At 59.8% G+C, this 115,343-nt stretch carries 70 protein-coding genes and 1 tRNA gene (1 of these 71 running past the window's edge); 24 read left to right on the plus strand and 47 right to left on the minus strand.

From position 1 onward, the window contains the following. Positions 1-262: 262 nt before the first annotated feature. Positions 263-1,576 (minus strand): right-handed parallel beta-helix repeat-containing protein, encoded by a 1,314-nt coding sequence (locus JNN07_17390; protein ID MBL9169518.1) that lies wholly within the window; start codon positions 1,574-1,576, stop codon positions 263-265. Between the two features lie 963 nt (positions 1,577-2,539). Between JNN07_17390 and JNN07_17395 the strand changes: the two genes are divergently transcribed. Next, a complete protein-coding gene (locus JNN07_17395; GenBank protein ID MBL9169519.1) occupies positions 2,540-4,801 on the plus strand; it encodes a right-handed parallel beta-helix repeat-containing protein in 2,262 nt (753 codons plus the stop codon). A gap of 189 nt (positions 4,802-4,990) precedes the next feature. After that, positions 4,991-10,549, plus strand: a complete 5,559-nt coding sequence (locus tag JNN07_17400; protein ID MBL9169520.1) for a PAS domain S-box protein — start codon at positions 4,991-4,993, stop codon at positions 10,547-10,549. Between the two features lie 81 nt (positions 10,550-10,630). Here JNN07_17400 and JNN07_17405 read toward each other — a convergent pair whose 3' ends face one another. Then, positions 10,631-11,668 (minus strand): hypothetical protein, encoded by a 1,038-nt coding sequence (locus JNN07_17405; GenBank protein ID MBL9169521.1) that lies wholly within the window; start codon positions 11,666-11,668, stop codon positions 10,631-10,633. A 215-nt stretch (positions 11,669-11,883) separates the two neighbouring features. On the opposite strand from JNN07_17405, the gene JNN07_17410 reads away from it, so the two are divergent. Continuing rightward, positions 11,884-14,046, plus strand: a complete 2,163-nt coding sequence (locus tag JNN07_17410) for an immunoglobulin domain-containing protein (GenBank protein ID MBL9169522.1) — start codon at positions 11,884-11,886, stop codon at positions 14,044-14,046. Between the two features lie 162 nt (positions 14,047-14,208). On the opposite strand, the gene JNN07_17415 is transcribed toward JNN07_17410, so the two are convergent. The 6 genes from JNN07_17415 to bcp all read right to left on the minus strand — a co-directional run bounded on the left by JNN07_17415 (position 14,209) and on the right by bcp (position 18,223). After that, positions 14,209-14,736, minus strand: a complete 528-nt coding sequence (locus JNN07_17415; protein ID MBL9169523.1) for a YcxB family protein — start codon at positions 14,734-14,736, stop codon at positions 14,209-14,211. A 764-nt stretch (positions 14,737-15,500) separates the two neighbouring features. Further along, positions 15,501-15,576 (minus strand) — tRNA-Lys (locus JNN07_17420). 53 nt (positions 15,577-15,629) lie between these two features. Continuing rightward, a complete protein-coding gene (locus tag JNN07_17425) occupies positions 15,630-15,866 on the minus strand; it encodes a hypothetical protein (protein MBL9169524.1) in 237 nt (78 codons plus the stop codon). Between the two features lie 74 nt (positions 15,867-15,940). Then, the gene (locus JNN07_17430; GenBank protein MBL9169525.1) at positions 15,941-17,497 is read right to left on the minus strand and encodes an altronate dehydratase; all 1,557 of its coding nucleotides are present in this window, start codon (positions 17,495-17,497) and stop codon (positions 15,941-15,943) included. 12 nt (positions 17,498-17,509) lie between these two features. After that, a complete protein-coding gene (locus JNN07_17435) occupies positions 17,510-17,686 on the minus strand; it encodes a CPXCG motif-containing cysteine-rich protein (protein ID MBL9169526.1) in 177 nt (58 codons plus the stop codon). 63 nt (positions 17,687-17,749) lie between these two features. After that, positions 17,750-18,223 carry a thioredoxin-dependent thiol peroxidase gene (bcp, locus tag JNN07_17440; GenBank protein MBL9169527.1) on the minus strand — a complete coding sequence of 158 codons (474 nt, stop codon included), beginning with the start codon at positions 18,221-18,223 and terminating at the stop codon, positions 17,750-17,752. 126 nt (positions 18,224-18,349) lie between these two features. Between bcp and JNN07_17445 the strand changes: the two genes are divergently transcribed. Then, the gene (locus tag JNN07_17445) at positions 18,350-20,824 is read left to right on the plus strand and encodes an immunoglobulin domain-containing protein (protein MBL9169528.1); all 2,475 of its coding nucleotides are present in this window, start codon (positions 18,350-18,352) and stop codon (positions 20,822-20,824) included. On the opposite strand, the gene JNN07_17450 is transcribed toward JNN07_17445, so the two are convergent. Both JNN07_17450 and JNN07_17455 read right to left on the minus strand, forming a co-directional pair. Continuing rightward, positions 20,821-21,813 carry a hypothetical protein gene (locus tag JNN07_17450; protein ID MBL9169529.1) on the minus strand — a complete coding sequence of 331 codons (993 nt, stop codon included), beginning with the start codon at positions 21,811-21,813 and terminating at the stop codon, positions 20,821-20,823. The two genes, JNN07_17445 and JNN07_17450, sit on opposite strands and share 4 nt — an antisense overlap. Next, positions 21,810-24,179 (minus strand): hypothetical protein, encoded by a 2,370-nt coding sequence (locus tag JNN07_17455; GenBank protein ID MBL9169530.1) that lies wholly within the window; start codon positions 24,177-24,179, stop codon positions 21,810-21,812. The genes JNN07_17450 and JNN07_17455 overlap by 4 nt, the downstream gene beginning before the upstream one ends. A 330-nt stretch (positions 24,180-24,509) precedes the next feature. Between JNN07_17455 and JNN07_17460 the strand changes: the two genes are divergently transcribed. Then, the gene (locus JNN07_17460) at positions 24,510-26,282 is read left to right on the plus strand and encodes an ABC transporter ATP-binding protein (GenBank protein MBL9169531.1); all 1,773 of its coding nucleotides are present in this window, start codon (positions 24,510-24,512) and stop codon (positions 26,280-26,282) included. A gap of 19 nt (positions 26,283-26,301) precedes the next feature. On the opposite strand, the gene JNN07_17465 is transcribed toward JNN07_17460, so the two are convergent. Next, a complete protein-coding gene (locus JNN07_17465) occupies positions 26,302-27,753 on the minus strand; it encodes a sigma-54-dependent Fis family transcriptional regulator (protein MBL9169532.1) in 1,452 nt (483 codons plus the stop codon). Positions 27,754-27,857: 104 nt separating this feature from the next. Here JNN07_17465 and JNN07_17470 point away from each other — a divergent pair, with 104 nt between their 5' ends. After that, the gene (locus JNN07_17470; protein MBL9169533.1) at positions 27,858-29,141 is read left to right on the plus strand and encodes a hypothetical protein; all 1,284 of its coding nucleotides are present in this window, start codon (positions 27,858-27,860) and stop codon (positions 29,139-29,141) included. 17 nt (positions 29,142-29,158) lie between these two features. On the opposite strand, the gene JNN07_17475 is transcribed toward JNN07_17470, so the two are convergent. Genes JNN07_17475 through JNN07_17490 form a run of 4 tightly spaced genes read right to left on the minus strand, consistent with a single transcriptional unit; the run spans position 29,159 to position 37,004 of the window. Continuing rightward, positions 29,159-30,598 (minus strand): hypothetical protein, encoded by a 1,440-nt coding sequence (locus JNN07_17475; protein MBL9169534.1) that lies wholly within the window; start codon positions 30,596-30,598, stop codon positions 29,159-29,161. A gap of 21 nt (positions 30,599-30,619) precedes the next feature. Further along, positions 30,620-33,253: a DUF1553 domain-containing protein gene (locus JNN07_17480; GenBank protein MBL9169535.1), complete on the minus strand. Its 2,634-nt coding sequence runs from the start codon at positions 33,251-33,253 to the stop codon at positions 30,620-30,622. Beyond that, entirely contained in the window at positions 33,250-35,652 is a 2,403-nt protein-coding gene (locus tag JNN07_17485) for a PPC domain-containing protein (GenBank protein MBL9169536.1), read from the minus strand. Before JNN07_17485 ends, JNN07_17480 begins: the two co-directional genes overlap by 4 nt. A gap of 20 nt (positions 35,653-35,672) precedes the next feature. Then, a complete protein-coding gene (locus JNN07_17490) occupies positions 35,673-37,004 on the minus strand; it encodes a DUF1501 domain-containing protein (protein ID MBL9169537.1) in 1,332 nt (443 codons plus the stop codon). A gap of 118 nt (positions 37,005-37,122) precedes the next feature. On the opposite strand from JNN07_17490, the gene ligA reads away from it, so the two are divergent. Then, entirely contained in the window at positions 37,123-39,153 is a 2,031-nt protein-coding gene (gene ligA / locus JNN07_17495) for an NAD-dependent DNA ligase LigA (protein ID MBL9169538.1), read from the plus strand. 120 nt (positions 39,154-39,273) lie between these two features. On the opposite strand, the gene JNN07_17500 is transcribed toward ligA, so the two are convergent. Next, the gene (locus tag JNN07_17500) at positions 39,274-39,759 is read right to left on the minus strand and encodes a VanZ family protein (protein MBL9169539.1); all 486 of its coding nucleotides are present in this window, start codon (positions 39,757-39,759) and stop codon (positions 39,274-39,276) included. Between the two features lie 95 nt (positions 39,760-39,854). Between JNN07_17500 and JNN07_17505 the strand changes: the two genes are divergently transcribed. Both JNN07_17505 and JNN07_17510 read left to right on the plus strand, forming a co-directional pair. Further along, positions 39,855-41,618, plus strand: coding sequence for a hypothetical protein (locus JNN07_17505; protein ID MBL9169540.1), 1,764 nt, complete (start codon positions 39,855-39,857; stop codon positions 41,616-41,618). 10 nt (positions 41,619-41,628) lie between these two features. After that, a complete protein-coding gene (locus JNN07_17510) occupies positions 41,629-42,375 on the plus strand; it encodes a pyridoxine 5'-phosphate synthase (protein ID MBL9169541.1) in 747 nt (248 codons plus the stop codon). 17 nt (positions 42,376-42,392) lie between these two features. Here the strand turns inward: JNN07_17510 and JNN07_17515 are convergent, their stop codons facing one another. Next, positions 42,393-42,830 (minus strand): sulfite exporter TauE/SafE family protein, encoded by a 438-nt coding sequence (locus JNN07_17515; GenBank protein ID MBL9169542.1) that lies wholly within the window; start codon positions 42,828-42,830, stop codon positions 42,393-42,395. 43 nt (positions 42,831-42,873) lie between these two features. Continuing rightward, the gene (lnt, locus tag JNN07_17520) at positions 42,874-44,559 is read right to left on the minus strand and encodes an apolipoprotein N-acyltransferase (GenBank protein ID MBL9169543.1); all 1,686 of its coding nucleotides are present in this window, start codon (positions 44,557-44,559) and stop codon (positions 42,874-42,876) included. A gap of 99 nt (positions 44,560-44,658) precedes the next feature. Between lnt and JNN07_17525 the strand changes: the two genes are divergently transcribed. Both JNN07_17525 and JNN07_17530 read left to right on the plus strand, forming a co-directional pair. Next, the gene (locus JNN07_17525) at positions 44,659-45,441 is read left to right on the plus strand and encodes a ThuA domain-containing protein (protein ID MBL9169544.1); all 783 of its coding nucleotides are present in this window, start codon (positions 44,659-44,661) and stop codon (positions 45,439-45,441) included. Positions 45,442-45,528: 87 nt separating this feature from the next. After that, positions 45,529-47,145: a DUF4832 domain-containing protein gene (locus JNN07_17530; protein MBL9169545.1), complete on the plus strand. Its 1,617-nt coding sequence runs from the start codon at positions 45,529-45,531 to the stop codon at positions 47,143-47,145. A gap of 56 nt (positions 47,146-47,201) precedes the next feature. Here JNN07_17530 and JNN07_17535 read toward each other — a convergent pair whose 3' ends face one another. The 7 genes from JNN07_17535 to JNN07_17565 form a co-directional block, all read right to left on the minus strand. Further along, entirely contained in the window at positions 47,202-48,656 is a 1,455-nt protein-coding gene (locus JNN07_17535; protein ID MBL9169546.1) for a sulfatase-like hydrolase/transferase, read from the minus strand. Next, positions 48,653-51,574: a tetratricopeptide repeat protein gene (locus tag JNN07_17540; GenBank protein ID MBL9169547.1), complete on the minus strand. Its 2,922-nt coding sequence runs from the start codon at positions 51,572-51,574 to the stop codon at positions 48,653-48,655. The genes JNN07_17535 and JNN07_17540 overlap by 4 nt, the downstream gene beginning before the upstream one ends. Before the next feature lie 59 nt (positions 51,575-51,633). Beyond that, a complete protein-coding gene (locus JNN07_17545) occupies positions 51,634-52,812 on the minus strand; it encodes a class I SAM-dependent RNA methyltransferase (protein ID MBL9169548.1) in 1,179 nt (392 codons plus the stop codon). A gap of 29 nt (positions 52,813-52,841) precedes the next feature. Beyond that, positions 52,842-53,876 carry a DUF3500 domain-containing protein gene (locus JNN07_17550; protein ID MBL9169549.1) on the minus strand — a complete coding sequence of 345 codons (1,035 nt, stop codon included), beginning with the start codon at positions 53,874-53,876 and terminating at the stop codon, positions 52,842-52,844. A gap of 68 nt (positions 53,877-53,944) precedes the next feature. Further along, entirely contained in the window at positions 53,945-54,268 is a 324-nt protein-coding gene (locus tag JNN07_17555; protein ID MBL9169550.1) for an iron-sulfur cluster assembly accessory protein, read from the minus strand. A gap of 46 nt (positions 54,269-54,314) precedes the next feature. Beyond that, complete coding sequence (locus JNN07_17560) at positions 54,315-55,733, minus strand: hypothetical protein (protein ID MBL9169551.1); 1,419 nt, start codon at positions 55,731-55,733, stop codon at positions 54,315-54,317. A 132-nt stretch (positions 55,734-55,865) separates the two neighbouring features. After that, positions 55,866-56,693 carry a hypothetical protein gene (locus JNN07_17565; protein MBL9169552.1) on the minus strand — a complete coding sequence of 276 codons (828 nt, stop codon included), beginning with the start codon at positions 56,691-56,693 and terminating at the stop codon, positions 55,866-55,868. 113 nt (positions 56,694-56,806) lie between these two features. Here JNN07_17565 and psd point away from each other — a divergent pair, with 113 nt between their 5' ends. The 3 genes from psd to JNN07_17580 all read left to right on the plus strand — a co-directional run bounded on the left by psd (position 56,807) and on the right by JNN07_17580 (position 61,248). Then, positions 56,807-57,706, plus strand: coding sequence for a phosphatidylserine decarboxylase (psd, locus tag JNN07_17570; GenBank protein MBL9169553.1), 900 nt, complete (start codon positions 56,807-56,809; stop codon positions 57,704-57,706). Between the two features lie 66 nt (positions 57,707-57,772). Continuing rightward, the gene (locus tag JNN07_17575) at positions 57,773-59,584 is read left to right on the plus strand and encodes a ClcB-like voltage-gated chloride channel protein (protein MBL9169554.1); all 1,812 of its coding nucleotides are present in this window, start codon (positions 57,773-57,775) and stop codon (positions 59,582-59,584) included. 86 nt (positions 59,585-59,670) lie between these two features. Continuing rightward, a complete protein-coding gene (locus JNN07_17580) occupies positions 59,671-61,248 on the plus strand; it encodes a putative Na+/H+ antiporter (protein MBL9169555.1) in 1,578 nt (525 codons plus the stop codon). A 654-nt stretch (positions 61,249-61,902) separates the two neighbouring features. Here the strand turns inward: JNN07_17580 and JNN07_17585 are convergent. Together JNN07_17585 and JNN07_17590 are read right to left on the minus strand one after the other, a co-directional pair. Then, complete coding sequence (locus tag JNN07_17585) at positions 61,903-62,583, minus strand: HAD-IA family hydrolase (protein MBL9169556.1); 681 nt, start codon at positions 62,581-62,583, stop codon at positions 61,903-61,905. A gap of 24 nt (positions 62,584-62,607) precedes the next feature. Next, entirely contained in the window at positions 62,608-64,731 is a 2,124-nt protein-coding gene (locus JNN07_17590; protein ID MBL9169557.1) for a S9 family peptidase, read from the minus strand. Positions 64,732-65,098: 367 nt separating this feature from the next. Here JNN07_17590 and JNN07_17595 point away from each other — a divergent pair, with 367 nt between their 5' ends. From JNN07_17595 to JNN07_17605, 3 genes are all read left to right on the plus strand, one after another. Then, positions 65,099-66,169, plus strand: coding sequence for an NAD-dependent epimerase/dehydratase family protein (locus JNN07_17595; protein MBL9169558.1), 1,071 nt, complete (start codon positions 65,099-65,101; stop codon positions 66,167-66,169). A 255-nt stretch (positions 66,170-66,424) separates the two neighbouring features. Then, positions 66,425-67,759: an alkaline phosphatase family protein gene (locus JNN07_17600; protein MBL9169559.1), complete on the plus strand. Its 1,335-nt coding sequence runs from the start codon at positions 66,425-66,427 to the stop codon at positions 67,757-67,759. Continuing rightward, entirely contained in the window at positions 67,759-69,147 is a 1,389-nt protein-coding gene (locus tag JNN07_17605) for a PQQ-binding-like beta-propeller repeat protein (protein MBL9169560.1), read from the plus strand. Before JNN07_17600 ends, JNN07_17605 begins: the two co-directional genes overlap by 1 nt. Before the next feature lie 155 nt (positions 69,148-69,302). On the opposite strand, the gene JNN07_17610 is transcribed toward JNN07_17605, so the two are convergent. The 9 genes from JNN07_17610 to JNN07_17650 all read right to left on the minus strand — a co-directional run bounded on the left by JNN07_17610 (position 69,303) and on the right by JNN07_17650 (position 83,572). Then, the gene (locus JNN07_17610) at positions 69,303-71,399 is read right to left on the minus strand and encodes an Ig-like domain-containing protein (protein ID MBL9169561.1); all 2,097 of its coding nucleotides are present in this window, start codon (positions 71,397-71,399) and stop codon (positions 69,303-69,305) included. Between the two features lie 207 nt (positions 71,400-71,606). Beyond that, positions 71,607-72,554: a WD40 repeat domain-containing protein gene (locus JNN07_17615; protein MBL9169562.1), complete on the minus strand. Its 948-nt coding sequence runs from the start codon at positions 72,552-72,554 to the stop codon at positions 71,607-71,609. Beyond that, complete coding sequence (locus JNN07_17620; GenBank protein ID MBL9169563.1) at positions 72,541-73,875, minus strand: DUF1501 domain-containing protein; 1,335 nt, start codon at positions 73,873-73,875, stop codon at positions 72,541-72,543. The genes JNN07_17615 and JNN07_17620 overlap by 14 nt, the downstream gene beginning before the upstream one ends. 8 nt (positions 73,876-73,883) lie before the next feature. Further along, a complete protein-coding gene (locus JNN07_17625) occupies positions 73,884-76,004 on the minus strand; it encodes a DUF1553 domain-containing protein (GenBank protein ID MBL9169564.1) in 2,121 nt (706 codons plus the stop codon). Beyond that, positions 76,001-76,927 (minus strand): hypothetical protein, encoded by a 927-nt coding sequence (locus tag JNN07_17630; protein ID MBL9169565.1) that lies wholly within the window; start codon positions 76,925-76,927, stop codon positions 76,001-76,003. Before JNN07_17630 ends, JNN07_17625 begins: the two co-directional genes overlap by 4 nt. A 1-nt stretch (position 76,928) precedes the next feature. Next, positions 76,929-78,296: a hypothetical protein gene (locus JNN07_17635; protein MBL9169566.1), complete on the minus strand. Its 1,368-nt coding sequence runs from the start codon at positions 78,294-78,296 to the stop codon at positions 76,929-76,931. 319 nt (positions 78,297-78,615) lie between these two features. Beyond that, entirely contained in the window at positions 78,616-79,614 is a 999-nt protein-coding gene (locus tag JNN07_17640; protein MBL9169567.1) for a tetratricopeptide repeat protein, read from the minus strand. Positions 79,615-79,619: 5 nt separating this feature from the next. Continuing rightward, positions 79,620-81,500 (minus strand): metallophosphoesterase family protein, encoded by a 1,881-nt coding sequence (locus JNN07_17645; protein ID MBL9169568.1) that lies wholly within the window; start codon positions 81,498-81,500, stop codon positions 79,620-79,622. 719 nt (positions 81,501-82,219) lie between these two features. Continuing rightward, on the minus strand, positions 82,220-83,572 hold the full coding sequence (locus JNN07_17650) for a Gfo/Idh/MocA family oxidoreductase (protein ID MBL9169569.1): 1,353 nt from the start codon (positions 83,570-83,572) through the stop codon (positions 82,220-82,222). Positions 83,573-83,665: 93 nt separating this feature from the next. Here JNN07_17650 and JNN07_17655 point away from each other — a divergent pair, with 93 nt between their 5' ends. Next, positions 83,666-86,437, plus strand: a complete 2,772-nt coding sequence (locus JNN07_17655; protein MBL9169570.1) for a hypothetical protein — start codon at positions 83,666-83,668, stop codon at positions 86,435-86,437. Positions 86,438-86,570: 133 nt separating this feature from the next. Beyond that, the gene (locus JNN07_17660) at positions 86,571-88,022 is read left to right on the plus strand and encodes a sigma-70 family RNA polymerase sigma factor (GenBank protein ID MBL9169571.1); all 1,452 of its coding nucleotides are present in this window, start codon (positions 86,571-86,573) and stop codon (positions 88,020-88,022) included. A 15-nt stretch (positions 88,023-88,037) separates the two neighbouring features. On the opposite strand, the gene JNN07_17665 is transcribed toward JNN07_17660, so the two are convergent. The 4 genes from JNN07_17665 to JNN07_17680 form a co-directional block, all read right to left on the minus strand. Further along, entirely contained in the window at positions 88,038-91,274 is a 3,237-nt protein-coding gene (locus JNN07_17665) for an efflux RND transporter permease subunit (protein ID MBL9169572.1), read from the minus strand. A gap of 9 nt (positions 91,275-91,283) precedes the next feature. Beyond that, entirely contained in the window at positions 91,284-93,038 is a 1,755-nt protein-coding gene (locus tag JNN07_17670; protein ID MBL9169573.1) for an efflux RND transporter periplasmic adaptor subunit, read from the minus strand. Then, positions 93,035-94,504 (minus strand): TolC family protein, encoded by a 1,470-nt coding sequence (locus tag JNN07_17675; protein MBL9169574.1) that lies wholly within the window; start codon positions 94,502-94,504, stop codon positions 93,035-93,037. Before JNN07_17675 ends, JNN07_17670 begins: the two co-directional genes overlap by 4 nt. Positions 94,505-95,097: 593 nt before the next feature. Next, a complete protein-coding gene (locus JNN07_17680; protein MBL9169575.1) occupies positions 95,098-95,415 on the minus strand; it encodes a hypothetical protein in 318 nt (105 codons plus the stop codon). Between the two features lie 140 nt (positions 95,416-95,555). Between JNN07_17680 and JNN07_17685 the strand changes: the two genes are divergently transcribed. Genes JNN07_17685 through eboE form a run of 3 tightly spaced genes read left to right on the plus strand, consistent with a single transcriptional unit; the run spans position 95,556 to position 97,853 of the window. Then, complete coding sequence (locus tag JNN07_17685; protein ID MBL9169576.1) at positions 95,556-95,837, plus strand: hypothetical protein; 282 nt, start codon at positions 95,556-95,558, stop codon at positions 95,835-95,837. Positions 95,838-95,851: 14 nt separating this feature from the next. After that, entirely contained in the window at positions 95,852-96,661 is an 810-nt protein-coding gene (locus JNN07_17690) for a TatD family hydrolase (GenBank protein MBL9169577.1), read from the plus strand. 22 nt (positions 96,662-96,683) lie between these two features. Beyond that, a complete protein-coding gene (gene eboE / locus JNN07_17695) occupies positions 96,684-97,853 on the plus strand; it encodes a metabolite traffic protein EboE (GenBank protein MBL9169578.1) in 1,170 nt (389 codons plus the stop codon). Here eboE and JNN07_17700 read toward each other — a convergent pair. Beyond that, positions 97,821-98,537, minus strand: a complete 717-nt coding sequence (locus JNN07_17700; GenBank protein ID MBL9169579.1) for a GNAT family N-acetyltransferase — start codon at positions 98,535-98,537, stop codon at positions 97,821-97,823. The genes eboE and JNN07_17700 overlap by 33 nt on opposite strands. Positions 98,538-98,891: 354 nt before the next feature. On the opposite strand from JNN07_17700, the gene smc reads away from it, so the two are divergent. Then, positions 98,892-102,626, plus strand: coding sequence for a chromosome segregation protein SMC (smc, locus tag JNN07_17705; protein MBL9169580.1), 3,735 nt, complete (start codon positions 98,892-98,894; stop codon positions 102,624-102,626). A 5-nt stretch (positions 102,627-102,631) separates the two neighbouring features. On the opposite strand, the gene JNN07_17710 is transcribed toward smc, so the two are convergent. From JNN07_17710 to JNN07_17735, 6 genes are all read right to left on the minus strand, one after another. Next, positions 102,632-102,838 (minus strand): YjfB family protein, encoded by a 207-nt coding sequence (locus JNN07_17710; protein MBL9169581.1) that lies wholly within the window; start codon positions 102,836-102,838, stop codon positions 102,632-102,634. Between the two features lie 55 nt (positions 102,839-102,893). Next, on the minus strand, positions 102,894-104,369 hold the full coding sequence (locus tag JNN07_17715) for an NADH:flavin oxidoreductase (GenBank protein ID MBL9169582.1): 1,476 nt from the start codon (positions 104,367-104,369) through the stop codon (positions 102,894-102,896). Positions 104,370-104,599: 230 nt separating this feature from the next. Then, positions 104,600-105,472, minus strand: a complete 873-nt coding sequence (locus tag JNN07_17720; GenBank protein ID MBL9169583.1) for a hypothetical protein — start codon at positions 105,470-105,472, stop codon at positions 104,600-104,602. After that, entirely contained in the window at positions 105,469-108,906 is a 3,438-nt protein-coding gene (locus tag JNN07_17725; protein MBL9169584.1) for a HEAT repeat domain-containing protein, read from the minus strand. The genes JNN07_17720 and JNN07_17725 overlap by 4 nt, the downstream gene beginning before the upstream one ends. Then, a complete protein-coding gene (locus JNN07_17730; GenBank protein MBL9169585.1) occupies positions 108,887-110,389 on the minus strand; it encodes a PQQ-binding-like beta-propeller repeat protein in 1,503 nt (500 codons plus the stop codon). Before JNN07_17730 ends, JNN07_17725 begins: the two co-directional genes overlap by 20 nt. A gap of 170 nt (positions 110,390-110,559) precedes the next feature. Continuing rightward, a complete protein-coding gene (locus tag JNN07_17735; GenBank protein ID MBL9169586.1) occupies positions 110,560-111,150 on the minus strand; it encodes a hypothetical protein in 591 nt (196 codons plus the stop codon). 318 nt (positions 111,151-111,468) lie between these two features. On the opposite strand from JNN07_17735, the gene JNN07_17740 reads away from it, so the two are divergent. Then, positions 111,469-115,343, plus strand: the 5' portion of a protein-coding gene (locus tag JNN07_17740) for an amino acid adenylation domain-containing protein (GenBank protein ID MBL9169587.1). It continues 214 nt past the right edge of the window; only the first 3,875 of its 4,089 coding nucleotides appear in the window; it begins with the start codon at positions 111,469-111,471; its stop codon lies off the right edge, out of view.

Consider the following 115,343-nt stretch of genomic DNA (forward strand, 5'->3'; position numbering starts at 1 on the left):
TGCAGATTTTTAGCATCACACTTTTTGAGAAAACTCCGCTGTTTGCTGGGCTTTTCGATGACTTGCCTCCCGAGAAAATTCCCAACCTCAATAAAGCGCCCTATTTACCGGGTTTTTAAACCGGACACTACTGATGAGTGACGAGTGATGAGTGATGAGTGATGAGTGACGAGTGACGAGTGACGAGTGACGAGTGACGAGACCCTGCCAACGGACAACTGACCACTGCCAACGGCCACCTAGCACCTAGCACCTAGCACGGTCACTTGCCGGGGCTGCCCGGTCTGTTCTCCGCGGGATCTTTCCGTTCGTCTAGGACCTGGGTTGCGGCTTTGATTCGATTGCCAGCCAGCGTCACTTCGCCAGCGCGCGATCCAATGCGGACACCGGTCTTCTGACGTCCGCTGCCGGTGTCCTCGACCAGATTATTGCGAATGACGGTATCGCGGGTGGCCCCATCCACGAATAAACCCCAGCCCTGATTATCGGTCACGGTGTTGCCTTCGAACGTGACGCCGTGAGCCGCCATGGCCTCGCTCTCTGCCCGCCAATAAACCCCGCCCCGGGCGTTTCTGCGAATGATGTTACCGCGAACCAAGTTATTGCTGTCCTTGTGTCCGATCGACATGCCACGTCCGGCGTTGTTTTCCAGCAGATTCCCTTCCGCCAGGCCACCTCGAACGCGCCAGCAGAAAAACAAACCGTCATCTCCATTGGCACTCGCTCGGCAATTCACCACGGACGGACGTTGAGAGCCGCTGCCCGGATGCAACCCGAAGCCGGCGCATCCTTCCACCACACAGCCTTGGACCTTCACATCGTTCGATTGCTGAAAGCTGATGCCGTCGCCTGAGTAGTTTCGCACCACGCAGTTGCTGATCACGGTATTGTCCCCGCGGTAGAGGAAGATTCCGGCAGTGCGACACCCATCCACCCGGGTGGGATTCTCGGCTCGATTGCCATCGATGGTGAGGTTCTCTACACGCGCATCTTCCAAATGATAGCCACTAATGACCGGGAAAACGGTGGCGGCGAATCCATCGTCGGCCACCATGATATCCGCGTTCATCGAGCGGCTGAGGGTGAAGTAGTTGCTGCGACCGTTGAGCAGCGTGGCGCAAACGCCGTGGAAGTTCCGCTGCGTTTTGGAAGCGACGTAGACACCGTGGCCGATTTGGAACCCCGTTGGATCCGCGACTACAATGGCCGCCTCACCAAAGTCACCATCGGCAGCGAGGGCGGAGCGATATTCGCGATCCTTTTTCAGCACCGTGCTGCCGCCTGAACCACGCACCGTGACCCGGCTGCGCAAGTGCAGTGAGTCTTGCATGCGATATTCGCCGGGAGCGATGGTGACGACCCCGCCTCCGAGGCCGGCCACGTAGTCCACGGCTGCTTGGAGAGCGCGATGATCCGATCCGACGATATGGGCATCGCGTGGGCCGACCGTGATTTCGATGGCTGGCCGAGCATGCAGCTCATTTTCCGCGTGGCGACGTCCAGCCTGATCGGCCACGGCGATGTCGGCGAGGAGGAGGCTGGTGGAGAAGGTCAGCGCCAGTCCGATGGATTTCATGGCGTTACCGTAAGCATCATTCTCGCTTGCACACAAGCCAGCAAATATCCGATGGGACATCGGCTGGGGCAGTTTGGCGTCAACAGATGGAGGCGAGGCGGAGGATTTAGCCGCAAGAAACAAAAGAAGTCGAAAGAAGGGGACAACGGATGGGATCAATTGACCTGAATCCGGATCAGTTTTTTCGTCATCTTTCGTTCTTTGCGGCAAAATGGTCTTGTTCCTGGTCGGAGGCCGAGAGAGGGAGGCTTTAGCCGCAAGAAGCGAAAGAAGACGAAAGAGGGGACAACGGATGGGATCCGTGGTTCTGAAGCGGAATCGGTTTTTTCGTAGTCTTTCGTTCTTTGCGGCTAAAAGTCAGTTTCCCGGTTTTCGGACGACCGCAGACCCTCCCGCAAATGCCCCCTGATTATTTTCTAAATGTCTGAAAATTTCCGGTAGGCATTCTTACTTTCCTGTTCTATCCTCCCTTCAGTGGCAGGCAGTTGCTATGCCGCGCCGTGTCCTTAGTTTGTGTCTGGTATGCGTTAGCTTCGTCGGTCGTCCGACCTTGGTATTGAATTCGCGTCTTTATTTATATTCGCGTTCGGTACGCCGAATACCTAAAGCTTCGGCAACCTGCACGGTGACTCCTGGGTTGCGTGCGAGTTCGAAGTTTGACTTTGGTAGATGAAGTGCTTATCGCAGAACCGCTTGTAAATAGCCACTTGGCTTGGTTAGCGAATGGATGCCCCGAATGTTAACCACCGGCGGAGAGTCGTTGACGGCCTAACAGTCCCTTCAACGGCGCTTTGACCTCTGCTTTGCATGAATTGCAGTCCTACAAATAATTAATTATCAATTGGTTACGCTATAAATGGATTTCGGCTGCCTTTTTGACTATCAACCTTTAAGAGCTTATAATAAGGCTCATTTGTTATTAAAAAGCTTGTTTACATAGTTTGTGTTTTGGGTGTGCTCTGGATGGGCGCTCTTCCGGGTTGGACGCTGTCTTCAGAATTGGTGGAAGACTTTGGCGCGGTCGGAGACGGCGTCACGTACTCGCACGTCCCCATCCAGGAAGCCATCAACGCTGCCGGTGTCGGCGGAACCGTCTATTTCACCAGCAACATGGTCTACAACCTTGGTCAAAGGTTGATCGCTATGTCCGGCCAAACTTGGCTGGGGTTCGGCGCCACACTCCGTCGGTGTGACTCTATCCAGACCAGGCTGACCGAGGATGCTCCTATCGGGAGCAAGACCCTGAAGGTGGCTGACGGGTCCTTGTTCGAGGTGGGAATGGAAATCACGCCCATCCGAGGGCCGGCTATGGGGGACGGTGAGGCTCCCTTCGACGTCGAGCACAAGATCGTCGGAATCAATGGCAATGTGCTGACCATGATGTATGAACTCGGCCAATCGTATTCGGCCGGAGACCTGGTGGTGACGATTCATCCGTTGGTGGAGCTGCCGGCCGAAAGCGAAGGAATCAAACTTCAGGGAGTACGATTCGATGGAAATTACGACAAAAACAATTTCCACCATGCTTGGCAGGTCGGACAGCTGATTGTGTTTCGGGGGGTAGGTCAGAGTGTCGAGAACTGTTCCTTCGAGAATAGTTGGGGCGATGCCATTAATTTGGGAGGGGTGAATTCCAGGATTGTGGGCAATCGGTTCACCGGCGCGGGCGGCGCGGCGATTCATCTCAGCAGCGCTTCCCTGATGAGCATCAGCAACAATTACTTTGCCGACCTCTGCCGCGCTTCAGCACTCGCTCTGCATACGGAAGGTGCAGTGACGGTTTCCCAGCAAAACCAGGGAATCCTGCTCTTTAACAACACCTTCACCAATATCAATGGGCTCATGGTTGGCTACATCGATCCCACCGGGAATCGCGACATGACGATTGAGCACAACGAGGCCATCGATTGCAAAGGCCTTACCGACATTATTTTCTACCACGAAGACTTCATGCCTGGCTTTGGGCTTTCGGTGAATGTCGTTTTCCGCCACAATCGGGCTTCTAACGTGGGTTTGACCTGGGTACGGAACTACCTGGACAGCAAACTCGAGCAGATCACTTTTTCGGACAACGTGATCGCCAATGGCTATTTGATCGTGGAAGGGGTCAGTGGTGCCAGCGTGGTCAATAACACATTTACCATGGTTTCCCCTGAGATTTATGGGGACAACACCACGTCGCCCAGCGAGTCTGCGGGATTGGTCACACTCAGGTCTTGTGACAACGTCCGTGTTTCCGGGAATACATTGGTGGGCGGGCGAAAGGGAATGGTCATTCAGAATTGGAGTGCGGTGGCCATCAGCAATGTAGTCGTGACCGGGAACACGGTGCAAGGTGCCGACATTCACGCACTGGAAGTGGGGGAGCGGGTGCGATTGCGAGAGGACACCAGCCGCAGCGACTTTGGGGGTCTGACGATCGATGGCAACACGTTTAGAAGCTCCAACTCTGGCCCTACTGATAATCTGGGTTGGCTGGGACGAAAAGTGGCTTTCTCCAACAACTACCTAGAATCGCTAGCCGGAGGCCTGGAGGTCCTGGGAGGTGGAGCGCTCCTCTCCGACCATACGCGTGTTTTCGGAAATACCTTTTTCGTCGCTACCCAACCCTTGCTGATTCCGCTGCCAGCGACGTTGACCAATTTGACCATCGTCAGCAACGTTTGGTCCAGCGCGCTTCAGGCTGCTTTCTACGAGGACAGCGGGAGTGTGATCCAAGCCAACTCCGGCCTGCTGCGGGATCTGCCGCCTCAGTCCATACATGCAGGTGGGCAGCTGAGCTTGAGCCTGTCCCCAGGCCATATCCTCTCGCCCCCAGGAACGTTGCGCTATTCTCTCCAGTCCCCGGTGTCCGATGGACTCTCGTTAGACCCGAGCCGGGGTGTCTTGTCGTGGCTGCCAGGGCCGGATCAGAGCGGCACGACCAACGTCATTTCCGTGACGATCGAGCATGCGGAATTCCCGGATGAGCTGAATTTGACGCGATCGTTCACGATCGTCGTGAGGCCTGAAATCCGGTTGGAGCCTCGACTGCTGCCGGACGGCAGACTTCGGGTGACAGTGAGCGGTAATGAGGGTGTGCCCTTTCTGGTTCAGGTCTCAACCAACCTGATCGACTGGAGCACCTTGTCGAGCGCAGAGATGGAAACGTCCTCGGACTCGTTCACCGATCTCAACCCGGAACGGCTGCCGGTTCGTTTTTACCGAATTCTCGTCTCGCCCTGATTGGGGCCCTCGTCGGAGGTGCATCTTGGCACCCTTCGCTGCTGCAACCAGGGTAGTCGCCTCGCTCCCGGCGGCGTCTTACGCTTTGGACCCCCGGCTTTTCCGATCGTACATCGATCCTTGGTCAACAAATGGCAAGTATTTTAGCTTTTCCCCCCTGCACATCCTGTCGATGATTCCCCCAGTAGCATGCGAACAAACCGAGTCAAGTCGCGGCGAACGGGGTGGTGGTGGCTGGCTTTCTGCGTGTGGTGTCACACAACGCTTTCCACTTCCCACGGTGCGGCACAACAACAAGAGGCGAACGAGGGGCAGAAATGGCGGATGCTTTCCTTCGCGCAGGACGCGCGACTGGCGGGGCAGAACGTTTTCCACATCGACTTTCAAAGAAGACACCAGCCTGGAACCGTAGACAAGGTCTGGCTGGCGACTTCAGGTGGATTACAAGAATACGATGGCTACAACTGGCGCCAGCATGGCGTCGCACAGGGGTTGCCCAGCGACTTCGTTCGTTGCTTACTCGTCACCCGCCAGGGAGATCTGTGGGTCGGGACCGATCGGGGCTCGGGTGTTTATGATGGCCAGACATTTCGCACCGAGGGTTCTGAAACCAACCTCGCCGGCCCCAGCGTCCGACGCATGGTCGAGGACGTGGATGGGACGCTCTGGTTCTGCAGCGATCCATGGCCCAGTTCCGCGCGCAGCGGCGGACTGACGTCGCTTCGGAATGGTCAGTGGCGCCGCTTCACCACGCAGGATGGGCTGCCGAGTGATTACGTGGTGAATTATTTTCGTGACTCCTCCAACCGCCAGTGGGTGGTGACCAAGGACGGAGTGGCCCAGTGGAGCGGATCCAATTGGGTAACCACCATTACGCCGGCACCCGACAGGGATAGTTTTTCGTCCGGCTGCTTCGCAGAAGTCCCCGGCCGTCCCTTGATGTTCTCCGCGGGCGTCGATGTCTACCTGCTGCTCAACAGTGAGTGGAAGCTCCAACCGACCCCGGCGAAACCCTCGCATCACCAACATGGCATCTGCGCTACTCGTGACGGGAAGATCCTGAGCAGCGTCTCCACAAGTCCCGGACGCAAAGCGATCGGTGAATGGACTGGTTCGGAGTGGGTCATCCGATCTGCCGAATTTGATCTCCCACAGGGTTACAATGAGGACCTTCGCGAAGCTCCGGACGGGAATGTCTGGGTGGTGGGTTTCGAAACGGTGATCTGTTGGACGCGTTACGATCAGTGGGACATGTTTCACCAAATTCCTCCTCCGAAGTTGGTTGAACCACCCAACCGGATGTGGTTCGGAAGGGATCGCCAGGGCGTGTTGCCCGCGTTGACCCCTGTCCGCTTTGAGAACGGTCGGTGGGATCGCCTGGAGTCACCTTACGACGATCTGGCGATCGACAGCACAGGCTCGGTTTGGGGCTGGTCCTCCAACCGGGTGACGCGTTGGAACGGATCCAATGTGGTGCATTTCACCGAGACCCACACCGGGCTGCGAACGATTCAAGCCGGAAGAGGTGCTGAAACCGGCGGGTACTGGCTGATTGGGCTGGATCGGGATGGCCAGCCATCGACCGCCCGTTTCCTCGATGGCCGTTGGTCGCAATTCGCCCTACCCACCAGAGATGGAACGTTTTCAGAAGCTGGCCTGGCAGCGAGGCAGGACAGCCTCTGGATGCTCTGGCGTCCGTTTGCCCAGACCAACGCCGTCATCTTCCAACTTGGGACAGGTAGGACGGCCACTCTGGATGTGCCGCGCGAAATCCTGAGCGAGTTCCATCACGGCCTGCATGTGAGCCGCGATGGCTCCAGCCTCTGGTTATATGGCGACAATGGCTTGTATCGAATGCGGCTGGGCACCCCAACATGGGAACCCGTCGCCGGGCTTCCTGGTCGGACCGTCGTTGGCTTGGTGGAACGGGAAGGGGAGATTTGGGTGGGGTGCACCGGGGCAACCGGCGGAACCGTTGGGTTGGCACGTTATCGTGAAGGCCAATGGAAAACATTCCCAACCCGTTCCGTTAGCAACATCTCACTGGCTCCAGATCTGACCCTGTTGGTGGGCGGCAAGTCCTGTTTGACGGTGGTCGAAAATCATCGAGATGCCCTGCCGCTCGAAATCGAACTTCCCGAGGACATCCGCGCTGACGGAGTGATCAAAGACCATCGTGGTGCCTATTGGGCAGGCAACGATGAGATTCTGCTACGGTTTCATCCTGATCGTGTTCCCCCTGAAACACGGCTGTCAGGGGTGGTCACCAACCTTCTGGAAGGAGGAAGCCTCACCCTGCGCGTGGAGGCCGTGGAACGGTTCCGCCCGTTAAACCATCGCTCGGATCATTCATTTTCGTGGCGGGTGGACAATCAGGAGTGGAGCCCGTTTCGGCAAAGTCCGGAACGACAGATTGAGGTTCCGCCGCTGCCTTTAGGGACGCACACGCTCACCGTCCGGGCACAGGATGGTGGAGGCGACATCGATCCTACCCCGGCGGTTTTCCACTTCATCGTCTACTCGTTGCCCTGGCAAAGCAGGAGCTGGTTCCTATGGACGGTGGCTAGCGTGGTTCTTTTGCTCGCCTCCTTTGCGTTCGTCGCCATTCGTGCACGGAGGGAGCTGGCCTCCTACACCCTCACGCTGGAGCAACGTGTTGCCGAAAGGACCGCCGCGCTGGAGGCCGACCTGATCGAACGGCGTCGCGCTGAGGCCGCCTTGCGGGAGAGCGAGGAACGATGGCAGTTCGCGCTGGAAGGCTCCGGCGATGGCCTTTGGGATTGGAACGCGCAGAACAACGAGGTGCACTTCTCGAGCCGCTGGAAATCCATGCTAGGCTACGCCGATCACGAAATCAGTCATCACCTGGAGGAATGGGACACGCGTGTTCATCCTGAGGACAAAGCCCGCGTGCTCGCCACGCTGCGGGCCCACCTGGATGCCCGGATACCCCTCTACGTGAGTGAGCACCGACTGCGCTGCAAGGACGGCTCCTACAAGTGGATCTTGGATCGCGGTAAGGTGATGACTCGCAGTCAGGACGGCCGTCCCATTCGCGTCATTGGCACTCATTCGGACATCTCTGATCGAAAGCGTGTCGAGGCGGCGTTGCTAGAAAGCGAGCAACGGCTGAACGCGACCCTGGATTCGCTGATGGAGGGTTGCCAGATCATCGGGTTCGACTGGACCTACATTTACGTCAACCGAGTTGCCGCCCAGCAGGGACGGCGGAGCCGGGAAGAGTTGATCGGAAGGAAGATTACCGACATCTATCCTGAAGTGGAGCGAACGTCCCTCTATTCCGCATTGAAACAGTGCCTGGTCGAACGGATTTCTCAGCGCATTGAAAATGTTTTCACGTATGCCGACGGCAGTTCCGCCATCTTTGATCTGGAGATCCGGCCGGTGGCAGACGGGCTCTTTATCCATTCCATCGATGTGACGGCACGGCGTCGGGCCGAGCAGGAACGCGAACGCCTGGTGCTGCTTGTCGAGCACAGCGCCGATTTCATTGCCACCGCCGCGCTGAACGGTCAGTTGACCTACCTGAATCCGGCTGGGCGTCGGATGATTGGCTTCGGTGAGACTGAGGACATCCGGACGCTGAACTTTGCCGATTACGTGCCCGACCGGTGGCGGTCGTGGTTTACCGACACGATCGTACCCCTCGTTCGGGAAAAAGGCGTTTGGGATGGCGAGATGCAGCTCTTCCATCTGCAGACCAAGCAACTGATCGACATCTCCCGCTCCATGTTTCTCGTCCGGAACCGAGAAACGGGGGAGCCCATTGGTTTTGCCACGGTCACACGCGATGTAACCGCCCGCCGGGCCTCGGAAAAGGCCCTGCTTGAAAGCGAGGAACGCTTTGCCAAGGCCTTTCAGGCAAACCCTGCCATCATTGCGATCAGTACTTATCCGGAGGGTAGGTATGTGGATGTGAACCAGGCCTTCACCGAATTGCTGGGGTTTTCCCGCGACGAAGTCATCGGACAGACCGCGATGGAACTCGGTGTCTGGTCGATTCCGGCTCAACGCCTGGCCATCACCGAAGCTCTAGAAGCTCGCCAGCCCGTCCGGGGAGCCGAGTGTCAGCTCCGTTCCAAGTCCGGCGCTCTTCTCACCGTGCTCGCTTCCGTGGAGCAAATTGAGCTGAGCGGAAAGCGCTGCCTGCTGTTCATCAATCATGATATCACCGACCGGAAATCTTCCGAGAGAATGGTGCAGGAAACCCAGTCGCGATTTCAGCAACTTGCGGAAAACATCCGCGAGGTGTTTTGGTTGACTAACGCCGACAAGACTCAAATGCTCTACGTCAGCCCGGGATACGAACGCATCTGGGGGCGATCTTGCGAAAGCCTTTACCAGTCTCCCGGTTCCTGGCTCGAGGCCATTCACATCGATGACCGCGAGCGGGTGGGCAACTCACTTGCCCAGAACCAGTCGCAGGGAACCTATGACATCGAGTATCGCATCCTGAGGCCTGACGGTTCGGTCCGATGGATTCACGATCGTGCGTTTCCAGTCAAGGCCGATTCAGGGGCCATCTATCGTATCGCTGGGATCGCCGAGGATGTCACCGACCGCCGCCAACTCGAAGCCCAGTTTAGACAGGCCCAGAAGATGGAGGCGTTGGGCACCCTCTCGGGTGGCATCGCTCATGATTTCAACAACATTCTGGGAGCTATCTTCGGAAATGTTCACCTGGCCACCCTCGATCTGGATGCCAACCATCCGGCCTCGGCGAGCTTGAACGAAATCCAGAGGGCAGCGAACCGAGCTCGGGACCTTGTCCGGCAGATCCTCGCCTTCAGTCGTCAACAGCCCAAAAGCCGGCAGAACATTCCTCTGGGGCCGGTGATTCAGGAGGCGGTAGGGCTGTTACGGGCCAGCCTGCCGGCCGGGATTGAGCTGATCAAGACACTGGATCCCACGGCGCCGAGCGTGTTCGCCGACGCCACGCAGATCCACCAGATTGTCCTCAACCTCTGCACCAACGCTTGGCACGCCATCGGTGAAGGGCCTGGACGGATCGAGATTCGACTTCAGTCCGTGAAGATTGAGGGACGAGACCCGGCACCTTCCCCGGATCTACACCGAGGCGTCTATGCCTGCCTGTCGATCATCGACAATGGGCACGGGATGGACGCTTCGACATTGGACCGGATTTTCGAACCGTTCTTCACTACCAAGGAACCGGGCCGCGGCACCGGCCTGGGACTGTCGGTCGTGCATGGCATCGTGAAATCACACGATGGGGTGATCCGTGTGTTCAGCCAGCCCGGACAGGGCACGGCCTTTCATCTTTACTTCCCTGGAGTCGGTGCGGAGAGCGGCGGACCCGCACTCGCGGCTCGCTCCCTCCGTAGAGGTGCCGGCGAGCGAATCCTCTATCTCGACGATGAACAACCACTGGTGGATTTGGCGGTCAAGATGCTGCATCGCCTCGGCTACGAAGCCGATGGTTACACCGATCCTGGCACCGCCTTGAGGGCGTTTAAAGCCAATCCTGAGTTCTACCAGTTGGTCATCACGGATCTGCACATGCCGGGGATTTCCGGCATCGAGTTTATCCAGGCCATTCGAAAGCTTCATCCCACTATCCCAATTATGCTCAGCTCGGGACATCTCACTGACGATGTCGTCGCCCGAGTTCACAATCTGGGCGTGACCCGCCTGCTTCACAAACCGAACACGCTGGACGATTTCAGCGGTTGCCTGCACGAGCTGCTTCACCAACGTCAGCCTTAAGCCTTGGTTTTCCTTGGCTTTCACCTCCACAGCGAGAGGCTCCTTTGTGGAATGAGCCAAGCGCTCGCCTCCGGCTTGCGATCATCGCGATGGATTCAGCTTGGGGCGGAGTACTTCGATGAAGCGTCGCTCGTCCGGATCCGTTGGTGCTGGGGCCTCGGAGTGGAAGAGTGAAGTGCCCTTCAGGAGGGTTTCCAATGATTCACCATCGGAGGCGACATGCTGACAGTTTACCCCTTGTTCCAGCAGCCAGGCTGCGAGCGCAAAGCGTCCGCGATCCACGGCACACATCAACAGAGTCCACCCATCGATACCGCCGGCCGACGGGGGAGCCAAGACATGAAGGTTGGCGCCGTGCCGGGCAAACAGTTGCATGCGGGCCAGATCCATGACCGGGTCGAAAATCAGGGGATAGCTTCCGGATAAGGCGGGTCGATTAAGTTCCGCACCGTGCTGGAGCGCCAACTCCGCCAGAGCAGTGGCTTGGTCACCGCTAGTTGCGACGATTCGGGCCAGCGCCTGGCCATCCGGTGCGAGAGCTGTGTCGTCCCATTTCCCGTCACCCGCGGCAAGTAGCCAGCGCACAGCGTCGAGCTGAACCGCGGATCCAGCACTCGGATCTGCGGCTCGGGCCAACGCATGGCCGAGGATGGTCCGGCCCAGGGAATCGCGCTGACGGCGATCCAGCGCTGGGTCGTTAGCCAGGCGTTGAATCCCAGCGGCATCACCGGCGTCGATCGCCCGCGCCAGTTCCTGTAATTTTGGATCGTAGAAACGTCCATCAGGCGCCCGGGTGAACCTCAAAGAGTTGGGCAGATTGACCTTGATGGTGATCAGAAGTGCGAGCGTGATGGGTATCAAAACCAAAGCCGATCCAACCATCGCCGCCGCAGTTGGTCCTCCCCGAGAACCCCAGAGAAGCAGTGCTGCAGCGATGAGAAGCACCGGCATGGAGACTAACCCCATAAGAGCGCCGGACGCGCGTCCCGCGCCATCCCCTCCGGGACTCCGGGCAGAAAGCAAATAGACTGCCACCAACGTCCAGAGAACCAAGCCTATCCAGGCAGCTGTCGTCAGGAATTTCAGCACTTGCCGAGGGTGATTGACTATCGGGTCCATGTTCGTTCGTTAATCAGGCTACCCTATCAGAATAATAGGGCATTTCTGGTTCATCGAGCCGAAAGTTTCATTCTAGATTCGCGTCGAGCCGGTGGCTTGTTGGGCCCGAGCAAATGTTGCGTTCTACCCCTCTCGCTTGTGCTCAAACGATTAGGAGCTTATATTAGTGTGTTAATGAGCGGTCTCATGTCGAACCACCCCGAGGAACCTCAGCGATGAGCTCTGTGCTGAGATCTCTCACTTTTTCCCTGATGGTGTTCAAAGCACTCCTGATCTCCGGGAACGCGTGGGGAGAGACGCGAGTGCCGCTCGAGCATGCGTGGAATTATACGATACTGACTTGGCCGCATTCGTCCGATTGGGCAAGTCCTTCCTACGATGATACCAAGTGGCTCAAGCGGGAGGCTGTGATCGTTCGATCGCCGCTTGCGATCGGGCGGTCTCTAGCATTGAGAACGACTTTCGTCTTCGACGGAGAACCTCGGCAAGTCGCCCTCAAGCTTTCTCATTTTATCGGCGGGGGCGCAGTGTTCTACTTAAACGGATTGGAAGTGGGCCGCTTTAATTTATCCAACGACGCACCTTTACCTGGTTGGACGGCGTGCGAGGTGGGCCCCACCAACGTCGTTCTCAATTTTCTGGTCGTGGATTCAGGGGCTCTCCGCGCGGGGACCAATGTTTTGGCCGCTGAGGTGTTCCCGAGACTGGCGGAGAAAGTGGAACGATCCTACATTCTACCCGCCATATTTGGTCTGAGTCTGGACGATGTGCCGATCGGATCCGTCAGGATCGACTCTCAGCCCAGGGGGAGCTCCGTGCTCTCGGGTCAATCGGTTACCCTGGAATCGGTGGCATCCGGGGAGGGGAGCCTGAATTTTCAGTGGGAGAAGGACGGCGTTCCACTTGAAGGGCGACGCACACCCCAGCTTCAGATCGCATCAGCATCTCTGCAGGACGCGGGGATCTATCGAGTTCGTGTCTGGAATGAGTCGAGTGAGTTGTGGAGCAATCCTGTCGGGTTGAATGTGATCCCTAGCGGGCAGGCCGGAGCCATTGATCCGTCCTGGTTCACGACCTTCGCTCCGTTGGCCAGCGACAGTATCGCGACCATTGCTCAGGTTTACCGTCAGAAGGACGGAGGGATGTTGGTCGCAGGAAGTTTCTCCCAAGTCCAGTGCACCCCTGGGTTTTCGGGAGTCGCGCGGCTGCGAGTTGACGGGACCCCTGATCCGTCGTTTCAGGCCCCTCAACTTACCGAGCTGACCTCCGCCAATGCCTTTAAGGTTCATGCAGTTCGCGAGCTGATGAACGGGAAAATCATCGTCGGCGGCATCTTTGGACGGGTCAATGGGGATTCCCGGATGCTTGTTGCTTGGCTGAATCCCGATGGGACTCTGGACAGTTCCCGGTTCCTGAGGGATTCCCGGGGACCCCTCCTTTTCGTAACCCCCAAACGCGTCGAAGCGATCGTGGAACTGGAGAATGGACAACTGCTGATTGGCGGGGAGTTTGGGGTTTATTCCGGGGCCCGGTTATATGCCAGTCTGATTCGTGTCAACGAGGATGGAACCCTTGATGAGGGCTTTCGTCCGCCTTTGCCCGCGGACTGTGGAGCCCGGGCCATACAGGTACTGCCGAGCGGGAAATATTTGATTGGTGGACGATACATCGGTTACTGGGATGCCGATCGAACCGCCTATAGCGGCGACCTGCTTCGCCTCGAGGCGGACGGCACCCTGGACTCGACCTTTCCCAAATTCCCTGGGATGAACGAGGTGAACTGCATTGTTCCGGCGCCGGACGGATCGATCTACGTCGGGGCCCTTCGGACGACTTCCGGCTGCAACAACCTGTTGCACCTCCCGGTCGACGGCGAGCCTGACCCCTTTTTTGGAGGCGAGTTGTGCCGCCAGTTCGCGGTTCATTCGCTAGCCGTCCAGTCGAACGGCGCCCTCATTGTCAACGGCACGCATCGTTTCCGTCCGGATGGTGTTAAGGACAAGACCTTTGGTGGGCAGCCTCCGCAGGGTGATGGCAATCCACATGCGAGGCAGCTGATTTGTCTTTCCGATGATCGTGTTCTGGCCGTCGGTAACTTTTTGAACTGGGACGATCAATACACCGGGCCTTCCGTTGTCTTGCAGGCTCCATTTTATCCCCCGGAGCTGCGGGTCGAAATCGTTCGGCCGGGGGTTCTCCGGGTCCTATGGCCCGAATGGGCGAAAGGTTACGAGCTTCAGAGCGCGGAGCGTATGAATGAAGCGGAGGGGAGTTGGTCCGCAGTTTCTACCGCTGAGGCTGAGTTGGTGGCCGGACATTGGCGGCTGTCGATCAAGGCTTCTGATTCGACGGCGTTTTACCGTCTCAAACGGAATTAAACTGCTCTGGGACACCAGCCCCGCATTCCAAAAACTTTGTAACCGATGCCCTTTGGGAAACGGATCGTGCGGGTATGGCGGTGTGAGAGATTCTCGCCTGACGAGGGGGCAACTCCTTAACGCGTGCGGGCACTAACTAGGGTAGTCTCGCAAGCGTCAATTTTATGTCCTTCGCTTGCCGGACCGTTGTTCAATCTCGTTTACAAATCTCTCTCGCTCTTCGTCAGATGAAAAATCACGCCTTGGCAGAATAATGCCTGCGACTCGGTCAAACATGATGAAAACATGCTGTTCGGCAACGTGAATCTGACGAAGAAGCGACCACTGAAAAAGAGCCTGGTGATGCTCGGACTTTTGACGAAGGGCTTCGTCCTCTAGAATCGTCTCCTGTGAACCGAGTATGAAACCATCCTCCGCTGGCCGCATGCGCAGCATCTGCCGGCGCGAGATTCCGCTAATCACTGCCAAGAGAAGAACGATTCCGGCAATTACTCCGGAAAAAAATAAAGCCAAAGTCTTGGCATGCGCAGATAAATCCACGACGGATGCGACGAAGGCAATGGCAAGGCCGACACCGACTCCAATCAATCTCTGGATCGTCTTATTTCCCGCGGGGGGAGACACAAAGCGGGCGACGTGCTTCACGAAAGCCGCATAGTCATCTTGAGTGATCGTGGTCTTGATGCGCATTGCGTCACCTTGCAGCTAATGGCGTTGATTCTGCGACTGATTTTTGGGACTTTTCCTCTCCGATCCACAACATCGTTCTCTCGATCCGCCCATAAACCGTTGCATTCCCTGCACCGCATGAACCTCATACTCGCTGGCGGCCCCCTGTTCTCGCTGGAAGGTGTGCAGCGAGTATTGCTTGACCGTGGAAGCGGAAGGAAAAGGTGTAGGTGGCTTCTGGATCGCACTCCAGAGACCAGGCTTCGATCTTGGGTGTGGTGGCCAGGGCTTGCGCTTCAAGCGTGCCACGCGCAGTCCATAAAGGGTAAGGGCGTCCCTGGCTGTTGCCTTGATTGGTTGCCCTAGTACCCATGACCAAACCGGTGAACGTACGTTCAGCGAGTTGGTCATAAGCTTTCGGCTGGTTCCTTCCTTGGGTGAACGAAGTGCCTGTCTGTGGCGTGCAGGAAAAGCGGTGGCATGCCACACGCAGTCCATAAGGGGATGGCGTTCGTGACTGGTACCTCGATCGGGTGCCCTGGTGCCCATGACCAAACTGGTGAACGTACGTTCAGCGAGTTGGTCACAATGAACTCAGGGTAGACCTTCCTTAGGGCAACTCAGGGCTTTGAGGCGGAATCCTGGCGAGATTCACGGCGGTCGCATTCTTGAGGATCGGTAATTGATGGCACAGTCGAACCTCGAGTTGCTTAGGGTCGGTTCTATATGGAGACGCCCGCCTTCGTGGAAACTTCGGCGTGGCAACTTTCGCAGGAAGCGAAAGTTGGTGCCCCGGCTAGGACTCGAACCTAGGACCAATTGATTAAGAGTCAACTGCTCTACCAACTGAGCTACCGAGGCAACCATGGTTGCGAGGAGGAGTTTCTAAGGGAATCGTGGCGGCCATGCAAGCCCTATTCTGAAAGAATCTTTGCCGAGCCTCCAGTCGGCGAGTCCGTCTCTTCAAAGTAAAAATCTAAGGTCTGGGGACTGCCCGTCTCATCGACTCGCACTTTCTCGTAGAGCTTTCGTTGCCGATGCTGGGCACAGATGACGTGCTCGCCAGGTTCCAGTGGGGGGAGTCGATACATCCCATTGGTGTCCGTAACCGCAAACCAGGGATGCTCGAAAGTGGTAACGTAAGCAAACATCCAAGGTTTTATATCGGACTGAATTGGCTGGTGGGGGAAAGCCTCGTCACTCGGCTCCTACCGCGGGTTCGGTTCTAGAGGGTGGGGCCGAGCATCCAGGGGGCGAACTCTTCGTCGCCTAGGCCGCACTCTTCACTCTTGGTTCGCTCGCCGCCCGCAATGGCGATGATGCGTTCGAAAATCTCCCGCCCAACGCTTTCCACCGTCCCAGTGCCATCCAGGATCGTTCCCGCATTGATATCCATGTCGTCTTGCTGATGCCGATACAGCGGGGTGTTGCTCGCAACTTTGATACAGGGCGTGGGCTTGCAGCCGTAGGCGCTCCCACGTCCGGTGGTGAACACGGCGATGTTGCATCCGCCGGCCACGAGACCTGTCATGCTGACGGGATCATACCCAGGCGTATCCATGAAACAAAATCCCGGGTCCTTGATCTCCTCGGCATACCGGTAAACCGCTTGCAGCGGGGCCTGTCCGCCTTTGGCGATGGCTCCCAGGCTTTTCTCGTAGATGGTGGTCAATCCGCCGGCGCGATTCCCGAAGGATGGGTTGTTGTCGATGCTGGTGCCGAACTGGGCGACGTGCGCTTCCCACCACCGAATCAACTCCAGCAGGCTGATGCGAACCTGAGGGTTCACGGCGCGTTGCGCCAGGAGATGTTCCGCTCCGTAAATCTCCGGGGTCTCGGCCAGGACAGAGGTCCCACCGGCGGCGACCAGGGCGTCGGAGGCACAGCCCAGCGCGGGATTGGCGGTGCACCCGCTGTGGCCATCGGACCCACCGCAGTTCAGTGCGAGCACGAGTTTGTCGAGACCCTGTGGGGTTCGTTGAAGCGCGTTGGCGCCGGGGAGTAGTCGTCGGACGGCTGCGATCCCGGCATTCACGGTTTTGCGCACGCCACCCGCTTGCTGAATGTTCAGCACAACCGGGGCGCTCACGCCGTCGAGGGCGCGATCGAGCCCCTGATTGGTGACGAGGGACGACACCTGATTCACTTCACAACCCAGGCCGATCAGGACATAGCCTCCGATATTCGGATGTCGAGCCATGCCGGCCAACACACGCTGAAGGAGTTCGGTGGGCCCGCCGGGGTCGATGGCGCAACCGCTCTTGTGAGTGAGCGCAATCACACCATCGATGTTCGAGAACTCGCGCTGCAGCGACTCCCCTTTGAAAGCGTCCGCCACGTAGCGCGAGACGGAGGCGGAGCAATTTACGCTCGAGATCACCGCCAGGTAGTTGCGAGTTCCCACCTTGCCGGAGGGACGCAAGAATCCCGGGAACGTTCGAAGGGCAGGGGACGAGGGAGTTAAGCTCGAAGCGTTCGGGGCGGCCGCTGCGAAAGCCGGGGAATGGGGTGGCAGTTCCCCGGCTTCGAGATTGTGGCTGTGGACGTGGTCACCCGGAAGGATGTCCTGCGACGCTCGACCGATGTACTGGCCATACTTCAACACCGGCTCGCCGGCGGCGATGCGTCGCAAGGCCACTTTATGCCCCGGCGGGACGGCGCGCGAGTGGAAGCCCGTGCCGTCGGGTAGAGTGATGGTTTGGCCGGCTGGGAGCGGTTTTTTCAGCACCGCTACGGAATCGTCAGGGTGCAGGACGGCGGCAAACTCCATGAGGGCGGGCATGGGCGCGAGACGCTATCCGTTGGTGGAGACACTCACCAGTTCCCCGTCCTCGCACTCCACGAGCACCTCGAAGGGGCGGCAACATACCTCGCAATCGGTCGTGAACCGTTGAGATCCGACCGAGCCATCGATCATCAGGCAATTGTCCTGACCGCAGAATGGGCAGCTGACCGTTTCATTGTCCCGCATTCCGCAGACTCAACCGGAAGCTGCGCTCAGATGCAAAGGCGAAATGGGACTGTCTGGCCCGGGTTAAAGAGCAGCTAACACTTCGGCGGCATGCTCCTCCGGTTTTACCTTCGGCCAGATCTTCTTGATCTTGCCGTCGTCTCCGATGAGGAAGGTGACCCGATGAGTACCTTGATACTTGCGACCCATGAACATCTTTTCGCCCCAAACACCGTACGCTTCAACAATCCGATGGTCCTCATCCGCCAGTAACGGAAAGGGAAGATTGAACTTCTCGATGAATTTATCGTGGGCTTTCACAGAGTCCACGCTGACTCCCAGGATGACCGCACCCTTTTTCTTGAACGCCGCGAATTCATCGCGGAACGCACAAGCCTGCTTGGTGCAACCCGGTGTGTCGTCCTTGGGGTAGAAGTAGAGGATCACGGGCTTGCCCTTAAAGTCCTTGAGTGACGCCGTCCCTCCTCCACTGGTTGGAGCGGAGAAGAGCGGCGCCTTGTCTCCTTCCTTAAGTTCGATGCTAGGTTCTTTAGCCATAGATTTGTGGTCTGAAATTAGCGCGGAAGCGTCGGGCGTCTAGGGGGAAAGTGAGAGTTGGACAGCTTCTCTCCGTCCGGGCTAGGATCTACCATCCACCACAGTCGGAGGAGCATCAGGTCATCTATGAATACACAAGGCCCGATAGGGCAGCAAACCGAGCGGCGCCCCGATCGCAGGGGAGCAAGAGCGTCCCAGGCCTCTCTAGTCCGATGGTGGGGATGGGTCTTAACGACCTTGGCAATCGGGGGCCAAGTCGGCTTCGGGGCCACGGTGGATGATTTTCTGCCACTGCGATATACGAACTCACCCACCCAGATTCTTCCGGCACGCCTCTGGACTCCGCGGAATCCATTGCCCGACCAAAAGTATCCCTTGGTGTTGTTCTTGCACGGGGCGGGGGAACGTGGGACGGACAATCGGCTGCAACTCGACGGCCAGGCGGCGCAACTCGTGTTCGTGGAGCCCCACAACCAGGCCCGCTGGCCGTGCTTTATGCTCGCCCCCCAGTGCCCTCCGGGCCTGACCTGGGCTGGCATGAACGCCGGGGACACTTGGGGGGATCCAGATGGGACGGGAGACTTTACCGCTCAGCCAACCTGGCCGCTGGCGAGCGTGATGGCACTGCTGGCACAGCTAACGAACAGCGGCCCCTATGCCGCCCAAATCGACGTGTCGCGGCTGTTGGTCACGGGGCTGTCCATGGGCGGATTTGGGACTTGGGAAGCAATCTCCCGCTGGCCCGGAGTGTTTCGCGGCGCGGTACCGATTTGCGGTGGCGGCGATCCACGAAGGGTGTCCAGCATCGGATCGGTGCCGGTGTGGGCTTTTCATGCTGAGGACGATGGCGTCGTGTTGGTGGGTCGGTCGCGTCAAATGATTCTATCGCTGCGGGCCCTCGGGCAGTCGGTTCGTTATACCGAGTTCCCAGCCAGCCTCGGAGTAGGTCATGGATCCTGGATTCCTGCGTATGGGGATGGCGGCCTTTTGCCTTGGCTGTTCGGTGAGGTTGTTTCGCTCGGGGGAGATGGACTTTACACCGAGTATTTTGGCACCACCAACTGGTCGGGAGCCGTCCGAACCAGGCGCGTAGAACCGGCCCCTGATCTCAATTGGGGGACTTCAGCTCCGGCCGGAGCCCCGGCCGACCGCTTCAGCGCGCGGTTGCAGGCGTACTGGGTTGTGCCGGAGACGGGACGTTACACCTTCAGAGCCAGCGCTGACGATCAGCTGTCGGTTTGGATCGATGACCAACCGCTCATCCCCTCGGAGCCGGTTATGACCAACGGAGTCGTCGCCAGTCGCGAACTTACCGCTGGTCGACACGCGCTCCGCTTGGACTACGCTGAACTGACGGGACGGGCGTGGATGCGGTTGGAGGCGGGACTGGAGGGCCAGGCCGTTCGTCCCTTGGCGATGGATGCCTTGTTCTCCGACGTGCAGCGGGTAGAGCCTCCCACCTTCGATCCTCCGGCAGGTTCGTACGCAGGCGCCCAGTGGGTGAGCCTGGCCTGTGCCACCCCGAGTGCCATCATTCGCTACACGACGAATGGAATGGCTCCCAGCTCTCAGTCCACGCGTTATACTGGACCGGTTTGGGTGGCCGCCCCGGGGTTGCTGCGCGCGGCAGCGACTCAAGCGGGTTCGACCAACAGTCAGTTGGCCAGTGCCGACTACCAGATCTATCCGGCGATTTTAGCCTCGCCGACCAACCGAGTGCTAGCACCGGGAGCCCCGGGAACATTCACGGTGATGGCGGTCGGAAAGGGGCCGCTGCAGTATCAGTGGTATCGGGACGGAGCGGCGCTGCTGGACGAAACCAACGCCAGCCTCACGTTCTCCCAGGCGCAGGTGGCCTGGAGTGGATCTTACACGGTTGCCGTGACGGATGAATTTGCATCTGTGACCTCGGCCCCGGCGGCCCTTTTCGTGGGACTGAAGCCGACCTTTTTGGTTCGTCCCCAAACCACCAGCGTGCTCCTGGGGGATTCGGCCTCCTTCTCCGCGGAGGTTACCGGGACTCCCCCCTTTCTATTCAGCTGGCGTCGCAACGGCCAGCCGTTCACGAACCTGCTCCGGGCCGAGAATTTTTGCATCCTGACGATTCCGGTCGTGGACAGCACTCATTTAGCTTCCTACACCGTAACGGTCACCAACCGGGCCGGAACCAGTTTTGCGAGCCCTACGGTTCGACTCTCGGGGCTGGCGGACCTCGACAATGACCGCTTGCCGGATGCTTGGGAGACCCAGTATGGATTGAATCCGGGAGTGCCTTCCGAATTGACGTTGGATTCCGATGGTGACGGCCGAAGCGATCGGGACGAGTATTTGGCCAGCACCCATCCTCGGGAAGGGACAGATTTTCTGACTCTACAAGCCACGTCGGCGCCAGGAGATCAACTCGAACTCAGCTTTGCGATGAGGTCGAATCGGACCTATCGCATCGTGCAAGCGCTGGCTTTGGGGGCGGGAGACTGGAACTCGCTGGCCGACGTGCCGGCCTCTCTCAGCAATCGCTGGGCTAGCATTCTTGTCCCGGTGGGAGACGGAGTGCCCCACTTCTATTACCGGCTGATCACACCTGCCCCGAGTGGGCGTTAAGGCTTCGTGCTGGATGCGTAGAGCCGAGCAAGGTCCAAGAGCAAGGGTTCCAAGCTGGAGTAATAGTCATCCTCGCTCAGGGTCGCCTTGGTTTCACGTAACCGGGCGATCTTGAGTTCTATTTGATCACGCTGTTGGCGCAGAGCAGGCGGCAGCGCTCGCTCGGTGAGATTGGGAACCAGGCACAGCTGATTGGCTCGCAGACCGTCCGGTTCGGCTCCGTCCTTGGCTTTCTTGACAGCACGCACGCCGCGAAACCAATCGGCGGGTGTTCCCAAGCCGTCGCCATTGTCGTCGAGCAACGGATGCTCGGTCGCCATGCGTTGTTCAAGTTGGTAGAAATCGGCCGTGCGTTTGGCGGCCGTCAGATGAGCCTCCAACAGAGAGGTCTGACCATCTTTGTCGAGATCTGCCTCTGGATCGGCGATGGCGGCGCTGATGAAGTCTCCGTAGCGGGCAAAATTCTGTTCCGCGCCGTTTTTGGTAGCCGTCAGGATGCTGCGACCTTCGCCGGACAACGCCTTGAGAAAAGGGCCGCTGGCGGAGGTGCAGTTGATCACAGCAAGACGCCGTCGGAAGGGTTTCAGCCATTCTGCCAGTTCCTGGGCTGTGACGTCGTAGCCAGTCAGGTTGAATTTGGCTTCCTTGCCGTTGAAGGTTCCATGGCCAATGAGGACGATCCACAGATCGCCCCAACCTTCCTTGGGTTCGGAATTGAGGGCCTCGCGCAGCTGTTGAATCGAGTTGGTGGCGGTTGCGGGATCGAATCCGATCGGAACGGCGGAGAGCTCGGCCTTCTGGGCGGCGGCCAGCCAGCGATCTCCCCATTCCTTGAACAGGGTTTGATAGGTTTCCTCCCCCGGGGCGCCCAGAACGACGAGCAGTCGGCTACGGGCGGGAGGCGCGCCGGTGGCGGCTGAGTCGGCAGCGGGGAGAGCTGCGCGCATCATGGACAGACCGAGGAGAATCGGCAGCAGAATCCGTGTCACGCGAGTCCTTTCCAACGGCGGACGCCCCATTCTCCGATGAAACAGGCCAGTGCGAAGAGGAACACCAGGGAGCGGTGCCACAGCGGGGTGCTGGCGGTCTCCATGAGGGGCACTTTGCGATTGGGCAAGCCGTTGACAAAGCTGTTCAGGCCGGAGGCCGGAACGACCTCGCCTCCCGTCACGCGGGCAAGGGTTTCGAGCAGGCCGGTGTTCGGCTTCAGGGCCTGAAATTCCTCGTTGCCGATGTTGGATGCCCAGCCGCCGGAAATTTTTCCTTCCTCCACTCCGGTTCCCGAAGTCGCCACGACGCGTGCTTCAAAGGCCCCGGCCTCGCGGGGGATGTAGGTGGTCTCGTACACCCCGGGCTCGGTCGCCGAAGGCTCGGCGGTCAGTCGAACCGTCGATCGGTTCGTGCCGACGGCAGTCATCTGCTCCACGACGATGGAGGCGCTGACGTTATCGAGGGGTAGAAAATCCTTGCCCCGCACGCGCACCCGCAGGGTGGTCGACTGGTTGGGATCGGACAGATTTGTCTCGGTTTCCAATTCGACGCGTTTCGGCACATCGGCCACGAGCCAGCGGACCAGCTGACGCCAGGCTTTGTCCATATCCTGGTGCAACTCTGCGTCCTTGAGGCCCCATCGCCACAGATCGCCGATCATGACGGCGGCGGTGCGGCCGTTTCCGAATCGCTGAGTGACGATGGCGGGGTATTGGGTTCCCTGATCGTCCTTGACGGTGGCAACTACGGTGGCTCCCGGCTTAAAGTCCCGGACTTGGTTGAGCACTTTGAACCCGGGCATGGCATCGATTCGAACCTGCTCATCGACTTCCTGGCTGCGCAGGCGAGCCCAGGGTTGCAGCAATCCTTCCCGGGTGAGGCTGAACTTGAGTTGGTTGGTGGCGGGACGGGTTACGGGGGGGGCATCCAGGTAGACTGGCAGCATGTCCCCCACGGGGGTGCGCTGGTATTTCCCTTGTTGGAAGCATTCCTGTCCGCCGAGCATGAGCAAGCCGCCGCCGCGCAAGGAGACAAACTTTTGCAACAATAGCAACTGGTCGGGACTGAAGAACTCCGCCTCCAGATCGTCGATGATGACGGCATGGTAGGCGAAGAGATCCTCCGGCAGTTTGGGGAACCCGCCGCGCAGCTCATTTTGATCTCGGAGGTTCAGTCGGATCAGCACGGGTTGATCGTAGCGCTCGATCTCTTCCTTATCCTGGTTTCCAAAGCCACGGAACAGCGGATTGCTGGACTCGCCGGTCCGGCCTCGGAAATCGAACTTGGGCTCGCGACGGGCGATGCGGATGAGGCCAACCAACTGCACCTGGCTGTCCTCTTGGAGGGCGCGGTTCAGAAACTTGTATTCCCAATTTGGACGGCCGGACACGTAGAGCACACGAAACGGATCCTGCCCGCGGTCGACAGAGAAGTGGCGAGAGTTATTGGCCAGGGTTGCTTCGGAGGTGGGGAGCGGTGGGGAACTGGACGATCGCTCGTCCTGAGCCAGGACCTTGACTTGGTAGTGGCTCAGTCCGGCGTGGTCGGGCTTGAACTGAAAGCGGAACGCCACTCGGGCGTCGTCACTGGTGGGAGTTTCGGTCTGCTCAGCGATGACCTTGCCGGCCATGTCGAGCAACTGCGCGGAGATCTTGCGTCCAGAGTAGCCGAACGCCGCGACATCGGCCTGGGCACTCACGGGCGCATCCTCAAAGGCGGTCTGAGTGGCACTCACTCCGGTCAGAGCGATGTCCCGAGCCGGCGCGTTTCGGCCCAGGACCACCGGGTAGATGGGGGGGAGTCCATTGGTATCCGTGATACCTTTGGGCAGATCGGTGGCATTCCCGTCGGTAAAGAGCAGGATGCCCGCGACGGGTTGACCTTGGAAGCGTTCTTTCAGGGACGCGAGGGCGGATCCCAGGGCGGACGCCTTACCATCGAAGGGGAGATCCGAGAAGGCCTCTACGCGCTGGACCCGGGAGCTGAAGGTGTAGGATCGCACCTGAAAATCCTTGGCCAGAGTGCTTTGCCAGGCTGGCCCCTCCTCGACCAGGAGCTTTTTGAGTTCATCTCCTCGGCTTTGGGCACTGCCCTGGTCCTTGATCTGGAGGCTCATACTATTGTCCGCCAGAACCAGAAAGAAGTTGGCTCCTGATCGGGCGCGTTCCGCCACCCACACCGGTTCGAGCAAGCACAGAGCCAAGGCGATCAGACCGAGAATCTTGAGGCTCAGGCATAGAAGTTTGTATGCCGGGGAGAGTCGGGAGTTGCGATAACCCCACGCGAGAAAGACGAGCGCGACGAGCAGCAGCAAGGCCGCTGGCATCAGCCAGTTCAGCGCGTTGAAGAGGATCGCAGCGAACATTCGAGTCGGACTATGCCAAGGGCTGGCTCAGATGCGAATAAATTATTGGGGGCCGGGGTTGGGGGGGCAGGAGTGGGCTCGACCAGAACAGAACCCCAAGGTCAATCGGATCGATCTTCGATCTAGTCTCTCCCTACCTGGGTGACGATTCCCTTCAAGTCTCACCCGGAATTAACCATCTGCAGGCGTCCTGTCCAAAGGACCGGTGAAGTGAGGCCTGTCCCTGATCGCGCAGGCGTTCAAAGGACGAGTGAAGTGAGGCCTGTCCCTGATTGCGCTGGCGTTTGGGGAGGTGAATTCCTAGGCTGCGACCCGTTCATGGCGAACCTTTTGCGCGCACTTAGATACTACCGGGCCGACACCTTTCGAATCCTGGGAGTGATCGGGTTGCTCATCCTGGGAGTTGTGGCCGGCCTGCTTCGCCCCTGGCCGCTCTCCATCCTAGTCGATCACTTCCTTGGCGGAAAAACCGAGGCTCAGGGGATGAAGGGCTGGACCTCAGTTTGGGTAGGCACGCCCCAGCAAGGAATCGTGGTCATGGTGGGGCTGGCTTTTCTCGTCTATGCCTTTCAGGCGCTGATTTCTGCGCTCCAGAATTACCTAAGCATTGGCATTAGCCTTCGGGGCCTGGCCCGGGTTCGATTGGACCTGCTCGCCCGACTGCAGCAACTCTCGTGGCGGTTCCATCAAAAGATGCCCAGCGGGGACCTGATCTATCGAGCCTCCTGGGACACTTACGCCTTCCAGACTCTCTTCCAGCAGGGCCTGATGACTCTGCTCACGGCACTTTTGTCGCTGGCGCTGATGTTCTTGGTCATGGTGCAGATCGATCTACTGCTGGCCACGATTGCGCTCGGCACCGCGCCGGTTTTGTTGTTTGTCATCCGCATGTTGGGCCCCGCGATGAGCCAGCGAGGCAAATTGGCACAGGAGTCCGACAGCGAGGTGTCTTCGCGCGTTCAGCAGACCATCCATCTGCTGCCGCTCATCCAGAGCTACACGCGGGAGACTTACGTCCAAGGGATTTTCCAGCGTCTGGCAGATTTGTCCCGAACCCGCAGGCTCTCCCAGCATGCGGCTGAACTTCGCTACGGTGCCGCCGTGGCTCTGACGTTTGCCGCCAGCAGCACGATCATTTTGTGGGTAGGTGGGAATCGCGTTCTGGATGGACAGCTCACGGTCGGACAACTGCTCATCTTTTTGGCCTACCTCACCCAGTTTCAGGAACCCTTAAGCCAGCTGTCCCACGTGGGTGCCACCCTCGCCACAGCAGGCGCGGGCACTCAACGGGTATTCGAGATTCTAGACGAGCCACAGGAGGTTCCCAATTGCCGCACGCCCCAGCCCTTGCCTTCGCTTCGGTCCGTGACTCCCGGCTCCGGGCCCTGGGAACTCGAGTTCGCTGAGGTGTCCTTCGCGTACCAGCAGGGACATCCGGTGATTCGCGACGTGTCGTTCAGGGCGCAGCAAGGGGACGTGATCGCCATCATCGGCCCCAGCGGCGCCGGGAAATCAACCTTGCTCCATATGATCCCCCGGTTTTTCGACCCCAGCAGCGGCGCAATTCGCCTGGCGGGAATCGATCTGCGTGAGCTTCGTCGAGACGAACTGCGCGGCCAGATCGCCCTGCTGCTGCAAGAGCCCCTGCTCGTTCAGGGTACGATTCGGGAGAACATCGAGTTCGGTCGGCTGGGAGCATCGCAGCAGGATATTGAGAATGCGGCGCGGTCTGCGAACGCGCATGACTTCATTCTGCGTCTTCCGGGAGGCTACGATACACTGGTTGGCGAAGGCGCGGCCCGCCTGAGCGTGGGCGAGAAGCAGCGCATCAATCTGGCCCGCGCCTTTCTGAAGGATGCTCCGATTCTGCTGCTGGATGAGCCCACCAGCGCCTTGGACAGAGAAAGCGAGGCGCTGGTGATCGAAAGCCTCATCTTGCTCATGAAAGGACGGACGACATTTATGGTCGCCCATCGTTTGGCGACGATTCAGGCCGCCAGCAAGGTGCTGGTAATCCGGGACGGCGCCGTCGCGGAGTTCGGCACACCTCAAGAGCTTCAAAAGCTCGGCGGCTACTTCGCGCAAGTCAGCGCCGGTGTCTAGGCGACGTCTGCCCACCTGGTCAGGTCACAGATCCCGCGCCGGTATCGGTGGAGTAGGATTCAGGTTTCGTCTTTTGGCCGGAAAGCCGGTAGCGCACGTAGTCTCGGGATACCCCGAGTACGCGCGCGGCGGCGGACACGTTTTGATCGGTCTGCTGGAGTGCATGGGCGATCATTCGGTTGATCGCGGTTTCGAGAGAGAATCCCTCCGCCGGAAATTTAAACTCTGGATTGAACCAGTCGTGGGTTGAACCCAACACGGCCGGCGGCCGCGCGCCGGACGTTCTCGCCGCGAACTGCTCCAGTTGCAGCTCGGGGGTTTCCTCGAAGACCACGGCTCGCTCGAGTTCGTGCGACAGCTCGCGAACATTGCCTGGCCAGGTATTGGAGAGCAATCGTTGGAGTCCGACAGGACTTAGGGGGCGCTCTGGAAGTCGATGGCGTTTGAAGGTTTGGCGCAGCAGCAGCTCGGCCAGGGCGGGAAGATCCTCAGCACGTTCCCGCAACGGGAGCAGCTGCAGCCGATAGAGATCCAAGCGGTGGTACAGATCCTGACGAAATTGGCCGCTGGCGACCAGTTGGGCGAGGTCGGCGGGGGCGGCCGCGATAATACGGACGTCGACGGCGATCTCGCGGTTGCCGCCGAGACGCCGGATTCGATGATCCTCTAGCGCTTTCAACACTTTCGCCTGAAGCAGGGGGGAGAGGCTGGGAAGCTCGTCGAGGAACAGTGTTCCACCGTTGGCGGCCTCGAACAATCCCATTCGAGCGCTGCGCGCGTCGGTAAAGGCGCCGCGCTCGTGACCGAAAAGCTCGGACTCGGCCAGGGTGTCCGGCAAGGCGCTGCAGTTGACCTCGACCAGGGGAGCGTTGGCGCGAGGACCATGGTGATGGATCCATCGGGCGATGGTGGTTTTGCCGGTGCCGGTTTCCCCCTGGATCAGCACGGGGGGCAAGTGAGCCAGCAGGCGCTGGTCGGCGGCCACAATTTTTTCCAGGTGCCGCTGCACACTGGCGAGGCTGCGGCCGAAGAAGAAGTGGTTGCTTGATTCGTCCCCCTCGACCCGACGATGTTCGTCCAGCCGGGCATGCTGCTTCTGCTGCCGAGCCCGGGCGAGGACCAGGGCTACTTGAACCGGTTCAAACGGTTTCACCAGATAGTCCAAAGCACCCAACCGCATCGCCTCCACGGCGCCGTTGACCTCGCCGTGGGCGGTCATGATGATCACACCGGTGTTCTTGGGGAGCTTTCCTTCCTTCAGCCAGTCGGTTCCTCGGCCGTCCGGCAGGTGGACGTCCAGCAGCAAGAAGTCGAAATCGACGCCGTGCATTGCCCTCTGGGCTGCCTCCAGGGATCCAACCGATGTGGCGTCGGCGCCCAAACGTTCGACTTCTGCCGCGAGCTGTCTGCGCAACAGAGGTTCATCCTCGATGATCAAAACGCTCAGTCCTTTGAGATCAGGAGTTTGCATGACGACCGGATCTTAACAGGGATTCTGGGAACAGGGCGTTAAAAAAATCGACTTTTTGATCAGGCTTGATGTCGATGCGGAGTTGCCTCTTTACTGGCGCGCTTGTGCATTGCGACTTTTGCTTTTGGCGGTGGTTTCCTCATCCGTGGCGATGGGGCCTGATCTTGCTTTCGGGAATCCTGGTAGGCTGCGGACCGAATCGCGGCGAGAACGACGAAGCGGCGCGTCGGGCGTTGCCCCCTGTGCCTCATCCAGCGCCGTTGGCGGATTCGTGGGGCGACGCGGGATCGGTGTGGGTCGAGACGGCGCTCTCACCGGCCCTCCTGCTCCACACCGCCGCGCGAGAAGTTCGCTTTTTCGTGCCGGAATCGGCTCAGAGTCCCACCGTTCCTCGCTACCTTGCCTTCGGTGCCAATGGGCCCAAGTTAGTAACCAACGGCACCCCGGCCGAGGTTTCAAAAATGCAGGAGCGCTGGATTCTCTTGTGGTTTGGTGAGACCAAGGGATGGGAGCAGGGTGACTGTCCGCTGGGCATCTTTCTGCAGCATCCCCTGCAGGAGCTCGTGTTTGATTCGGGGGGGCTCACCCTGCGGTTCTCAGGGCCCGCGGGAGATATCACGGTCATGCCCTTGTATGGTGCGCGCGGTCTGCCGGTTTCTGCGGCTGACCTTGCCGCACTGCCGCTCAGCCGGGAGGAGCGAAGAAAGCTACCTCGGGTGTGGGAATGGACGAAGTCCGTCCCGCGCGATCCGCTCACTCGACTACGCTATTGGTCCAGCGTGCTGGCTCGTTACCCCTATGGCGCTTGGGGCTGCTGGGGACATGATCCGCTGAAGCCTGAGCTTCTTGGTCTGTATGCCGCCTTCGATCAGCATGAGATTCCATTTACCTGGCCCATTTCTCCCCTCGTGCTCTCGCCCATCCCGACCGGTCTCGCGGAGGTTACCCGGCTCAAGCCATCGCCCCTGTCAACCAGCCGGACGGTCTTTGACATGGATTGGCCCGGGCTCAAAGCGCCTCTGTATGCGGTGCCTGAGGCCGCTCACTATTCGATCCAGCGGGGAGAAGCGCCTGGCGGGGTGCCTGAGTTTAAGGCATCGGTTGCCCAAGTGGTGCATCTCGCCGACCGAATCCAAGGTCAAGTCACTCTTCATGCAGAGGGTTGGCGTGAGTGGACCTTCGATCGCGAGTTCATCGGCGACACCCATCGAAGTGTGTTGCGACTGGATCCCTTGTCGTCCCTCGTGGAATGGGGGCAAAACAATCAGGCGCAGGTGGCACGACGTTCCCTGGGACAGGTGTGGCTTGACGGGGTCCGCCCGGACCGCTGGGACGTCAGAGCCATTAACTCGAACACTCGAGTCTTTCGCAGTATGCCGAGCCGATAAGGACACTCCGAGGTCGGCTAGTGGGTCGCCAATTTCGACGACTTAGGACTCTTGCTCGACGGATTGGCATCCAGCTCGCCCACCGGCTTGCCATCCGTGGTGTTCCAAACGAGCACCTTGCCACTGAAGGTGCCCGCGAAGAGCAGCCGGCCGTCTTGGCTAAAGGCAACGTTGAGGGGAAGCTCGTTCTGGAGCTCCATGGATTTACGTTTATTTCCATCCTTATCCCACGTCCGCACTTTGCCATTGCGACCGCAGCTGGCGATAAGTCCATCATGGGAGAAATGGAGCCCAGTGACACCTCCTTCATGAGCGAGCCAACTTTTCACCGGTTTGCCGCTCTCGAGCTCCCAGGTCTTGATGGTGCCGTCCGCTCCGGCGGACGCGAGAACCTTCGAATCTCCTCGCCAACTGAGGGCTCGAATGCTCCCTGGGTGTCCCGGGAGGGAGAAGATTTCCTGACCGCTGTCGGGATCCCAGACGTAGAGGCTACCATTGCGATCGCCGGAGGCCAGGAGCAGTCCGTTCGGACTGAATGCCACGGCGGTGATCCAATCCGTGTGCTTTTTAATCCGGTGCTCCACGTCTCCGGTTGCGGTGAGGTGAATCTTGAGGGTGCGGCCTGGACCGCCGAGAGCGACGCGGGTCTGGTCGGGGCTGATATCCCCGGTAAGGGCCACATCATACTCATCGCCCACCACCATGATGGGTTTGCCTGACCCCACATCCCACAGCGCCACTCGTCCGGACTTCCCGCCCTGACCACCCGCGGCGAGCACCAGATCGCCGCTGCGCGAAAACCTGACGGTGTGCGGCTGTCCGTTGGTGAACGGGAGAACTCCGGCGAGCTCGCGGGTGTCCGAGTGATAGAGCAGGACTTGCTTTTGTCCGGAAACGGCCAGCACCGGCGCCCAGGGGCTGGCGCCGATGCTCAATATCGGACCCGCCCGTTGGGTATGGAGGACGGGCTCGACGGGAAGCCCCCGCGGTATGGCCGGGGCTCCGGTGGGTTTGCCGTCCAGGGTGGCTTTCAGCGTGAGATCAACCGCTAGGCGAGAAGCCATGGTCGCTTTGCTCCCAGAGTTGTCCAGCAAGCCGTCCATGATCCAGCGTTTGAAAACTTCCAGGTCCTTGTCGGCGAGGCGAGGCCGATTGGGTGGCATGGTGGGTTCCTCATCGTGCGTGAGAACCCGATACAGCTTGCTGGCCTCGGGATTGCCACTTTGCGCGACCACTCCGGAGGCGCCTCCTTTGGTGATGCCGGAGTAGCTGGTCAGATCGAGGTCACCTTTCCTTTTGTCAGGGTTGTGGCATTTGGCGCAGTGATTCTCGACCAGCGGCAGGATCTGATCCTGGAAGGTGGTCTTGGACTGCGCCGAACTCGAGGCCGTCAGGGCCCAGGTGATGAGTCCGGTAGTTACCCAGCGCCAACCCGTCATGCATGTATCGCGGACCATGGAGTAGCGGTGTGATTCTGGCTAGTGATTGAAAACGAACTCCTTGGAGTTCAGCAAGGCCCAGAACAAGTCATTGAGTACGGGCACAGGATCGGCTGCCTCCTTGAAGAAACCCTCGAGGTTTTGCACCTCTTCGGGGGTCGGTTTGCGAGCGAGGCAGCGCAGGTAGAGCTCATCGACAACCTCTTGCCGACGTTTTCCTTCCTTGATCAGCTTCTTCACCACGCCTCCTTGTTCGATCTTTTCATGCGTCGTCGCGCCGTTGAGGAGATGCAGGGCTTGCGAGAGATTCGGTTCGGTTCGGACTTCGCAGGAACAGACGGTGGTGCGAGTGGCCCGGCCGAAGGTTCTCAGAAAGTAGTTGTTAACATTGCCGTCCGGGATTTCCACCGCCTTGGAACCCCTGGGCAGTCCTTGAAATTTGTTCTTGGTTTCGGTCACTTGGGTTAGGACATCCAGCAGCACTTCTGCGCGCAGCCGGCGTATGTTCCCTCGAGCAAAGTTTCGGTCGTCCAGGGCGTTGCTGTCATTGGTGCGGGTGGACAACTGGTAGGTGCGCGAGTTGCAGATGTCACGAACCAGCCTTCGAAAGTCGTATTGGTACTCGGTAAATCGTTTTCCCAAGGACTCGAGAAGTTCGGGGTTGGAGGCGGGATTGCTCACCCGCACATCGTCGACGGGGTCGATGATTCCGCGTCCCATGAAATGCGCCCAGACCACATTGGCCAGATTTTTCGCGAAGTAGGGATTGTTGGGTGATGCCAGCCAGGTGGCGAGCGCTTCGCGGCGTCCTTCTGGATCCTCGATGTTCGGCGTCTCCCCACCGAGGAATTTGGGAGGCATCGGGCGGCCGCCCACCGGATGCTTGATCTCTCCTTCTGGACGGTCGTAGACGATGAATTCCCGGGGATCCTCGCCAGGCTTGCGTCCCACGCGGGCGAAGAAGCTCGCGAAGCCATAATAGTCATCCATGGTCCAGCGGTCGAAAGGGTGGTTGTGGCACTGCGCGCACTGAATGCGCATGCCCATAAAGACCTGCGCGGTGTTCTCCGCAAGTTTAAGAGTGTCCGTCTGAACTTGATAGTAATTCGCTTGGGGTTGTCGGAACGTGCTCCCTGTGCCGGTCATGAGGCTTTGCACGATTTTGTTGATAGGGACATTGGCGAGCAGTTGGTCCCTCAGCCAATCGTAGTACTGCAACGCGGACTTGTAGCTGAACTGGTCTTGAGCGGACCGTATTTGGAGCAGTTCGGCGAACTTCATGACCCAGAGGTCGGCGAACTCCTTTCGCTTCAGAAGTTCGTCGATCAGCTGTTCCCGTTTACCGGAGCCCATGTCCTCGACGAATTCCTCCACTTGGCGGGCCGTGGGGAGCGTGCCAGTGACATCCAGGTAGGCTCGGCGGATGAAGGTCGCGTCATCACACAGCGGCGATGGCTGCATCCGCAATTTACGCAACTTGGCCTGAACGAGTTCGTCGATGTAGTTGTTCGCCGGGACTTCGGGGAAGGGTGTTGAGCTGCCGGGAGGGACGACGATGATCTGCGCTCCCACGGTGTGGGTCTCAAACCGAGCCATGACGAACGCCTCGCCACGCTGTCCCGCGGTCACCAGGCCGGCTTCGCTCACTTTGGCTGCGACTTCGTTGCTGGTGAAAAACACCGCCAAGGAGGTGACGTCGCGGTCGCTTCCATCCGTGTAGTGGGCTCGTATGCTGAGCTTTTGGGTCGAGTCTTTGCCTTCGAGCACGGCGTGTGAAGGCATGACCTCCAGGCGCAGCACGGAGGGCACGTTGGTGAGGTCCGGCGGCGCGCCCGCTTGCAGCCAGCGGAGAAGGACCCGATAGGAATCGCTGTCCACCTTGAAGCGTTCTCCTCCTCCATGCGGGACCCGGGCGATCGCCTTCTCGAGGACCAGGCTTTCCTCGGGTAGGGCGAGATTGATCCGTCGACCCACCCATTCCCGTGTCAGGCGATCATAATCGCCATCGGGATCGTAGCCGAACAGGGACAGGTGAAATCCGTCCTTGCCCCGGGAAGCTCCGTGGCAGCCGCCGCTGTTGCAGCCTGCTTTCATGAGCACGGGCATGACGTCGAGCCGAAAGCTTACGCTACGATCCTCCTGCGCATGGGATACGGACAGCGGGATCGTCTTTTCTTTGCCCCCGTAGCGCACGCGGAGCTGCGTCTGTCCATCCGACTTGGCCTGGATGATCCCGGCCTCCACCCGAGCGACGCTGGCATCCGCCAATCGGATCGAGGCTTGCGCGGTGACATCGCGGGTTGCCCCGCTCTTCAGCACCGCTTGGACCACTAAAGACTGACGGTCCTCTCGCGAACTGATGTGGATGCTCGGAGGAAAGACTTCCAAGGATTCGACGGGCGGGGCGGTCCAACTGCTGAGCCATCCCGAGATCGGCATCCTGCCACTGAGGCCCCAGACGAGAGCTAGGAAGGCGACCGCACAAGCGATTCCCCAGCCCCGTTTCCCGCGCCGCTGAGAAGCCCCTTGGGCGGGTGGAAGTTCGGAGGAAGACTGAGGGGGAGCTGGAGGAACCACCAAGTTGTGTGCGCACGCCGGGCAGGCGATGCTGCGTCCGATCCAGGCCTCATCGGCGTCGAGATGCTGGGAGCAATGAGGGCAGGCAAACTTCATTTCGCGGGTGGGATGGCTTCCGCAGAAGACGTCCGCTTGAGGCCGGAGACTGTTTTTTTGGGCTGCACGATCCGAAGGATTCCTCCGCTGCCGACGGTCTGCACAATGGTTTCATCGCCTTCCTTGATGTGCACTTGGCACGCCAGGTTCTTATGAGAACCGGTAGGTATTTTGGGATCCAGGGTCACGTCGAACACGACTTCTTTATCTTCCTGGGTGATCTCTCGATCCTGGGTTTGGGCTTTGTCGGGCAGCCCCACTAGCCGGACCAATGCTTTGCCAGCAAAAGGCTCGCGTTGATCGAGGTCGCATTTCATCTGGAACGTTCGGCCAGGCTCGGTCACTACGGTCGTGATCTTTCCGAGGATGAACGGCTCGCTGACGCGCAGAGGTGTGAGATCGGACGAGGCGTAGGCCGTTCCTCCCTTGTGCGGTGCAGAGCCTAGAACCACGATCTTCCAGGTTGAAACCGGGGCATCCCCTTTTGCGGTGAGCGGGTAATCGACCGAAGTTTTCCCTTTGCCGATGGTGACCTCCGTTTCGGCGGTAACGCCGGGAGGATTCCAGAGCATTTTGATCGTGATGGGATCGTCGAAGCCTGGGCGTCGTACGGCCCCCACCTTGAGCTTCAGGTTTCCGGCCCGGACCAGCGCTATGGAAGGGGGTTCCAAGGTGAGCTGGAAGGGTACCTCCTGGATGACGGCGACCGCCAGTTGATCGTTGAAGGTTCCGTAGTAGACCTGGTCGTTGTTGCCGCGCACCAATTCCAACGAATGCCGGAACGAGGATTGGAATCGGGGAACGGGTTTCGTCGGTCTGGCCACGGGACGAATGAGGCGGCCGGCCAGGCCTGCGTCAGGAGAGGCGGTAAACACCCAAGGCATGATGTCGACTCCGGAAGGCATCGACTCCGCTTGAACGGAGACGCCCGCGGGAAGATCAGGGACTTCAAAGCTCAACTCTCCATTGAACGCGGAACGTTTGGCGCGGAGCAGCGTGGCCATGCGGTTGCCTCTGGGCACCGCAATGGACTGGCGTGTTTGCGTGTCGTTGCGCGCGACCTCCGGTATGCTGAGTTCTGCACGCGGCTCGGGCAGGCGGACTTCGACGCGGTAGGCGTAATCGGCCCCGCCGCTTCCGAGCTGATCGTTAATCCGGAGGAAGTAGCGTCCGGTCTCTTCCGGTGTGAATTTCAGCACACTGTCCGGTCCGGCTCCATCGTCGTTGGAATCGAGGAGTTTGCCCTTGGCATCGTAAATCTGAAGGACCGAGTCGATGGGAGAGCGGAGGCGACGGCCGTAGACGGAGAGTTCCAGAGGCTGCTGTTTATTGGCGAGGAAGGAGAACCAGTCCTGCTCGCCCGCCTTGGCCAGAATCCCATTCAATGCGAATGGAGGGGAGACCGGGGATGGGTTGGCGCTGGCCCGTTGATGATTGTCTCCGACTTCGAATACATTCGTGAGGTTGGCTAGACGGATTCGGTTGCCGGAGGGAGATCGCAATCCCTCTTGCTCGGCGAAGAGAGACGTTTCTCCGAGCGGCGAGGTGGGGAGGCTGAGGCGTTGCTTCCAGGGGCCGATGGGATCGCCAAGGAAAGTGAATTCGGCGCTCTCGCCCGGGGCTGCTCCCAGGGGGTAGACCAGCATGGGACGGGGGAACGAGCCCAAGTGCAGTCGATAGACAAAATCCTCCGCCCCGCCCCAGGATGAATCCCGAATCAGAACGGAGTAAAAGCCGTCGGCTGGGATGAGGAGCGAGAGCACGGGATCCTGAAGCCGCAGCATCGAGTCGTCGCAAGTGGCCAAGGCTTTGCCATCGGGCGCGAGGATGGACAGATAAGCGTCGAACAAGACCCTTCCAAGCTGGATCGCCTCGAGTTCGACCGAGAGACGCTGGCCCTTTTTCGCGGGGAATTTGAAGTAGTCGCTATCCTCGCTGGTGATGGTTCCCGAGAGTGTGCTGTTCAGCGGAACCATCTGGGCCTTGGCCGGTTCGTTATTGGGCTCGCTTTCCTTGATCGTCTGGAACGGCCCCACGAAGAAGGTGCGGATCTCACTCAGCCCCGAGAGAGTTCGCAGCCGGAGCTGATGCTCGCCCAGCGTGCAACTCGGCTCAATCGCGATCAAGGCCCGAACCTTCGTGCCTCCTTTGGCCTCCAGAGCCCGGACGGTGAGGCCTGGTGAGTAAAGCAGCAGCTCCTGGGCGTCCTCGAGTCGGGAGCCGTTCAACTGGACTTCGACCTCGGTGCCGGCCATGCCGCCGGGCGGGTTGAGCGAGGTGACCGAGGGTGAAACCGCGAGGACGGGTTGAGCGGCCAGCCAGCAGCCGAGCGCTCGCGTTAGCCAATGTGTCGCGCGGCCGGCGACGCGGGGCCAAAAGGTTGTCAGTCGGTTACTCACCTCGGGTGTGCAGGGAGAGATTAACCCAGCAGGGAGCGGATGATCTCCCCGTCTTTGACGATCTTCACCGGCCGGTTGCCGGGTGCGATCAAGTTCTTTTCAAAGTCGATGCCGATCTGACCATAGACCGTGGCGGCGAGATTGGGGACGGTCACTGGATCGCTGTCGGGCTCGCCGCCGGTGGCGTCGCTGGAACCGTGGACGTATCCCCGCTTCAGGCCTCCGCCGGCCAAAGCCACACTAAAGACCTTGGGATAGTGATCGCGTCCCCCGGTCCCATTGATTTTTGGAGTGCGTCCGAACTCGGAGGACACCATGACGAGCGTGGTGTCCAGCAAGCCTTGGTTGTCGAGATCGCGGATCAAAGCGGCGAACGCCTGATCGAACTTGGGGAGCTGGCTTGAGATGCCGGTCTTGATATTGTCGTGGTGATCCCATCCTCCGTAAGTGAGGGACACCAAGCGGACTCCGGCGGCCACGAGCCGCCGCGCCAGGAGCATCCGTTGGCCGGCTTCGTTGCGCCCATATTCATCGCGAAGTTTTTCCGGTTCACGATCGATGGCGAACGCAGCGCGTGCTTTCTCGGAGCTGACCAGGGAGTAGGCTCGCTGGTAGAAGGAATCCATGCCGTCCAGGGCGTCCGATCGCTCCAGTGCGCTGAAGTGAGCATCGACGACCGCGCGCATGGACTTGCGGTCCTGGAAGCGTTTTTCGGAGACGCCGTCGGGCAGGGAGAGGTCGCGCACCTTGAAGTTCTTGGCGACCGGATCATTCCCGAGGCTGAACGGGCCGAAAGCGGAACCCAGGTAGCCGGTTCCTGCGAACGTGGTGGGCATGCTGGGAATGCAGACATAGGGAGGGAGATCGTGGCGCGAGCCCAGCTCATGAGAGATGACGCTCCCGAAACTGGGATATTGGATCGCCGGGCTAGGGCGGTAGCCGGTGAACATGTTGTGGGTTCCACGGTCGTGATCCGCCTCTCCATGGGTCATGGATCGAATGACGGTGAGTCGGTCGGCGATGGAAGCTGTTTTGGACAGGTGCTCGGAGAAATACGCTCCGTCGATCCGGCTTTTGACCGTTCCGAGAGGTCCTCGATATTCCACCGGGGCGATCAGCTTAGGATCCCAGGATTCCTGCGCGGCGATGCCCCCCGGCAGGTAAATATGGATCATGGACGTGGCCGCCGGACTGCCCGCCACTGGCTTCGCTGTGGCGGCTAAAGCCTGCGACTGGAGCAGCCGGCCGAGAGTGAGGCCTAAGCTGCCGATAAATCCCACCTGTAAGAATTCCCGGCGGGAAGGGTGCCAAGGGTGCTCGCGGCTGTTGCACCAGGATGAGAGGAGGGGCATTGGCATAAGCGGTTCGAAATGTGACCTAGGGATATCTAACGCAGCGGAAGGCGTTTGGCTAGTGGAGTTCGCTAATTTAGGCGTGCAAAGCCGGTGCGTCTTTCCTGAAATGGGCCTTGTGACAGACGCCCAAACCCGTCAACGGCATGCGGAACTCTGCGAGGAGATCCGCCGGCATGATTATGCCTACTACATTCTAGCCAAGCCTGTGGTCAGCGACCGAGAGTATGATCGGCTCATGGCGGAGCTTCTGAGGTTGGAATCGGAACGGCCCGAGTTGCGCACCGCGGATTCGCCGAGCCAGCGGGTCGGCGGCGCTCCTTTGGAAGGGTTTACTTCGGTTCGGCATGCCGTTCCGATGATGAGTCTCGACAACACTTATTCGCAGGAAGAAGTGCGGGAGTTCGTATTGAGGGTTCAAAAACTCTTGCCGGACAAGGTTTTGGAATGGGTGGTGGAGCCGAAGGTCGACGGGGTGGCGATCAGTCTTCGCTATGAGGACGGGGTGTTGGCGGTGGGGGCGACCCGAGGGGATGGGACCACGGGAGATGACATCACCCACAATCTGCGCACCATTCGCAGTCTCCCGTTGCGGCTTTCCGGGCCAACGGCTCCGTCGGTGCTGGAGGTGCGAGGGGAAGTGTTCCTGCCGACGGCGGGGTTCACTCGGATGAACGAGGAGCGTCAAGCGGCCGGAGAGGAGGCGTTCGCCAACCCCCGTAACGCCGCGGCTGGCTCCCTCAAACAGCTCGATTCACAGGCGGTGGCCAAGCGGCCACTCGCGGTCGTGGTCTACGGCATCGGACAGGTTGTGGGGGATTTTCGTCCGGAGACCCAGGTTGACCTGGTAGAAGGTTTGAGGCGGTGGGGGCTGCCAACTCCGGTCAGGCTGTGGCGGTGCGGGTCCACTGAGGAGCTGCTCGCCGCCATCACCGAGCTCGACGAGTTCCGGAAGAGCCTGGGCTACGAGACGGACGGTGCGGTGGTTAAACTGAACTCGATCGTGGACCGCGAGAAGCTGGGCTCCACCTCGAAGGCTCCTCGGTGGGCCATTGCCTACAAGTATGCTCCTGAGCAGGCCGAGACGCGGTTGAATTCAATTTCCATCCAGGTGGGAAGAACGGGGGCTTTGACGCCGGTGGCGGAGTTGGAGCCCGTTTTTCTCTCTGGCAGCACGATCAGTCGGGCGACCTTGCACAATGCCGAGGAACTGGCGCGCAAGGATATCCGGATCGGCGACACCGTGATTATCGAAAAGGCGGGCGAGGTGATTCCTGCGGTCGTTTCGGTGGTGCTCAGCCGGCGCACGGGAAGCGAGCAAGTGTTCGAATTTCCCAAGGTTTGTCCCGAGTGCGGAAGTCAGATCAATCGATTGGGTAAGGAGAACGAAGCCGAGCAGGGAGTCGTGTGGCGATGCGTCAACCCGGACTGTCCGGCGCAGGTGCGAGGCCGCATTGAACATTGGTGTTCGCGGGGCGCGATGGACATCGAGGGGGCGGGAGAGGTTATCGTGGCGCAGCTCGTCAAACATGGCTTGGTGCTCGATGTGGCGGACCTGTATCGACTGAGAGTGGCCGAGTTGGCGGCCTTGGAGCGGATGGGTGAGAAATCGGCCCAGAATCTGGTCGACGGCATTCAGCAGAGCCGGGAGCGTGACCTCTGGCGTCTGCTGTTTGGGCTGGGAATTCTTCATGTGGGGGCTGGTGTTGCGAAGGCCTTGGGCCGGCGCTTTTCATCCCTCGATGAGTTGATGCGGGCATCCGAGGCGGAATTGTTAGGGGTGGATGATGTGGGCGAGGTGATTGCGCGCAGCGTGGTGGCCTGGTTCAGCGAGTCTCGCCATCGATCCCTCATATCCCGGTTGCGGGAAGCCGGGCTCAATTTTCAGTCTGCGCTCTACGTTGCGGGCGAAGCTCAGGGGCTCCTGGTAGGCAAGACCTTTGTGCTCACGGGCACCCTGCCGGGAATGACCCGCGAGGAGGCTGCGGCACAAATTGAAGCGCTTGGCGGCAAGGTGAGCGGCAGCGTTAGCAAGAAGACCGACTATGTCTTGGCGGGGGACGACGCTGGATCCAAGCTAGAGAAGGCGGCGAAGCTGGGCGTTCCGGTGATAGATCTCGCCGGGTTTCGTCGACTGGTGGAGGGGTAATTCCTCACCCCGACTCCGAGTCGGGTTGATTGCTAGCAGGCCGGCATCCAAAAAACCCGAGAACTTGACAGTAGCCCTGGCTGGCACCCTGCAGAACGATATTCCAAGTCCGACGGCCTGCTAGGGGGGGAATTCGGCCGCTCGGCGGCTTTTCACTCGGTTCCAGCCATAGCAGATCAGCACCCCCAGGAGAGCCCCGCAGGAATCCAGCGCGACATCCTGCCAGTGTCCGGTCCGCGAAGGCACGAACATCTGGTGGAGCTCATCGGAGGCGGCGTAGGTGGCGGCGCTAGCCCAAGCCACTGCGGCGACACGCCAGCTCCAAGGCGGAGTGGGGGCAGCAACCGAGTTTCGAGCTGCCGACAGCGCGCGCCAAAGCAGGATCGCTAGGATGGCGTATTCAGTGACATGGGCGCCCTTCCGGATCAAAAACACCACCTGCTCCAGGCCGGCTTTAGTAATGTCCGGGTAAAGCCAGCGTACGATCGGACCGATAAATCGGGAGGTGTTTCGGGAAGCTCCCATATCGCTGGATGCCCCAAAAATAACGAGCATCCAGGCAGCCACCATCAACCAATGTTTAATCGAACCGCGAATCAGCGACATCTCAGGAGATCACATCAGACTCCGATCCCCTTGGAAAAGGAGAATTTCTCCATTGGCTTTCCCGAGCCTTTTCTGGCATTGAAAGGTTCTCATTCATGAACACGAGTTCAAATTTTCTTTGTAGGCTCACTGTTGTAGCGGCGTGTGTGCTGAGCGCCTATGGATTGGCGCAGGCGCAGGAGGATTCGATTGTTTACCGACACCACTCGGTAGGCTCGAGTGGCTTTGCCGCCTTGGAGGGCGGCACGACCTTCAAGTCGATCTGGGCGATGTCTCAAACGGAAGAGGTCCGCAGGCAAGTGTATGCATCCCTGGGACGAGCATTGGCCAAGCAGTTCTCGGGGGCGGGCACCAATGACCTGGGGCCGCTCTTTGTCCCGCTGTTTAGCGATTTGGTTCAATTTGAATCGGTGGCCGACGTGCGCGGCCAGGACGGCAAGCTTGAGTGGACCGTGGCAGTGCGGCTGTCGGAGCCCCGCCAGAAGGCGTGGCAGGAGGCTTTCCAGCAGATTCTCACGCAGGCGAAGCTGCCAATTCCTTCTGTGGGCAAGCTGGAGGGCTATCCCGCTGGCCAAGCCAAGTTTTCCGAGCGGGAGTTCAGCTGGGTATCGGCTGGCGATTGGCTGGTGGCGGGGCTGGGGGTGGGGCTGGGGGTGGGACGGCCAGCCCAGCTCGGCACGATGATCTCGGGGATCAAAACCGCCGGTCGTCCGGTGGCGGCCCTGGCAGGACCCTGGATTAAGGTGAATGCCGATCTTTCCCGTTTGCGCCGTTCTTTTCCTCTCTTGCCCGAGTTCATTGGATCCAAGCTGGAGCTGACTATGGCTGGCAAAGGGGAGGGCGTGAGGACCGACGCCAAGCTCTTGTTTCCGGAGCCTCTCAATTGGCAGGCTGAGGAGTGGCAGATTCCTTTGAACAGCATTATGGACCCCGTGGTGGGATTTTCGGCCGCGCGGGGCATTGAGCGTCTCCTGCGAAAAAACGACGAAGTGGGGCTTCTTCAGCTCCCTGCGTTTCCGAACCAAGCCTGCTCCTGGTCGGTAGCCAGCGTGCCTTACTTCACGTTCGTGGCGGCTCCGTTGACCGGGGTTAGCAACATCATGTGGAATGCCCTGCCGATGCTTCCGACCCTCATCACCAACCACGGCAAGCTTTCGGGACAGCTGTTGTGGGTGACCAACAACACGCAAATTGTCTGGCAGGGATTGCCGATCATGACCCCGGTCGTGCGTCCTTTGTTCGATGGCGGACGGGAGTTTATCCAGGCGGGCATGATGCCTTTGCCCTCGCACGTGCGCAAGCCACCCGAGGAGCTCTTTCAGTTTACCAAGCGCGCCAATCTTGCTTGGTATGACTGGGAGATCACCGAGGAGCGGGTCAACGCATGGCGACGTATCTACATGCTCGGTCTGCTGGGTTTCCTGCGTGAGTCGCCGATGACCAACGCCCCCACCCAGCGCCTTCTGGACCAGCTGGGGCAGGGCCGAAAGCTGGGCAATTCGATCAGCGAGTTGACAGTGACCGGGCCTTCCGAGCTGAGCTTCCTCCGACATTCACAGGTTGGCCTCACCGGCTTGGAGATTGTCAGCATTCTGCGCTGGATCGACTCGTCGAATTTTCCGTTCACTTGGGAATCCACTCCCTTCATGGATTTCAAGAAGAACTCGGCCCTGCGGAAAGCCAGCCGCACCAACGCGGGTCCTCGGCAAGTGACGCCGATGCCTCCCAGCCGCCAGGTGCCATCCAAGCCCGCGCCGGGCGCCGCTACCGGGGCGAAGCCGAGCGGTGGTGCCTCTTCGCTGAAGCTTCCGGCGCCCGCTCCCGCGAAGCCGGTGCAGCCATCCGCCCCGAAACCTTAGGTCATTCCGCATGCTCAAGCTAGGTGTCAACATAGACCACGCCGCCACGCTGCGCGAGGCGCGGTATCGGGGCAAGCCAGGCGGTGAACCGGATCCCGTGGCGGCCGCGCTTCAGGCGGAAGCGGCGGGAGCCCAGGGCATCACGGCCCACCTACGCGAGGATCGGCGTCACCTGCAGGATCGGGACCTGATCCGACTGCGACAAGAAATCACGACGCGGCTTAACCTCGAGATGGCGAACACTCCGGAGATGGTCGGGATCGCCCTGAAGGTAAAACCCGACATTGTCTGCATCGTCCCTGAAAAACGGCAGGAGATCACCACGGAAGGCGGGCTGGATGTGCTGGGGCAGGCGGAGTTGCTTCGCGAGAGCATTGCCCGGATCAAGGATGCCGGCATTGAGGTGAGCCTCTTCATCGCTCCGGATCCGGAGCAGGTCGAGGCCTCCGCGCGAGTCGGGGCGCAGTTCATCGAGCTTCACACTGGCAGTTATGGTGAAGGTTTTGCGGATCGGACCGTGAGAGAGCGCGAGCTTGTTCGTCTGGTGGAATCAGCTCGTCTGGCGAAACGCGTGGGCTTGAGAGTCAATGCGGGACATGGCCTGAATGTTCCCAACATCCCCGCTTTGTTCGTAGTTCCCTACTTGGAGGAGCTCAACATAGGACACAGCATCCTCAGCCGCTCCATTTTTATCGGAATGACGGCGGCCGTTCACGAGATACTCGAAGCGATGAAGGGCTACCCCGACGGTCGTTGAGACCAGGCGCGGCGGGTTCACCCGTGCTTGGCGGTCGCCGCGGCTGCCGTTGGGCTGGACGGCTTAGCCGGCGGGCTCTTGGAGAACGTGATCTGGAGGCCGGCGAGAATGATCAGGAGTCCGAACAGGCGCTTCAGGGTATCGGCATCGACATGATGTTTGGCGATCCAGGCTCCGAGGTAGCTTCCGAGAATCGCGGTTGGAGCGAGCCATAGAACCACCTGCCAGTGAACGTTGGAAACCTGTGCGTCGGAGTGGTGATGCTTGAAAGTGCCGACGATCGCGGTGGGGATGATCACTGCCAGGGATGTGCCAATGGCCTGTTTGATGTCGCGGATCGGCGGACTGAGCAGATAAAGCATCGCGGGCACCATCACAATTCCGCCTCCCACTCCAAACATCCCACTCGTAATGCCGCTGGCGAGTCCGATCAATGCTGAGATGAGAATTGTCATGGCTAAGCGTTCGCGGTTGGGGGTGGCGTGCGAATGAGTTGGGCTAAGTTAGGGTCGGGGGATTGAGGCCGGCCGCTGGGTGCCGTCTGGATCGGATCCAGACTGGCAATCCGATCGTCATCACCAGAAGTGTGCAGCTCCAGCTGAAGACCTCTCCATGTTTGCGATAGAAGGTCCAGGACTCCTTGGGAGCATGGTGGAGCGGCACCGTGAAGTGTTTGACTCCCTCTCCATAGGGGCTGATCCCGGACTCAAATTCGGAGCCAAAGAGACGTCCCCGAGCGTCGACCCAGCAGGTGATGCCATTGTTGCTGCAGCGGACCAGGGGGATGCCGTTCTCAATTGCTCGAAACGCCGCGCTCGTGGTGTGCTGCCATTGCTGAGCGCTCTCTCCGAACCATCCGTCGTTGGTAATATTCAACAAGAACTGGCAGTCCTCCTGAGCCTGATCGCGGACCACCCTGGCAAACATATCCTCGAAGCAGATCAGGGGACTGAAGCGCAAACGCCGCGGGGGGATTTCGAAGCTGACGCGCTCCTCGCCGGCGCTGAAACCGCCGGTGATGGGGGTGAACCAGCGGAGGAAGGGCAACCATTTAACGAGCGGCACGTATTCGCCGAAGATCACGAGCTGTCTTTTGGCGTAGTGGGCCGCCAGTTCACCCGTTGGACTCAGCAGAAACGCACTGTTGTAGTAATTCGTCGCCTGGACCGGGGCGGTCACCGGGGTAAGGCTGATGTCGTCACTCCCGAACACCATCCACGTGGAGGTATTGGTGAGCAGCCGAGTCAGTCCCAAGTAGAGTTCCGCCTCGAACCGGATGGGATAGGGCAGGGCGGCTTCGGGCCAGACCAGCAGATCAGGTTTTTCCGTCATGGCACCGCGGGAGAGCTCGAATAATTTGGAGAGCCGCTGGCTGCTGGCGTTCTCGTCCCAAATCATGGTCTGCGGGATGCTGGGCTGGACCAAGGCGACTCGGAGTTCCTGGTCGGCCGCGGAGGTGGCGTGGAGCTGCTTCCAGCCATACGCTGCGACCAGGAACACCGCCGTCATGGGAACGGCGAGCTCACGTTGCCAGGCGAGGCGTTTAGAGGGCGCCTTGGCGATCTCGCTCGCGGTGAGCCAGAGGGCGACGGACCCCCAGACGATGAGGAACGAAACTCCTGAGACCCCTGTGAACGCAGCGATCTGAGTGAGGAGCAGGAGCGAAGAGTGTGATGCCCCGAGCAGGTTCCAGGGGAATCCGGTGAAGAGATGGCTTTGGACCGTTTCCCCAGCCACCCAGGCCAGGGCGCAAAACAAAGCCCAAGTGCTCCGCTGGGCCCAGGTGGTTTCCTGTCCGGATTCGAACCGAAAGCTCAGGTGTGGACTGTCGGTGGAAGGCGGGGTCTCTCCCGGAAAGAGCCGCCAGCACAGCCATGCCCAGCTCGCGCAGTAAAGACCGAGGTAGGCGCATAGCGAGATCCAACCCAGAATCGGAAAGAAATCCACCGGCATGTAGAGCAGCCAGTGCAATCCGGCGAGCGCGTGGACCACGCCGGCTGTGTATCCCAATCGGAAGCGAGTTCGAGAGGTGCAGCCGGAACCCGCCAGCAGAATCATCCCGGGAGCGATCCAGGCGAAGCCCGCCACGTTCCAGCGTGGAAACGCCATGGCCCACAGCAAGCCGGCGGCTGCCGCGATGACATAGCGCAGGATTAGGGGGCGTCGAGCAAGTCCACGTTGCACTCGTTGATTATCACCCAGGCTGCCGGACGTAGGCAATCAGTTGTTCGTTGCGCCTACCTTGGAGTTGACTCGCGCTGGGGGATGGTTCATTTCAGGGGCATGAACCCGAGTCTCCGTGTGCGTGTCTGGAATGAATATGTCCACGAGCGCGAAAATGCTGCGGTCGCGGCGATCTATCCGCAAGGCATCCATGAGACCCTGGCTGGATTTCTGCGGGAAGTGCCGGACTTCCAGGTTTCCACGGCTGTTCTGGAAGAGCCGGAACATGGGCTGTCTGAATCGATTCTTCACCAGACTGATGTTTTGCTGTGGTGGGGGCATGCCGCCCATGATCGTGTGTCCGATGAGGTGGTGGCCCGGGTGCAGGAGCGGGTGATCCAAGGCATGGGTCTCGTAGTTCTCCACTCAGGGCACAATTCCAAGATCTTTAAGCGTTTGATGGGGACCAGCTGCATGCTTTGCTGGCGGGAGGCGGGAGAGCGGGAGCGTGTGTGGGTTGCTCAGCCTGGGCATCCGGTCGCCGAGGGAATTGGGGACTGCATTGAGCTCGAGCAGTCGGAGATGTATGGCGAGCCTTTCGGAATCCCCACTCCTGATGAACAGGTTTTCATTTCCTGGTTTGAAGGAGGAGAGGTCTTCCGGAGCGGCTGTTGTTGGACCCGCGGGAGCGGACGCATCTTCTATTTTAGTCCGGGACACGAAGCTTACCCCATCTACCATCACCCGATGATTCAGCGGGTGATCAGCAACGGGGTGCGCTGGGTTCGTCCGTCGGGCCGTCCGGCCAATGTGCCGCGCCACGTGCCGATCGAAGCAGCTCGCGAGCCTCTGGTTTCCAGGGGGCCGCGCCTCCATGACCCCAGCGGTCGCCTCGAGCACTAACTCAGCCTCGAGTGAGTGACACCTATTCCTGCTCCTTGACGTGAAGGAAGCTTGACGTCGAAGTCTGGGCCGTTGAGGGTTTGCTAAATGGTGCATCCTCGCTATCTCTGGAGCCGGTGGTTGGTCCGCAGCTTTCAGGTGGCCTTCCAAGTCAACCTGGCGACCTTCTCCATCCTGGCAGGACTGGTGGAACTGGAGCCCGCTCCGGCTCCGCCTGACAATCCACTCAAGGGTTTCATGCCCTACTCCGGCGCTTATGCCACGTTTCCTCACAGCCTGGAATGGACTTATCTCCATCTCAGCGAGGTCCAGTCAGGTTACAACGAGTTCCGCTGGTCCTATCTCGATGGCCTGCTGAACCAGATCGCGGGCCGGGGGCACCAGGCTATCTTCCGCACCTTTTTGGACTACCCGAACCTCGGGTATGGCGTGCCTGGTTTTCTGTCGCATGTTCCCAAGCGATCCTACACCGATCACGGCAATGGGGTTCGCGGGACCAGCTACAGTCCCGACTATTCGCATCCGGATCTCCGTCGCGCCATGACCAATTACATTGCCGCGCTCGGAGCGCGGTATGACGGAGATCCAAGGATCGGATTCATCACCATCGGAATGCTCGGGTTTTGGGGAGAGTGGCATACCTTTCCCTACAATGGGTTCGATGGTAAGCCCGACTGGTTTGCGCCTGTGGCGGTGCAGAAAGAGATCCTGGATGCGTTCACCCAGGCTTTTCCGCGCACCAAGCTGTTGGTGAGAGAACCCAAGGATGGACTCGATTTTCGCAAATGGGCGGTGGGCTACCACGACGACTCCTTCGCCTTCTCAACACTGGCCCCAGTGCCGTGGCACTTCTGGCCACGCATCAGCAGCAAAGGCTTGGATTCGATCTGGAAGACTCAGCCCATCGGAGGAGAGGTTCGTCCTGAAATCCAGGGGTGCATGTGGCAGGAGGGGGCTGCCTGTGTTCCTGTCGGGCAGGGATATGAGCAATCTGTCGCGACCACGCACGCCTCCTGGATGTTGAATCAAGGCGCGTTCAACGGACGCCTCAGCGGTGACGCGCTCGGGCGCGCGATCGAGGGGGCTCGTCAGTTGGGCTACGAGTTGCGAGTCCTCGCCGCGGAGTTTCCCCAACGAGCGGGAGTCGACCGATTCTCCGTCGGAGTGACCATGACGAATGCAGGGGTGGCCCCGTTCTACTATGCCTGGCCGGTGCGTCTGGGGATGCGCTCTGGCACCGGGAGCATGCGCCTGTGGACCAACTCATGGAATCTGACCGAGGTGATGCCGGGTCGCGGCAGCTCACGGTTCACGGCCAATGTGGCGGTGGATGGCCTCGGAGCGGGCGACTATCAACTGATGCTGAATGTGCCCAATCCGTTGCCGAATGGGCATCCCCTCCGCTTTGGAAACCGTAACCAGGATCTAACTCTTCCCGGATGGTTAACCTTAGGGGACATTCGGATTGGAAGCCCTCCCCGGGTGGAGAACGTCTCACTCTCTGGTCAACAGATCCACGTTGACTTTGGCTCCCTGGTGGCTGGGTGGAGATATGTGGTGGAGAGCAAGGAGCTCGGGAACTCCACCGAAACAGGTTGGACCGTCGTTGAGTCCTGGACAGCGACTGCAGATCGAGCGGCTTGGACACATGTCCTGAACGGGGCGGAGTCGGGACGTTTCTATCGACTGGCCGAAGAGCGCTGATTTCGGCCCGTACACGGTTGGAGGTCCTAGTCCTACTCGCAGCGCTGAAGGACAGCTCAGTTCTCTCGAGGCTTGGCGGCGGGCGACGCGGCGTTTGGCTCCGCTGTTGGCTGCTTGAGAGGCCAATCCGGGTGTTCCGTTCGAGCCGTCTTCAAGAATTGCTCCATGCGGGCGGCGACCTCCGGTTTGGCCTCGGCGAGGTTATGCTGCTCGGCGGGATCCGCCTTCAGATCGTAGATCTCCAGAGCCTTGTCGATGGCCGTTCGAATCCCTTTCCACGAGCCCATGCGCACTGCCTGCTGGGTGTGCGGCTGATGAGTTTCCCAATAGAGAAAGTCATGCTGGTTGGTTTGGGCCAGGCCGTAGAGGCTTCGCGCCATGGAGATTCCATCGATTCCCTTTGGTTTGGGCAGGCTGGTCAGTTCGGCGACGGTGGGGACCAAATCCCAAGCCGCCCACACTTGGTCGCTTACCCGGCCGCCGGGGATTTTGCTGGGCGACCACACGATCATTGGCACCCGAATGCCTCCTTCGAACAGATCTCCGCGTCCCCCCCTGAAAGCGCCGGTGCTCTTCAGGCGCGCCGCGTTGGTCCGGCCAGCCTGCTCTGGCCCGCTGTCGCTGGTCAGCACCACGATCGTGTTTCGGGAGAGCTTGTTGGCCTCGAGGCTAACCATGAGACGGCCGATATCTTGATCCAGTCGAGAAATGGAGTCCGCTTTGCGTTTCTCCGCCGGCGTCCAGTCCTTGCCGGCATAGCTGCTTTCCGACGCCGTCTGGGCAGCTGAACTCATGGGCGGAGGGGGCAGCAAGCTGGAGCCCGGCAAGGTGGATGAGTAGACCAGCAAGAAAGGACGATATTGCGCGGACCTCAGAAAATTAGTCCCCATGAGAAGCAGGAGATCGGGGAAGTATTGCCCCTTCTTTCCATTCCGATTGCTCTCCAACGTCCAGTCCTCGCCATTCCGGTACAGGGTGACAGGATAATTGTCTTGAGCCTTTCGGACATCCAGGAGAGCCCGCACCTCTTCGAATCCCTGGCTTAGGGGGGTGCCGGTTGAGCCCGCGAGTCCCAGCCCCCACGAGCCTAACCAGGTAGTCTGATAGTTGGCCGGCAAAAGCAGTCGAGCCAGCGTCAGCTCCCCGGAGGGAAGAGGGATTCCTTCTCCACCGCGCACGCTCGAATGGCCGGTATGGCGTCCGGTGATCAAGGAGCAGCGAGACGCATTAGCGAGCGGGCTGCCCGCGTAGAAATCCGTGTAGCGAACGCCTTCGGCGGCAAGTCGATCCATGTTCGGCGTGCGGATCTCGGTCTGTCCATAGCACCCAAGGTCTCCATGACCCAGGCCGTCTGCGATGATCAGGAGGACATTGGCGGGAAATTTTTCCGCCATCGATTCGCGCATCGACCGGAACTGCGGGGCTCGGTTGGTTGCTCCCCAAGCGAGCGGGGCCATGGCTCCGATGAGCATGGCAGCGATACACCGGAGCAGGAACCGTCTGGAGTTCATTTAAGCTGTCTCAGGCGGTTGCGGATCTCTTCGGCTTCGGCCGAGCTCGGAGCCTTCTTGAGGTATTGCTCATAGAACTCGATCGCATCCTTGTTGCGCTTGGCGCGGAAGGCGACCTCCCCCAGGCCATACAGGACCTGATACGGCACATCGGGCGACAGCAGCCGAACGCGTTCATAGTCCTGCTGAGAGCGAGTCAGGTCATTCATCTTAAGGTAACAGATGGCGCGGTTCAGCAAAGCGGGACGATTGTCCTTGTCCATTTCCAGGGCTTTGGTGAGCGCGGGCACCGCTTCGCTGTACTGATCAATGCGCATGAACGCCGCCCCGTAGTTGACCCAGGCGTTGACATTGCTGGGCTGAGTTTGGATTTGTCGTTCGAGCGTCTGTCGCGCCGCCGCCAGGAATTCACGGCTTCGGTTGGTTGACCCCCGGCGGTGCTCGAACGCGGCGCGCTGGATATAGATGCCGACCAAAGTGCTGAACGGCATGTCCTCCATCGGATAGGAGGCGATGGTGTCCTTGAGCAGTTTCTCTGCGCGCGGCAAGTCATCGGTGCGATCCGCGGATTTGGCTTCAATCTCGACCAGCTCCATGAGGTTGGTAACATTGGTGAGATACTTGCCAGCGGCCTTTTCACGGACGTTGCTGATGATTCGAAGCGCCATCTCCGGCCGGCGCGCTTCCACCAGCAGCTTGGCGATCGCGACCTCGTATTCCATGGGATCCTGGCTGCGCTTGGCGACCGTTTGAAGCAGCTGGGCGGACTGGATCAGATTTTGTCCCTCCGCGAAGGCGCGGGCCAGCAAGAGCATGTTGCCGGTTTCGATGACCGGTCCGGCGGCGCGGAGCAACATCTGCAGACCGCCGTAGATTTTGAGCTTCTCCAAAACTTCCGGTGAGGGAGCCAGTTGCGATTGGGCGTTGGTGCGCGAGTGAGCCAGGTACGCCCGGTTGATCATGGCCGAGGCGTTGTCGGGATTGAGCTTCAGGGCCTTCTCGAAATAAGAATCAGCCAAATCCGGCTGCCCCTCAGTAAAGAGCTTGGCTCCGAGCCAGTTCAGGGATCGCGAGTAGCCTGTCCTGAGAATCTGCGCACCGGTGTCCTTAGGAAAGCGGTCCTTGGAAGTGGAGGCCTTCTTGGGTATGGAGGCTATCACACTGGGGAAATCGGACGTTTCCATACCCCGCCAGAAGGCGTCCTCTGCGGCGATTTTTTCGCGGGCCAGGGGCGGGGCCTCGATTCGGTTCGCCGGCAGCGGGAGCAGCCGATAAACCATGCCGGCCGGTTCCAGATAATTGCCCTCAAAGAAGAAACCGAAGCTGGGCTCGGTGTAATAGACCAGGTTGGAGCGGGATAGGTCGCTGAGGAAGCGAAGAACTGTGGATCGGTCCAGCAAGGTTCGGCTGCCAAAATCCCGACTCAGGGCGCCCCAGCGGGCAGGCAGCTTCTTCTGCATGGCCTTGTGGTAGGCACCCAGCATCAGGCCGCCTGAGTCGACGTGCGTGAGCTTGGATTGACGTCCCTGGTATGAAGCCCCGGCTTGCGAGAGGTAAAACCACAACGGCGTGTCGGAGATGGTGATCGAACCATCTGGGATACGTTCTACCAGGCGCTTGGAGTAGGTGCTGAGGTGTCCGGAGTAGGAGCTAAACATCCCGCCCAGGTTCCGGTAAACCAGCAATCCAGGCACCGCTATCAACGTGAGTATCAGGACCCCGACGAGGATCTGGTTCACGACCTTTCCAAATGCCGATGGACGGCCCCATTTATGGATCGAAGGAGTTCCGAAAACGAGGTAGAAATAACCGGCGTAATAGCCAAGTGAAATCGCGCTGAGGTAGTAGACCGTGAGCACGACCGGTGTGCCCGCGGAGGCGGCCAGCTGTCGGACGCTGACCTCGGTTGAGCCCACGCCCGTCATCTGATATTCGAACGCCACCAAGCAGCCCAGCACGAGGAACAAGCCATGGATGATGTGCATCAGCCAGGCGGTCACCTGATGAGACGCCCCGCTGATGTCCCCGCCGGATTCACCCCAACGGAACGCGAAGCCTAGGAGCGGAAGCAGCGAGACGGAACCGAGGAATAGGGCATAAACCCGGCCGTAGGAGAAGATCGCCGATTTTTGAGTGCCGAGGTAGGTTCGCAGGGCCTCCCAGAAGCTGAGCCAGGAAGCGTCCGAACCGATGTGAGCCAAGGGGACGATGAGATAAGCCAGGAGGCCGACCGAACCCAGCAGGGCAAACTTCATCAAGAACTGGAAGGCGAAGAACGGGCGACCCTTGACCCAGGCAACGGTCAGTAGGAACAGGGGCAGGTAAGCGATCATCGAAAAGCTATTTGCGATGCCGAAGCCGTACGCCAGCGCCGCCTTGTGAAGCCATCCGTCCTTGCCATCGATGCGAAACTCAGCGACCGCCCTTACCACGTAGGCGAACAGCACGAGGTCGAGCATCTCGTTCGAGAACGAGGTGGCGTTCTGCCAAAAGGTGAGTTGCAGCGCGCAGACCAGCAGGGCGAGGCTGGCGGGCAGCCAGCCGATGGACGCCGGCAGAATCCCGCGGTTATCCAAGACCCTCTGGCGCTGGAGCCGGGTTCGTTCCTGGGGCAGGATTAAAACCGTCCTGATCAGCATGGCGAGTGACGCCATGGCGGCCAAGAAGGTCAATCCGCTCAGCAGCACCGGCTGAACCGACAGGGGGAGGAACCGGATGGGATAAGTGAGGAGGAAGTGGACCGGCCGCTCGGCGAGCGGTTTCCAGTCCCACCCGTTGATCTGCGCCAAGGCGGGAAGATTTTGCTGGCTTAGCCAACGATCCATGGAGAGCAGGTATAGCACCCCAATGACCGCTAAAAGTATCCAGGGAAGCCACTTCAGCCCCGAGGCCCGATGTTCAGTTTCTCGTGTTTGCATCCGAATGTGATTCCGGCAAGTTGACCGCAATGGGCCTCGCTTGGCAAGGCACCATTCTGTTACCGTTCGCCCACTGCGGCGCCCGGCATGCTTCGTATATCGGCAACGCACTCAACATGTTGAGTCTGTGGAAACATATCCACAGGCACAATGCGACGCAGATCAAAGACACCGCCTTGGCAGAGAATGTTCAAATCCCGCGCGAGGGTAGCCGGATGGCAGGAGACGTAGATGATCTGGCGGGGGGCCACCGCCCGCAAGCACTCGATGATTTCCGGACCGCAGCCGGTCCGGGGGGGATCTAGGATCACGGTTGTCTCCGCGGCCGGGAAGGACTGGACCAGCGAAGGCAAGAGATCTTCTGAGCGGCCCTGCACAAATTCCCCGTTGGTGATCCCTTTGTTGTGCATGTTGGTCCGCGCCGCTTTGATGGCCATGCCATCCAGCTCGACTCCGCGGAAGGACTTAAAGCATTCGGCGGTCGCGAGGCTGAAGAAACCCACCCCGCAGTAGGCATCGACCAGGTAACTTGAGCCGGCGTCCTGGAGCCGCCCCCGCACGGTCTCCACCAAGCCGGGAAGCATAAAGAAATTGTTCTGAAAGAAGGAGTCCTTGGGCACCACCCAGTCTTCCGGCGGGATGCGCAGCACGACTTTGATGCCCCCTTTGGGTGGGGGATTTTTCCGGACTTCAGTCAGCTGGACGTTCAGTCCTGGCTCGGCGATTTCGCATCGGTCGATGTCCACCACCAGTCGGCTTTCCGCCTCCAGGAATCCGATGTCGAGTTTCTGAGCCGGCTTATTCCACTGGCTGCGCACCATGATCCGGTTGCGATAGCCATAGGGGGCGGGGCAGGGCAGCACCGCGTCGACCCGGTCGGCCGGGAATTTGCCGATCCTGACCAGCAGATCCGAGACCTGCTTGCGCTTGATTTCCAACTGTCGCTCGTAGCGCACATGCTGGTACTGGCACCCCCCGCATTGACCGAAATAGCGGCACTTGGGATCCGTCCGGTCGGGAGACGGGGTTAGGATCTCAAGCAACCGCGCCCGGGCGAACTGCTTTTTCACCTCGGTGACCTGGGCGCGGACCGTCTCTCCTGGGATCGTGCCGGCGACAAAGATCACGAATTCCCGGCATCGACCAACCCCCTCGCCACCGAATCCGAGATCGTGAATGTCGAACTGAAGCACCTCGCCAAGGCTGGGTGGTTCCCCGCACGGGATGAAGGACTGCATGCAACGTCAGATGAAAGGAACGCTAACGCCTAGTGGGATCGTTGATAGTGCTCCTGGAGCACATCCGCGCCGAAGTCGTTCTCGAAGTCCCGCCACACCGTATGGATATGGTTGTTGTTGTTTTGAACGTTGTCGTATTCGAGTAGGAAGGTGGGGCCTTGGACCCGGAAATAGTGGCCCTGAAATTTTTCGGTCCCACCCGCCCAGGCGAAACGCAGTTTAGACCAGCCTGCTTTCTCGATTTTCGCCAAGTCTTGGCCGGCGATCTCGCTGCGGTAGCGGTTGACGTATTCCAGGACGAGTTCGCGCAGCATGGCCTGCTGCTCCTTTTTCATCTTGCCGAACGCGAGCCCAGCTTCCGCCAGCGGCTTCACCCGGCGTTGGGCTTCGGTGAAGATGTCTTTGGGGGCGGTGGCGGAGAGCAAGGCGACTTTTTGTTGTTCCGCGCTCAGGGCTTTGAACAGCGCGCGTCCGAGGTCCTCTTCTTTGCCGAGCACGCGCAAGCCTTTGCGAGGTCCTTCCAGCACATCGGCCGGGTTGGTGCCGAAAAAGGAAGGGCTGGCCGCTACGAGGTCACCCTTAGCGATGGTGAAGTTGAGGGCCAGATGGTGACCTTCGACGCGCCATCCCCATTCTTTGGGGTCTCCGGGTTGGCCGAAGATGCTGACGTAGTAGAGTTCTTCATCGCGGACCATTCCCGTCCTGCCTTGCTCAGTCTCGCGGAGAATCTGCTCCAGCGTCATAATGGTGAGCGCTTTGGCGTAGCCGCGCTGGCTGAGACCGCTGGCCAACAGCACCTGGGCGAGTCGTTGTTGAACCGCCGTCATTTCCTTAAGAGGCAGGCCCTTGCGGGCCCGCGGAATGAAGTGCCAATTCAGCCGTTCATCGGACGAAAAATCGAAGCTGGCTTTCGACTTCTGCTCGGGGTTCAGGGAGAACAGCAGGTTGGCTGCGGCTTCGGCCATCTCCGCAGCGGCACCCTCTGAGGATGCGATTCGAGGGCTCAGAAGGAGACACACTAGACTCAGGCTGCCTAGAAAATGAGAGAGATGTCGGTGTAACATCCCTCTTAAATCCAGGAAACCCCCGGCGGAAAGCAATGAAAATAATCGGGAGGCCTCGGGAGGCCTCATCAGGCCTCGAAGGACTTCCCGCACCCACAGCTGGTTCGAGCATTGGGGTTGGAGATCTTGAACCCACCGCCGGTGAGAGCGTCCGAGAAGTCAATGACGGCACCCTTCAAGAACTCGGCGCTGGTCGAATCCACCACCACACCGACTCCAAAGAACTCGCGGGTGATATCGCCATCGCGTTTTTCGTCGAAGGTCATGCCATATTGAAGACCTGAACAGCCGCCTTCCTCCACATAGACCCGGAGAGGCTTCCCGGCGTTCTCCGCCTGATCCGCTTGCATGACCAGGATCTGGGCGGCGGCTTTTTCGGTGACCGTGACAATCGTATCAGTTTGGGTGGCGGTGCTCATGATCTTAACTCCTGGCAAGTTATCGAGGCTTGACCACTCTGTCAAACGGGCGGACCAAGATTTTGAGTTGGAAGGCGACGAGCCAGCCGACCGCCAGAGTCCCCCCCAGAACGCTCAAACCCAGCCAACCGTTTAGTTCCCAATACCCTTTGAAGCCCAATCCCAAAAACACGATGGCTGACAAGAGATTGAGCCCTTGCACCCAGCGGGGAAGCCGATCCAGCGTGGCTCCAAAGCGGCGGTCCATCCACAGGTTCAGGGCGCAAATGACCCCGCAGGCGGTCACTCCGGTAAACAGGTTGGCGGGAGTGAGCAGGCCGACCAGCTTCAGCCCCCCTCCGCCCGGCTGCCTCCAGACCAACAGGGCATTGGCCATCAGAAGTAAGAGGGCACCCAGGGTGCACCATCGGATGGACCACTGCCGAACACGTGGATCCCCGGCGGCCAGTGAACCCAGGGGGCGGGCCCGCAAGACCTCACGAGCCAGGGTAGGGGCAACTTCGATCGTTCCATAGAGAGTTCCTCCCATCGCCAGCAATGCCCCGAGAAAATAGAGGGGTTGGAGCCAGCTCACTCCTCCGCCGACAAATTGAGCTTGAAGGGTCAATAAATCGGTGCCGGAAGGCACTCGATGTTGGGGAGCCAGCAGAATCGCACCGCAGGCCACGAACACGCCTGTGAAGGCGAGGACCATGACGAAGCTGAGTGTGCAGTCGACCCAGATGACTCGGCGGAGATCCCTCATCGCAGCGGGATTGCTTCGTGCCTCTCTCGCCCGTTCCCCATGTTTCTCCCGGAGCCAGGCCACGTAGGCAAGGTAGTCATAACCTCCTCCGCCCAGAACCCCCGCGTAGTTGGCCACCTCGACCCACACCGGCCGCGCGGAGAATTCCGGGAGTTGAGCCACCCAGTCTGGATAGTGCCAGGGTCCCAGGTGAAGCAGGCCGCGGAGCATGGCCAAGAGATCGGGTTTTAGAAAGACCAAGGAGACCAATACGGTCACCAGCATCACCGCGACGATGACAGATTGAACCCGCTCGGACCGCGCATAGCCTCCGGTGGAGCTCAGAGCCAGACAGCTGAGCAGGGCCGCGATGCCCCACAGGATAGGGGCAGAGCCGTTCAGTGACTGAGTGGTGTGAGTGAGTGACGACAGCAAGGTCCCGATGGTCCCGGCGTGAAAGCTGACCCAGACTGGGAAGGCGGTGATCGCCAGAAGTAAAAAAGTAATCGGCAGCCATCCTGCGGGCCCGGGCAGCGTCGTCCATCGCTCCAGCGGATGCCGGTCGGTGGTGAGCCAGTGGTGAGAGGCGCCGATCACCAGCGCCCACTTGAGCAACAGAACCAATACAAAAACCCCCAGCAATCTGAATTCGAAAATGGCTCCTGCGCGACTGCTGAACACGAGTTCCCCGCTTCCGATGGTCAGCGACGCCATGATCGCGCCTGGACCTAGCTGTCTCAGGAATCCTCCGAGGCTGCCTCGGGAAGGGTTCGGACTTGGGGTTGGGTGGGGCATGCCTCCATCGGGCCGGATCTTCGTCCGACGGGCAAGCCTGAATGCGGCGCCCTATGGCTGGGGCTTCGTGGTCCATTCCCGCAGGGCTTGGATGGTGAGGGAAGTGGTTTCGACGTTGGCCACTCCGGACCAGGATCCGTCATCGACGTAGTCGGTCACAATCCCACCCTCCTGGTTTTGTTGAGCGAGCAGCCGGTTGAGCACTATTTCATGCAAGTGGCTGGGAGTCGCGAGTCGGCGTTCGGCCAGCAGATACAGCGCGAGTTTATAGGCGGCGTAGCGCTTGAGGCCGCGCGATGCCGGATCTACAAAACCTTTTCCGTCCCACATGGAGGTGGCGGCTGCGAAATGTTCCCGGGCTTCGCCTTTCGCCGACCCGGTCAGGGCGAGTGCGGCCAACAATCTCAGATCGGCATAGGCTTCCCAGCCCTTCATCTGGCCGGGGCCGATGACCTCCGTGCGAATGGTTTTGCCTCCCACCTCAACCACGTTGGTCAGGACAAAGTGGCGAAAGGGCAGCGGCCGGTGAGCCTCGTTGAACACGATTTCGATTTTGCCTGAGTAGCGTATCCCGCGAGAGTGGATGGATTCGACCAGAGTCGCCGCGAGCTTGGGCTCGGTGGGGGCTAGCACTTTAGCGGCCAGATAGTTGTCGTGGTAGAGCCAATATACCTTGGCCCCCCGGAACTCCGGCAGCAGTCGAACCTGCGGGTCGTACAGATTGGTGAGGAAATGTAGACCACGGGTGATGGCTTCGGTCGGGGTCGGCAACGGGGCGGGCGCAGCGAGCAGCAGGCTGGGCAGGAAACCGCAGAGCACGGTGAGAGCCCAGCTCACCGAGGTTTGAACTCTGGTCTTAGGGGAACCTGGGGAGCGCATGAGTTTTATAAGTTGTTCGCGATGCATCCTGGCGGAGCGGCGCTCGCCAGTCGATCGAATCCTGGATTTTTCCGATTTACCATTTAAGCACGAGGCTTAGAGTGCGCGCGCGCATGCCGCTACAGCCCATTCAGTATTATAACCGTTACACCGGCCGAGTGGAGTCCGAGGTGATCTACGGGGGCGCTTGGCTGCGCTGGACTTATGGGAGTCCGCTGGGCCGCCTCGCACTGCATCTGTTGGTGAAGCGGGCGGCCTTTTCCCGCTGGTATGGCTGGCGCATGGACTCGCCGAGGAGCCGTGCTCGCATCCTGCCTTTCATGCGCGACTATGGGATCAGCCGTGATGAGCTGCTGGATTCCCCGGAGAGCTATGGCTCTTTCAATGAGTTTTTCTATCGCCGGTTAAAACCCTCGGCCCGCCCCGTCGACGGCTCGCCGGACTCCGCTGTGTTTCCGGCGGATGGCCGCCATCTGGGCTTCGCGACGCTGGACGGCTGCGAAGGGATCCTGGTGAAGGGCGAAGTCTTCGACCTTGAGGACTTGCTGCAGAACGCCGACCTGGCGCGCGCGTATCGCCACGGGAGCCTGGTGATCTCCCGCCTCTGCCCGGTGGACTATCATCGGTTCCATTTTCCCGTCGCGGGAACCCCGGGGCCCACCGCGATGATTGAGGGACCTCTGTTCTCCGTCAACCCGATCGCCCTCCGTCAGGACATCCGGATCTTGGCGCGGAATCGTCGGTGGATCACGGAGATCGAGTCGCCGTCCTTCGGTCGGGTGCTGATGCTTGAGGTCGGAGCCACCAATGTCGGAAGTGCCATTTCGACTTATGCGGCCGGGCAGCCGGTGGCCAAGGGCGCAGAGAAGGGCTTCTTCAAGTTTGGAGGATCCCTGACCATGTGTCTTTTCCAGCCCGACCGCCTTCAGCTTTCGGAAGATCTGCTTCAACGGACCGCTGAGGGCCTGGAGTTATACGCTCGAATGGGCGATCGAATGGGGATGGCCACTTAACTATGCTCCGCGGTTCGGCATTATTGAAAGCTCGTCAAACCGGTCTCGCTCTTCCTAAGTTTCTTTATGGCTGACGCACAGGGCACTTGGCAACGGTGCCTGGATGTTTTTCGAAGGTTTGTCCAGAAGCATTGGCTGATGGCGTTGAAGGTGAGGGACCGCCTCCGCATGTCGGAGGAGGCTTTCCATCTGTTCATCGCCGGGGTGGTCGGCATCATCGGTGGCCTCTCTCAGATAGCCTACTATGTCTGTCATCAACTGCTCCAGTTGCTGTTCCTGGGCGGGTCGGGCGACATCCTGGTCCTCGCTCAAAGCATGTCGGGCTGGATGCGTGTGTTGCTGCCCACGCTCGGGGGATTGGCTGCGGGCCTGGTCTTGCATGTGGGGTTCCGCGTTCTTCGATCGGGGCCGGAGAGCAATTTTCTGGAGGCAGTAGTGGCTGGGGATGGTCGGCTGGCCGTTCGTCCGGCCTTGGTGAACGCCTTGTCGTCGCTGCTCAGCATCAGCAGCGGCGCGTCCATCGGCAAAGAGGGGCTCGTCGTTCAGTTGGCCGCCACGATCGCGTCGCGGCTCGGGACGCTGATGGACTGGCCCCCTTATCGGCTGCGATTGCTGGTGGCCTGCGGGGCCGCCTCGGGGCTTTCGGCGGGCTGCAACGCGCCGATCGCGGGGGCCGTTTTTGCGGCCCAGATCGTGTTAGGCAATTTCGCGATGAACCTGTTCGCTCCGGTGGTGTTTTCCTCGGTGATCGCGATCATGGTTTCCCGCTCTTTTGTGGATACCGGACAGTGGTATGTCGTGCCGTCGTTTCACTTCGACCGGCTCGGGCAGCTACCTTGGTTTTTGTTGCTCGGGGGTTGCTGTGGGCTGGCGGGGGCTTGGTTCCTCGGCGGGCTGGGGTGGGCTCAGGGGTTTTTTGGGCGGCTTCGGGTGCCGATCTATCTCAAGCTGGGGCTCGGTGGCCTGGCGGTGGGGTTGATCGCTCTGGAGTTTCCAGAAGTGTGGGGCAATGGGTATGGTGCGACCAACAAGATTCTGGGCTTTAAAGAGGGACCTCAGATCTTCTGGATGGTTTGCGGCCTCACGGTCGCCAAAGTCGCCGCCACCATCATTTCGGTCGGAAGCGGGGCGGTCGGCGGCATCTTCACGCCCACTTTATTCCTGGGGGCTTCCTTGGGTAGTTTGTTCGGCGCCGTGCTCCATCTGGGCGGTGTGGCCGAGGAGCTGCCGGTCGGAGTGTTTGCGTTGGTCGGCATGGGCAGTGTGCTGGCAGCCACGACTCACTCGCCTCTGCTGGCCATGATCATGGCCTTTGAGTTGTCCTTGAACTACTCCTTGATGCCCCCGTTGATGCTGGCCTGTGTGGTGTCGGCTCTGGTGGGCCGGCGTTTCCATCCAGACTCCATCTACACCGAGCCGTTGCGTCGTCGCGGGCTCGAAGGCGACGGTGCTCGAGGGAGTGGAGCGACCGCCCAGCGCGTTGGCGATTTTATGAGGGAACCGGTTCCACCCATCCGCGAGGACGCCTCGTTCCGCGAGATCGCCGACCGCTTTCTAACCGGGCCCAATAACTTTCTGCCCGTTTTGGATGGTGACCAGCGACTCGTGGGTGTCGTTGCTTTGCAGGATCTCAAAGACTCCTTGCACGAGGGAGCTTTATTGAACGGGATTATCGCCTCGGATCTGATGCGGCCAGTTCCCCAGTGTCTGACCCCTGATTTGAAGCTGGCCGAAGCCTTGCCGATCCTGATCGCCAGCGAGCTGCGCAATGTGCCCGTGATTGACTCGAATCACGGACGCCGTCTGATCGGACGTATAGCCAGGGCCGAGGTCATTGGCGTGATGACGGAAGAGCTGACTGCGACGCGATTGAAATAAGGTCAGCGCGGTATAGGCCCCTCCGCACGTGGACGCGACATATCCTGCTGGCCTTACGTGCGGGGATCCGCTAAGTCCATCGGCGCATGACAGTGGCGCATCTCCAGAATACCTCGAACAGCCCGCGACCGCGGGTGGGTTCGGTGCATCGATTTCGCTGGCCTCTTTGGATTGGCCTCCTGTTTCTGCTCTGCGTCGGGCTGCCTGAGGCAGCACTCGCCGCCGCCCACCCAGCCGCTCCGGCCATCGATTTCCCGCCCCCCTTGTCGGGATACCAGGACTCGGGCGCGTCCGGCGTTCTGGAGATTCTGAAGCGTCGGGTGGAGCAGCAGCCCTTCAACCTGTGGGCGACCTTGCTTTTTTTGGGGGCGGTCATTCATACGTTCGTGACGCATAAGTTTCGGCATCTCGCCCACGTGTTCGAAGAGCGCCACGCCCTGGGAGCCGCGGAGCGGGTTGCTCGTGGCGAACCGGCCGGCAGCAGCTCCTGGGCACGGCTGTTCCACTTCCTTGGCGAGGTCGAGGCGGTTTTTGGTGTGTGGGTGCTCCCCCTGGTCCTCCTGATCACCCTCGAGTTTGGCTCATCGACCGCTGTGCACTACATCAACCACGTGGTGAACTATCAGGAGGCCATGTTCGTGGTGGTGATCATGGCGATCTCATCGACCAGGCCGGTGTTGGCCTTGGCAGAGGCGGCGTTGCGTTGGGTGGCCGGACTGGGTGGCGGCGGCCCTACGGCGTGGTGGTTTTCGATCCTTACCATTGGGCCCACATTAGGTTCCTTCATCACCGAACCGGCCGCGATGACCATCTCCGCGGCTCTGCTCGCCAAGCAATTTTACCACCTCAAGCCGCGTCCGGCGCTGGCGTACGCCAGCCTGGGGCTCCTGTTTGTCAACGTGTCCATCGGTGGAACCTTAACGCACTTCGCGGCGCCGCCGGTGTTGATGGTGGCGGGAGCCTGGGGCTGGGACACTCCGTTCATGTTCCTTCACTTTGGATGGAAATCTTTGCTCTCCATCTTGATTTCTAACGGAATCTATTACCTCGTGTTTCGGAAGGATTTCGCTCTCCTGTCTCGATCGGAAGCCGCCAGCTCTGCCACATCTGTCAGGGAGGCATCCAGACGTCCCGTGCCGGTCTGGATCACCCTCTGCCACCTGTCGTTCATGGCCTTCGCGGTGTTGAATGCCCACAACCCGGCGATCACCGTGGGAACCCTGCTGTTCTTCATGGCGTTCTTTGAGGTGACCCAGGATCATCAAACCGAGCTGCAGCTTCGGCCCGCGATCCTCGTCGGGTTCTTCCTGGCTGCGCTAGTGATTCATGGCGGTCTCCAGGCGTGGTGGATCGCACCGGTCTTGGGCAGCCTTTCCGAGGTCCCCCTCATGATCGGCGCCGTGTTTCTCACGGCCTTCAACGACAACGCGGCCATCACCTTTCTTTCCACCCTGGTTCCGAACCTGTCCGAGGGAATGAAATATGCCGTCGTGGCTGGGGCGGTGGCTGGCGGCGGATTGACCGTTATTGCCAACGCACCGAACCCGGCCGGTCAATCCCTGCTCAATCGCTTTTTCCAAGATGGCGTGTCTCCGCTGCGGCTGTTTCTGGGAGCTTTGCTTCCGACGGTTGTGACGACCGTTGTTTACCTCTCCATACGCTAGCAGCAAACGCCGCCGAAAACCTATGGGCTTCGCGTCAGCGGCTCTAGGGAGCGCGGTGGCACGACCTAAGCATTACCTTCAAGAATGCAGACTAGACAAGCTCTAGGAGATCCTCCCTTCTTCGCATGAGTTCCTGAGGCCGAAGCTGAGAACCCTCAGGGTTCAAAGAGTTTAGCCGGGGTGTGGAGCGCAGCGACACCCCCGGTCTGTCGTACCCCTATTCAACAGCACCCTGAAAGGCGTGCCACCCGTCGGCGAACGTAATGCCGAACTGATTAGGTTCCTTGAGTCGGGTGATGCAAATCTCCGAAGCCGGTGGCATCGCTGCGCGATGCTCGGTACTTTTAACAGTTCCGGGGGTGCGAGCACCCCCGGCTAGATCTCTTTGAACCCGACGGGTTCGGGCCCTGCCGGCAAAGTGGGAAACGCTGGCATCGCCCAGCTTGTCTCGTGCGCATTTTTGGAGGTAATGCTCAGGGCACGACACCGCTGTTCCTTCGCCGTAGATCAGCCTCTCCAATGCAAGCGTTTTCAATAGGCACAACAGCAGCTACTCCGCCGCGCAGGAAAAGCGGAGACTTGTCTTCGCAGTTCATAGCGCCTTGTTCCTTCGCATGAAGCTGGGTGACTCCGGACACCTAAGTGATGCCCGGTTCAGCGAAAGCTCGTCGGGCTTGTCCGTAGACCAAGCAGGCTGTTGATCTCATGCGGCTCTAGGGCGGCGACATGCTGCCTCCGTAGAAGCAGTCCCTGGAGCCCAGCGTCGGTGGATCCACCGAAGTCTTCGGAGCGACTATCCCCGACGTGCAACACTTGCTTCGGTTGCAATTGCAGCGCTTCACAGGTGGCGTGGAAGATCGCCGCGGTGGGCTTGTGGTAGCCGAGGGGACCCGATGCGGTTACCACTTCGAAGTAATCCTGCAAGTTCAAGGCCCGGAGCGTGGCGTCGAGACGTTCATCCCAATTGGAGGTGATCGCCATCCGCAGCCCCTGGGCACGGAGCCGTTCCAACGTCGGCAGCACGTCCGGGTAGAGATGCCATGAGCGCGCCTCGGTAAAGCGATCGTAAATCAGCGGAAACAGTCGCGACGCGACCTGCGAGGGGAGCACGCCCTCAAAGCTCTTTTCGACGACCTCAGCCCAGTCCTGCCGCGTGTAGCCGAAACTCTTTCTGCCCTGCCAGGCTTGAACGAATTGCCGGGTTATCCGCTGTGGATCAGGGCAGGGGTAGCCCGACTCGGTGGCTACCTCGGCGTAGACATCGCCAACGGAAGGCCAGGGCTCGATCAGGGTTCCGCCCACATCGAAACTGATCGCCTGGATACCCGAAGCCATGGGTCTAGTTCTCTGATCAGAACCCTAACGCATGTCCAACTCGCGGACCAGAAAGGCCCACTTGTCGGCGCTCTCCTCAATGAGTTTGGTTGTGGGCTTGCCCGCTCCGTGCCCGGCTTTCATCTCCACCCGGATCATCACCGGGTTGCTGCCTCGGTGGCATTCCTGCAGGCGGGCGGCGAATTTGAAGCTGTGCGCTGGAACGACGCGATCGTCGTGGTCGGCGGTGGTGATGAGAGTGGATGGATAGCGCGTTCCGGCCTTGAGGTTATGATACGGCGAGTAGCGGTAGAGAGCTTGGAATTCATCCTGTTTATCCGATGAGCCGTAGTCGGAGGTCCAAGCCCAACCGATCGTGAACTTCTGAAACCGCAACATGTCGAGTACTCCGACGGCGGGCAGCGCCGCCGCGAAGAGGTCGGGACGTTGGGTCATGCAGGCGCCCACCAGCAGGCCCCCGTTGCTGCCTCCGGCGATGGCCAGCTTCTTCGAGGAGGTGTAGCGGTTGGCGATCAGCCATTCGGCGGCCGAGATAAAATCATCGAACACATTCTGCTTCTTGAGCTTGGTCCCGGCCTGATGCCATTCCTCTCCGTATTCGCCGCCGCCTCGAAGATTGGGCATGGCGTAGACGCCCCCGCGTTCCATCCATACCAGAAGACTGACGGAGAAGCTGGGGGTGAGGCTGATGTTGAAGCCCCCATACCCGTATAAGTAGGTGGGGTTGTTGCCGTCCAGCTTGAGGCCTCTCTTGTGGGTTATGAACATGGGGATCCGTGTGCCGTCCTTGCTGGAGTAAAACACCTGCTTGGTCTCGTAGTCGGCCGGATCAAAATCTACCTTGGGCTGTCGGAACACCGTGCTCTGACCGGTGCGGAGGTCGTGTCGATAGATCACCCCGGGCACGGTAAAGCTGGTGAAGGAGAAAAAGGTTTCCGTGTCATTGCGCTCGCCTCCGAAGCCTGAGGCACTGCCGATGCCGGGCAACTCCAGGGTGCGGATGGGTGCCCCCTGTAGGGAGAAGACGTTGACCTGGCTTTGGGCATCCTTGAGGTAGCTGCAGACAAACTGATTGTTCAGGACACTTACCGACTGCAGGGTCTCGGCAGCTTGAGGAATCACCTCGATCCAGCGACTGCGCTGGGGTTGGGTGGTGTCGATGGCGATCAGGCGGCCGCGCGGGGCGTTCAGATCGGTCAAAAACCAAAACACGGGTCCATCGTTCTCAACGAAGTTATAGGAGGCATCAAAGTCGTTGAGCAGTTCCACCACCTGGCTGTCGGGCTTGGACAAATCCAGATAGAACACGCGGTTTTTCGGATTAGTTCCTTGCCAGACGCTGATGATGAGGTAGTTGCCGTCGTCCGTCACCGAGCCGCCAAATCCCCACTCCTTTTGATCCGGTCGATGGTAGATCAGCTTGTCCTCGGACTGGGCGGTTCCGAGGCGATGGTAGTAAAGCTTCTGGTAGTAGTTAACACCCTTGAGGGTTTCGCCCGGTTTCGGCTCGTCATAGCGGCTGTAAAAGAACCCCTTATTGTCCTTGGTCCAGGCAGCGCCGGAGAATTTGACCCACTTGAGGTGATCGCTCAGGTCGGTTCCGGTTCGAACATCGCGAACCTTCCACTCGTTCCAGTCCGATCCCGAGGCCGACAGGGCATAAGCCAGCAGATTGCCATCGTGGCTGATGGCGGTGCTGGCGAGAGCCACGGTTCCATCGGCCGACAAGTTGTTGGGATCGAGCAAAACCTGGGGCTCGGCCTCAGGCCGGTCCATGGAGTAGAGGACTGATTGATTCTGGAGGCCGTTATTGCGGCTGATGAAGTAGCGGTTGCCCTTGCGAGACGGCACTCCATAGCGCTCGTAGTTCCACAGCTTGGTCAATCGCTCCTTGATGGCACCGCGCTGGGGGATGGACTTGAGATAGGCGAACGTGACTTCGTTCTGGCGAGCCGTCCAGTCCTTGGTTTCCGGGGAGTTGTCGTCTTCCAGCCAGCGATAGGGGTCCGGCACGGCGGTTCCGTGGTAGTTATCGGTTTGTTCCATCCGGCGGGTTGTGGGGTAGTTCACGGGAGAAGGGAGGTGTGCGCAGCCTTCGGTCAGGAGAGCCAAGGCGATCGAGGCTGAGATGAGATAAGAACGTTTCATGTGAGCGACAGGTGAAATTAAGGGTAACCTGCGGCTTTTGACCAGAGGGAACCGGGTGCGATTGTTTCCGGGCCCGGATCCCCCCTCCGGGGGGGGCGGGGAAGAAGCAGGCAGAAACTCCGCAAGTGCCGACAAGTCTTCGTCAGCTTTAGGCTCTCCCCGCAGCAGCCCCTTTCCAATTCGAAAACCTAGGGCTCATCAGGGCTCGACGGAGTCTCTCCCTACCTTAGTGACGTTTTCCTTTCGAGGTGCCTTTCGCTCAACCCCTCAACCTTCTGCTCGCCTTTTTGTCCAACTTGGCCGACAGTATCCGGATGGTCGCTCCCTCAAGGTTTGCCGGGGGATTCCGACATACACGAGACTATTCATGAGCGTTGCAATTATCACGGGATCGGCAGGGTTGATTGGTTCGGAGGCCGTCAGGCATTTCGCGAGCCAGGGGCTAGACGTGGTGGGGGTCGACAACGACCTGAGGAAGTTCTTTTTCGGTGCGGAGGCTTCGACCGACTGGAATCGTCAGAAGCTCCAACAGGAGCTGGGTGCCAGGTATTGCCACCACAACACCGACATTCGGGATGTGGAGGCGATCGGGAAAATTTTTAGCCAGTATGGAAAGCGCATCTCCCTGGTGATCCACACCGCCGCCCAACCTTCGCACGACTGGGCAGCCCGCGATCCTCACACCGATTTTTCGGTGAATGCCAACGGCACCCTGAATCTGCTGCAGGCGACCCGCGATCATGCCCCAGAGGCGGTATTCCTATTCACATCCACGAATAAGGTTTATGGCGATCGGCCTAACACCCTGCCGCTCGTGGAGCAGGAAACGCGTTGGGAGATCGATCCGTCTCATCCGTATTCTCAAGGCATTGCGGAGGACATGTCCGTGGATCAGTCCAAGCATAGCTTGTTCGGTGCATCCAAGGTCGCGGCCGATATCTTGGTTCAGGAATATGGTCGCTACTTCGGGCTTCGCACGGCGTGCTTCCGCGGAGGATGCCTGACCGGGCCGAGTCACTCCGGCACGGAGCTTCACGGGTTTCTTTCCTATCTGGTCAAATGCGGCATGACCGGTCGGGAGTACAAGGTTTTTGGCTATAAGGGAAAACAGGTCCGCGACAACATTCACAGCGCCGACCTGATTCGGGCGTTTGACGCCTTCTTTCGGGCTCCACGGGTGGCGGAGGTTTACAACATGGGCGGTGGGCGCCATAGCAACTGTTCGATGCTGGAGGCGATTCGAATGGTTGAGACCGTGACCGGAAAGCCATTTCGCTCCACCTACATGGACGACAACCGGATTGGAGACCATATCTGGTACGTCAGCGATCTTCGCCGCTTTCAGCAGCACTATCCCAACTGGAAGCTGCAATACGACTGCCCGAAAATCATCCAGGAGATCTACGCGAACAACGTGGATCGATGGAAAAGCGCCTGAGTTCCCGAAGGGATGGTCCAGGAGCGATTGAGCCTGGATCCGGCCCTTCGTGAACCACGGATTTCGCGGATCGCACGGATGGGCAAAGATTCGAATGGACCACCTATTCACTCTGAGAGGGACTGCCATCTCCCGGTAAAGAATGTCACAACCCCTTTTTGATCCGTGTCATCCATGAAATCCGTGGTTACAACTGTCGTTTCCAGGTCGAATTTGCATTGAGCCCTGGGGTGAGACCGCGGCAACATCGCGGCGATGAACTCGAAGCTTCTTTTCGGGCTACCGGTTTGGTTGCTCAGCCTGCTGGCTATTTCTGCTCCCGTGGTAGAGGGTTCAGCCAACTGGCTGGAGGTCGGCCCCATGGTCGGGCATGTGAGCCACACGAATGCCTCGCTGTGGGTGAAATCCCATTTGCCTGCGGAGGCTTCCGTTGCGATCAGCCGTGATTCAGGGCTGGCCGAGGTTCTCCATATCGCCGGACCGCAGCTCACGACGGAAACGGATCGGTCAGGCTCCTGGACCATTCCAGATCTCGAGCCGTCCACTCGCTACTACTACGCCGTCTCCCTCAATGGGAAACCGGCGATGTTGCCACCGTATCCCTCGTTCATCACCGCGCCGGTTCCAGGCACACGCGAGCACTTGCGCTTCGCCTTCATTTCCTGCTCGGGATATTCTCCGCACGATCCTGCGCCGGGCTGGGCGGATCTCGGTATGCGAACGAATGTCGACCTCATTCTCATGATGGGGGACAACCATTACGGGAATAGTCCCGATCTAGACAAACAGCGCGCGGCTTATCTGGGGCAGCGACAGTCGAGCGGGTTTCGTCAGACGACCGAGCGTCTCCCTACCTACGGCATCTGGGATGATCACGACTTCGGGCCCAACGACAGCGATGGCACCTTGCCTGACAAGGAATCTGCTTTAAGGGCGTTTCGGGAACACTGGGCGAACCCTTCTGGAGGCGAGGCGGAAAACCCCGGGGTCTATTTCAAATTCAGCCGTGGTGCAGTTGAGTTCTTTTGCTTGGACGGACGCTACCATCGAAGCCCCAACAAGCAGACGAACAGCCCGAGCAAAACAATGCTCGGGGCGCGGCAGCTGGACTGGTTGAAGCAAGGGCTGAAGGAGTCAGTCGCCCAAGTGAAGGTGCTCGTCTCAGGCAGCGAATGGCAGAGCCATGGCACGCCCGACTCTTGGACCAGCTTTCCACGGGAGCGAGACGAGATCTTCGAGTTTATCCGCAGTCGTGGGATCGAAGGCGTGATTCTGTTGTCGGGAGATCGGCACTTCACTGGGGCCTATCAAGTCCAGCAGCGTTTCATCGAGGTGACCTCCGGCCCATTCGGAGGCGGGACGGCGTCCACCCGGAACCTGCCCGAAATGTTTTTGAATTTTGGCAAGGGTCGCTTTTATTGCGTGTATGATGTGGAGACTTCCACGGCTGTTCCGGTCCTTACGTTGGAAGTGTATCAGGTCGGGATGGGGCTGCTCGAACGTCGGACCTTCACATGGGACGAGGTGAATGGCCGACAGAAGATTCCCGCTCTGGGCAACTCTCTGGGATCCTCGGTCAACAAACCTTAATGATTGCGTGTCCTTGTATGAAAAAGCCGATGCTGACCTTTTGTGTTTTCGCCCTCGTGCTGGCTGCGGGACTGGGATTGCCCGTCCAGTCGCAGGCCGAGGACTGGCCCCGATTCCTGGGCCCCCGTGGCGATGGTATCTCGCAGGAAACGGGGTTGATCGACACGCTCCCGCTCGTCGGGCCGCCGTTGCTCTGGTCCAAAGCGGTTGGGACCGGCTACAGCGCACCCTCCGTGCTCGACAACCGGCTTGTGCTGCATCATCGGCTGGAGAACCGTGAGATCGTGGAGTCATTCGATGCCGTCACCGGCAAGAGTGAGTGGCAGTATGCATCTCCCACCAGTTATGTGGATCCTTATGGGTACAACAATGGTCCGCGTTGCACTCCGCTGCTTACCGCTGAGTTATGCTTCACCCTGGGGGCGGAGGGGAGGCTGACTTGCTTGGAGCGCAAGACGGGCAAGCTGGTGTGGGAGCGCGACACAGCCAAAGATTGGCAGGTGCCACCGGCGTTTTTCGGCGTGGGAAGCACACCGATTTTGGAGGGCGATCGACTCTTGGTCATGGTTGGGGGGCAGCCCAACGCGGGGATGGTGGCCTTTGACGCTAAGACTGGCAAAACGCTTTGGGAGAGCGTCGGCCAAAAGAACTGGGAAGGGCTGACGAAGATTGGATGGCCGGGAGAGCCGGTGATTCAATGGCAGACGTGGGAAAAGCAGGCGAGTTACGCGAGCCCGGTCGCCGCCACCATTCATGGTCACCGGCACGTGCTTTGTCTCACGCGACAAGGTCTGGTCTCGGTGAACCCCACCAACGGTCAGGTCAACTTCAGTTTCTGGTTCCGTTCGCGGGCGAATGACTCGGTGAATGCGATGAACCCGGTGGTTCAGGGCGATCTGATTCTCATCTCGGGGGCTTATTATCGCGTGGGATCCGTCTTGCTGCGGGTCCGGCCGGACGGTCGTGGGGTGGATGAGGTTTGGCGGGGCACAGCTCTAGAGATTCACTGGATGACGCCCATTCTGCACGACGGCTCGCTTTACGCCTTCAGTGGACGCAATGAACCCGACGCCCGGATCCGCTGTGTCGACATGAAGTCCGGCAAGCTTAAGTGGGACCGCGATGAAAGCTGGCCTCCCCATAGCGCCGAACAACCACCGGTTTACGGGCGAGGTTCTTTCGTGATGGCGGATGGCAAGCTGTTCGCATTGGGGGAAGGGGGGCTCTTGGGGATATTCCGTGTCAATCCGGATAAGCTTGAGGAGTTGGGTCGATATCAGGTGCCGGATTTGAAATATCCTTGCTGGGCGGCTCCCGTCCTTTCCAATCAGCGTTTGTATTTGAGGAACGAACATCGGCTGGTGGCTTACGATGTCCGGAAGCGGTGAACGAGCCTCTCTTGCAGCCTATCGGCTCTCGCGGAGATGCCACTTCGCTATCCTGAGCCTGGGGCAGGAGTGGGCTCGAGTGGAATCTCGCCCTACCTTTGTGACGAAACGATATGGGGTAGGGCGAGACTCCGCTTTGCCTGTCCCACTTGGCCTCAGCGCACCACTCGGAAGAACTTCTGAGCACCGCTCGCAGCTTCCGAATGGGCTCCCAGGTTCGAGTCCAGCGCCGTCCATGGGCCAGTCAATGCATTGGCCGCCTCGAGACGGCCTCCGCAGACCCAGCGTAAGGTGATGGCCCCGTTAACCAGACTCGTTTCCGTGATGCGCGGGGCGGGGGCACCCCCGTCGACCCCGGCACGATAGTGAGCACGGATTTGCTCGGCGCTGAGGGCCTTGCGATAGAGCGCCACCTCATCAATCTGGCCCGTGAAGAAGTTGCCCGTTCCGTCAAAGACTCCCCCGCCACCAATATTGACATTAAAGGTCGAGGACCCGTAGTTGGCCGTGACTCCGCCGCCCGTTGCCACCAATTCGCCGTCGTAATAGGTGCGCAAGCTGGCACCATCGCCCGTGGAAACGACATGGTGCCATTCGTCCCGAGGGAACAGGTAAGGAGTATCAAGAGATCCACCGTTGGGAGTCCAAATCTGGATGATTGTGGGTGAGATGAATCCGTACTCGACGGCGTCGTTTTGTCCGATGATTCCGGAGCGCGTCGCAGTGAAGTCAGCCGGCCTGACCCAATACTCCAAGCTGAAGGCCGCCAGGCTATCGAGCAGGGGTTGGTTTGCTGTTACGGAGGTGGTCAGACCGTCGAAAATTGCGGCGCGGTTTGAAGGCAGGAATCCCAAAAATCCGAAGCCGCTCGGTCCCACATCGGTGGAGGAGGATTCAGGCAGATAGGTCCCGTCGGCCTCGGTGGCGAGCGTGCCGCTGTTTACCGCGACGGTCTCGCCGGCGGCTTCCTCAAAACGGTAATAAGCCTCAGGTTCGTCGGCCAAGACCACTTCCGAGTAAACCAGAGTGTTGGCCGTGAATTCGGTTTTGCTGCCGTTGGCGATCGTATTGGGAGTCGACGCCAAATCGGTAACGGATTTGACCTGAAGTTCGTAACGCTGTCCCTCGGTGAGGGGGGCTGCCAAGTTCAGAATGACCTGGCTTCCATTCCCAACGGAGATCGATTCGAGGATGGTCGCGCCGACAATGGTGAAATTGGCAGCCAGGTTGGCGGTCGCCGGGGTGAGCCGCTCGGTGAAGCTGGCAAGCACGGTTTGGAGGCCGGCCCCTACGCTGGCGCAATCCAAGCGCGGAGCTTCCTTGTCCAAACTGACCGTGAGCATCGCTGCGCTGCTCGCCGTGGTGCGAAGGGGGTTGGTCACTTCGACGTAATAAGATCCCGCATCGGCCAAGCTGGCATCGGGAATGAGGTAGGAGGGGCCGGTCGCATCGGGGATCGGCACGCCAGTCCCTGGCGTGCCTTTGAACCATTGGTAGGAAATCGGTGGAGACGCCGACACCACCGCTCTGAACGTAGCGGATTGACGTTCGGTGATGACAAGGGCTCCTGGCTGGTCCGTAATCGTTGGTCCGAAGGGCTGGGTAGCGCGAAGGGCCAGGGCAAACACGACATCGGAGCTGGTGGCGCTACTCTGATGGACTTCGACCGCCACCACATTGTCCCCCTCGACCAGCGGCAGTGGGGATTCGTCCACGGTGGCCCACTTCAAGTAGGCGCTTATCCCTTCAGGCGCGAGGTTGTCCGCGAGCCCGTTCCACGCCGGGGGTTCGCCCGGTGTGCCTGGCACTCGGACCCGGCCAACTTCCACACCGTTCAGATAGACGACCATCCCGTCATCCACGTAGTTTGTGCTCTCCAGAGTCACGTTCTGAGCGTCGCCGCTCCATTGAAAATGGGTTCGAGCATAGAAAGTCACCCGGCTTCCGGTGCGGTCCCAGGGGGTCGTGAAAGGGAAGGGATAGAGACCCGCCGAATCATTGCCAAAAAGGGCCGCTCCTTCGTTCCAGCCCTCCTGGGTATCGTCGAACCCCAGCATTCGCCAATCGCCAGCCGGGTCCCCGGGGATCAGGTTGAGCGTGGGGTTGTTGTCCGCGACGGAGGTGTCGTTGTAACGCCAAGTGGATTCGTAGCCGATCAGCTCGATCGTCTGGGCAGAGGCGGTTTGCGAGACCAGAGTTGCCAGCAGGCAGGAGACGATCCATTGAGAAGGGCGGAAGGATGGAAATTTCATGACTACAGATTTACAGCGTTCGTTGGTCAAAACTCCGTCCAGGTTCAGAGGGATCTCGGACCCTACAAGTCATTCGCGATCCTGCTGGTTGGATGGGTTCGCAGTTTGTAACCGAAAACGTCACACTTGGCAACCTGTTACGGGGGGTAAGATTTTGGGGGCGTCTTCCGCATCTCGAGCTTCAAATCCCTACGTCACCTGTCTTTGCTACCGCGGACGAATGAGTATTTGTCCGGACCAGTCTCCTGAAGCGAGTCGGGTGCCATCGGGACTCAGGGCGAGGGCGTAGATCCAGTCGGCGTGAACAGCCCACCGGGCTTTGATCTCGTCACTCGAACCGTCGATTTGCCGGATCATGCCTTCCCGACCGCCCGAGTACAGCGTTCCAGCATCTGCGGACCAGACCAGACTAAGCACGCTTCCTTCATGATGCCGAATCGTCCGCACGAGGCGTCCGATTTCTGGCTGCCAAATTCGGACAGTGCGGTCGTCTCCCCCTGTGGCGCAAACCACGGGACCAGTTGAGTTGGATGCCAGGGGAGAAAACGCCAAAGCATGGACCGCTTCGGTGTGATGACTGAGGGAACGCTGCAGAGTTCCGTCGACTCGCGACCAAACTTTCAAGGACCGATCCACTCCAGTTGTGACGACGCTGCGTCCCGAGGGGCTGAACGCGATCCCCAATACCGCACCCACATGTCCCGTGAGTGTCCATCGACCGGTGGGCGCCGCCCCCGCCCCGAAATTCCAAATGCGCGCGAAGCCATCTGCGGAGGCTACCGCCAAGAGCGCGCCGTCCGACGAGAAGGTGACCTGGGTGACCAAGTCCAGGTGGTTGGTGAGGCGATGCAGCGGTCGGCCTTCCGGCCAGGAGAATAGGGTTACCTCTCCCCGAACCGAAGGGGTTCCCCCTCCCACTGCCAGGCAGCGCCCTAGGGGATGAAAGCTCAGACTCGATACCTTCGGCAAATCACAAGGGATGTGGCGGAGGATCTGGGCGTCGATCGGCGACCGGACCGCCAGTTGACGGTCGCCATTGGAGACCAGGGACTGGCCGTCGGGCGAGAAGCTGAGGGCTGTAATAGGCACAGCCGCCGAGCGGCCGACGAGGCTTAGGTTCAGCAAGATGGCTAACACTGAGCTACACCAGTTCATGGATGAAGCCACCTTCGCTCATGATTTTTACCGGGCGTCCGCTTGCGGTGAGGAGCTCCTGTGCAGGGTCGACCCCTAGCAGTTTCAGTATCGAAAAGGCCAGGTCCGGCGGTCCTACGGGTCGATCGATGGGGATCTCGCCGAAACCGTTGGTGGCTCCGATCACTCGTCCCCCTTGAACTCCGCCCCCCGCCAGGCACACCGATCCTGCACGGGGCCAGTGGTCGCGCCCGCCTGCGGCGTTGAGTTTGGGGGTGCGGCCGAACTCTCCCATCAGGACCACCAGTGTAGTCTCCAGCAGGCCGCGTTCCCGAAGATCCGCGAGAAGCGCGGAATACGCTCGATCCAGACTGGGCAGCTTGCCACTGCCTGGAAAGCGTGAATCGGGCAGCTCCTTGAAGATCTGCTGATGCGTGTCCCATCCGGGGTCGACCACAGTGACGAAGCGAGAGCCGGCCTCGACCAGGCGCCGAGCCAGCAGGCATCCGGTGCCGATGCGAGAGGATCCATAACGTTCCCGGGATTGAGGTTGCTCAACGGAGAGATCGAACGCGGCCTTCGCTTGGGGTGAGGAAAGGAGCCGATAGGCTTGTTCATAGAACGCGTCGCGTTCCTGGGTGACCGAGCTTTGTTCGACCTGACGGGAGAAAAGATCCATCTTTCGAAGCATTTCGCGACGTTCCTCCGCGCGGGAGAAGGTGACACCTTCCGGGTTCTGCATCCCCGGAACTCGGGCCGCATCGGTTCCCACGTTGAAGGCAGAGAAGGCGCGCGGCAGGAAGCCAGTTCGCGCCGCATTGGAGTTGCCTCCAACGGAGTCACCCGGAATGGCAACATAGGGTGGCAACACCGAGTTCGCACCCTGAGCGTGCGCCACGATGCTGCCGAGGCTGGGGTGCTCCAGGGCTGGTTTGGGCCGATGGCCGGTGAGCAGGAAACTGGAACCCGTGTCATGGTTGCCGAGTTCGTGGGTGAGCGATCGGATCAACGCCACTTCATTCATCATTGCTGCCGTGCGCGGCAAATGTTCGCAGATGCTCAGGCCAGGCACATTGGTGGGGATGGGACGGAACTGGCTGCGGATCTCGGAAGGTGCGTCCGGTTTCAGGTCGAACGTATCGAGGTGGCTCGGCCCTCCATCCAACCAGATCAAGATGCACGCCTTGGCCCGAGGCTCCGTGCGTCTACCGGCTGCCGACGCGCGCAGCCGCAACAAGTCGGCAAGGCTGAGTCCCAGGCCAGACAACAGCCCCAGTTGCAGGAAGTCTCGCCGGGACACCCCGTCGCAGCGCTGGCCGATCGAAAGCGAGTGAGGATTCATGAGGCGCGTCAATGATTCACGGAGAATTCGCGGGAGTTGAGCACGGTCCAGATGAGGTCCTGAATGGCCTCCTGGCGATCGCTTCGGCGCGAGAGAAGTGAGTTCCATTCGTTCATCTCGTTGGCTGAAGGTCGTCGGGCGAACGCCCGCAGATAAAGATTGAGGATGATTTCCTGATCCGATTGTGGCAGCCACCGGGCGACTCGATCGCCGCTGATTTTCTCGTTGATCGTTGAGCCATTGATCAGGTGAAGGGCTTGCGCCAGGCCGCCGCCGCCTGGTTGGGTAGGACTCCCGCAGGACTGCTTGCGTTGGCACCGGCCTAGAATATCCAGGGCGGGGGAGGGTATTGCTGGGCTCAGGAGTTGGACGGCCCGGGTGCCGGGAGAATACCCCGGGAATACATCGGGGACGCCCGTGACCTGTGCGACCGCGTCAACGAACACGGCGGCGGGCAGGCTCCTGACCTGCGCGTGCGAATACAGTTTCGAGTCCGTTCGGTTCGCGTCACTGGCCTGAGAGCTGAGTTGGTAGGTTTCGGACAGGACGATGGTCCGGACGAGGTGGCGCAGGTCGAGTCGATGCTGGATGAACTCTTGGGCTAGGGCGTTCAGGAGCGCGGGATGGCTTGGAGGGTTGGTGGGCCGGTGATCGTCCTCGGGCTCTACCAGGCCACGGCCGAGCAGATGTTTCCAAACTCGATTGACGATCGTGTGCGTGAAGCGAGGGTTGTGTGGAGACGTGAGCCACGCGGCGAGTTCCACGCGGCGGTCAACGCCTTCCGCCTGCGGCTTATTAGGGGGGGCACCGAGTGCCTGGGGCGCCAGTGGCTGGCCGGTCTTGGGATGGTCCACTTCTCCTCGCTGGGAGATCTGGATGGCACCGCCATCCCGGTTGAGCCGGGCGAAATAGGCGGCAAACCTGTGATAGTCCTCCTGGGTCCACTGGTCGGACGGGTGCGCATGGCACCGGGCACAGGCGATTTGAGTGCCAAGAAAGATGCGCGCGACATGTTCCGACAAGTCCCGCGGATCGACGGCGAGCGTCATGAAGTTGGCGGGGCCCACGACCGCCAGGTCCCCCGTCGCGGTGAGCAGGGCTTGAGCCCATTGGTCGAAAGGCGCGCGTGTCGCGATTTGGTTGCGCAGCCAGCGATAGTAAGTGGTGGCGGCTTCGTCCTTGCCATTGAGCAGCAGGAGATCCGCCATCTTTAGCGTCCAATAGTCCACAAACCTTTCGTTATCCAGCAACTCCTCGATCACCTGGGCGCGCTTGGCCGGAGAGGCAGGGAGTTCCAGGAACCTGACGACCTGCTCAGGCTCGGGCAGCGTTCCCGCCAGATCCAGGTGGATCCGGCGAATGAACTCCTCGTCGCTGCAGAGTTGAGAAGCAGGAACGTTGAGCCGCTGCCGCTCCGCTTGGATGTGCTGATCGACAAAATTCACGGCCAGCTGCGGGTTGGCTGTGACCTTGGGGCCTTCAAAGGGTATTCCGATCCGGGAGGCGGCCACATGTCCGGAGTAGCGCACCATGATGGCGGTCAGGCCTGGTCGAACGGAGCGAACTAGTCCGGTGGCGGACACCTCGGCGATTTCCTCATCGTTCGACGTGAACAAGGACAGGCTCGTCACGTCGGAGAGAGTGTCGTCGGAGAGCCTGGCTACAACTCTTAGCTGCCGTGTTTGGTTCGTTGCGGAAAAGAGTTGATCGGAGGGATCTACTGCGATGCCTGCTACGTGGAGTTCGGCGGGGCCGTAGGGTGCGCCCTTTTCGATCCAGCGTTTGAGCAGTTCGTACGGGTGCGAATCGAGGCGCAAGCGGCGTCCGCCCTCGTGATCGATCCGGTTGGACGCTTTGCGCAGGAGTAGACTGTCGTCGGCGCGGACCAGATCGAGCCTGCGTCCTCCTAGTTCTCTCGTGATCCGATCATGGTCATCGTGCGGATCATATCCCAGAAGGCTGAGCTTGAAGCCGCCTTGACCGGTGGCAGCGCCATGGCAGGCGCCGGCGTTACATCCCGCCTTGGTCAGAACAGGAATAATCGAGGTGCGGAAGGAGAGCGTCTCAGCATCGGCGTGTGGCGAGGCGAGGAGCAGGAGGGCGAACAGGATGACGCCCCGGCGGTTCATGGTCTGCGTGGGGGTTGAAGTTCCGAGAGAAACTCTTGACCCTTCTTTCGCGCGTAGTCGGTTCCGTAGCGATCCCCGAAGTGAAGGATCCGGATCCAACCGTCGATCGCCTGTTTCTGGAGGTCGGGGTTCCCATGGATGTGTGAGCGGACGTCGGCGAGGATCTGGTCAACTACGGCGATGTCGTTGGTTTTTCGGATGAAGCTTCGCAGGAGGCCTTGAAGCCTTTCATCGGTTGGAACCGCTCCAGGGAACGGTTCCTTCTTCGGATTGGCGGCCTTCTCGTCCTCCGCTTTCATCCTGTCCGTCCGCTCGCCTGGGCCAGCGGGCCCGCGGGTCCGCCCACTCAATTCCGCGGCCGTTGGCGGGTTGGTGTCGCCACAGGTCCTGGCCAAAGCCTCGAGGACCTTGGGGGCATCCGCGATGCCGGGCTGGATTAGGGCGAAGTTCGCGGCGGCCTGTCTGTTGGTGGCGACCAGGATGGTCATCAGGCAATCCTTGTTCAGCCCATAGTTGCCCGGCCCCTCGGCGCCATCGATCGACAGGCCTACATGCGATTTCAGCTTCAGAGACGTGGTGGCCGCTTTGATGCGCTGCTCGCCGGCGATGCGGTCGGCGGCCAGGAACACGATCTCCGTTTGCAGCCGGTCCTGCCGAAGCGCTCCGTATTCGTCGACCACCCTCAGCAAGGGAACAAGCGAACGCTCCAGTCCGTGCAGGAACACAATCGCCAGCGGGCGGTCAGAACTTCCCTCGAGGATCCTCCGAGGGCTGCCGGCGGCAACTCCGTTGATCTCGATCACTTGAAAGGGAGTTAACTTCTCCCCGGGTTGTGGTCCGGAGAAAACGGGGTCGGAAGCAGCCGAGCAAACGCGCACGACCGCAGCGGCCCAGGCCAGAGAGAGGAGAAGTCGAGCAGTCATATCATGGACTGAGTGTCGTTTCGGGAGCCTTGCCGGCGAGCTCTTTCAGCAGGGTCACGGCCAGATCGGCGATGCGTTCTCCGGTGCCTGGCTCGGCATAGCTGTGATAACCGGTCCAGACCTGGTACCCGCCCAGTTTGTGACCTTCCAGGTTAGGCAGGTAGCCGACCCAATCGTTAGCCAGCTCCGCGACGTAGGTATGCCGGAAGGGAGAGCGGTTCTTGATGTCGATTCCCAGTTGCGTAAAATACTCTGCCGGCACGCCCACGACCGCCACATCGCCGATGCGCATCGCCTGAACCCACGTGGATCGTTCCTGGCCTTGAGAGGAGCTCAGCTCGCTGCGCATGTTGCGGAACACCTTGGCGATGACTTCGGAGCTGCCCGGGGCGTATTTGCGACAGTAGCGCAGCACGGCCGCATCCTCTGCTTGCTCGTCAAAACGACGGACTTTGAAATTCACGGACCGTTTAATGGAATCCAGACGCGCGACTTCCCGTGGCTGGGCTTGTTCCAGGGTCTCCTTCACCGACTGTTTGATCCTGCGGATGCATTCCTCGCCGGTGAGCTTCAGATTGTGCGTCGAACCTGATGCGCCCTCGAGAAAGCAAAACGTTCCTCCCAACTCGCTCTCGAGTTCCTGGGTGGCGAGGCCATAGATGCTGGCTGAACGTTTGCCGGGCGTCTTCGTTCCTATGGAATGAGTGCTATGGTTGAAGAGGACGGACCTCCAGGCATTCATGGAATCGCGGAAGGCCAGGACAGGCAGCTCGGCATCGAAGGGACCGGTGGGTCTTACAAAATTGGTCTGGGGTCCAATCCAGTAGATCTCGCCGTCGGAGAGCAGTACGCGGCTGTTTTGGCCCACGGTGGCCTGCTCGCCCAGCGCAAAATGGAAGGTGCAGGGTGCCAGGTTGGTGGCTGCGCGGCGGGTTGCTTCGACGATCGCAGCCTGCACCTGCCGCGTGAAGGCTTCATCTGGACCATAGTCATGCACGCGCATCGTGCTAGGGGCGTGATGCGTGTGGGTGCAGTTGATGAGGATGTGAGAGGCGGGAATGCCCGTCGCGCGCTCGATGTCCGCCACCACGGGATCCAAGGTTTGGCGGGTCATCATCAGAACATCGCAGGCGACGATGGCAAGGCGGGTGGCGCCCTGGCGAAGAACGGTGGCAATACAACGCAGTCTTCCTTCCTGTCCGACGACTTTGCCTGCGGTGATTCCTCCGGCGATGACCATTTGGTCTTCTCCCTGCAGGTCCACCGAGGCAGCGCCCACTTCAAGGGTTGACGCGGCATCTCCAGAGAAAGGAAAAAGCGTTAGACAGAGTGCGAAGCAGATTGGCCAAAGGCGAACCGAGGGAGACATGAATGAAAAGGTGCCCGGAGCGGTCCTGGACATCAAGACGGTAGTTTGTCGACCTTGGTGAGCATAGGGAGTAGGATGAGATTTGATCGCGAAGCGGTCCGAGGAAGGGGTAGGGCGAGACTCTGCTCGAGCCCTGATGAGCCCAAGATGGTCGAACTTGGTGGGAGCTGCGTTGTGGAGAGCCGATGGGGAGAGGGTCACCTGTCCCCTGTCCACCCTCGCGGAGTTGCCCCCTTGTTGTCCAGCGCCTGGGGCAGGAATGGGCTCGACAGAGTCTCTCCCTACCTCAGTGACGATATGGGGTAGGGCGAAATCACGTTCAGGGGGCGGACTTGTCCTTTTCCTTGTCCTTCTCCTTCGATTTCTCTGGGGACTTCTCCTTGGGTTCTTTCTCGGCGTCCTCTTCGGCTTTGATGGCTTTAATCTTCTCTTTAACCCAATCCTCGGCACCAGCGTCCCGCGCCTGTTCGTACCAATATTTGGCGGCATCCCGATCCTTGAGCATTTCGTGGGCTTGGGCTCGTTCGGTCAGAAGGGTGACATCCGGGGAACTCGGGTTGATCCGAGTGCTCATCTCCTGAATGGCATCCTCAAGATCGGTCTTGGCTGCCTCGTTTTTGCCGAGGCCCTGCTGAGCGCGGGCGCGTCGGACCAGCCAGGAGCTGCGGATGCGCGAGCTTTGCAGCTCCGGCTCGATCTTCTTCAACGCTTCGGCAAACTGCTTATCATCCAAGAGCGCTTCGATCCATTCCAGTTCGAGAACGCCGCTCCCGGTCTCGTCGATCCCTTGCCGAATGCCATCGAGCCGCTCCTTGGGCTGCTTTAGTCGCTCGTGCAGGTCACTGCGGAGGAGATACCAATCCACGTTCTGTTTATGCAGTTGGATGGCGTGGTTGCAGTCTTCGAGTGCTTTTTTGTAGTCGGCCCGAGCCTTCAGGATTTCCGCGCGTGAGGCGTGCAGGGCTGCCAGCTCGTTGGGCTCGTCGGTCTTGAGCTTCAGGGCGTGGGAGATGGTATCGAGGGCTTCGTTCGTCTTGCCGAGAGAGAAATACACGCGTCCCAGTTCCCGGTGTACCAGCAGCTTTTCCGGACCCAGGCGGATGGCTTGCTCAAGGTCACGCGCGGCTTCACCGAGTTTGCCGAGCACGCGATACTCAATGGCACGCTGTAGGAACAAGTCCGCAGTCTCTCCGCGGTTCAACAACTCCGTCAGTTCCTCAATTTCATGCTCGGGACCCTCGTGTGCGGCCAGGGAACCCGCCAGTCCTAACCAGGCGCACATGGCAGCCACCAGCCCAAGTGATTGGAAAGGTTTCATAATCCCTAGTCTTCCAGTACCAGGATCGGATCCAAGCAGAAGTCCAGAGTGTCCGCAGCGGAGGTGTGGCCTTCGATAGCGAGCACGTTCACCCCATCCTTGAGGTGGTTTTGGAAATCTTTGAGGGTGAGATAAACGCGCCCGCGATCCTCACGCGCTTTGACTCCCTGGGCGTTCCGGCCGCTGCTACGGCCGACATTTTGCCGCACTACCTCGCGTCCGTTGAGATAGGCAATGAAGGCATCTCGATAATCGATCTGAAGCCCCATTTCCGTGATGGCGTCCGCCTGGGCAACCTCAAATTCCCTGCGTAGATAGACCGTGGAGAACTTCCGACGCATCTCCTTGAGTTCGGTCTTAAACTCACCCTCGCCATAGCCAAAGCCGCCAACGCCTGTTTTCCAATCCTTTCCGGCGAAACCCAGCCGTGTCCACCCCATGCCCTGAGGGTGCGAACCCGCCAGATACTCCCACTGAGCGTGCTGGGGTATGACGATCTTGTGATCGACGGCAGGAGCGGCTTTGTCCTTTGGCTCTGAGCTGGACTTTTTATATTCCGCGGGCTGCCACGGGTTACCGACTCGAGTCGGAGTGACCACGCCGCGTTTGATGATGCTGAAGAGGTCCCGCACGTTCCCGTTGCGATTGATCATGCGTGCCACCAGGGTGTCGCCATGCACATCGACAATGACCGAGCCGTGCTCGAGAATGATTCGGCGCATCACGGGTAGGCTACCTACACGGCTGAGGGTCTGGCCCGCGTTGCCCGTCACGACTTGGACGGTGCCTTCATGGGGGTGAATCCCTGCACTCTTGCGATACGCGCCATCTCCAGCGGGATCGCCATCTCCATCATCCAGAATGACGTTCTCCGAGACCGTGTTGGTCGCGTAAGCTCCATCCATCAGCATGGAGCGTTCGTAGGTATGGGAGTGGCCGGTTAGGACCACGTCGGTTCCCCCCGCCTCCAGGATGGGAACAATGTAGCGACGCATCTCGATCAGGTCCTTCTCCTTGTCGCTGTCGTGGCTCCCTTTGGTGTAGGGGGGGTGATGAAAGAAGGCGACAATCCAATCTGCTTTGGTTTTCTCTAGATCCGTCTTGAGCCACTTTGCCATCGGCGCGGTGGGTTTCCGATCCATGTCGTGCGAGTCCAGGCAGATGAAATGGATGTTTCCGTAATCGTAGGAGTAATAGGCTTCAGTTCCCGAAGCGAAGCCGCCCACCTCGGCGCGAGTCGGCACCACGTAGGCGTCGTAGTAAGGTCCAACACCCGTGGTCCCCTTGGAGGTATGGCCTTCGTGGTTGCCCATGGTCGGCCAGCACACCTTGTTGCGCAGGGTCTGCTCGTAAGACTCAAAGAACCGTGTTTGGAATTCCATGTCACGACCCGTGTTGTAGGCCATGTCTCCAACATGGATCCAAAAGTCAAGCGGCACGCCCTCTTTCAGTACGGTGCTTGTCATGGCGTCGTGCACCGCCTTCTGCGCCTCGCGTCCGGTCCCGCCATCGCCAAGCACCCAGAAGCGAATGGGCCGGGCGGTGCCAGCGAGCGGCTGAGTTCGAAAATAGTAGGTGTCATCCGCGGGCGTGAGCCGCTTGTCACCGTCGTAGACCGCGTAGTAATACTGAGTGTCGGGCTTGAGGTCGGCAATCTTGGCTTCGTATTGGAAGGTCCCAACTGGGGCTGAGTGCAACTTGGGCAATGCAAGGTTTGCCGAAGTTCGCAAAGCCTTCCACCGAGGAAGCATCTCCTGACCGTTAGTCCCAAGAGAGGCTCGCGTGACAATGGAGCCGCCGCGGACCCGCTCGGTCAAATGATTGCGATCACTCCCGTAACGGACCACGGGATCAATGGGGCCCTCAGTGCGCCAAACCACGTGCATGAGATTAGGACTGGCAAACTGAAGATAGGGTGATCGACGAAAGGGCGGGGGGGGGTTGGCTGCCTGGGCTACCTCAACCAGGAGTGAAGAGCACAGGATCCCGTAACAAAGAGACAGTACAGGCAGCACTAGAGAATCGTTCCGCGATAGCATTGGATGATTGTTCACAGATCTTCTCGAAACGTCAATTGAAGAACGTGAGACACATTTGACGTTTAAGTGACTTTCCTGGTCGGCGATGTTCCTCGCGGAGTCGCGAGGCGATCTGAGGTTCGCTCCACTTCCTCTGGAGGAGCCGACGTCTGGAGATTCCGATGCCTTCAGGATTCTTAATCCGTGGAATCAGCGAAATCCGTGGTTCACCCGTTGCTCTCCCTCTCTGCGCCCTTCCCGCCTCTGCGGTGTAAGTCCGTTCGTTGGCAGGTGCGGAAGCCTGGGAACGGGGACATTTTGCCCACGGACCACGCGGACCACACGGATCCGAGGAGAGACCGCAACCCCGACCGCGGGTGCGGGGCGAGTGGCCGAGCCGACTGAAGTTACTCTTCTGCTGAATTGCCTCCGACTCCGTGTGTTCTGTGTGTTCCGTGGGCAAAACTCTTCCTTGGAGGTTGTCTCGGCCTTCCCTTCGAGCCCTGTAGGAGCCGCTTGAGAAGAGCAGTCCCAGAAAAAGCTAAGACCGAAGTGCAACGTCTCCACAGGCTGACGCCGACGGCCTGCTAGACGGGCAGCTCCCAGCCGGGTCGGTAGGCCAGCTTGACGTATTGCTCGGCTTCCGGGGCGTTGAGCGCCTTCATGTTCGGGCCGTCCCACTCGAGCTTTTTGCCCACCCGCATCGCCACGCACCCCAACAGGATGATTTCGGTGAGATAGGCCGCCACGTCGAAGTTGGAGTAGGCCGGCTTGCCTCCACGGATGGCTTCAATCCACTCCTTATAGTGACCAGGACTGCGTGGAATGGTTTCCTTAGGTCCTTTGTAACCTTGGAATTTCGTTTCTGGCAACAGGAAGAACTGCGAACCGTAGTCGTCGGGGGAGTAGAGATGGCCTTTGTCGCCGATGAGCAGGCAACCGCTGCCTGGCAGTTTCTTGTCGCCTTTGGCATCTCCTTTGTTCAAGTGGTCCAGGATGCGGTGGCTCTTTTCGGAAAACGGCTTGAGACCGCCGTCGTACCAGTGAAATTCCAAAGGGGGAAGCCCATCGCGTTTGGGAAATTGGAAGATGATCTCCGACGCACTGGGATAGGTTTCCTTCTTCATGGCCGAGGAGCGCGCCTCGATGCTGGTCGGATAGCCCAGCTTCAACGCCCGGAAGGGCATGTTGACCGTATGGCAGGCCATGTCCCCCAAGGCACCGGTGCCAAAGTCCATCCAGCCGCGCCACGCAAAGGGAGCATACACGCCCTTCTTATAGGGCCGATACGGGGACGGCCCCAGCCACAGGTCCCAATCGAGGGTTTCGGGGATGGGATCTGACCCATCTGGACGATCCACTCCTTGGGGCCAGATCGGGCGGTTGCTCCAGACGTGCAATTCGCGGACCGGTCCGATGGCTCCCGATTGGATGACCTCAACCGCCCGACGAAGCCCATCGCCCGCGCTGCCTTGGTTGCCCATCTGCGTGGCCACCTTCATTTTCGCGGCGGTCTCGCGCATCTTGCGCGCCTCATAGACCGAGTGAGTGAGCGGCTTCTGGCAAAAGCAGTGCTTGCCCATTTTCATCGCCAGCAGACTCGCGTGGGCGTGAACGTGATCAGGCGTAGCCACGATGACCGCATCGATTTGTTTATCCATTTCCTCGAGCATCTTCCGATAGTCTCGGTAGCGCTTGGCTTCGGGATACTTGGCGCCCCGGGCATCCAGCGTGCCTCGATCCACATCGCAGAGCGCGACGATATGACCACCGGCTTTGGCGGTTTCATCGGTGTCCGAGCTGCCCTTGCCCCCGGCTCCGATGGTCGCGACGTTGATTCGACTATTGAGGTTCTGGCCACGCAGGATGGCTGGAAAGGCGATAGCCGCCGCGCCGAGAGTGGCGCTGGCCTGCAGAAAGTGACGTCGGGAAGAACCCATGAGGCGTGAGGTATCGTTGGGGGCTGACATACCCCTATCGCTACGGCGTCGCTGGCGGGTAGACAAGCCAAATTTTGATGGTATTGATGTGGGATGAAACCCGGTAAATTAGTTCGCGCCACTGGAATGCTGTTGATTCTCTGGCTGATGTTGCTCAGTCCGGCAGGGCGCGCTGCCATTCCGGTGGAGGGGGTGGCGGACAAACAGACCTATACCGACTCGGCGTCGTTGAAGGTTCCGGTCGAAGCCGGCTACAGCTACCTAGCCTCGTTGAACGACCAGTCGTTTCCCCTCAACACGAACGTGACGCTCTCCCTGCCCGATTTTTACGAGCTGCGAGTCGAGCGTACGTCCAGCATGGGTTCGGTGGAGGTGCGGATCCTGCGATTCCTCATCGCCGACAGCACACGTGTTGGCACCGAGTGGGGATTGCCGACACATATCCCGAGTCCGTCGATCCCATCGGCTGCGCAGGAGTTTGAAGGGGGGCGCCTGCGACTGCTGATGCCTGCGCGGCTTCCGATGGGGCTGGAACTTCCGATAGTGGCCTGGGTGGAGGACTCGGAGGGCCACGCCCTCCGCGTAAACGGGTTGGTGCGAGGCGACGAGCTTTCCGGACCCTGGCTCCGGCGTGGGGTCGGCTCCGATCTCCTTCTCCTGAGCGGCCCCGCGCGCACCCTCGTGTATCGGGCGCGGGTGGCTGGGCTGGAGGCGACCAACGAAGTGGTTCTGGAAGACTCGGTCGTGTGGCTGCCGGCCAACGGAATTCTCGGAGCCCAGACCGAGTGGACGTCAGGGTCTCGGATTCATGTCACGGGCAACCTGACCGTACCTGCCGGCGGCACCCTGACGATTGGAGCTGGAACTGTGGTGCGTCTGGAACCTTTGGTGGACATTACCAACAATGGCCGGGTGCTTATCCTTGGATCGCGCAGGGAACCGGTGGTTTTCGTTCCCGCAGTGGCGAATAAACCTTGGGGTGGATTTACCATGCGCGCCGGCACCGGCGAGATCGATGGCACGGGGGTCGTTTTCGTGGGGAGTGGAGGCGATCCACATTGGTTTTCCAAGTCCGGAAATCCGGGGAGCCACCGAAAGGAGCAGGCGCTCTTTTTTGTGAACGACGATCAGCGCGTTCGGCTCACCGACTCGGCCGCGATCAGCCTGGCGGGGCAGCTGGGTCACTCGGTGAAGGGCGGCCTGTTCGAATTCAATCACTTTCTGATGCAGCGAGCAACCAGCGGGGGCGAGTTCACGGGCGCTCAGTTTCGCGTGAATGACAGCGCCTTTATCGAATGTCCGAGCGACACTGCCGCCTTTGTGGATGGTGACAACGACGCGCTGTATCTCGTGAGCGGGGATCACGGATTTACCAACACACTTTTCGGCTGGACCAAGGACGATGGCGTCGATTCGGGCGGGAGCGGCGCGGCGAAACTCAGGTATCAGTCCTGCTGGTTTGAGTCCATTTTTCATGAAGGCAACTCGCTGTCGGGCGCCAAGGACGTGATGGCGCGCGATACGGTCTATTTCGACTGTGGTCAGGGATTGGAGGATGGCTATGACGCGCCGATAGGCGTGGCGGACCACTGCTTGTTTTTGGCCAACCAGGTGGGGGTTCGGCACGGCGACAACTATCCGAGCATCGGTCGCTACGACGGTAGGATCACGGCCACAAATTGCCTCATCCTGAACAACCATCGGGACGTGTTTGGTTTCAATTGGCGGAGTTCCGGGTGGACCAACGCAACCGGTCAAATGCTGGTTCAGGACAACTGGCTGACCCGAGCCAACGAGTATTTTCCAGCCAATCGCATTTGGAGCCCGGCGGAGGATGCTAATCGGCTGGCAGTTTTTGGGGCTCGCGAGGTGGTGGGGGCAGGATTCGCCACCCGGGGCTCCATCGCCACCGCGTCTGAACTCCAAGGGGGGCTTCCGGTACGACTCAGCATGGCGTGCTTAAAACCGGTGGTGCTGCGGTATCTTTGGCAGACGGATGACGGCCGCACGATCCCCGGCGTCCTGTCTTTCGCACCGGGAGAGATCCAGGCGAGGTTGCCCATCGCACCCGCTTGGGCGGGCTTTGCCCGAGCGCGGCTGGTTGAGGGCGATCAGGCCGAGATTTCGGGGCGGGATGTTGTGTTCGTGCAGCGGGTGCCTGAGAGGGCTTCCCAGCTGCTGGTTGCACGCGGCTCGGTTTGGAAATACCGCGACAACGCCCAAGACCTTGGTCAGGCCTGGAAGCTATTGTCCTTCTCCGATGAGGACTGGCCTCAGGGGCCGAGTCCGATGGGTTATGGGGATGGTCCGGAAGGCACGATGTTGAAACCTTCCGACTCGGGGCCTGAGCCACGGCCGCTGACTTACTACTTTCGGACTCACTTTGGTGTGACGACTCCGCAAGACATCGGGTCTCTGCGGTTCGCGGTTCGCCGCGATGACGGCGTCGCCGTCTATCTCAACGGAGTTCCGCTCTTTCGCATGAACATGCCTGATCTCCCAGAGCTGAAGTATGGCACGCCGGCATCCGGGAGTGTCACCGATGAAACGAGCTACTTCCCAACGAATGTCAGTAGTTCCTTCTTGGTAGCCGGAGACAACCTGCTCGCTGTGGAGTTGCACCAATCGAGTGCGACCTCGGGAGATGCTCACTTCGATCTCGAATTGGAGGGGCTACCTGTGTCGGCGCCGGTGCGATTGGAATGGGTGGTCTGGGGGAGGGAAGGTTATCTGATGTGGAACCAGGAGTCTGCGGTGCTTAAGGAGTCTGCTTCGTTGCTGGGACCGTGGCTACCTGTGCCGATGGCGGCGCGTCCTTATCGTCTGCCGGAGGATGGCCCCACGAGGTTCTATCGGCTCGAGTAACAGGAGGACGGAGCCGATTGCTTAAAAGGCCATTCCCCAGGGCTGGTGTCGGACTGCCGTGGTGCGTGGGAACATGGCTGATCTTTACTGTTACCTTTTCCCCGGATCGGCGGTTATATATAGACTGCCTATCATGGCTCCCAGTGACATTGATCTCCTGCACGATTACGTCCGAAATAGCTCGGAGTCCTCGTTTCGTGTGCTCGTGGAGCGCCACATCCATATGGTGCATGCCTTGGCTTGGCGTCAGACCGGGGATGCGCACTTGGCGGATGATGTGACCCAAGCTGTGTTCATCGTTCTTGCGGAAAAGGCGGCCACTATCCCACCGGACACCTTGATTCCCGGGTGGCTTTTCCGCGCCACGCGGTTTGCAGTGGCCAATGCACAACGGGCGAAGGTCCGTCGGGAGTATTGGGAAACGAAAGCTGCCGAAATGGCCCCCCCGCATATATTACCCCCTGAGGAGGAGCGCGTCTTGCCGCTCTTGAACGAAGCGCTCGAGCAACTGCCGGAGCGAGATCGGACCGCCATTCTGCTTCGCTTCTTCGAGAGCAAGAGCCATCAGGAGATCGGGCGATCTCTAGGCACTAGCGAGGATGGGGCCAAGATGCGGCTCTCGCGTGCCGTTGAAAAACTTCGCCTCATCTTTCGGAAGCGCGGCGTAGCTATCCCCCTGGCCGCTCTCGTCGGTCTGCTTTCGGCACAGGGAGCCCACGCTGCTCCGGCGAGTTTTGTCGCCACAGCCATCTCCGTAGCTTTTCAAAAGCAGACGACCGTTTCGACTCTTCCTATCGTTCAAGAAACCCTCATGTTTATGGTCCAAAGCAAGACTAAATCTCTGCTCGGAGCGGCGGCGCTCTTTCTGGTGGCGGTCACCGCTTCGCTGGTTATCCCCTTGTTTGCCGCCAAGGCTCCCGCGCCTGCAACCAGCACCGACGGCTCCCCACCGGTAACCCTGCTGTTCCGGGATACTCCCTCGTGGAATCGGACCCCCGACTTTGAGGAGGCCTTGGAAGCCCTGAACATTCCGTTTCATTCCAAAACCTCCGCCGACATGGGAGCCACCGATCTGACCCGTTATCAGACGATCATCATCCCAGGGGCGCAGGGGCGGACCGAATTCTATAAGAACTACCGGCTCCACGCCGCGAAGTTCGACCGATTTGTGACCAACGGTGGTACGCTGGTCCTGGAGTTGAACGGGGCGGAATCTGCCTCCCTCCCCCTCCCGAGGGGGGTGACCATGGTTAGCCACGGAGCGGTGGAGAACACGATCCTGCTTCCCGGACATCCGGTCGTAGAGCCCCTAGGAGGCCGGAAGATTCGCGCGAATTTTGCCAGCCACGGGTATCTTATCAATGTTCCGAAGGAGGCGCAGATCTTGGTGGCGGAGACCGTCGAGGAAAAGGCGGATGCCGGCAGGCCTACGTTTGCAGAATATACCCATGGTGCGGGGCGGGTTTTGGCCGCCTGCCAATGCTTTCATGACCGGGACGGGTCTGGACGGGGACCGGTTATGGAAACCCTCCTGGACTATGCGGTGGAACGTCAGTGGTTCGCTCACAAAGCGCCTACGAAATAGGCAGGCCGTTTCGGCTCACTTGGTCGTTTTTTTGAGTTCGCGTTCCCGCAGCCAGGTGAAGATCACGGGGGTTACGATCAGGATGTGGAGCAGACTGCTAATCATGCCACCAATCACGGGCGTAGCCAGGGGCTTCATGATTTCAGCTCCGGTCTTGGTGCTCCACATAATCGGGAGCAGGCTGGCGACGATGGTGGCGACGGTCATGACTTTTGGACGCAACCGAAGCCGGGCTCCATCCTTGACGGCATCCACCAGGTCCGCACGGCTGAAAAGCGCACCGCGCTCCTTTTGCTTCTTGTGAAGTCGTTCCTCTAGGTAAACGACCATTACCACTCCGGTCTGAATGGCGGTTCCGAAGAGCGCAATGTAGCCGACCCATACCGCGACGCTGAAGTGGTAGCCTAGCCACCATTGGAGGAAGACCCCGCCGGTCAGTGCGAATGGCACCGCCAAGATGACGTGCGCCGCCTCCTTGGCGCTCCCATAAACCATGAACAACAGCACGAAGATGATGAGCAGAACGGCCGGCACGATCAGGGTCAGGGTTTGACGCGCCCGAAGTTGGTGTTCGTATTGGCCGCTGTACTCAATTGTCATGCCTTTGGGAAGGTGCGGAATGATCTCCTTTTCCAATCGAGATTGAACCTCCTGAACGAACCCACCGAGATCTCGCTCCTGCACGTTCGCCTGAACGAAGACCCTCAACCGGCCGTTCTCGCTGGCAATCTCACTGGGTCCTTGAACACGCCGCAGCGAGGCGAGCTGTCCGAGTGGGATCGTTTTGCCTGAGGGCGTTGCCACCAGAATCTGCGCCAAGTTCTCCAGATCCTCCCGCTCCTGACGGTCCAGTCGCACTTGGATGGGGAAGCGTTGGCGACCTTCGAGGGTGGTGGAGACAGTTCTGCCGCCCAATCCTGTTTCCACAATTTCCAGAACATCCTGAACCCGGAGACCATACCGAGCCATGGCGATGCGGTTGGCCTCGATCTCCAGATACGGTTTGCCCTGGACTCGCGATGGCGCAACGCCGACTGCCCCCTGCACCTGCCGCACGATTTGCTCCACCTCATAGGCTTTCTGCTGAAGCGCGTTGAGATCATCACCCAGAATCTTGATGCCGAGCTGGGCCCTGATACCTGTGCTGATCATGAGAATCCGATTTTCGATCGGCTGGAGGAATCCGGGAATATAGCCTGGTAATTCCGTCAGCCTGGCCGTCATTTCCCCGATGAGCTTCTCGCGCGTCATCCCGGGGCGCCATTCGGATTCCGGGCGGAGCATGATGGTCGTCTCGATCATTTCGACCGGAGCTGGATCCGTGGCTGTCTCGGCGCGTCCGAGTTTTCCTGCGACCGAGGCCACTTCCTGGGTGAAGCTGCTGATCACCTGATCCTGCCAGGCCATGATCCTCTTCACCTCTGTGAGCGACGTGCTGGGAAACAGCACCGGCATGAACAGCAGGCTTCCTTCGTTCAGCGTTGGCATGAACTCGGTTCCCATTCCCTTGGTGGCAGCCGCGAGGCGAGTCCATCCCCGATCCTGGAATTGCGTGCGGATCGAGGCAGGGAATCCCAGAGCCAGAACCAGGGCAGCGACCAGAAGAAACATGGCTCCAGCCAGCACCGTTTTTCGGTTTCTCAGCGACCAGTCCAGGGCCGGATCGTAGATCGCCAGCAGAGCCCGCATCAGCCAGTTCCGGTCTTCGGAATGAAATGGCCCACGAACTAGCAGCACGCACAGCACGGGGACAACCGTCACCGCTAGCAGCGTCGACCCAGCCATGGCGAAGGTTTTGGTGAAGGCCAGGGGATGAAACAGCTTTCCCTCCTGGCCGGTAAGCGCAAAGACCGGCACGAAGGCCAGAATGATGATCACCATCGCAAAGAAGATGGGCCGTCCCACCTGTTGGCTGGCTTCCAGCGTGAGCTTGAAATAGTTGGGCTTCGAATCGTCGCCAGCGAGGGCGGCCTGCTTCTCGGCCTCCTCGCAGTGGCGGATGACATTCTCGGTCATGACAATGGCCGCATCCACCAGCACCCCGATCGCGATGGCGATGCCGGAGAGTGACATGATGTTCGAGGTCATTCCGAACTGCCTCATCAGGATAAAGGAGATCAGAATGCTCAGGGGCAGGGGAAAGGTGACGATGAGGATGCTGCGAAAATGGAATAGGAAGAGGATGTGCGCCAAGGTGACGAGGATCGCTTCTTCGGCGAGAGCATGCTTCAGGGTGTCGATCGTTCGCTCGATCAGCTCGCTGCGGTCATAGAATGAACGGATGGTCACTCCGGGCGGCAAGCTGGACCCGATGGAGGCAATCTTCTGTTTCACGCGGCTAATGACCTCCATCGCGTTTTCGCCGGTGCGCATGACCACGATTCCCCCCACCACCTCCCGTCCCCCGACATCCAGGGTTCCGCGGCGAAAGTCGCCGCCTCTCTCGACGGTGGCGACATCCCTCAGATACACAGGGACTCCGTCCTTTTCGAGCAGGACGATGTTTTCCAGGTCGGTCAAGGATTTCACCAGCCCGACCCCGCGGACAACAAACTCCATCCCGTTCTCCTCGATCACTTTCCCACCCACGTTAAGATTGCTCTGCTCAACGGCAGCCATGACCTGCTGGAGCGACACGGAAGCGGCGCGCATGCGGCGACTGGAAACCTCGATTTGGTATTGCTGAACAAAACCTCCGATGCTGCCTACCTCCGCGACTCCGGGAACTGCGTTGAGCTGGTAGCGAATAAACCAGTCCTGCAACGCGCGAAGCTCGCCGAGATCGTAACCTCCGCCCTGAGCCTTGGCGGGATCCACATGCAGGTAGTATTGGTAGATCCAACCCAAGCCCGTGGCGTCCGGACCGAGTTTGGGAATCACCCCCGATGGAAGCGCATCGCCGAGATAGTTCAGTCGCTCGAGCACGCGAGAGCGCGCGAAATAGTTGTCCACTCGATCCTCGAAGATGACGGTGATCAGCGTGAACCCGAACATCGAGTTGGCGCGTACGGTTTTGACGCCCGCCAACCCTTGCAAGTTCACGGAGAGCGGGTAAGTGACCTGGTCCTCGACCTCTTGTGGACTGCGTCCCGGCCAGTCTGCGAAAACGATCACTTGGTTCTCGCTGAGATCGGGAATGGCATCGACGGGAGTTTGGTAGACGCTGCGAACTCCCCATCCAATGAGCACGAGGGTGAAGCACCCTACCAAGAACCGATTCCGCAACGACCATTCGATGAGTCGGTTGATCATGTAGGTTCCTCAGGGTTTGATTTCGGTGCCGCAATCAAGCATCTCGGCTCCGAAGTAGGGATTCCGGATCGGACCTCCTCCTTGAAGCCAGACGCCGGTTTTCGGAGCGCCTGGGAACGCCTTGGCCGTCATGGGACATTGATAAATTTTGAAGGTGCCCAAGCCTGGCTGTCGTTGAGCCGCCTTGGCGAAGTTCGAGGCCGAGCCGCTGAGACGATGGAAAGACTGGCGTGCCGTCGGGAGATCCAGGGCCTGTGGGATCGAGGATTCCCGGGAAACCTCGGAGAGAAGCGGCTTCCAGACCGCTGTGTCGCCGATCGCGGCGAGCAACGCGGTCAGCGACTCCGCGATGCGGGAGCGCTCCTGGTTAAACCGTTCCAGGTCGTCTGCCGCCAAAGATGCCCCCAGATTGGAGAGGGCGGTCAGGAAAGCTTCCGTGGCCTTCGACGCTTCGGTAGTCAGCGCGGCAGTCGGCGGCGCTGTCTCGGTCTTCGCGGGAGCGGCGTTGCCGGCGTTGAGCTGAGCTTGCGAATCCAGAAGCAGATTCCCCATCGTCACCACCCTGTCGCCTTCCTCGAGTCCCTCGAGCACTTCCCAGGCGAGGTCGCCGAGACGCCCCAGACGCACCTTTCGCTGTTGGTACTGTCCGTCACCCCGATCCAAATACACTACCGGCTGGCCATTTGGGTTGAGAACCGCGGTTCGAGGCACGGTCAATACCTCGGGGATCGTGAGGTCCACCACACCTTCCGCGTAGAGCCTGTGCAACAGCTCTCTTCGCTTCCGTCCACCCTCTTCAATCAGCGGGTTAGGCACCTCGACCCGCACCTTGGCGCTCCGAGTCGCTTCGTTGAGATTGGGATCGATGAAGCGGATGGATGCGAGATAGCTTTTTCCTGGTACGGCCGGGGTGGAGACATCGACTGGCAGCCCGAGCTTGATCCAAGGTAGATCGCGTTCGTAGGCATCAAACTTGAACCACATGGTGGAGAAGTCGGCGAGTTCGAAGAGCTTTTCTCCCTCCTTGACGTACTGTCCGGCGTAAACCTCGCGCGACACCACCGTGCCGCTCATGGGCGACAAGATTTGAACCAGATGGGCGTCCTCCGGGCGCTGGGGCAGTGAGGCGATCTGCTGTTTGGCGATACCCATCAGGAGTAGTCTTCTCTCGGCTGACTGGCGCATCTGTTCCAGGCCGGGGCGGATCGCGTCCGACGCATGCTCCAACTGCTTGAGGATTCCAAGATACTCATGCTCGAGGGCGAGCAGGGGGAGGCTGTGAAAGGTGGCCAGGGGTTCCCCCTCGACGACTTCGGCTCCCGTGTATTGGACGTGAAGTTCCTCGATGCGGCCTTCGATGGTGGCGGATAATCTTCGATGCTTGGTGTCGTCGTCCTCCAGAACGCCCGCGACCCGAAGTGTTTTGTGTAGCTTTTGCCGTCCGATGACTTCACTGCGAACTCCGGAAACGGTGATGCTGCTGGCACTGAGCACTACCAGATCGGCGGGCGTGTCCAGGCCCTTCTGACCCTCGAACACCGGGGTCAGGGGCATTCCGCAGATGGTGCACTTGCCTGGTTGATCGGACTTAACCCATGGATGCATCGCACTCTGATAGAACAGAACTTTGCGCTCGGATTCCGGAGCGGTCAGGGTTGTGCCCGAGGCAGGCGCGCCCGGAGGCTGGCGCTTGGCAGCCCACCAAGCCCCGGTCGCCGAGAGGATCGCCACCGCGATGAGTAGTGTTATCGAGCGTGTGTTCATTTGACCTCCTGAGCTTGCTTGGGGGGGATTGCAGCGGTTGGTTTTCGAATGAGCTCCAACTCCTCAAGGTCGGTGAGGCCGCAGCACAGGAGCAGTTCGGAAAGGGCCTGGTGCTGCTCGGCAATCGCGCGCGCGTAGCCTAGCTGGCTTTCCAAGTGCATGCGTCTGCCTTCCATCATGTCGTTGAATGCGCCTCGGTTGGCCATCCAGGAACTGGCGGCCGTGCGAAGCGCCAGCTCGCTCCGCGGGAGGATCTTGGTGGCAATGGCAACGGCCTCGCGTCGCGCCGCATCCACCCGAACCAACAGCAGGTGGATTTCTTCGCGCACCCCAAGCGCGTAGTCTTGTGCGTCCCAGGCCGCGGCTTCCGCTTTTCGCTGCTCGCGCTCAAGATCTTTCCGATAGAATCGTCGATTGAACCAGGGCAGGTTCATCCCCACCATGAAGGTGCCTTCACGAAAGCCGCCATCGCCGGAGAATTGGCGTCCTTCGATCCCCAGGCTCAGTTCCGGCAGCCGCTGACGGCGAACGAGAGCAACCCGGGATTCCGCGACTTGGACCTCCTGACGCAGCATTCGCAATTGCGGCTCATTTCTCAGCGCCAGCTCCACCAGCTTTTCGGAGTAGGGCAGGTCCTCCGCCATTTCGGGGAGCAACAGGGGGGGCACCGGGGTAAACTCCGGGCGGTTCAGCAGGCGGTTGACTGTGACTTGTTGGTGTGACAGTTCGTTGGTGCGGCTGATCATCTCCTCGCCCACGCGGGTGAGTTCGTTTTGGAGGCGCAGCACTTCGATCTGCGAGCTGCCACCGACGGCATAGCGCTGTTCGGCATTTCGCGCCCAACCGTGGAGCTGTGCCAGATCCTCTTGGGCCACTTCGACCGAGCGTCGAGCCAAGGCCGCTCGGAGTAACGCCAAGGCGAGGTCGCGTCTTACAATCTGGAGTTGGTAGTCGGCGAAAGCCGCCGCTGCGCGCGTTTCCTCGGCGATCGACTTTCGTTGGAGCGTGGCCTTGCCATAGAGCGGCAGCTTCTGTTCGGCACCGTAGATGAGATCACCTTCCTCCCGCAGGTCTGGACCGCGATCCGACGAAAGGGTGCCTCCCCACTTCAAAGTTGGGTCTTCCCAGCTGCGTACACTCTCCGCGTCGGCTTGGGTGGCGGCAATGCGCGCGTCGGCCGCCTTGAATCTTGGGTGGTTGGTGCGAGCGAGTTCCAGGTAGTCGCTGATCACCTTGGGAGTGATGATGACCCCCCCGGCGACCTGGCTCGGGTCGGCTGCGGCCGCTTCCAAGGAGAACGTTCTAAGTGAACTGTCCAATGCCAGCAGCATGACGAATAGCAGCCAGCCCTTCGCGGCGCTCCATCGAAGGGGGGGGCGACGGAGGCGGAGATGGGCATTGGGCAGTGGGCTCTGCCGCGCCTGTCTGCGCGCGGCTCGATTCGGAATCCAGAAATGGAACTTCATAGTCTTGCGCTGACTCTGTTGGAACATCGTGTCATCAGTTTGCCTCGTTGAGGCTCCCGGACGATCCGGTGGCTGAATGCCCTTACAGGACATGGAGACTGAGAGAGGGGCCGAATGTGCCAGTGGAACACCGGTTCTGGGCACACGCCTGGTGCAGGGAAGCGAGAAGGTCAGATCAGCCAGGCGCAGTTTCGGTCGAACAGCGGTGGTAGAATGGATTCCGAAGCTGGACAGGGGGCGGGGAACGCAAGAGGTGTCAGGTGGGCACGGCGTTGAAACTCGACCCACTGGGGAGGATACACTGAATCGGGTCCCTCGCGGAAGGGTGCGAGAGAAGGAGAGGCAGGGGGGGCAGTGGGCCGGTTGTCTGGTGAGCGCATCGAACAACACGAGGCTCGACCGCACGAACTCGTCTCCGCAGCCGCTGAGGCACAGCCACAGGCAAGCGTCTGGACGTTTGTCGTTGCTTGCTGTGGCCCGAAAAGCGTGAAGGGACAACTTGAATCGGCGAAGGCCTGCAGTATGATCAGGCAAAGGCAGACGGCAGTGAGCAAAAGGCGGTGACTGGTACGTCTGAAGTCCACGGAAATTGGTTATTTCGCGCTCTTTTTCGCTTCCTTGTCAGCTGTTTCCTTCATTTTCTTGAGCAACTTGGCTGGGTTCTTCTTGAAATCCTTCAGGCAGCTCTTGCAGCACAGTTTGACCTCTTGTCCTTCGTGTACGAAGGAGTAAGATTTCATGCTGGGATCCGCATCCAAGGTCTCATCCGAAACAAGGCAGGTCTTGAGCGGATAGGGCTTGGCCTTTTTGGACTCCTTACCCTCGGCCTGTTCGGCCCCGACGGGTGATTGCCCCATCGCGATGATCGCGATTCCCGTCAACAAAGAGGTGAAGGTGTGGATAGTTTTCATCAGAATATTCCTAGTTGAATCAACGTGCCTAATTTCATATACGCGTCAACTGGCTAAATCACTCAAAATTTTTGATGGAGGGAAAGATGGACGAATAGAGGCGGTCCTGGCTACCGTCCAACCTTACACTGAACTCGACTATGACCCGTCAGCAAGTGTTGGATCTTTATTTTATGGATGCGCGTGCGCGCTTGATCGATATCGCTGCTTTTCTCGATCGCCTGGATCGAGCGTCAGGCGATGCCGACTTCCGGCTGGCCGCATATCGGCAAGCTTTGCAGGAACTTACCGGCGTCGAACCTGATCGCGCCAAGCGAGTGCTGCTGAGTCTGAGCGATCCTACCGTTGAGCCTATTCCCGCTGCCCCGGGGAAGGGAGCGGTGGGCGCTTGGCCGGGCGTTGGCTCTGTCTCCACCCGGTAGTTCGCTTCCTGCCTATGCGCTACATTGAGCCTCACGGTCATATGGTCAGCCGGACGACGGATGACTACCGAGACATGGTCACCGCCGGGTGCCAGGCGGTCTGCGAGCCAGCCTTCTGGGCGGGTTTTGACCGCAGTTCCTCCAGTGGTTTCTATGACTATTTCTGTCAGTTGACTGACTATGAACCGAAGCGCGCCGCCAAGTTCGGTTTGCCGCACTTCTGCTGGCTTTGCATTAATCCCAAGGAGTCGGAAGATGTGAAGCTAGCGGAGGAGGTTATCTCCCTGATTCCCGATTTCTTGACGCGACCGACCGTCCTGGGCATTGGCGAAATTGGCCTGAACAAGAATTCGCGCAATGAGATGAAGGTGTTGGAGCTGCACGTGGACCTCGCCGCACGGCATGACCAATTGATCCTGGTGCACACGCCGCATCTGGAGGATAAGCTGAAAGGGACGCGCCTGATCTTGGATGTGCTCAAGAGCGACTCGCGGATCCGACCCGAACGATGCATCATTGATCACGTTGAAGAGCACACGGTGCAAATGGTTCTGGATGCCGGCTTCTGGGCGGGGATGACTCTGTATCCGGAATCCAAGTGTACCGCGGCGAGGGCCGTGGACATTGTGGAACAGTATGGCGCGCAGCAGATCTGGATGAACAGCGCCTGCGATTGGGGCGTGAGCGTGCCGTTGGCCGTTCCCTACGCGGCACTGGAGATGCGCAAACGGGGGCATAGTGCGGAGGCGATCGATCGGCTCATCTACCAGAACCCCATCCGATTTCTGAGCCAAACGCCCAAGTTCAAGCTTCCGGCTGCTTGAGCATCAGGAGGACCACCCTTTCATGAAACTGAAACATGGCCTACACCTGGCCTACTGCACCAATATCCATCGAGGGGAGAACTGGGCGGAGACCTTTCACAACCTTCAGCACTACACGCTTGCCGTCCGAGAGCGAGTGGCTCCCCGGGTTCCTTACGCGATCGGGTTAAGGTTGGGGGTGCAGGCTGCTCGCGAACTGGCCGACCCGGGGCAGTTGGCTGGGTTCCGGCGGTGGCTGGATGACCACGATTGCTACGTGTTCACAATCAACGGTTTTCCTTACGGGCAGTTCCACGGCACCCGCGTGAAAGAGCAGGTCTATGCGCCGGACTGGACAACCCAAGAACGACTTGACTATACCTGCCTCCTTTTCGACGTGTTGGGGCAGTTGGTTCCGGACGGTGTGGAGGGAAGCGTGAGCACGGTGCCGGTGAGCTTCAAGGAGTTCATGAAGGAACCACGCCAGGAAGCCGCTGCGCGCAGCAAGCTGTGGCAGTGTGTTGAGTCCGTCGAAAAGGCCTCTCGCAAATGGGGCCGACGGCTGCATCTGGGGCTAGAACCTGAGCCCCTGTGCCATCTGGAAACGACCCCTGAGACCGTGGCTTTCTTCGATCGGATGCAGCGTGATCGTCCAGGCGATCTGCGTTTGAGGGAACATCTCGGTGTGAACTATGACTGCTGCCATTTGGCCGTGGAGTTTGAATCCGCCGGCTTGTCGCTCGAGAAGCTTAAGCAGTCTGGTATTCGGATCAGCAAACTGCACCTGAGTTCAGCGCTTCGTGTGTCCCCAAATCCAGAGGTGCGCCAGGCCCTGCGAGAGTTCGCGGACGACACATACTTTCATCAGGTGGTCGCTCGATCCGCGGGCGGTGAAATCACCCGTTACCGAGATCTTGACGTAGCGTTGGCGGGTCACAACCACCTCCCGCCGGCTTTGACCGATGAGTGGCGCATCCATTTTCACATACCTCTCCACAGCGGTCCTACTGCCCTGTTTCAGACGACCTCAGATCATCTCAAGGAGGCCCTGGATTGGTTGGGAACCCATCCCGGGCTATGTACGCACCTCGAGATGGAGACCTATACTTGGGAGGTCATGCCTGCTGAGTTGAAGCGGCGGAGCGTCGTGGATCAGCTGGTGGCGGAATACGATTGGACGTTAGTTGAGCTGCGGAAGCGCGGGCTGGCGTGACGCCAGCGCGCCTCGGCTGCGGAGCTCGGCGGTGATGGCAGAGAGACCTAGATTTTGTTGACCCGCGACGTCAAAGTTCGAGGGATCTAGCCATTCCTCAAACGCGGCTCGTATGGCCGGCCATTCGCTATCAAGGATGGAGAACCACGATGTATCCCGGTTTCTTCCCTTGTAGACCGTCGCCTGGCGGAAGGTTCCCTCGAACTTAAACCCTAGTCTTAAGGCCGCTCGACATGAATTCGCGTTGAGCGAGTCACATTTCCATTCGTAGCGGCGGTATCCGAGGGCAAATGCGCGCTGCATTAACAAGAACATCGCCTCTGTGGCGGCCGCGGTTCGGCGCAAGGCTGGAGAGTAGCACAGGTGTCCGACCTCGATAGATCCTTGCTCGGGAGCAATTCGCAGATAACCAGCCACCCCCACGGCCTTGAGTTCTTCGAAATCAATGATGGCGTAGAGTTGAGGATCCTCCTGTTTGCTGACGAATTCGACCCACTGCATGTAACTCGCCAAGTTGGGGAAGGGCCCATAGGGCAGGTAGGTCCACAAGCCGGAGTCGCCTTCGCTGGTCAAAGCGTAGTAAAGTTCGGCGGCGTGTCGCTTCACATTGATCGGCTCCAGTTGGCAGAACCGGCCCCTTAAGGTATCGCGGTCCGGGTGAGCGGGGGGATGCCAATCGGGCAACGGAACCCCAATGGGCTGCCCATGTTCGTTGAAGATGTCCGACACGTTTGTTCTCACTAAATCACCATACCTTAAAGCTAAGGATAAGGAAAGATCGAACACTGTAGACTTGGAGAGAAATGTGAGGCCTGTCCCTCCTGTAACCAACCGTGTAACCAACCGGCGGATTGAGGCCTGTCCCTCCTGTAACCCACTGGCGGATGGAGGCCTGTCCCTGCAGATGATCCGGATGGTAATTGCTGGGTGGGTAAAAACTTCCACCCATTAGTTGTAGGGTTGTGAATAACTTTCCACCATATCTTGTGGCTTTGATCTTTACTCAGGGCGGGTTCCTGGGATTTACTCTGACTCGACATGTATCTCAAAAACCTGACGGTATTAGGTTTTAAGTCCTTTGCTGACAAGACGTCCCTGAACTTCCAGCCGGGGGTTTCTGCCATCGTGGGACCGAACGGGTGCGGCAAGTCCAATGTATCGGACGCCATCCGTTGGGTTCTAGGTGAGCAATCGGCCAAGGCCTTGCGCGGTGGCGAGATGGCGGATGTTATTTTTAACGGCACCGACTCACGTAAACCTCTCGGCATGGCCGAGGTCTCCCTCACCATCGGCGGGGTGGACGACGAGCATCTGAAGGCGGCCGGGGTTGAGATACCCTATGACGAGGTCACGCTCACCCGGCGGGTGTTCCGAGATGGGGGCAGTGAGTACTTTCTGAACAAGACTCCGTGTCGGCTGAAGGATATCCAGCAGTTGTTCATGGGGACGGGTGTTGGCCGGAGCAGCTACAGCATCATGGCCCAGGGGAACATCACCCAGATCCTTTCCAGCAAGCCCGAGGATAGGCGGTTGATCTTCGAAGAGGCGGCGGGGATCACCAAGTTCAAGGCCCAGAAGAAGGAGGCTCTGAGGAAACTGGATCACACGGATCAAAACCTCCTTCGCGTTCAGGACTTGATTAAGGAGGTCAAACGTCAGATTGGATCCCTGCAGCGTCAGGCTGGCAAAGCTCGGCGGTATAAGCAGTTCATGACGGAGTTGCAGCATCTGGATACCCAGCTCGCCCGGCATCAGTTTGACATCCTGCAAACGGAGATTAAAGCCCGAGCCGAGCGGGGTGAGGGCCTGCGGACCCAGATCGAACGTAGCTCTGAAGAGGTGCTCCGTTGTGAGGACGAGATCCTCCAGCTGCGCAGCCGGCTATCCGAGCTGGAGCAGGAGATCAGCCGCACGCAGCAACATGGGATTGAGCTGAAGGGCCAGGTCGAGCGCAACGAAAGCCGGATCCACTTTAACGAACAGAGGCTTTTGGAACTTCAGGAGCATCATGGCAAGGCGCTGAATGAGATCGCGCAAGCAGAGGAGCGAGTGCGCCTGTCGCAGGCGGAGCTGGAAATCCTGGAGCAACGACTTGAGGAGTCCAACGACAAGCTGATTCAGCATCGTCAGACCCTTGCCCAGCGGCAAGAGGCGGTGCAAGCCATCGAGGCCAGCTTGATCGCGAAGCAGGACGCGCTGAGACAGGAGCAATCCAAGGCGTTCGCTGCTGCCCAAGCGATGTCCCGCGTCCGCAACGAGATCAACTCCCTCGACCTGCTCAAACAGGGCAACATCATCCGCCTCGAAAAGCTGTCGGCCGAAAAGGTTCAGCTGGAGGAGGAGAGAATCCGCCTGGAGCAGCGTCTTCAGGAGTTCCATGGAAACGTCGAAACCTTCCGGCTGAATGTTCAGACGACTCGGGGCACGGTCGAGGAGCGCCAGCAACGCCTCAGGGAGGTCCAGCAATCGATCAATGAGGTGTCCCATCAGCTGGACGGGGTGCTGCGGCAGCAAGCCGAGACACGCTCCAAGCTCAACTTGCTCGAACAGCTGGCCGCCGACCATGAGGGGTTCAGCGGAGGAAGCCTCGCGGCGTTGAAACAGACCCACCTGGTGCTTGGCTCCCTGGCCGACCGGATTCAAGTGCCGACCGAGCACATCGCCGCGATCGAGACCGCTTTGGGCCACCACTTGCAGTTGGTGATTACGGACAAGCCGGAAGCCGCAGAGCAAATTCTTGCCGATCTCGCTTCCAACAAGCGGGGGCGTGCGAGCATTGCGGCGCTGGAGCTTTCGCTCTTGGCGCCCGAGGAAGCCTTTCCGCCGACCGATCCGGCCGACGCCTCCCTGGGGGTGCTGGCCCTGGATCTCATTCAGGCGGACGAGAGCGTCCGGCCTCTGTTGCGGCGGCTGCTGGGACGAACACGGGTGGTGACCGATCTCGCTGCTGCCACTGCCGCTTGGCGGGCCAGCCAGGGCGCCTGGGACTTTGTGACGGCGGATGGTCAGGTGCTCGCCCGCCAGGGCGTTTACACCGGTGGAGCCGGCGGCGCCGCCGGGAAAGCGGCCGCCTCGATTCTGGGTCGAAAAAACCAGATCGCCGACCTGCAAGCCGCGATGACGCGGTTGCTCGAGGAATCGAACGAGTCCAGTCGGGCGAAGGGCGCGTTGGTGAGCGAGCAGACCGCGTTGCAGGCGGGGTTGCAGGAAGCTCAGACTGAACTGCGCGAGCATGAGGTTGCCGTGGCAACGCATCAGGGAGAACTGAACGCCCTGCATAATTCCCTCCGCATGCTCCACCAGAAGATTGAGACCGTGGTCTACGAGATCCAGAGCCTTTCGGCTCATGATCAAGAAGGCGCTGAAAAGCGGTCGGCCATGGCCGCGCGAGCCGCGGAGCTGGAATTGCAGGAGAAAACCTCCCAGGAAGATGTCCTGACCCTGAGTCAGGCGGTCGAGGAGTTGCGGCAAAGCCGTGAGCACGCCAACACAAGCCTTACCGAGACGAAGGTGCTCCTGGCCTCGGACGAACAGCTGAGCGTGTCCTTGCGCCAACAAAAGCAGCCCCTCGAGCAGCGACTGCGGGAGCTGGGGCAGCTGATTCAGCAGCGGCAGCAGGAGATTGGAAGTTTTGGGAGCCGACATGAGCAATACGGAGTCGAGATTGAGGAGTCTCGCCGGCATATCATCACCCTCCAGCACGAACGCGAGCAGGTGAACCAAAAGGCGGCGCAGTTGCTCCACGAAAAGCAGTCCCAGGAAGCGGTCATCGGCACCAGCGAGGAGTCCTTGCGGGATCAGCGTCGTCAACTGACCGATGCTCAGCACCAGCGCGGGACGATCGAAGTTGAGTTGGCGCAGAAGACCATGGCGGTGCAGAATCTCCGCGAGCGCATCCAGCAGAAATATCAACTGAACCTCGACGACGTTCAGAGCGAATGCATCAAGATTACCTTTGCCGAGGAGGGGCCGGCGCGGGTCGAGACTTTGACGCCCGAGGACATGGCCGCGTCGGGAGTGGGGACGGATTGGGCGCAGGTTGCAGAGCAGGTCCAAGCGCTTCAGAAGCGCCTCGACGAAATTGGTCCGGTCAATCTGGTTGCGATTGAGGAGTATGAGGAGACGGAGCAACGCTTCCAGTTCCTGACTCAGCAGAACGACGACTTGGTCAAAGCCAAGGAACAGTTGCTGGAAGTTCTGTCGCGGATCAACACCCAGACCCGCGAGATGTTCGTGGCCACTTTCAACCAGATCCGCGACAATTTCCGGGCGATGTTCGTGGAGATCTTCGGGGGTGGCAAAGCGGATCTGATCCTGGTCGATGACAACGACGTGCTGGAAAGCGGGATCGACATCGTGGCTCGCCCTCCGGGCAAGCAACTCCAGAGCATCACTCTGCTATCGGGTGGTGAACAGACCATGACCGCCGTGGCGCTGATGTTCTCCATCTACCAGGTCAAGCCGAGCCCCTTCTGCATTCTGGACGAGTTGGACGCACCTCTGGACGAGTCGAATATCAATCGCTTCATCCGGGTGCTTCAACGCTTCCTCGACCATTCGCAATTCATCATCATCACTCACAACAAGCGAACCATCGGCATGGCTGATGTGCTTTACGGAGTCACGATGCAAGAGCAGGGGGTTAGCCGTATTGTGAGTGTGAAGTTCACCAAGGGTGATGGGAACGACGGAGGTGGCAAAGCGCTCGTGCCGCCCCCGGCTGAGACCACCAAGCCGAAGGACGACAACGTGGAAGTGGCCATGGCCAAATAGGCCGGCTAGGCGTAAGTATCGAGGTGCTGCCCACATCCGTTGGGGCAGCTGGCGGAAGTGGACTCCTCCAGACCCTGAATGAGCGCTTCGGCCTGCACTTTCGCCTGATCTTGAGCTTTCTTGAGGAGTGCAACGCCTGCGTCGCTCGCTTGCCCTCCCGCTCGATCCAGGTTTCCAAGAACCGTTGATGGATACGACCCGTTGATGGTCATGGGTAATCCATCGGCAGGTTTGGCCCGTTGCTTGAGGGTTCAAACCCGAGCTGGACTATTGAGCCCGAGGTTGCTTCTTAAGCGCCTTGAGTTGTTCGTTTTCGGGCTTCTGTGCGTAGTATTTATCGAGGGGGTAGCAGCCGCTGATCAATCCGTTACGGGGTGCCGTGGTGCAGTCGCTGAATGTGCGGCAGATCAGTTTGGGCGTGAGCGCCCCCTTGAGCGTTGCGTCCGCCAGCATGTCGGGGTAGCTCAGCGTCATCCTGCCCAACCCGATCATGTCGGTCCATCCCAGGCGCACTGTCGCCTGGGCGACCTGGGGGAGATACTCCTGCAGGTAGCTGTAACCCGTGCCGATCAGCGTCATGCCTGCAGGGGCCTGCGCCTTCAGCTCTCGAACGGCATGGACTTGGCGGGCGACGCCTACCAGTGGATCCTCGGGAGGCAGGTAGCCGTCGCTGGGCGGAAAGGACGCTGGACGCTGGATGTGTGGGTTGTAGTAAGGTGAACCCGCGCTCAAGTTGACCAGGCGGATTCCCAGCTCACCGCAAAGAGCCAGGAAGCGATGGCTCTCGGTGAGGTCTGGCTGGGTCGGATGGTCCACGTTGATCCCAAAGCCATAGCGGTAGGGCAAACAGGTGGCGTACGACTCCGGGATGCCCGGTCCAGGTTTTCCCGGGGCAGATTGGTTGGGATCCGGCCGGAACGGCACCAGATCAAAGGCGCTCAACCGCACCGCCAGGCCAATCGGGTTCCCGTCCCGGCGAATGCCGGCGACAATGTCTCGAAGAATTCGGGTGCGGTTCTCGAAGCTGCCCCCGAAGCGACCCGGCCGTGTGTGCGCTCCCAGAAACTCGTGGAGCAGGTAGCCGTGGCAGTGTTTGAGATCGACGAAGTCAGCTCCGATTTCCTGAGCGAGTCGCGCGGCCTTAACATAGTCTGCGATGAGGATCTCGATCTCCTCGTCCGTGAAGACCTGATTTTCCTGGGTCACTTGAAAACGTGAGTCGAGCAAGGGATGTCGATAGGCCACTCTGGGCTGCCATCGTTTCGGGTCTTCCGGCCGGCAAAAGCGTCCAGAGTGAGTCAGCTGAAACCCGATCAGCAAGTCCTCGGAGGTGCCGTAGCGTGATTCGTGCGCCTGGATGAGCAGGTGGCGCAGTTCGGTGATGTCCTGGCGGTTTTCTTCGGTGAGGATGAGCTGGCGTGGGTTGGCACGGCCGTCGGCACGCACCGCCATTGCTTCTCCGCCAAAAATGAGCTTGGCTCCGCTGAGTCCGAACCGCTGCCAGCGGCGGCGCACCTCCTCGGTCGTTCCGCCGGTCGTCGTTCCATCCCAGCCTTCCATCGGGTGAATCACCCAGCGATTCGAAGGTGTTTTGCCATTGAGGCTCCCATTCGACAGGGGCTGCGTCAAGGGAGAGTCTGCGCCGGTTAGGATCGAATCATCGCATGGGATCTCGATTCCCAGGCTCTGGCAGTGTGCGCGAAACTGTTCCGCCGATTTAAGTGAAGCGACACGGACGGTCATGGGGGCATGGTCATCCAGGGAACGGCCTGTCGGCCAGGATTTTTTAAGACGGGGGGTTGCCGCGCGGAGAGCCGAGGGTTGGCGAACACGTGGTTGCCCTTGCGGAGTTGCCCGCTTGTTACCCACAGCCTGGGGCAGGAGTGGGCTCGAGCAGATCGGAACTATAAGCTCAATCGGATCGATCCTCGATCAAGTCTCGCCCTACCTTAGTGACGAGCCGAGGTAGGGCCCTACCGATTCTCCTCGGGAGCAGCAGGTACGGGGGGTCCCCCGGGTGTTGGGATCTGCAGTCCGGTAGGCGTCACATTGGTGACCTTCTCCGTCACCTCGATGCGCTTGGCGCTGAATAGCTGGCGGAAATGAAGCCAGAGATCTGTGTCGGAGTTCACCCATATGCCAGCAGCGATGCGTGAGCGGGTAACGGAGAAGCGTAATTCCCGCAAGGCCCCCAACATCCCGCCCCAACCTATCTTGAGGGTCTCTTGCAGGCTGATATGGGCTTGCACGACTTCATGCTCCTCTTCGTCGACCCAGATTTTTCCGCCGACACGCGCGAGAACCTCCTCCTCGGTGGAGCTGATTTTGACATCCTTTCGCGGCCGCACCTCGATGACCAAGGTGGAACGACCTTGGAGAACCTCCCGATTGGTGATCGAGAACTGGAATCGTTTCACCATGTCGTCGTTGATCTGATGCAGCAGCGAGTCATTCCCCTGGGATCGGTCACCGCTCGGGCTTCTCGTGCGCGGCTTAGGCTCAGTCGATTCTGCTTTGGGGCTGCGCACGGGAGGCGGCTCTCCATTCTTGCTCAGCAATTCAGCCTTGGGCTTGCCGTTTTTCTCCGTGATTCGGTAGACTTTTTCCTCCTGCTTGATCACCTCGTGGTCCGAGTCGTAATGAGTGGTGGTCTTGATGCGGGTGAAGTCGTAACCGGCAGGGGATTTTCTTGATCGCTTGGCGCGTTCGATCACTTTGGGGAGCAGTTCGTCGATGGCGGGGTACGGCTGACTTTGGGCTTGGAGGTCCGCGGGTGATGGGGGGACCACCACGAGCCACAGCAGCACCAGGTTTCGAATGAACGGCCAGTGCCTCAGTGTCATCATTTTAGTTTCTCCAGATAGGCGACCAGATCGGCGAAATCGTCCAGGCTCAGCAAGGCATGTAGTCCTTCAGGCATCATCGACAACGCGCTCGAGCTACGCTCCTGGATGTCAGTCTTGGCCACGATTCGGTTCTTCCCTTCGAGGTCTCGCAGAGTGATCGATTCGGCGGATTCCCCTTTGATCAGGCCCGCAACCGACTCGCCATCCTTCAGCTCGAGAACCAGCTGCTGATAGCCCTCTCGGACCACCCGACTGGGCCAAAGCACGGACTCGGCCAACGCTTTTCGGTCAAACTGGGACCCGATCTGCGACAGGTCTGGGCCGATGTCACCGCCTTGGTTTTGGACACGATGGCATTTGATGCACGCCAGGCCATTCGGGTTGGCGAACACTCTTGCTCCCTTGAGGGGATCGCCCGTGTGGGAGAGCACGTGATCGAGATAGTCCTCCGGCCTTTTCTCGCTCTGGCGAAGCGTGAACAGTTTCCCGCGAGTGGCGGTCGGATGATCCTCATAGATCTTGCGGAGCGCGGACAGTTGATCGTCGCTGAATTTATCGGCCTGAGCCTCGAGGTTGTTAAGCACGCCGGCCTCATCCCGGATGGCCCGCAGGCCGCGTCGCACGGCCTCCCGAATGCCCAGATTCTGGTGGTTGATCTCTTTCGTAAAGAGATCGAGGCATTTGACGTCGGGCATGGCGGTGAGGGAGCGAATGGCCTCGTCGCGCAGCGCAGGGTCCTCCGCGACCTTGAGCATGGCGGGGATGGAGACTCGAGCCTTGGCTGAACCCAAGGCGTTGAGGGCCGCGAGACGAATGGGAATCCGGGGATCCTCCAAGCGGGCTTCAATCCAGCTGTTCGAGCCACCCACTTGCACGGAAGCTTGGATGGCAGCGATGCTGATCTCCGAATTAGTGTCGCTCAGGCGGCGGTAGATGAAAGGGATCGAGGCTGGATCCTTGAGTGTGGCCAGCGCCTGAAGCGCCCCGATAGCGAGGATGGGGGGCGGAGCTTCTTGGTCGAGGTAGCGACCGATTCCGGCGGCCAAGGCCGATGTGACCTCGTTGCTTGGGCTGCCGACCAGTTGGGCCGCCGACAGAGCCGTCAGAGCCAGGTTGGTCGGAACGAGTTGCCCTCGTAGCGGACTCAGGATCAACGACACCGCCTGTTTGTCGCGCAGCAATCCTAAGGTCTCCAGCATCAGCCTCCTGAACTCCGGATCTCGCTCACGATCCAGCGCGTTGCGCACGGCCGCAGCGCCGTTCGTGACTCCAGCGGTTCCGATCCCCGCCAGAGCCAGCTTTCGGAGAGACTCCTCAGGATCGCGCAAGAGCTGCTGGAGAGTTGCCGAAACGAGGGGGGTGCCTACCCATTCCACGGTTCGCGCCGGCGGTGGTTGATTGACTGGATGATAGGCCCACCACTCTCCCTTCCAGACGGGGGCCTGCCGATGGAGGGGTGTTAGACAAGCGATGGCCTGCTGTCGTGCCATAACAGGGAATGCGCGATTGGTGGCAACCTCGTTCAATGCCCCGACCAATGCTAGGTCGAAGGTTTCGCGGAACACCAGGGCGTTCCGTTCGCGGCTCCGGGACTCAGGGTGATTCAGCCCGGCTACCAAGCGCGGCCAAACGGAGGGATTCCCACGGCCTATGGCGTTGAGGGCGGTGAAGGCTGCAAACCGCACCCACTCATCTCCGGGCTCCGCCTCCAGCAGGCCGCGAAGAGGTCGGATAGCCAGGGGATCGGCCAAACGCCCCAGCGCAGTGGCGGCGAGGAACCGAACGGAAGCCTCCTCGTCCTCCAATCGGCCGATGAACTCTGAGAGCGCGCTGTGGACCCGACGCAGCCCTAGTTGGCGAACGGCTTGACGACGCACTGCGGGATCCAGGCTGTAGATCGATCGCACAATGGCAGCGCGACCCGCTTCCCCTTCATCGATGGCATCCAACGCCCAGATCGCGTGGCATCGCGTGATCCCCTTCACGCGAGGTTCTTCCAACAGATCGATCAAAGGTTGTATGGCGTCGTTGCCGCGTTCGGACAGACGCCGTTGGGCGGTGAGCCGAATGGCCCGCGAGGGATGCTGCAATGCCAGCAGCAACTCTGAGGTTTCCGCCTCGAACAGTTTACCCGAGGCGGCTGGGGTATACCAAGGGGGCGTTGGCCAGGCCTCTTTTGGCGTCTGATGGGTGAGCTTGAACAGTCGTCCAACCGTCACCTTCTCCTTGTCGTCCCGGTGCTGCCAATCGCAGATGTAGATCGCGGTCCCGTCCGTGGAACTACAGATCCCGACGGGACGAAAGTCGGCCGGCGGATTCGGGAAGAGATCGAGCGGGTCCAGGGCCTCGTAAGTGCCACCCTTACGAGCCAAGCGCACGTGGGTGACTTGGCGTTTTCCGAAGTCTGCCAGGAAGAGCCCGCCTTCATATCGCCCGGGCAATACTCCAGAGGTCTCGGCGAACGCTCCGGTGGCTGCTCCAGCACCGTAGTCGGCCATGCACCACAGGATGTAGGGTTGGCGAGGATTAAAGTCATAGGGATAGCCATAGAAGCCGCGTTCCACGATGTGGGAGAGCCGGGACATCCATTGTTTCTCGTCGGTATTGTCGTAGGTGAACACCTCGTCCTCCTCATTGACGGCGGCATCCATGATATTGCGCAGCCCCGTAGCGAAGATCTCCAGCCCGGTCCCATCCGGTCGGATCCGGACCACTCCCCCTCCATGCATGTCGATTCTCCGGCCATCCCGTCCAACCGCGCCATACAAGCCTTTGTCGCCCACCGCGACATAGAAATAGCCATCCATCCCCAGCGTGAAGTTCGCCGGCACGTGATCATTCCAATCCTTCGCCCATGGTTCGGGATTGGTCGATTCAATGAGGTCGACCCGATCTTTACCGGTGTCTCCATCGTCCAGAAACACGCTGAACTTGGGGTTGTGCAGCACATACAACTTTCCATCGAGATACTTCATCCCAAAGACGGCATAGAGCGAGTCCGCGAACGTCGTGATTCGGCCTCCGGGGTGAAGGCACAGAATCCGACCTTTTTTTTCATCAGCCCGGTCGGTGCTGATGTCCATGGGGTCTTCAGCCACAAAGACGCGCCCATCGGGGGCCACGCAAACAACCGAGGGATGTTTCAGAGTCGGCGCCTCCAACATCAGCTCCAGCTTCCATTCAGGGAGCGGGGTCGGAAGTGGCGGAGGAGTCGCCGGGCCCGGAGACTGGGGAGCAGGGGAGCCTTCCACCGGCACCACGACCGGGAGAACGTTGGTCGAAGAAGTGGAGCCGGACGCCGTGGTGTCGGCGCTGAGCCCCACGGGAACGCCCACCAGGTTGAATAGGAGCGCGCCGACGGCGAGCAGCCAGCCCGTGATGGGGCGGAGCAGGGGAACGCTCCTGCGGGACGGATCAGTCGGCACGTATCGCATAGAGTTGGAACATGGTGGCGACATAGAGCGTGCGGTTGGCGGCAGTCACGGTGGCGCTGATGGGGCTATCGAGGTTGACGGTAGCCAGGACCTGCTTGTCACGCGATGCCTTGAAGATCCAAAAGTCTCCCCGACGGCTTCCCAGGTAGACCTTTCCATCTGCTACCAGGGGAGAAGCCCACATCTCCCCCTTGACTTCGTGGGTCCAGCAACTCTTCCCGGTTTTGGCCTCAACACAATGGATCATGCGACCGCAATCCGCTGTGAAGATCAAACCCTTATAGAGTACGGGCGAGGACAGACTGTGGCGGTTCAGCGGGTAGGACCAGGCTTCCGCAGCCACCGCCTTGCCCGCGGTCCCGCCGATGGAAATGCTTTTCAGCCAGGCTTCGTTCTTTCCCCACCAAAGGTCGCCGCCCACGGTAAAATAGATGTGGGAGTCCTCAATGACAGGTAGCGAGTAGATGTTGCTCGGGCCTTCGCGGCGGTTGGTGTTGTAGCGATGCACGTCCTGCTTGGGGGCGCTGGGATCGGGATCGAAGCTCCAGCGGAGTTTCAAGGTCTGGGTTTCCGTTCCAGCATCCTTGGTGGAGGCTGGCTCGAACCCGTAGACGATGCCGTTCCCGCCGGCAAAGCAGACGGTCGGCTGGCCGTTGATCTTGGCGTAGGACGGCGATGACCAGGTGCTATGAAAGATGTTGGGGGCGATGCCGAGACGCTCCCTTGCGACGAGCCTTCCGGAGCGCTTGTCGATCACGACAAGGCTGGGTGCGTCGGGCGTGCGGATCTTCTTATGGGTGTTGTCGACCCCGGTGCCGGTGTTGACGTAGAGGTGGTTGCCCAGGACGAGGATCGAACTATGGGCGGCGTCGTGAGGCCAGGTGCCAGCTTGGGATGGAAGATCGTACAGCCAGAGGATATCTGCATCGCCTGGCTCGAGCGTCAGCGGAGGCTGGTTGCGGGGCGTCATGTGACGGGCTTCGTCCTGGAATGATCCATCGTTTCCATTGGCCAGCCCGCGAGCGTCCAGGCACATGACTTCCCCTCGGTTGCTGACGACGTAAACTCGGTCGTCCTCGACGGTCACGGTGGAAGCAATGCCGCTTTTGGGCCAGTCGAGGTACGGATCTTCGTCGCGTTTGGGAACGACCAATTGCCAAAGCAGGTTTCCCGTCCGCTCATCGAAGCACATGAGCACCCCTCGGTCCCCCTGATGCTTAGGATCACGAGGCTGCCCGTTGTTGGTTCCGATGTAGACGCGGCCGTTGGCCACGATCGGCGTGGAGTGTGTCTCGGTACCCAGCGGCTTTACCCAGCGCACGTTTCGTCCAGTCTTCACGTCGAAAGATTCGGGAAGGCTGGTTTCCGGTGACACGAGGTTGCGGGTCCAGCGAGTTCCCCACTGGGGTTGATCGTTTGCGAGCGCCGGCAGGCAGAATCCCAAGATCAAAAGCCACCACCGACCCGTGATTAAATAGGGCATCTTGAGCCGGCCGGTACTGGGGTGTGACGAGAAGTGCACCCGCACAAAAAAGCACAAAGGCGCCCGACAGTGCAATTAAAGTCGTGCCAAATCCCCCGCCTGATGGAGGAGCCCAAGTGCAGGAATCCCAAACCCAGGAGACGGGTCATGGTCCGAACCCGCTGGCAGGTTCAGTAGTCGAGCATCATCCGATCGATCCAGGTGGCTTGGTTGACTCGATCATTCACCAGTTTTTCCAAGGAGTCCGGTTGCGTGGGCAGGGGGTCATACAATCGAAGAGCCTTCAGCCAAGCGCACTCCTCGGCTGGCATTTCAGGGTCGGTGTGTTCCCTCCGCAGCTCCGAGGCCATCTGGAAGAACATTTTGAGGCTACTCCTCAGTGCCGTGCGTTCCTGCCGGCGAAAAGCACGAATGGTGTCTGGGTAGGGATGTCGGCGTCCGATGAGACTGCAAAATAAAACGTCATTTCGGAGCGCCTCACAGATTCGCTCGAGCGTGTAAACGCCGGTGCCGTAACTGAACGTCAGCACCGCCAGCAGTTCTGCTCCGCAGTGGGGACCGTCCTCGCGATGATTGTATTGGCGTTGAGTGAGCGTCCCGAGCGATCCCGTCGCCGCCTCTCGGGCCAGATGGGCTAGTCGGATACGCGGCGGAGGTGGCAGTACCTGCGGCTCGAAGGGGGAGCCCAGCTCTCTCCGTGCCGAATTCAAGATTTGTCCGTCCGTTGAGGGGGGCTTTCCCAGGCATGCTGTGGCATCCATTCACACCCATATCAACAGTTCCCATGCCACGTGGCCTGCCACCGCCAGCGCCTGGCCGATCGCCCAGCCGTGAGGCGGTTTTGACTCGGAATGGGTCAGGTTTGCGTTTGCGCACGGGGTGGGGCAGTCGTTAGGCTGCTCCAGCGCCGATATGAGGGTTCGGATTCAAGGCAGCCGACTGCCTCGCGTCGGGACCCTATGAAGCCTGGGGGCGTGCGTTGGCTTCAAATCGGGCTCCAGTGGCCGATGGAAAAGCCAATATGATCGAAGGGCTATCGATGTCGGTCCAGGTTGGATCGTGATAGTCATCGAGATCACATGTTCGTGAATCGACCAGAAGATTCCTTTTCCGCGGAGCATCCTTTGACCCCGATGCAGCGTGGCATGCTGTTCCACTCCGTCCTAGCTCCGGAGTCGGGTGGGTACATTCAGCAGGTGGTCATCCGGATGGAGGCGGTGGCTGATGAGTGCGCTTTCCAGAGCATATGGAATGAGGCCATCCGCAGACATAAAGTCCTGGGTGGCCGTTTTCAATGGCGCGGAAATTCCGATGCACGGTTTGTGATCCACGGTGTCGCGCAAATTCCGTGGGCGGCGGAGGACCTCTCCCGGATGACCGAGCTGGAGCGAGACCAACGCCTGGACCGGTTTCTGGAGGAGGATCGCCGGCGTGGCTTCGATCTCACTCAGGCTCCCTTGCTTCGGGCCATGACGTTTCGCCTGAGTGCCGATGCCTCGGTTTTCGTGCTCACGTTTCATCACATCCTGCTCGACGGAAGATCCCTGCGGGTCCTGCTCAAGGAGGTGTTCGGAATCTATGAAGCGCATCTTCGCGGGGAAACCAAAACGGTGGAAACCGGTTCGGCGTTCGCTGATTACGTTGAGTTTCTTCAACGGCGGGATCGCGATGCAGACCGGGCCTTTTGGACGAGGAAGCTCGCCGGGTTTCGTGCCGCGAACGAGTTTCCTGGTTGGTTGAACCCGGCCGAAGGCGCGCGCAGAACTCTCGGGACGAGGGAGGCGACTGTGGTTCTTAGCCGGCAGTTCAGCGACTCGCTTCGAGCCCACGCGACCTCCGTCCAGGTGTCTCTGAACAACGTTTTCCAGGCGGCGTGGGCTTTCCTGGTTCAGATGTACAGTCGGGACGACGACGTCGTCTTCGGAGTGGTGAGATCGTGTCGGTCGTCCGGACTGCCGGCGGGGGAAGGTGCGGTAGGTTTGCTGATCAACACGGTTCCCCTGCGCACTGCGCTGCAACCCGAACTTCCCTGGGCTGAGTTCCTGCGTGCGGTGAGAGCCGCGTGGCAGGAGTTGCGGCCTTACGAACATGCGGCCCTTGAGGACATCGAGGCTTGGAGTGAGATTCGGCCGGGCGCCTCCCTCTTCGGCAGCATTTTGATGTTCGAGAACTATGAGTTGGCGGAGGATCTCCGTCGAGATGATGGCATGTGGACGGAACGGAGCGTGAGCCTCCTGGAGCGAACGAACTTCCCGTTGACGATGTCGGTATATGCCGGAGATCGGGTCCAGTTGAAGTTGGAGTTCGATTCTCAACGAGGCCACCGGGGTTGGGCGGATCGGGTTTTGCGACGGCTTCAGTGGATTTTGGAACAGGCCCAGGCGCAGCCTGCTCAATGCCTGTGCCAGTTCAGCCTGGTCCCGCCTGAGGAGCGCGGTGAATTGCTGGCTCTCAGTGCCGGTCCGGTCCGGCCGGAGTATCAGGGCCTCAGTTATCTCCGGCGCTTCGAAGCGCAGGTGGCTCGTTCGCCGGAGGCTGTGGCTGTCGTCAGCGGTGAGGATTCCATGACTTACCGGGCGATGGACCTTCGATCGAATCAGCTCGCTCGACACCTCGCGAAGCTGGGGGTGCGATCGGAAGTGAGAGTCGTTGTCTATTTGGAGCGCGGAATGGACACGGGAGTGATCCTCCTGGCAATCTGGAAAGCCGGCGGGGCATTCGTTCCGCTCGACCCTGCCAGCCCGGCGGCGCGTTCGGAATATCAGATCTTGGACTGTGGCGCGCCGGTCTTGGTGACACAATCCGCGCTGCTCGGCAGCCTGCCTGCATACTCCGGCATCAAGGTCGTCATCGATCGGGATTGGCAGCAGATTTCGGCTGAGCCAACCGAACCGTTAGGCCTGCCCAGTGATCCCGATCAGCTGGCCTATGTGATCTACACCTCCGGAACTACGGGAAATCCCAAGGGCGTTGAGTTGCTTCATCGGGGGTTGTTAAACCACAACTTGTTCATGGTTGATTGCTGGGCCTTGACTCCCGCGGATCGAGTCCTGCAGGTCTGCTCCCTCAGCTTTGATGTCTCGCTTGAGGAGATGTTCCCCACCTGGCTTGCGGGCGCGACTTTGGTCGTGGCTCCGCGCGGTCGGATTCTTCCCGATCGCCTGTTCACCGACCTGATTGGCGAACAGCGCATTTCGCTTCTCGATCTGTCCACCGCGTTCTGGCAGGAGTGGGTTCTGGAACTGGCGCGTTCGGGTGAAGCGTTGCCCGGATCGGTGAGGTTGGTGATTGTGGGGGGGGAGAAGAGCAGCGCTGCGTCGGTGGCGCGGTGGCGGCAGTTGGCTGGACCGGGGGTGAGGTGGATCGACTGCTATGGCCCGACCGAAACCACCATCGGCGTGACTCTGTTCGAGCCTGATGTTGACGCGGGAGCGGGCAAGCCCCGGGGTGGCGAATCCATCGGTCGGCCGATAGCAAACTCCTTCATCCGCATCGTCGACCGTTGGGATCGCCTTGTTCCTGCTGATGTGCCAGGCGAACTGCTGATCGGGGGTGTGGGCCTAGCGCGGGGATATTTGAACAGCCCGGAAAAGACGCAGAGAGCGTTCATCGAGCTCCCCCTTGCCGGGCAGGAAAGCGAGCGCCTTTACCGTTCCGGAGATCTAGTCCGTTGTCGCGAGGATGGTAATCTGGAGTTCTTGGGGCGCATTGACTCTCAGGTGAAACTCCGAGGATATCGGATTGAACTTGGAGAGATCGAAGCTCGTTTGATGCAGACAACGGGTGTTTACCAAGCCGTGGTCAGGCTGCGGAAGCTCGACGGTGAGCAGCATCTCGTTGCGTATGTGATGCCTGCCGCCACCAGTCTGCGATCAGAGGTTTTGAAGGCCGATTTGGAACGGAGTCTGCCGGCCTATATGGTCCCTTCGTTTTGGGTGATGCTGGATCGGCTGCCGATGACCACGGGCGGCAAAATCGACGAGGACGCATTGCCTGCGCCTTCCGCGCAACCGGAACGCATCGGCCCTCTCCCGGAAAGTCCCACGCGGGAGTTGGAGACCCAGCTTCGTCAGATCTGGATGGAGACCTTGGGCAAGCGGCACATCGCCTTCGATGATGACTTTTTTTCACTCGGAGGACATTCCTTGCTGGCGGTCCGTCTTGTGAGCCGAATTCAGAGTCGGCTGGGCTGGAACTTGCCGCTGGCGACACTGTTCAGCGCTCCGACCATCGCCCAGATGGCCAGTTGGATACGGGATCAGGGGAACGTTCGAAGTTGGTCCTCGCTGGTCCCTATCCAGCCTCTGGGGAGTCGGCTTCCATTTTTTTGTGTCCACGCGGCTGGAGGTAATGTCCTTTTCTATCGCGACCTGGCCCATGCACTCGGTTCGGATCAGCCCTTTTATGGACTCCAGGTGGAGCGAACTGCGTCCGGTTTACCGATGAAGCGGTCCTTTGAGCAGATGGCTGAGCGCTACATCGCGGAGATGCGATTGGTCCAGCCTAGAGGTCCTTACTACCTTGGGGGAGCGTCGTATGGCGGGGTGATCGCCTGGGAGATGGCCCAGCAATTGGTACAGACGGGCGAGACCGTCGGGTTGCTCGCGCTTTTGGATACTTATGGCCCATCGTATCCCCGTTATCCGGCGAGCCTGGGGACGTTGCAGATCCAATGGCTGAAGGGACTGCGACGGTTTCAGCTGCACGCACTGAATCTCCGACTGCTCCCCGGCAGCTCCCGGTTGGGGTATGTTCGGACCAAGTTCCAGCAGCTTATTCTACAATTGCGGCGACTGGGACTTCCGCGGCTGCGCCTCTTCGGCAGGACTGTGAGCGGGTCCGCCTCAGAGCCGACGGGCTTTGAGGAGGCGGATTCGATGCAAGACTGGATCCAGGTCGCCTATGACAACTACGTGGTGAAACCCTATCCGGGAAGAGCCACCCTGTTTCGAGC

Source organism: Verrucomicrobiales bacterium, from assembly GCA_016793885.1.
Classification (GTDB): domain Bacteria; phylum Verrucomicrobiota; class Verrucomicrobiia; order Limisphaerales; family UBA11320; genus UBA11320.

Coding starts and splice junctions, on each gene's coding strand:
- JNN07_17480 (MBL9169535.1), bottom strand. CDS start 33,253: ATGAAGTTTGCCTGCCCTCATTGCTCCCAGCATCTCGACGCCGATGAG.
- JNN07_17625 (MBL9169564.1), bottom strand. CDS start 76,004: ATGAACCGCCGGGGCGTCATCCTGTTCGCCCTCCTGCTCCTCGCCTCG.
- JNN07_17575 (MBL9169554.1), top strand. CDS start 57,773: ATGGCTGACGCACAGGGCACTTGGCAACGGTGCCTGGATGTTTTTCGA.
- JNN07_17435 (MBL9169526.1), bottom strand. CDS start 17,686: ATGCGGGACAATGAAACGGTCAGCTGCCCATTCTGCGGTCAGGACAAT.
- JNN07_17405 (MBL9169521.1), bottom strand. CDS start 11,668: ATGGACCCGATAGTCAATCACCCTCGGCAAGTGCTGAAATTCCTGACG.
- smc (MBL9169580.1), top strand. CDS start 98,892: ATGTATCTCAAAAACCTGACGGTATTAGGTTTTAAGTCCTTTGCTGAC.
- JNN07_17730 (MBL9169585.1), bottom strand. CDS start 110,389: ATGCCCTATTTAATCACGGGTCGGTGGTGGCTTTTGATCTTGGGATTC.
- JNN07_17660 (MBL9169571.1), top strand. CDS start 86,571: ATGGCTCCCAGTGACATTGATCTCCTGCACGATTACGTCCGAAATAGC.
- JNN07_17415 (MBL9169523.1), bottom strand. CDS start 14,736: ATGCGCATCAAGACCACGATCACTCAAGATGACTATGCGGCTTTCGTG.
- JNN07_17580 (MBL9169555.1), top strand. CDS start 59,671: ATGACAGTGGCGCATCTCCAGAATACCTCGAACAGCCCGCGACCGCGG.
- JNN07_17455 (MBL9169530.1), bottom strand. CDS start 24,179: ATGTTCGCTGCGATCCTCTTCAACGCGCTGAACTGGCTGATGCCAGCG.
- JNN07_17445 (MBL9169528.1), top strand. CDS start 18,350: ATGAATACACAAGGCCCGATAGGGCAGCAAACCGAGCGGCGCCCCGAT.
- JNN07_17635 (MBL9169566.1), bottom strand. CDS start 78,296: ATGTCTCCCTCGGTTCGCCTTTGGCCAATCTGCTTCGCACTCTGTCTA.
- JNN07_17550 (MBL9169549.1), bottom strand. CDS start 53,876: ATGTTACACCGACATCTCTCTCATTTTCTAGGCAGCCTGAGTCTAGTG.
- JNN07_17720 (MBL9169583.1), bottom strand. CDS start 105,472: ATGATGACACTGAGGCACTGGCCGTTCATTCGAAACCTGGTGCTGCTG.
- JNN07_17650 (MBL9169569.1), bottom strand. CDS start 83,572: ATGGGTTCTTCCCGACGTCACTTTCTGCAGGCCAGCGCCACTCTCGGC.
- JNN07_17505 (MBL9169540.1), top strand. CDS start 39,855: ATGAACACGAGTTCAAATTTTCTTTGTAGGCTCACTGTTGTAGCGGCG.
- JNN07_17665 (MBL9169572.1), bottom strand. CDS start 91,274: ATGATCAACCGACTCATCGAATGGTCGTTGCGGAATCGGTTCTTGGTA.
- JNN07_17640 (MBL9169567.1), bottom strand. CDS start 79,614: ATGAAACCTTTCCAATCACTTGGGCTGGTGGCTGCCATGTGCGCCTGG.
- JNN07_17610 (MBL9169561.1), bottom strand. CDS start 71,399: ATGAAATTTCCATCCTTCCGCCCTTCTCAATGGATCGTCTCCTGCCTG.
- JNN07_17595 (MBL9169558.1), top strand. CDS start 65,099: ATGAGCGTTGCAATTATCACGGGATCGGCAGGGTTGATTGGTTCGGAG.
- JNN07_17600 (MBL9169559.1), top strand. CDS start 66,425: ATGAACTCGAAGCTTCTTTTCGGGCTACCGGTTTGGTTGCTCAGCCTG.
- JNN07_17710 (MBL9169581.1), bottom strand. CDS start 102,838: ATGACCATCAACGGGTCGTATCCATCAACGGTTCTTGGAAACCTGGAT.
- JNN07_17490 (MBL9169537.1), bottom strand. CDS start 37,004: ATGCCCCTCCTCTCATCCTGGTGCAACAGCCGCGAGCACCCTTGGCAC.
- JNN07_17655 (MBL9169570.1), top strand. CDS start 83,666: ATGAAACCCGGTAAATTAGTTCGCGCCACTGGAATGCTGTTGATTCTC.
- JNN07_17690 (MBL9169577.1), top strand. CDS start 95,852: ATGCGCTACATTGAGCCTCACGGTCATATGGTCAGCCGGACGACGGAT.
- JNN07_17390 (MBL9169518.1), bottom strand. CDS start 1,576: ATGAAATCCATCGGACTGGCGCTGACCTTCTCCACCAGCCTCCTCCTC.
- JNN07_17430 (MBL9169525.1), bottom strand. CDS start 17,497: ATGCCCGCCCTCATGGAGTTTGCCGCCGTCCTGCACCCTGACGATTCC.
- JNN07_17725 (MBL9169584.1), bottom strand. CDS start 108,906: ATGCGATACGTGCCGACTGATCCGTCCCGCAGGAGCGTTCCCCTGCTC.
- JNN07_17395 (MBL9169519.1), top strand. CDS start 2,540: ATGGGCGCTCTTCCGGGTTGGACGCTGTCTTCAGAATTGGTGGAAGAC.
- JNN07_17630 (MBL9169565.1), bottom strand. CDS start 76,927: ATGACTGCTCGACTTCTCCTCTCTCTGGCCTGGGCCGCTGCGGTCGTG.
- JNN07_17510 (MBL9169541.1), top strand. CDS start 41,629: ATGCTCAAGCTAGGTGTCAACATAGACCACGCCGCCACGCTGCGCGAG.
- JNN07_17715 (MBL9169582.1), bottom strand. CDS start 104,369: ATGACCGTCCGTGTCGCTTCACTTAAATCGGCGGAACAGTTTCGCGCA.
- eboE (MBL9169578.1), top strand. CDS start 96,684: ATGAAACTGAAACATGGCCTACACCTGGCCTACTGCACCAATATCCAT.
- JNN07_17735 (MBL9169586.1), bottom strand. CDS start 111,150: ATGGATGCCACAGCATGCCTGGGAAAGCCCCCCTCAACGGACGGACAA.
- JNN07_17680 (MBL9169575.1), bottom strand. CDS start 95,415: ATGAAAACTATCCACACCTTCACCTCTTTGTTGACGGGAATCGCGATC.
- JNN07_17515 (MBL9169542.1), bottom strand. CDS start 42,830: ATGACAATTCTCATCTCAGCATTGATCGGACTCGCCAGCGGCATTACG.
- JNN07_17585 (MBL9169556.1), bottom strand. CDS start 62,583: ATGGCTTCGGGTATCCAGGCGATCAGTTTCGATGTGGGCGGAACCCTG.
- JNN07_17620 (MBL9169563.1), bottom strand. CDS start 73,875: ATGAATCCTCACTCGCTTTCGATCGGCCAGCGCTGCGACGGGGTGTCC.
- JNN07_17525 (MBL9169544.1), top strand. CDS start 44,659: ATGAACCCGAGTCTCCGTGTGCGTGTCTGGAATGAATATGTCCACGAG.
- JNN07_17545 (MBL9169548.1), bottom strand. CDS start 52,812: ATGCAGTCCTTCATCCCGTGCGGGGAACCACCCAGCCTTGGCGAGGTG.
- JNN07_17685 (MBL9169576.1), top strand. CDS start 95,556: ATGACCCGTCAGCAAGTGTTGGATCTTTATTTTATGGATGCGCGTGCG.
- JNN07_17615 (MBL9169562.1), bottom strand. CDS start 72,554: ATGAACTGGTGTAGCTCAGTGTTAGCCATCTTGCTGAACCTAAGCCTC.
- JNN07_17645 (MBL9169568.1), bottom strand. CDS start 81,500: ATGCACGTGGTTTGGCGCACTGAGGGCCCCATTGATCCCGTGGTCCGT.
- JNN07_17410 (MBL9169522.1), top strand. CDS start 11,884: ATGAGCTCTGTGCTGAGATCTCTCACTTTTTCCCTGATGGTGTTCAAA.
- JNN07_17530 (MBL9169545.1), top strand. CDS start 45,529: ATGGTGCATCCTCGCTATCTCTGGAGCCGGTGGTTGGTCCGCAGCTTT.
- JNN07_17400 (MBL9169520.1), top strand. CDS start 4,991: ATGCGAACAAACCGAGTCAAGTCGCGGCGAACGGGGTGGTGGTGGCTG.
- JNN07_17675 (MBL9169574.1), bottom strand. CDS start 94,504: ATGAAGTTCCATTTCTGGATTCCGAATCGAGCCGCGCGCAGACAGGCG.
- JNN07_17560 (MBL9169551.1), bottom strand. CDS start 55,733: ATGGCGTCGCTGACCATCGGAAGCGGGGAACTCGTGTTCAGCAGTCGC.
- JNN07_17425 (MBL9169524.1), bottom strand. CDS start 15,866: ATGTTTGCTTACGTTACCACTTTCGAGCATCCCTGGTTTGCGGTTACG.
- JNN07_17540 (MBL9169547.1), bottom strand. CDS start 51,574: ATGCAAACACGAGAAACTGAACATCGGGCCTCGGGGCTGAAGTGGCTT.
- JNN07_17670 (MBL9169573.1), bottom strand. CDS start 93,038: ATGAACACACGCTCGATAACACTACTCATCGCGGTGGCGATCCTCTCG.
- JNN07_17475 (MBL9169534.1), bottom strand. CDS start 30,598: ATGGTCCGCGATACATGCATGACGGGTTGGCGCTGGGTAACTACCGGA.
- psd (MBL9169553.1), top strand. CDS start 56,807: ATGCCGCTACAGCCCATTCAGTATTATAACCGTTACACCGGCCGAGTG.
- JNN07_17500 (MBL9169539.1), bottom strand. CDS start 39,759: ATGTCGCTGATTCGCGGTTCGATTAAACATTGGTTGATGGTGGCTGCC.
- JNN07_17535 (MBL9169546.1), bottom strand. CDS start 48,656: ATGAACTCCAGACGGTTCCTGCTCCGGTGTATCGCTGCCATGCTCATC.
- bcp (MBL9169527.1), bottom strand. CDS start 18,223: ATGGCTAAAGAACCTAGCATCGAACTTAAGGAAGGAGACAAGGCGCCG.
- JNN07_17605 (MBL9169560.1), top strand. CDS start 67,759: ATGATTGCGTGTCCTTGTATGAAAAAGCCGATGCTGACCTTTTGTGTT.
- JNN07_17465 (MBL9169532.1), bottom strand. CDS start 27,753: ATGCAAACTCCTGATCTCAAAGGACTGAGCGTTTTGATCATCGAGGAT.
- JNN07_17590 (MBL9169557.1), bottom strand. CDS start 64,731: ATGAAACGTTCTTATCTCATCTCAGCCTCGATCGCCTTGGCTCTCCTG.
- JNN07_17565 (MBL9169552.1), bottom strand. CDS start 56,693: ATGCGCTCCCCAGGTTCCCCTAAGACCAGAGTTCAAACCTCGGTGAGC.